This is a genomic window from Streptomyces sp. NPDC102259 (assembly GCF_044766465.1).
Taxonomy (GTDB): domain Bacteria; phylum Actinomycetota; class Actinomycetes; order Streptomycetales; family Streptomycetaceae; genus Streptomyces.
Map to the genome: position 1 here is coordinate 111,042 of NZ_JBIWMA010000015.1, position 97,221 is coordinate 208,262.

General features: G+C 70.0%; 88 protein-coding genes and 6 pseudogenes (1 of these 94 cut by a window edge). 56 read left to right on the forward strand and 38 right to left on the reverse strand.

Features of this window, described 5'->3' with window-relative positions; translation table 11 throughout:
* Positions 1-495, forward strand: partial view of a class I adenylate-forming enzyme family protein gene (locus ACIRPU_RS29760; protein ID WP_403872627.1) — the end only. It extends 1,035 nt beyond the left edge of the window; 495 of the gene's 1,530 nt are visible here — the last part of the coding sequence; its start codon lies off the left edge, out of view; the stop codon is at positions 493-495.
* Between the two features lie 4 nt (positions 496-499).
* Positions 500-1,534, forward strand: coding sequence for a phosphotransferase family protein (locus ACIRPU_RS29765; protein WP_355707187.1), 1,035 nt, complete (start codon positions 500-502; stop codon positions 1,532-1,534).
* A gap of 197 nt (positions 1,535-1,731) precedes the next feature.
* Here ACIRPU_RS29765 and ACIRPU_RS29770 read toward each other — a convergent pair whose 3' ends face one another.
* Together ACIRPU_RS29770 and ACIRPU_RS29775 are read right to left on the reverse strand one after the other, a co-directional pair.
* Positions 1,732-2,523, reverse strand: a complete 792-nt coding sequence (locus ACIRPU_RS29770) for an SDR family NAD(P)-dependent oxidoreductase (protein WP_403872630.1) — start codon at positions 2,521-2,523, stop codon at positions 1,732-1,734.
* Positions 2,520-3,839 (reverse strand): acyl-CoA dehydrogenase family protein, encoded by a 1,320-nt coding sequence (locus ACIRPU_RS29775; RefSeq protein WP_403872632.1) that lies wholly within the window; start codon positions 3,837-3,839, stop codon positions 2,520-2,522. The genes ACIRPU_RS29770 and ACIRPU_RS29775 overlap by 4 nt, the downstream gene beginning before the upstream one ends.
* 103 nt (positions 3,840-3,942) lie before the next feature.
* Between ACIRPU_RS29775 and ACIRPU_RS29780 the strand changes: the two genes are divergently transcribed.
* From ACIRPU_RS29780 to ACIRPU_RS29825, 10 genes are all read left to right on the forward strand, one after another.
* On the forward strand, positions 3,943-5,175 hold the full coding sequence (locus tag ACIRPU_RS29780) for a CaiB/BaiF CoA transferase family protein (protein ID WP_403872634.1): 1,233 nt from the start codon (positions 3,943-3,945) through the stop codon (positions 5,173-5,175).
* A gap of 41 nt (positions 5,176-5,216) precedes the next feature.
* Positions 5,217-6,416 carry a cytochrome P450 gene (locus tag ACIRPU_RS29785; protein WP_403872636.1) on the forward strand — a complete coding sequence of 400 codons (1,200 nt, stop codon included), beginning with the start codon at positions 5,217-5,219 and terminating at the stop codon, positions 6,414-6,416.
* 8 nt (positions 6,417-6,424) lie between these two features.
* A complete protein-coding gene (locus ACIRPU_RS29790) occupies positions 6,425-6,892 on the forward strand; it encodes a VOC family protein (protein ID WP_355707192.1) in 468 nt (155 codons plus the stop codon).
* An 80-nt stretch (positions 6,893-6,972) separates the two neighbouring features.
* Complete coding sequence (locus ACIRPU_RS29795) at positions 6,973-8,154, forward strand: acyl-CoA dehydrogenase family protein (RefSeq protein ID WP_403872639.1); 1,182 nt, start codon at positions 6,973-6,975, stop codon at positions 8,152-8,154.
* Between the two features lie 4 nt (positions 8,155-8,158).
* Positions 8,159-9,700, forward strand: coding sequence for a class I adenylate-forming enzyme family protein (locus tag ACIRPU_RS29800; RefSeq protein ID WP_403872641.1), 1,542 nt, complete (start codon positions 8,159-8,161; stop codon positions 9,698-9,700).
* Positions 9,697-10,974, forward strand: a complete 1,278-nt coding sequence (locus ACIRPU_RS29805) for a MaoC family dehydratase N-terminal domain-containing protein (protein ID WP_403872643.1) — start codon at positions 9,697-9,699, stop codon at positions 10,972-10,974. The genes ACIRPU_RS29800 and ACIRPU_RS29805 overlap by 4 nt, the downstream gene beginning before the upstream one ends.
* Before the next feature lie 2 nt (positions 10,975-10,976).
* The gene (locus ACIRPU_RS29810; protein ID WP_355707196.1) at positions 10,977-11,741 is read left to right on the forward strand and encodes a crotonase/enoyl-CoA hydratase family protein; all 765 of its coding nucleotides are present in this window, start codon (positions 10,977-10,979) and stop codon (positions 11,739-11,741) included.
* A gap of 67 nt (positions 11,742-11,808) precedes the next feature.
* Positions 11,809-12,930: a CaiB/BaiF CoA transferase family protein gene (locus ACIRPU_RS29815; RefSeq protein ID WP_403872645.1), complete on the forward strand. Its 1,122-nt coding sequence runs from the start codon at positions 11,809-11,811 to the stop codon at positions 12,928-12,930.
* A gap of 15 nt (positions 12,931-12,945) precedes the next feature.
* Positions 12,946-14,088 (forward strand): thiolase family protein, encoded by a 1,143-nt coding sequence (locus tag ACIRPU_RS29820; RefSeq protein ID WP_355707198.1) that lies wholly within the window; start codon positions 12,946-12,948, stop codon positions 14,086-14,088.
* Entirely contained in the window at positions 14,085-15,776 is a 1,692-nt protein-coding gene (locus ACIRPU_RS29825; protein WP_403872647.1) for a thiolase C-terminal domain-containing protein, read from the forward strand. The genes ACIRPU_RS29820 and ACIRPU_RS29825 overlap by 4 nt, the downstream gene beginning before the upstream one ends.
* A 25-nt stretch (positions 15,777-15,801) precedes the next feature.
* On the opposite strand, the pseudogene ACIRPU_RS29830 reads toward ACIRPU_RS29825, so the two are convergent.
* The 5 genes and pseudogenes from ACIRPU_RS29830 to ACIRPU_RS29850 all read right to left on the reverse strand — a co-directional run.
* Positions 15,802-16,029 (reverse strand): annotated as a pseudogene (locus ACIRPU_RS29830) (MFS transporter); the annotation flags it as partial.
* Between the two features lie 199 nt (positions 16,030-16,228).
* Entirely contained in the window at positions 16,229-16,513 is a 285-nt protein-coding gene (locus tag ACIRPU_RS29835; RefSeq protein ID WP_403872649.1) for a hypothetical protein, read from the reverse strand.
* Positions 16,514-16,876: 363 nt separating this feature from the next.
* Positions 16,877-17,914 (reverse strand): zinc-binding dehydrogenase, encoded by a 1,038-nt coding sequence (locus ACIRPU_RS29840; protein WP_403872651.1) that lies wholly within the window; start codon positions 17,912-17,914, stop codon positions 16,877-16,879.
* A gap of 30 nt (positions 17,915-17,944) precedes the next feature.
* Positions 17,945-19,186 carry a cytochrome P450 gene (locus ACIRPU_RS29845; RefSeq protein WP_403872653.1) on the reverse strand — a complete coding sequence of 414 codons (1,242 nt, stop codon included), beginning with the start codon at positions 19,184-19,186 and terminating at the stop codon, positions 17,945-17,947.
* Positions 19,187-19,333: 147 nt separating this feature from the next.
* On the reverse strand, positions 19,334-20,542 hold the full coding sequence (locus ACIRPU_RS29850) for an acyl-CoA dehydrogenase family protein (protein ID WP_403872783.1): 1,209 nt from the start codon (positions 20,540-20,542) through the stop codon (positions 19,334-19,336).
* A 196-nt stretch (positions 20,543-20,738) separates the two neighbouring features.
* Here ACIRPU_RS29850 and ACIRPU_RS29855 point away from each other — a divergent pair, with 196 nt between their 5' ends.
* The 5 genes from ACIRPU_RS29855 to ACIRPU_RS29875 all read left to right on the forward strand — a co-directional run bounded on the left by ACIRPU_RS29855 (position 20,739) and on the right by ACIRPU_RS29875 (position 26,461).
* Positions 20,739-22,211 (forward strand): FadR/GntR family transcriptional regulator, encoded by a 1,473-nt coding sequence (locus tag ACIRPU_RS29855; RefSeq protein WP_403872655.1) that lies wholly within the window; start codon positions 20,739-20,741, stop codon positions 22,209-22,211.
* Positions 22,212-22,327: 116 nt separating this feature from the next.
* Positions 22,328-23,476: an acyl-CoA dehydrogenase family protein gene (locus tag ACIRPU_RS29860; RefSeq protein WP_403872657.1), complete on the forward strand. Its 1,149-nt coding sequence runs from the start codon at positions 22,328-22,330 to the stop codon at positions 23,474-23,476.
* Between the two features lie 23 nt (positions 23,477-23,499).
* Positions 23,500-24,267 (forward strand): SDR family NAD(P)-dependent oxidoreductase, encoded by a 768-nt coding sequence (locus ACIRPU_RS29865; protein WP_403872659.1) that lies wholly within the window; start codon positions 23,500-23,502, stop codon positions 24,265-24,267.
* Positions 24,264-25,442: an acyl-CoA dehydrogenase family protein gene (locus tag ACIRPU_RS29870; RefSeq protein WP_403872661.1), complete on the forward strand. Its 1,179-nt coding sequence runs from the start codon at positions 24,264-24,266 to the stop codon at positions 25,440-25,442. The genes ACIRPU_RS29865 and ACIRPU_RS29870 overlap by 4 nt, the downstream gene beginning before the upstream one ends.
* On the forward strand, positions 25,439-26,461 hold the full coding sequence (locus ACIRPU_RS29875; RefSeq protein WP_403872663.1) for an NADPH:quinone oxidoreductase family protein: 1,023 nt from the start codon (positions 25,439-25,441) through the stop codon (positions 26,459-26,461). The genes ACIRPU_RS29870 and ACIRPU_RS29875 overlap by 4 nt, the downstream gene beginning before the upstream one ends.
* On the opposite strand, the gene ACIRPU_RS29880 is transcribed toward ACIRPU_RS29875, so the two are convergent.
* Positions 26,430-27,293, reverse strand: a complete 864-nt coding sequence (locus ACIRPU_RS29880) for a mycofactocin-coupled SDR family oxidoreductase (protein WP_403872665.1) — start codon at positions 27,291-27,293, stop codon at positions 26,430-26,432. The two genes, ACIRPU_RS29875 and ACIRPU_RS29880, sit on opposite strands and share 32 nt — an antisense overlap.
* Before the next feature lie 177 nt (positions 27,294-27,470).
* On the opposite strand from ACIRPU_RS29880, the gene ACIRPU_RS29885 reads away from it, so the two are divergent.
* The 5 genes from ACIRPU_RS29885 to ACIRPU_RS29905 are packed head-to-tail and all read left to right on the forward strand — an operon-like array spanning position 27,471 to position 30,722.
* Positions 27,471-28,616, forward strand: coding sequence for an amidohydrolase family protein (locus ACIRPU_RS29885; protein ID WP_403872667.1), 1,146 nt, complete (start codon positions 27,471-27,473; stop codon positions 28,614-28,616).
* The gene (locus ACIRPU_RS29890) at positions 28,613-28,873 is read left to right on the forward strand and encodes a hypothetical protein (protein ID WP_403872669.1); all 261 of its coding nucleotides are present in this window, start codon (positions 28,613-28,615) and stop codon (positions 28,871-28,873) included. The genes ACIRPU_RS29885 and ACIRPU_RS29890 overlap by 4 nt, the downstream gene beginning before the upstream one ends.
* Positions 28,874-28,880: 7 nt before the next feature.
* Positions 28,881-29,693 (forward strand): mycofactocin-coupled SDR family oxidoreductase, encoded by an 813-nt coding sequence (locus tag ACIRPU_RS29895; RefSeq protein WP_403872671.1) that lies wholly within the window; start codon positions 28,881-28,883, stop codon positions 29,691-29,693.
* Entirely contained in the window at positions 29,690-30,550 is an 861-nt protein-coding gene (locus tag ACIRPU_RS29900; RefSeq protein ID WP_403872785.1) for an NAD(P)-dependent oxidoreductase, read from the forward strand. Before ACIRPU_RS29895 ends, ACIRPU_RS29900 begins: the two co-directional genes overlap by 4 nt.
* Positions 30,534-30,722 (forward strand): ferredoxin, encoded by a 189-nt coding sequence (locus ACIRPU_RS29905; RefSeq protein WP_403872673.1) that lies wholly within the window; start codon positions 30,534-30,536, stop codon positions 30,720-30,722. The genes ACIRPU_RS29900 and ACIRPU_RS29905 overlap by 17 nt, the downstream gene beginning before the upstream one ends.
* A 52-nt stretch (positions 30,723-30,774) precedes the next feature.
* On the opposite strand, the gene ACIRPU_RS29910 is transcribed toward ACIRPU_RS29905, so the two are convergent.
* The gene (locus ACIRPU_RS29910) at positions 30,775-31,647 is read right to left on the reverse strand and encodes a VOC family protein (protein ID WP_362532871.1); all 873 of its coding nucleotides are present in this window, start codon (positions 31,645-31,647) and stop codon (positions 30,775-30,777) included.
* Between the two features lie 162 nt (positions 31,648-31,809).
* Between ACIRPU_RS29910 and ACIRPU_RS29915 the strand changes: the two genes are divergently transcribed.
* Both ACIRPU_RS29915 and ACIRPU_RS29920 read left to right on the forward strand, forming a co-directional pair.
* The gene (locus ACIRPU_RS29915; protein WP_362532874.1) at positions 31,810-32,670 is read left to right on the forward strand and encodes an alpha/beta fold hydrolase; all 861 of its coding nucleotides are present in this window, start codon (positions 31,810-31,812) and stop codon (positions 32,668-32,670) included.
* Positions 32,671-32,711: 41 nt separating this feature from the next.
* The gene (locus ACIRPU_RS29920) at positions 32,712-33,314 is read left to right on the forward strand and encodes a TetR/AcrR family transcriptional regulator (RefSeq protein WP_403872676.1); all 603 of its coding nucleotides are present in this window, start codon (positions 32,712-32,714) and stop codon (positions 33,312-33,314) included.
* Positions 33,315-33,365: 51 nt separating this feature from the next.
* Here the strand turns inward: ACIRPU_RS29920 and ACIRPU_RS29925 are convergent, their stop codons facing one another.
* Entirely contained in the window at positions 33,366-34,967 is a 1,602-nt protein-coding gene (locus tag ACIRPU_RS29925; RefSeq protein WP_403872678.1) for an FAD-binding protein, read from the reverse strand.
* Positions 34,968-35,240: 273 nt separating this feature from the next.
* Between ACIRPU_RS29925 and ACIRPU_RS29930 the strand changes: the two genes are divergently transcribed.
* The 4 genes from ACIRPU_RS29930 to ACIRPU_RS29945 all read left to right on the forward strand — a co-directional run bounded on the left by ACIRPU_RS29930 (position 35,241) and on the right by ACIRPU_RS29945 (position 39,118).
* Positions 35,241-36,134, forward strand: a complete 894-nt coding sequence (locus ACIRPU_RS29930; RefSeq protein ID WP_403872680.1) for a 2-keto-4-pentenoate hydratase — start codon at positions 35,241-35,243, stop codon at positions 36,132-36,134.
* Positions 36,131-37,093 carry an acetaldehyde dehydrogenase (acetylating) gene (locus tag ACIRPU_RS29935; protein ID WP_403872682.1) on the forward strand — a complete coding sequence of 321 codons (963 nt, stop codon included), beginning with the start codon at positions 36,131-36,133 and terminating at the stop codon, positions 37,091-37,093. Before ACIRPU_RS29930 ends, ACIRPU_RS29935 begins: the two co-directional genes overlap by 4 nt.
* Positions 37,090-38,103 carry a 4-hydroxy-2-oxovalerate aldolase gene (dmpG, locus tag ACIRPU_RS29940; RefSeq protein WP_403872684.1) on the forward strand — a complete coding sequence of 338 codons (1,014 nt, stop codon included), beginning with the start codon at positions 37,090-37,092 and terminating at the stop codon, positions 38,101-38,103. The genes ACIRPU_RS29935 and dmpG overlap by 4 nt, the downstream gene beginning before the upstream one ends.
* Before the next feature lie 259 nt (positions 38,104-38,362).
* Complete coding sequence (locus tag ACIRPU_RS29945) at positions 38,363-39,118, forward strand: IclR family transcriptional regulator (RefSeq protein ID WP_403872787.1); 756 nt, start codon at positions 38,363-38,365, stop codon at positions 39,116-39,118.
* An 82-nt stretch (positions 39,119-39,200) separates the two neighbouring features.
* On the opposite strand, the gene ACIRPU_RS29950 is transcribed toward ACIRPU_RS29945, so the two are convergent.
* Together ACIRPU_RS29950 and ACIRPU_RS29955 are read right to left on the reverse strand one after the other, a co-directional pair.
* Positions 39,201-39,971: an SDR family NAD(P)-dependent oxidoreductase gene (locus tag ACIRPU_RS29950; protein ID WP_403872686.1), complete on the reverse strand. Its 771-nt coding sequence runs from the start codon at positions 39,969-39,971 to the stop codon at positions 39,201-39,203.
* Between the two features lie 3 nt (positions 39,972-39,974).
* Positions 39,975-41,504 carry a long-chain fatty acid--CoA ligase gene (locus ACIRPU_RS29955; RefSeq protein ID WP_403872688.1) on the reverse strand — a complete coding sequence of 510 codons (1,530 nt, stop codon included), beginning with the start codon at positions 41,502-41,504 and terminating at the stop codon, positions 39,975-39,977.
* 280 nt (positions 41,505-41,784) lie between these two features.
* Between ACIRPU_RS29955 and ACIRPU_RS29960 the strand changes: the two genes are divergently transcribed.
* The 3 genes from ACIRPU_RS29960 to ACIRPU_RS29970 are packed head-to-tail and all read left to right on the forward strand — an operon-like array spanning position 41,785 to position 44,768.
* Complete coding sequence (locus ACIRPU_RS29960) at positions 41,785-42,510, forward strand: enoyl-CoA hydratase/isomerase family protein (protein ID WP_403872789.1); 726 nt, start codon at positions 41,785-41,787, stop codon at positions 42,508-42,510.
* A gap of 43 nt (positions 42,511-42,553) precedes the next feature.
* Complete coding sequence (locus ACIRPU_RS29965) at positions 42,554-43,612, forward strand: alcohol dehydrogenase catalytic domain-containing protein (RefSeq protein WP_403872690.1); 1,059 nt, start codon at positions 42,554-42,556, stop codon at positions 43,610-43,612.
* A 1-nt stretch (position 43,613) separates the two neighbouring features.
* Complete coding sequence (locus tag ACIRPU_RS29970) at positions 43,614-44,768, forward strand: acyl-CoA dehydrogenase family protein (protein WP_403872692.1); 1,155 nt, start codon at positions 43,614-43,616, stop codon at positions 44,766-44,768.
* A 40-nt stretch (positions 44,769-44,808) separates the two neighbouring features.
* Here the strand turns inward: ACIRPU_RS29970 and ACIRPU_RS29975 are convergent, their stop codons facing one another.
* Positions 44,809-45,516 carry a TetR/AcrR family transcriptional regulator gene (locus ACIRPU_RS29975; protein WP_384124629.1) on the reverse strand — a complete coding sequence of 236 codons (708 nt, stop codon included), beginning with the start codon at positions 45,514-45,516 and terminating at the stop codon, positions 44,809-44,811.
* A gap of 209 nt (positions 45,517-45,725) precedes the next feature.
* Between ACIRPU_RS29975 and ACIRPU_RS29980 the strand changes: the two genes are divergently transcribed.
* Positions 45,726-47,720: a pyruvate dehydrogenase complex E1 component subunit beta gene (locus ACIRPU_RS29980; RefSeq protein WP_403872694.1), complete on the forward strand. Its 1,995-nt coding sequence runs from the start codon at positions 45,726-45,728 to the stop codon at positions 47,718-47,720.
* A gap of 199 nt (positions 47,721-47,919) precedes the next feature.
* Here ACIRPU_RS29980 and ACIRPU_RS29985 read toward each other — a convergent pair whose 3' ends face one another.
* Positions 47,920-48,966 carry a cyclase family protein gene (locus ACIRPU_RS29985; RefSeq protein WP_355707226.1) on the reverse strand — a complete coding sequence of 349 codons (1,047 nt, stop codon included), beginning with the start codon at positions 48,964-48,966 and terminating at the stop codon, positions 47,920-47,922.
* A 164-nt stretch (positions 48,967-49,130) separates the two neighbouring features.
* Here ACIRPU_RS29985 and ACIRPU_RS29990 point away from each other — a divergent pair, with 164 nt between their 5' ends.
* A complete protein-coding gene (locus tag ACIRPU_RS29990) occupies positions 49,131-49,529 on the forward strand; it encodes a nuclear transport factor 2 family protein (protein ID WP_403872696.1) in 399 nt (132 codons plus the stop codon).
* Positions 49,530-49,575: 46 nt separating this feature from the next.
* Positions 49,576-49,983, forward strand: coding sequence for a nuclear transport factor 2 family protein (locus ACIRPU_RS29995; RefSeq protein WP_142270230.1), 408 nt, complete (start codon positions 49,576-49,578; stop codon positions 49,981-49,983).
* 60 nt (positions 49,984-50,043) lie between these two features.
* Here the strand turns inward: ACIRPU_RS29995 and ACIRPU_RS30000 are convergent, their stop codons facing one another.
* A complete protein-coding gene (locus ACIRPU_RS30000) occupies positions 50,044-51,696 on the reverse strand; it encodes a flavin-containing monooxygenase (protein ID WP_403872699.1) in 1,653 nt (550 codons plus the stop codon).
* Positions 51,697-51,873: 177 nt separating this feature from the next.
* Between ACIRPU_RS30000 and ACIRPU_RS30005 the strand changes: the two genes are divergently transcribed.
* The 6 genes from ACIRPU_RS30005 to ACIRPU_RS30030 all read left to right on the forward strand — a co-directional run bounded on the left by ACIRPU_RS30005 (position 51,874) and on the right by ACIRPU_RS30030 (position 56,889).
* Positions 51,874-52,266, forward strand: a complete 393-nt coding sequence (locus ACIRPU_RS30005; protein WP_142270232.1) for a carboxymuconolactone decarboxylase family protein — start codon at positions 51,874-51,876, stop codon at positions 52,264-52,266.
* Positions 52,267-52,325: 59 nt separating this feature from the next.
* Positions 52,326-53,066 (forward strand): SDR family NAD(P)-dependent oxidoreductase, encoded by a 741-nt coding sequence (locus tag ACIRPU_RS30010; RefSeq protein ID WP_403872701.1) that lies wholly within the window; start codon positions 52,326-52,328, stop codon positions 53,064-53,066.
* Between the two features lie 55 nt (positions 53,067-53,121).
* Positions 53,122-54,327 (forward strand): NAD(P)/FAD-dependent oxidoreductase, encoded by a 1,206-nt coding sequence (locus ACIRPU_RS30015; RefSeq protein ID WP_403872703.1) that lies wholly within the window; start codon positions 53,122-53,124, stop codon positions 54,325-54,327.
* A gap of 19 nt (positions 54,328-54,346) precedes the next feature.
* Complete coding sequence (locus tag ACIRPU_RS30020; RefSeq protein ID WP_403872705.1) at positions 54,347-54,541, forward strand: ferredoxin; 195 nt, start codon at positions 54,347-54,349, stop codon at positions 54,539-54,541.
* Between the two features lie 60 nt (positions 54,542-54,601).
* Positions 54,602-55,840, forward strand: a complete 1,239-nt coding sequence (locus ACIRPU_RS30025) for a cytochrome P450 (protein WP_403872707.1) — start codon at positions 54,602-54,604, stop codon at positions 55,838-55,840.
* A gap of 107 nt (positions 55,841-55,947) precedes the next feature.
* On the forward strand, positions 55,948-56,889 hold the full coding sequence (locus ACIRPU_RS30030; protein ID WP_403872709.1) for an SDR family NAD(P)-dependent oxidoreductase: 942 nt from the start codon (positions 55,948-55,950) through the stop codon (positions 56,887-56,889).
* Positions 56,890-57,357: 468 nt separating this feature from the next.
* Here ACIRPU_RS30030 and ACIRPU_RS30035 read toward each other — a convergent pair whose 3' ends face one another.
* Positions 57,358-58,815, reverse strand: coding sequence for an MFS transporter (locus ACIRPU_RS30035; RefSeq protein ID WP_403872711.1), 1,458 nt, complete (start codon positions 58,813-58,815; stop codon positions 57,358-57,360).
* A 672-nt stretch (positions 58,816-59,487) separates the two neighbouring features.
* Complete coding sequence (locus ACIRPU_RS30040; RefSeq protein ID WP_403872713.1) at positions 59,488-60,114, reverse strand: hypothetical protein; 627 nt, start codon at positions 60,112-60,114, stop codon at positions 59,488-59,490.
* A 413-nt stretch (positions 60,115-60,527) separates the two neighbouring features.
* Between ACIRPU_RS30040 and ACIRPU_RS30045 the strand changes: the two genes are divergently transcribed.
* Complete coding sequence (locus ACIRPU_RS30045) at positions 60,528-60,881, forward strand: antibiotic biosynthesis monooxygenase family protein (protein WP_403872715.1); 354 nt, start codon at positions 60,528-60,530, stop codon at positions 60,879-60,881.
* Positions 60,882-61,096: 215 nt separating this feature from the next.
* Here ACIRPU_RS30045 and ACIRPU_RS30050 read toward each other — a convergent pair whose 3' ends face one another.
* A complete protein-coding gene (locus tag ACIRPU_RS30050) occupies positions 61,097-61,558 on the reverse strand; it encodes a GNAT family N-acetyltransferase (protein WP_403872717.1) in 462 nt (153 codons plus the stop codon).
* Between the two features lie 453 nt (positions 61,559-62,011).
* On the opposite strand from ACIRPU_RS30050, the gene ACIRPU_RS30055 reads away from it, so the two are divergent.
* Both ACIRPU_RS30055 and ACIRPU_RS30060 read left to right on the forward strand, forming a co-directional pair.
* Positions 62,012-62,863 carry a class I SAM-dependent methyltransferase gene (locus tag ACIRPU_RS30055; RefSeq protein ID WP_403872719.1) on the forward strand — a complete coding sequence of 284 codons (852 nt, stop codon included), beginning with the start codon at positions 62,012-62,014 and terminating at the stop codon, positions 62,861-62,863.
* Positions 62,862-63,350 (forward strand): annotated as a pseudogene (locus tag ACIRPU_RS30060) (IS701 family transposase); the annotation flags it as partial. The gene ACIRPU_RS30055 and the pseudogene ACIRPU_RS30060, both read left to right, overlap by 2 nt.
* 80 nt (positions 63,351-63,430) lie before the next feature.
* On the opposite strand, the gene ACIRPU_RS30065 reads toward ACIRPU_RS30060, so the two are convergent.
* On the reverse strand, positions 63,431-64,159 hold the full coding sequence (locus ACIRPU_RS30065; RefSeq protein ID WP_403872721.1) for an SDR family oxidoreductase: 729 nt from the start codon (positions 64,157-64,159) through the stop codon (positions 63,431-63,433).
* Positions 64,160-64,234: 75 nt separating this feature from the next.
* Here ACIRPU_RS30065 and ACIRPU_RS30070 point away from each other — a divergent pair, with 75 nt between their 5' ends.
* Positions 64,235-64,612: a MerR family transcriptional regulator gene (locus ACIRPU_RS30070; RefSeq protein WP_403872723.1), complete on the forward strand. Its 378-nt coding sequence runs from the start codon at positions 64,235-64,237 to the stop codon at positions 64,610-64,612.
* A 156-nt stretch (positions 64,613-64,768) separates the two neighbouring features.
* Here the strand turns inward: ACIRPU_RS30070 and ACIRPU_RS30075 are convergent, their stop codons facing one another.
* Positions 64,769-65,335 (reverse strand): hypothetical protein, encoded by a 567-nt coding sequence (locus tag ACIRPU_RS30075; protein WP_403872725.1) that lies wholly within the window; start codon positions 65,333-65,335, stop codon positions 64,769-64,771.
* Positions 65,336-65,475: 140 nt separating this feature from the next.
* On the opposite strand from ACIRPU_RS30075, the pseudogene ACIRPU_RS30080 reads away from it, so the two are divergent.
* Positions 65,476-65,765 (forward strand): annotated as a pseudogene (locus ACIRPU_RS30080) (nucleotidyltransferase family protein); the annotation flags it as partial.
* Positions 65,766-66,383: 618 nt separating this feature from the next.
* On the opposite strand, the gene ACIRPU_RS30085 reads toward ACIRPU_RS30080, so the two are convergent.
* Positions 66,384-66,629, reverse strand: a complete 246-nt coding sequence (locus tag ACIRPU_RS30085; protein ID WP_403872727.1) for a hypothetical protein — start codon at positions 66,627-66,629, stop codon at positions 66,384-66,386.
* Between the two features lie 258 nt (positions 66,630-66,887).
* Here ACIRPU_RS30085 and ACIRPU_RS30090 point away from each other — a divergent pair, with 258 nt between their 5' ends.
* The 3 genes from ACIRPU_RS30090 (at position 66,888) to ACIRPU_RS30100 (ending at position 68,272) form a co-directional block, all read left to right on the forward strand.
* Positions 66,888-67,100 carry a hypothetical protein gene (locus ACIRPU_RS30090; RefSeq protein ID WP_403872729.1) on the forward strand — a complete coding sequence of 71 codons (213 nt, stop codon included), beginning with the start codon at positions 66,888-66,890 and terminating at the stop codon, positions 67,098-67,100.
* 52 nt (positions 67,101-67,152) lie between these two features.
* The gene (locus ACIRPU_RS30095; protein ID WP_403872731.1) at positions 67,153-67,326 is read left to right on the forward strand and encodes a hypothetical protein; all 174 of its coding nucleotides are present in this window, start codon (positions 67,153-67,155) and stop codon (positions 67,324-67,326) included.
* A gap of 418 nt (positions 67,327-67,744) precedes the next feature.
* Complete coding sequence (locus ACIRPU_RS30100; RefSeq protein WP_403872733.1) at positions 67,745-68,272, forward strand: DUF6584 family protein; 528 nt, start codon at positions 67,745-67,747, stop codon at positions 68,270-68,272.
* A 342-nt stretch (positions 68,273-68,614) separates the two neighbouring features.
* On the opposite strand, the gene ACIRPU_RS30105 is transcribed toward ACIRPU_RS30100, so the two are convergent.
* The 3 genes and pseudogenes from ACIRPU_RS30105 to ACIRPU_RS30115 form a co-directional block, all read right to left on the reverse strand.
* Positions 68,615-70,396 carry an MFS transporter gene (locus tag ACIRPU_RS30105; protein ID WP_403872791.1) on the reverse strand — a complete coding sequence of 594 codons (1,782 nt, stop codon included), beginning with the start codon at positions 70,394-70,396 and terminating at the stop codon, positions 68,615-68,617.
* A gap of 39 nt (positions 70,397-70,435) precedes the next feature.
* Positions 70,436-70,716, reverse strand: a pseudogene (locus ACIRPU_RS30110) (transposase); the annotation flags it as partial.
* Positions 70,717-70,785: 69 nt separating this feature from the next.
* Positions 70,786-71,106, reverse strand: coding sequence for a winged helix-turn-helix transcriptional regulator (locus tag ACIRPU_RS30115; protein WP_403872793.1), 321 nt, complete (start codon positions 71,104-71,106; stop codon positions 70,786-70,788).
* 97 nt (positions 71,107-71,203) lie between these two features.
* Between ACIRPU_RS30115 and ACIRPU_RS30120 the strand changes: the two genes are divergently transcribed.
* Entirely contained in the window at positions 71,204-72,232 is a 1,029-nt protein-coding gene (locus ACIRPU_RS30120; RefSeq protein ID WP_403872735.1) for an LLM class flavin-dependent oxidoreductase, read from the forward strand.
* Positions 72,233-72,392: 160 nt separating this feature from the next.
* Entirely contained in the window at positions 72,393-73,127 is a 735-nt protein-coding gene (locus ACIRPU_RS30125) for an alpha/beta fold hydrolase (RefSeq protein WP_403872737.1), read from the forward strand.
* A 310-nt stretch (positions 73,128-73,437) separates the two neighbouring features.
* On the opposite strand, the pseudogene ACIRPU_RS30130 reads toward ACIRPU_RS30125, so the two are convergent.
* The 3 genes and pseudogenes from ACIRPU_RS30130 to ACIRPU_RS30140 all read right to left on the reverse strand — a co-directional run.
* Positions 73,438-73,614, reverse strand: a pseudogene (locus ACIRPU_RS30130) (IS5/IS1182 family transposase); the annotation flags it as partial.
* Positions 73,615-73,655: 41 nt separating this feature from the next.
* The gene (locus ACIRPU_RS30135; protein WP_403872739.1) at positions 73,656-74,099 is read right to left on the reverse strand and encodes a VOC family protein; all 444 of its coding nucleotides are present in this window, start codon (positions 74,097-74,099) and stop codon (positions 73,656-73,658) included.
* A gap of 382 nt (positions 74,100-74,481) precedes the next feature.
* Positions 74,482-75,003 (reverse strand): GNAT family N-acetyltransferase, encoded by a 522-nt coding sequence (locus ACIRPU_RS30140; RefSeq protein ID WP_403872741.1) that lies wholly within the window; start codon positions 75,001-75,003, stop codon positions 74,482-74,484.
* Between ACIRPU_RS30140 and ACIRPU_RS30145 the strand changes: the two genes are divergently transcribed.
* Together ACIRPU_RS30145 and ACIRPU_RS30150 are read left to right on the forward strand one after the other, a co-directional pair.
* A complete protein-coding gene (locus ACIRPU_RS30145; RefSeq protein ID WP_403872743.1) occupies positions 75,002-75,592 on the forward strand; it encodes a helix-turn-helix domain-containing protein in 591 nt (196 codons plus the stop codon). The two genes, ACIRPU_RS30140 and ACIRPU_RS30145, sit on opposite strands and share 2 nt — an antisense overlap.
* Positions 75,589-76,941, forward strand: coding sequence for an MFS transporter (locus tag ACIRPU_RS30150; protein WP_403872745.1), 1,353 nt, complete (start codon positions 75,589-75,591; stop codon positions 76,939-76,941). The genes ACIRPU_RS30145 and ACIRPU_RS30150 overlap by 4 nt, the downstream gene beginning before the upstream one ends.
* A 40-nt stretch (positions 76,942-76,981) precedes the next feature.
* On the opposite strand, the gene ACIRPU_RS30155 is transcribed toward ACIRPU_RS30150, so the two are convergent.
* From ACIRPU_RS30155 to ACIRPU_RS30175, 5 genes are all read right to left on the reverse strand, one after another.
* Entirely contained in the window at positions 76,982-78,130 is a 1,149-nt protein-coding gene (locus tag ACIRPU_RS30155) for a S8 family peptidase (RefSeq protein WP_403872747.1), read from the reverse strand.
* A 453-nt stretch (positions 78,131-78,583) separates the two neighbouring features.
* Positions 78,584-81,337 (reverse strand): alkaline phosphatase family protein, encoded by a 2,754-nt coding sequence (locus ACIRPU_RS30160; protein WP_403872749.1) that lies wholly within the window; start codon positions 81,335-81,337, stop codon positions 78,584-78,586.
* A 4-nt stretch (positions 81,338-81,341) separates the two neighbouring features.
* The gene (locus ACIRPU_RS30165) at positions 81,342-82,703 is read right to left on the reverse strand and encodes an ABC transporter permease (RefSeq protein ID WP_403872751.1); all 1,362 of its coding nucleotides are present in this window, start codon (positions 82,701-82,703) and stop codon (positions 81,342-81,344) included.
* Positions 82,700-83,659, reverse strand: coding sequence for an ABC transporter ATP-binding protein (locus tag ACIRPU_RS30170; RefSeq protein ID WP_403872753.1), 960 nt, complete (start codon positions 83,657-83,659; stop codon positions 82,700-82,702). Before ACIRPU_RS30170 ends, ACIRPU_RS30165 begins: the two co-directional genes overlap by 4 nt.
* A gap of 368 nt (positions 83,660-84,027) precedes the next feature.
* Complete coding sequence (locus ACIRPU_RS30175) at positions 84,028-84,879, reverse strand: LysR family transcriptional regulator (RefSeq protein ID WP_403872755.1); 852 nt, start codon at positions 84,877-84,879, stop codon at positions 84,028-84,030.
* Positions 84,880-85,184: 305 nt separating this feature from the next.
* Between ACIRPU_RS30175 and ACIRPU_RS30180 the strand changes: the two genes are divergently transcribed.
* Complete coding sequence (locus ACIRPU_RS30180) at positions 85,185-85,547, forward strand: DoxX family protein (protein WP_403872757.1); 363 nt, start codon at positions 85,185-85,187, stop codon at positions 85,545-85,547.
* A 336-nt stretch (positions 85,548-85,883) separates the two neighbouring features.
* On the opposite strand, the gene ACIRPU_RS30185 is transcribed toward ACIRPU_RS30180, so the two are convergent.
* Both ACIRPU_RS30185 and ACIRPU_RS30190 read right to left on the reverse strand, forming a co-directional pair.
* Positions 85,884-86,069 carry a hypothetical protein gene (locus tag ACIRPU_RS30185; RefSeq protein WP_403872759.1) on the reverse strand — a complete coding sequence of 62 codons (186 nt, stop codon included), beginning with the start codon at positions 86,067-86,069 and terminating at the stop codon, positions 85,884-85,886.
* A gap of 101 nt (positions 86,070-86,170) precedes the next feature.
* Complete coding sequence (locus tag ACIRPU_RS30190) at positions 86,171-89,452, reverse strand: RHS repeat-associated core domain-containing protein (protein WP_403872795.1); 3,282 nt, start codon at positions 89,450-89,452, stop codon at positions 86,171-86,173.
* A 721-nt stretch (positions 89,453-90,173) separates the two neighbouring features.
* Between ACIRPU_RS30190 and ACIRPU_RS30195 the strand changes: the two genes are divergently transcribed.
* On the forward strand, positions 90,174-91,382 hold the full coding sequence (locus tag ACIRPU_RS30195; protein WP_403872761.1) for a serine hydrolase domain-containing protein: 1,209 nt from the start codon (positions 90,174-90,176) through the stop codon (positions 91,380-91,382).
* 147 nt (positions 91,383-91,529) lie between these two features.
* On the opposite strand, the gene ACIRPU_RS30200 is transcribed toward ACIRPU_RS30195, so the two are convergent.
* The 3 genes and pseudogenes from ACIRPU_RS30200 to ACIRPU_RS30210 form a co-directional block, all read right to left on the reverse strand.
* Entirely contained in the window at positions 91,530-91,910 is a 381-nt protein-coding gene (locus tag ACIRPU_RS30200; RefSeq protein ID WP_403872763.1) for a hypothetical protein, read from the reverse strand.
* Positions 91,911-92,131: 221 nt separating this feature from the next.
* A pseudogene (locus ACIRPU_RS30205) lies at positions 92,132-92,547 on the reverse strand (winged helix-turn-helix domain-containing protein); the annotation flags it as partial.
* A gap of 19 nt (positions 92,548-92,566) precedes the next feature.
* Positions 92,567-93,256 (reverse strand): TetR/AcrR family transcriptional regulator, encoded by a 690-nt coding sequence (locus tag ACIRPU_RS30210; RefSeq protein ID WP_403872765.1) that lies wholly within the window; start codon positions 93,254-93,256, stop codon positions 92,567-92,569.
* 53 nt (positions 93,257-93,309) lie between these two features.
* On the opposite strand from ACIRPU_RS30210, the gene ACIRPU_RS30215 reads away from it, so the two are divergent.
* Both ACIRPU_RS30215 and ACIRPU_RS30220 read left to right on the forward strand, forming a co-directional pair.
* On the forward strand, positions 93,310-94,428 hold the full coding sequence (locus ACIRPU_RS30215) for an FAD-dependent oxidoreductase (RefSeq protein ID WP_403872767.1): 1,119 nt from the start codon (positions 93,310-93,312) through the stop codon (positions 94,426-94,428).
* A gap of 191 nt (positions 94,429-94,619) precedes the next feature.
* Entirely contained in the window at positions 94,620-95,297 is a 678-nt protein-coding gene (locus ACIRPU_RS30220; protein ID WP_403872769.1) for an alpha/beta fold hydrolase, read from the forward strand.
* 54 nt (positions 95,298-95,351) lie between these two features.
* Here ACIRPU_RS30220 and ACIRPU_RS30225 read toward each other — a convergent pair whose 3' ends face one another.
* Positions 95,352-96,875 (reverse strand): FAD-binding oxidoreductase, encoded by a 1,524-nt coding sequence (locus ACIRPU_RS30225; RefSeq protein ID WP_403872771.1) that lies wholly within the window; start codon positions 96,873-96,875, stop codon positions 95,352-95,354.
* Between the last annotated feature and the right edge of the window lie 346 nt (positions 96,876-97,221).

The following is a 97,221-nucleotide window of genomic DNA, read 5'->3' on the forward strand; positions in this document are numbered from 1 at the left end:
CCGCCCGGCGCGACCGGGCAGATCTGGGTGCGCGGCGAGCAGGTGTCGGGGGAGTACGCCGGGCAGGGCTCCGCGGTCGACGACCGGGGCTACTTCCACACCCGCGACCAGGGCCACCTCGACGACGACGGCTATCTCCACATCGAGGGCAGGGCCGACGACACGATCATCCGCGGTGCCGAGAACATCGCGCCCGCCGAGATCGAGGATGTCCTGCTGGGCCACCCGGACGTGCTCGACGCGGTCGTCGTGGGCGTCCCGGACGAGGAGTGGGGCCAACGGATCGAGGCGGTGGTCGTCCTGCGCGACGGCGTGACGATCGACGCGGATGCCCTGCGGGCGCAGGTGCGCGGCACGCTGCGCGGCTCGAAGACCCCGGACCGCATCACCCGCTGGCCCGAACTGCCCCGCACTGCGACCGGCAAGCTCGTGCGCCGCGACATCGTCGAGGCGCTGACCGCCGAAGGCCCTCAGGCCGTCGGCCGACAGGGATGAGGACATGAGCGTCGTCGCAGGCGGTGCCGACCTGACAACGCAATTGACGGAGCGCGCCGCCGTCGCGCTCCGCGGCTGGGCTCCCGGGGCCGCCGTGGAGTCGGTCGAGCCCCTCACCGGCGGTACGTCCAGCCTCACCTATGTGGCCGTGCTGTCGGGCGCCCCCGCCGGATACGAGCGCGTCGTCCTCAAGGTGGCCCCGCCCGGCCTGGAGCCGGTCCGCAACCGGGACGTGCTGCGCCAGGCGCGGCTCATGCAGCTGCTGTCGGGAGTGCCCGGGGTGCGGGTGCCGAAGGTGCTCTTCAGCGACAAGGGCGCGCCCACGGCTCGCCAGCCCTTCGTGGCCATGGAGTTGGTGCCCGGGGAGTGCGTGGAACCGGTGCTCGTGCCCAGGGGCGCCCTCCCCGCGGGCCAGGTGAGGGCCCGTGCCCTCGACGCGGCCCGGATGCTCGCCCACCTGCACCGCGTGGACCCCAAGCGAACCGCGCTGGCCGTGGAGCCCGTCGTCACGCCCGGTGCCGAGATCGACCGCTGGACCCGGGCGTTCACGACCGTGCCCGAGGATCTGCGCACCGGCTACGAGGCGGTCGAGGCCCGGCTGCGCGCCACCCTGCCCGCCGCGATGATGCCGGTGTTCACCCACGGCGACTACCGGCTCGGCAACACGCTGTGCGACGCCGACTCGGTCAACGCGGTCATCGACTGGGAGATCTGGTCGCTCGGCGATCCCCGGGTCGACATCACCTGGCTGACCTTCTTCACCGACGAGGCCCGCCACCCGGCGTCCCCGTCGCAGGAGCCGACCGGGATGCCGGGGAAGGCGGAGCTGATCGACGCGTACCAGGAGGCGCGGGGCGAGCGGCTGCCGGAACTGGTGTGGTTCGAGGCACTGACGAAGTACAAGGAGTCCGCCGCGACCGCCCTGCTGATCAAGCGCGGCCGCAAGGCGGACCACCTGACCGCCATGCACCGGCGCATGCTGCCCGCACTGCCGGTGCTGCTGGAGGAGGCGATGGAACTGCTCGGCCGGCGTGCCTGAGCGCCGTGCCGGGAGGCCGGGACGTTGTCCGCGGTCCGTCCGCCACGGCCGGTCGCGTCCGCACGGTGGATCCGCACATCGGTACAGGACGTCGGTTCAGGACATCGGTACAGGACATCGGTAGAGGACGTGGGTACAGGACGTCGGTACAGGCCCGCGCCCCTCGGGGCGCGGGCGCCCGCGCCGGACCCGCTCGCTCAGTACAGTCCGCCGTCCACCCGGATCAGTGACCCCGTGGTGTAGCCGGAGGCGTCGCTCGCGAGGTACAGGGCGGTGCTGATGATCTCCTCCGGCCGCCCCGGCCGCCCGGCCGCGCTGCGTGTGGTCCGGCGTTTCTCCTCCGACCAGGCCTTGGAGATGTCGGTGAGGAACGGACCGGCCGAGATGGTGTTGACGCGCACCTTCGGGCCGTACTCCAGGGCGAAGACGGTGGTCAGGGCGTTGAGCGCGGCCTTGGCGCCCGCGTAGGGGCCGAACCGCGGTTGCGGGAACAGCGCTCCCGAGGAGGAGACGTTGATGACCGAGCCGCCGTCGCCCTCGGCCATCCGCTGTCCGATCAGCGAGGCGAGCCGGAACGGCCCCTTGAAGTTGACCCCGATCACCTTGTCGAACAGCTCTTCGCTGGTCTCTGCCGAGGAGGGCGCCAGCGGTGACATGCCGGCGTTGTTGACGAGGATGTCGACCCTGCCGAACTCCTCGTACGCGGTGTCGGCGAGCCGGCCGAGGTCGTCCCAGTGGCCCACGTGCGCGGCGACCGGGAGGGCGCGCCGGCCCAGGCCGCGGACCTCCGCGGCGACCGTCTCGCATGCGTCGAGCTTGCGGCTGGCGATCACCACGTCGGCGCCCGCGGTGGCGAAGGCGCGGACCATCTCCCGGCCCAGGCCCCGGCTGCCGCCGGTGACGAGGGCGACCTTGCCGGTCAGGTCGAACAGGTCCGCCGGAGCGATGGACTTGGCGTCACGGCCCTGTGTCTCGCGCCCGCCGCTCATCCGTCCACCCGGCCGCTGAGGCTGTCGTCCTCGATGATGTGCGCGTACCGCTTGCGGGCGGCCTCCCGCTTCGGCGGGATGTGCTCGCTGGGGAACAGCCCCTCCGTCGGCCGGTGGTTCTTCAGCACCTGCTTGGCGATCGTGGTGCGGTGCACCTCGGTCGGGCCGTCGGCGAGGGCCAGGTTGGGGGCGGCCATCCACCACTTGGCGAGCGGGAGTTCGTTGGTGGTGCCGAGCGAGCCGTGCAGGTGCAGGGCCCGCTGGATGACGTCGTGCAGCACCTTGGCCGTCTGGACCTTGCACATGGCGATCTGGGTGCGGGCGGCGCCGTGCGGCTGCGTGTCGATGATCCAGGCGGTGTGCAGCACGAGCAGCCGGAACTGCTGCAGTTCCACCCAGGAGTCCGCGATGAACTGCTGCGCGGCCTGCTTCTCGGCGAGAAGGGTGCCCTGCGTACGACGGGACAGCGCCCGCTCGCACATCATGTCGAAGGCGCGCGTGCACTTGCCTACCGTACGCATCGCGTGATGCACGCGGCCGCCGCCGAGGCGGGCCTGGGCGACCTTGAAGCCCTCACCGGGGCCACCGAGCATGGCGTCGAGCGGGACGCGGACCTGGTGGTAGCGGATGTAGGCGTGGATGCCCTCGTCGAGGCTGTCGCGTTCGTCCATCGTGCCGACGTTGCGCTTGATCTCGATGCCGGGCGTCTCGGACGGGACGATGAACATCGACATGCGCGTGTGCGGCGGCGCGTCCGGATCGGTGACGGCCATGACGATGAGGAAGGCCGCGTACCGGGCGTTGGAGGAGAACCACTTCTCCCCGTCGATCACCCACTCGTCCCCCTCTCTCCGTGCGTGGCAGACGAACTCCTTGGGGTCGGCGCCCGCCTGCGGCTCGGTCATCGAGAACGTCGAGACGATGTCCCCGTCGAGCAGGGGCCGGAGGTAGCGGGCCTTCTGCTCGTCCGTGCCGAACATGGCCAGGATCTCGGCGTTCCCGGTGTCCGGGGCGGCGGTGCCGAACACCGTCGGGGCCCAGTAGGAGCGGCCGAGGATCTCGTTGAGGAGGGCGAGCTTCACCTGGCCGTAGCCGGGTCCGCCCAGTTCGGGACCCAGGTGGCAGGCCCACAGGCCCTGCTCGCGGACCTGCTCCTGCAGCGGCCTCAGGATCGCGCGGGCCTTCTCGTTGCGCGTGTCGTACGGGTCGCCGCCGTGTGGGAACAGGAGGTCGAGCGGCTCGACCTCCTCGCGGACGAAGTCCGCCGCCCAGTCCAGCTTGGCCTGGAACCCAGATTCGATCGTGAAATCCAGCATGACGAAAACAGTATACTTTTTAGCCCCTGCCGGTCCATACTCGAAGCCCGTATTGCGCATTGGGTATGCGCAATAGCGTTGAGCCGCTGGAGGAGTTGGTCCGATGCAGAGGCCGATGGAGGGCGTGCGGGTCCTCGAAGTCGCGCAGTTCACCTTCGTCCCGGCGGCGGGCGCCGTGCTCGCGGACTGGGGCGCCGACGTGATCAAGATCGAGCACGCCGAACGCGGTGACGCCCAGCGCGGGCTGGTCCGGGTGCTCGGGTACGAGGCCGCCAGCAAGGGGTCGTCGTTCTTCCCGATCATGGAGGGGCCCAACCGTGGGAAACGCAGCGTCGGCCTCGCCCTGGAGAAGCCCTCGGCGCGCCCCGTGCTGGAGGAGCTGATCCGCGCCAGCGACGTGTTCCTCACGAACTTCCTGCCCGCGGCGCGGGCGAAGCTGCGGATCGACGTCGAGGACGTCCGGGCGATCAACCCGGACATCATCTACGTCCGGGGCAGCGGCTTCGGCGCGCGCGGGGACGAGGCGGGCAAGGGCGGTTACGACAGCACGGCCTTCTGGGCGCGCGGCGGAAGTGCCGCCGGTGTCACACCGCCCGGTGCGGACCGGATGGCGCGGATGCCCGCCGGGGCCTACGGCGACGCGATGGGCGGTATGACCGTCGCCGGAGGCATAGCCGCCGCCCTCTACTCCCGTGCCACCACCGGTGAACCATCCGTCGTGGACGTGTCGTTGGTCGGCGTCGGCGCCTGGGCCACCCAGTTCACGGTCAACCTCGCGCTGATGAACGGCGGCCCGCTCCCGGTGAACACCCCGCCCCGGCACGGCGCGGCCACCAACCCGCTCATCGGCGCCTACCGCACCTCGGACGGCCGCTGGATCGAACTGGCGATGCTGCAACCCGGCCGGTACTGGGCGGAGTTCTGCAAGCTGGCCGGCCGCGAGGAGCTGAGCGGCGACGAACGCTTCGACAGCACCGAGAAGCTGATGGCCAACGCCGCCGAGGCCGCCGAGATCGTGGCCGAGCTGATCGCGTCCCGTCCCTACGCCGAGTGGACCGGGATCCTCTCCCGCGGTGCGGGACAGTGGGCGGCCGTGCAGAACGCCTGGGAGGTCGGGCAGGATTCCGCCCTGCGTGCCAACGGTCTCATCGCCCCCGTCGTGGACGCCGACGGCGTGGACCGCGAACTCGTCGCCAGCCCCGTCCAGTTCGACGAATCCCCGGTCCGTCTCACGCGCGCGCCCCAGTTCGCGGAGCACACCGACGAGGTCCTGCGCTCGCTCGGTCTCGGCGACGACGAACTCCTCGCGCTCAAGATCGACGGCGCCGCGACCTGACGCACGTGCGACGAGACGAACGTACGACGAGAGGAGCCGTGATGAGCACGACGCTCGAACCCGACGGAACCCACGACGGCCTGCCCGCCTATCACTTCGACAACCGGCTCGGCGGCCCGGTCCTCAGCCACCAGGAGCGATGGGACGAGATCGCCGGCGCCCACTCCGGGTTCCGCAGCACCATCGCGCGCGGCTACTGGGTCGTCACGGACGGCCCGGAGGTGCAGAAGGCACTCCAGGACTGGCGGACCTTCTCCAACAAGTCGGTGACCGCGCTCGAACCGAACCCGAAGTTCCTGTGGATCCCCGAGATGCTGGACCCGCCCACGCACTCCGTGTGGCGGCGCCTCCTCGGCCGCTACTTCTCCCCGAGCGCCGTCGCCGCCCGGGAGCCGGAGGTCCGCCAGGTCGCGGCGGAGATGATCGACGCGCTGAAGGGCCGGGACGGCGCCGACGTGCTCGACGAGTTCACACGCCGCTTCCCGACCCTGATCTTCATGCGTCTGATGGGCCTGCCGGAGGAGGACCTGCTCACCTTCCTCGCGTGGACCCACGAGCTGCTCCACCTGTCCCACGACGAGGACCCGGACGGCGCCCGGCAGATGACCGCCATGCGGGAGGTGTCGGCCTACTTCGAGGAACAGATCGCCCTGCGCCGCAGGACGCCACGTGACGACCTGCTCTCCCACGCCATGGCCTGGACGATCGACGGCGAGCCGATCGACGACCGGGACATGCACGCCTTCTGCATCCTGATGTTCCAGGCCGGCTTCGACACGGTCCCCATCTCCATCGGCTGGGCGCTGTACCACTTCGCCGCCCATCCGGGACAGCGGGCGGAGATCCTCGCCGATCCCTCGCTCATCCCCACCGGGGTGGAGGAGATCCTCCGCGTCTACTCGTTCGTCGTCCCGGCGCGCAAGGCCACGCAGGACGTGGAGATCGGCGGCTGCCCGGTCAAGGCCGGCGAGATGGTGATGCTCCCGCTCGCGGTCCCCAACCGCGACCCCGGCCGGTACGACAACCCCCTCGAGGTGGACCTGCGACGCAAGGCCACCAACCACATCGCGTTCGGCTCGGGCCCGCACCGCTGCCTCGGCTCGCATCTCGCCCGCCTCGAACTCAACGTGGCCGTCGAGGAGTGGCACCGGCGCATCCCCGACTACCGGATCGCGCCCGGACAGGAACTCTGGCAGCACGGCAACATGTACGGCATCAAGTCGCTCCGGCTGGAGTGGTGAGGGACGTCATGAGCCATCCCCTCAGAGCGGCGGATCTCTACCACACCGGGATCGTGGTCCCGGACGTCGACGCCTGGAAGGCCCGCATGGGCGAGGTCGCCGGCTACCGGTGGACCGAGACCATGTCCGCGGACCTGCCGATCCGGCTGGCCGACGGCGACCGCGTGCTGAACCTCCGCTACACGTACTCGCTCGACGCCCCGCACATCGAACTCGTCCAGGAGATCCCCGGGACACCGTGGACGGCGGCCGAACGCGTCGCGACCCACCACCTCGGCTATTTCTGCGACGACGTGCCCACCACGTCGAAGCGGCTGGAGGAGGCGGGTTTCGCCCTGGAGGCGTGCGCGCTCGTCGACGGCGCCCCGTCGATCTTCGCCTACCACCTGGCCCCTTCCGGTGTGCGGATCGAGATCGTGGACCGCGCCCGGATGCCCGACTTCGCCGCCTACCTGCGGTCGAAGGCACCCCAGTGACAGGCCCAGTGACAGGCCCAGTAGCAGGCCCAGTGACAGCCCCGCTGACGACTCCGCTGACAGTCGAGGACGAAAACCACGTGGCACCCACCTCCGCCTTCACCTTCACCGAGGAGCACGAAGCACTCCGGTCGACGCTGCGCCGCTTCCTGCGCGACAAGGCGCCGAGCGAGGCGGTACGCCGCTCGATGGAGTCCGAAGCGGGCCACGACCCGCGGATCTGGCGGCAGATGGCGGACCAACTCGGCCTGCACGGACTGGCGTTGCCGCAGGAGTACGGCGGCTTCGGCGGCGGGCCCGTCGAGTTGGGAATCGTCCTGGAGGAACTGGGGCGGGTCCTGCTGCCGTCGCCGTACTTCGCCACCGTGGCCCTCGCCGGACAGGCCCTCGCCGCGTCCGGCGACGACACGGCGAAAGCGCGCTGGCTGCCCGCGATCGCGGAGGGCTCACTGACCGGCACGCTGGCGGTGGCCGAGGAGAGCGGGACATGGCGCGTCGAGGACATGGCGGCCGAAGCCGTGCCCGGCGACGGAGGAACCTGGCGGGTGTCGGGCACGAAGATGTTCGTCATCGACGGCCACAGCGCCGACCTGCTCCTCGTCGCGGCCCGCACCGACACCGGACCCGGACTGTTCGCCGTGGACGGTTCCGCGACCGGAGTGACCCGCACCCGCCTGGAGACGCTCGACCCGACGCGCCGCCTGGCGCGCGTCGACCTGGCAGGCGCGGCGGCGCTGCGGATTGGCCCGGAGGGGGACGCCACCGGGTATCTGCGCACGGTGCTCGACCTCGCGGCCGTGGCGCTGGCCGCCGAACAGGTCGGCGGTGCGCAGGCGTGTCTGGACGCGGCGGTGGAGTACGCGAAGGTCCGGGTGCAGTTCGGCCGGCCCATCGGATCGTTCCAGGCGATCAAGCACAAGTGCGCCGACATGCTGCTGAAGGTCGAGGCCGCCCGGTCGGCCGCGTACCACGCGATGTCCGTGGCGGCCGGGGGACCGGGCGAACCGCCGGGGGCCGGGAGAGCGGACGGGCTGGCGGTGTCCGCCGCGCTCGCGGCGGCGTACTGCGCGGACGCCTTCACTCACGCGGCCAAGGAGAACATCCAGATCCACGGCGGCATCGGGTGCACATGGGAGCACGACGCGCACCTCCACCTGAAGCGCGCGAAGTCGTCCGAGCAGCTCTTCGGCAGCCCGGCGACGCACCGGGGGCGGCTGGCCGACCTGCTCGGAATCTCCGTGCCCATGGCGACGAAAGGCTGATCACGTGGGAATTCGCGACCGCCTGTCCCGGCTGCTGGCCGAAGCCGCCGCCGACGCCGAGGCGATCGAGCACCACGGGGAGTGGTGGACCTGGGGTCAGGTCCAACGGGCCGCGCGGGGAGCCGTCGAGGCGCTCGACGCGGCGGGTCGGGAAACCGGCGCCCGCGTCGGTGTCGTCCTGGAGAACCGGCCCGAGCACGTCGCCGTGGTCGCCGCGGTGATCGCTTCCGGGCGGTGCCTGGTGATGCTGAGCCCCTTGCAGCCCGCCGCGCGACTCGCCGCCGACATCGCCCGCTGCGAGCTGCCCGTCGTCGTCTCCGGCGCCGAGGCCCTCGCCGGCGAGGGCGTCCTGGCCGCGGTGACCGCTCACGGAGCGGCCCTGGAGCTGCGCGCGGACGGCACCCTGCGGCCCGCGGGCGGCACGGCGCCCGCCGAGGCGCCGGCCAACCCCGGGGTCGCCGTGGAGATGCTCACCTCCGGCACCACCGGGCCCCCAAAACGCGTCCATCTGCGCAGCGGCCAGCTCGACCAGGCGCTCGTCTCCGGCGGGCAGACCCCGAAGCCCGAAAGGCTGCTGTCGCGGTCGGCGTCGCTCGTGGCCACCCCGCTCGTGCACATCGGCGGCCTGTGGCGGGCGCTCGCCTGTCTCGCGACCGGGCGCCGCATGGTGTTGATGTCCAAGTTCGCCGTCGAGCCCTGGGTGAGCGCGGTGGAACGGCACCACCTGCGGGCGGCGAGTCTGGTGCCGGCGGCCATCCGCGCCGTGCTCGACGCCCGGGTTCCGCAGGAGCGGCTCGCGAGCCTGCAGGTCGTCACCTCCGGCACGGCGCCCTGCCCGGCCGAGCTCGCCGACGCCTTCTTCCGCACGTACGGCATCCCCGTCCTCATGACCTACGGTGCCACCGAGTTCGCGGGAGCGGTGGCCGGCTGGACGCTGCCGTTGCACGAGCGGTGGTGGCAGCGGAAGGCGGGCAGCGCCGGGCGGGCCCTCGACGGGGTCGAACTGCGGGTGACCGGTGACGACGGAGCCGAGATCCCCGTCGGCGGAACAGGCCGGCTGGAGGTCCGGACCGAACAGAGCACCCGGGGCGGCCGAGCGTGGGTGCGCACCAGCGATCTCGCCCGGATCGACGCCGACCGGTTCGTCTGGATCGAGGGACGCGCGGACGACGCCATCATCCGCGGCGGCTTCAAGGTGCAGCCGGAGACGGTCAAACGCGCACTGGAGACGCACCCGGCCGTACGGGAGGCGGCCGTGGCGGGGCTGCCGGACGCGAGGCTGGGCGAGGTGCCGGTCGCGGCGGTCGAGGTCGAGCGGGAACAGGCCGCCCCGGACCCCGCCGAACTCCTCGCCCTCTGCCGTGTCCGGCTCACCCCGTACGAGGTGCCGACGCACATCGTGGTCCTGGACGCACTGCCCCGGACCCCGTCGAGCAAGGTGAGCCGCACGGAGTTGCTGCACCTCGTCCGCGCCCGGATCGCACAACAGGACCGTGCCGAGAAGGACCGCGTGGAGAAGGAACGTGTCGAGGAGGACCGGCGATGACGGACACGCAGGAGAAGAGGCCGGAGAGGTTCGGCGTCCTGACCGACGAGGCGGTCGAACGCTCCCGCCGCCGCCTCGGCGTCCCCCAGCCCCAACGCAACCCGCCGCACAACTACGAGGTGACCTGGGACGGCGCACGCCACTTCGCCCACGGCTACGGCGACGACAACCCCCTGTACTGCGACCCGGACTACGCGGCCGGGACCCGGTGGGGCTCGCTCGTCGCACCGCCCGCCTTCCTGTACACGATGGGCGAGGACGCCGCCCCGACGCCGGATCCGCCCACCAGGGCGCTCCTGAAGGGAGACCCGTTCGCGGGCCTCGGCTCCTACCAGGCGGTGATGGAGTTCGAGTGGTGGCGCCCCCTACAACTCGGCGACCGTTGCCGGGTGTTGCAGACACAGGTGGGCGTCCACCTCAAGCCCAGCAGCTTCGGCGGGCGCACGGCACATGTCGTGCGCGACTACCTCTACGCCAACGGGCGGGGCGAGATGCACGCCCTGAGGCGAGGCACCTGGATCAACGCCGAGCGGCACACGTCGCGGAAGCGGGCCAAGGAGCACCGGGAACAGGAGCCCTACACGGCCGAGCAGCTCGCCGGGATCGACGCCGCCTACGCGGCCGAGACCCGGCGTGGAGCCGAACCGCGTTACTGGGAGGACGTGGAGATCGGTGAAGAGCTCCAGCCGCGGGTCAAGGGACCGCTGACCACCACCGACGTGGTCGTCTGGCACCTGGGCTGGGGCATGCAGCTCACCCCGCCGGGGGCGTTCGGGATCGCCGCGAAGGTCCGCCGCAAGGCTCCCGGCCTCTACCCGCCGAACCCGCTGAACATCCCGGACACCGTGCAGCGCCTGCACTGGGAACCCGAGCGGGCGAGGGAACTCGGGCTGCCGAACCCCTACGACTACGGCGGGATGCGGGAGACATGGCTGTGCCATCTGCTCACCGACTGGATCGGCGACGACGGCTGGCTGTGGAAACTGCGCTGCGAGCACCGCAGGTTCAACTATCTCGGCGACACCACCTGGGTACGCGGCACGGTCGTCGACAAACGACAGGCGGACGGGCGCTTCGAGGTGCACGTCGAGGTGCGGTGCGAGAACCAGCGGGGTGAGGTCACCACGCCCGGTACGGCCGTGGTCCTGCTGCCGACCCGGGACCGGGCCGTGGAACTCCCGGCGCCGCCCGCCGACGACCTGGACGGCATGGTCGCCCATGAACTGGCCCGATTCGCCGTGACCGGCGATCAAGTGCACGATTCGAGGAGGTAGGCGTGTCCGACGACGTACTGGTGGAGCGCCGCGGCGCGGTCCAGGTCATCACGATCAACCGTCCTGCGGTCAAGAACGCGCTGGACGCCGGGGTGGCCGCCGGGGTGGCGGCCGCGGTGGACGAGCTCGACGAGTCGGACGAGCTGCGGGTCGGCGTGCTCACGGGGTCGGGCGGGACGTTCTCGGCGGGGATGGACCTCAAGGCGTGGCTGCGCGGTGAGAGCCCCGCGATCGAGGGCCGCGGACTGTGCGGGATCAGCATGACACCGCCGCGCAAGCCACTGATCGCCGCCGTCGAGGGCTGGGCCCTGGCCGGCGGTTTCGAACTGCTGCTGGCCTGCGATCTGGTCGTCGCCGCCCGCACGGCGCGGCTCGGCGTGCCGGAGGTGACCCGGTCGCTGGTGGCCCGCGCGGGAGCCGCGCTCCATCTGCCCCGCCGGATCCCGTACGCGATCGCCCTGGAACTCCTGCTGACCGGCCAACCGATCGATGCCGAACGGGCGGCCGCGTACGGCCTGGTCAACCGGCTCACCGACGAGGGCGGCGCGCTCGACGGCGCGCTGGGACTCGCCGAGACCATCGCGGCGAACGGCCCCCTGGCGGTCGCGGCGACCAAGGAGATAGCGCGCTCCACCGCCGACTGGACCCTGGCGGAGGCATGGGCCAAGCAGGTCGACATCGCCGAGCCGGTGTTCCGGTCGCAGGACGCCCGGGAAGGGGCGGCGGCCTTCGCCGAGAAGCGGGCGCCGGTCTGGAAGGGCCGCTGACAGTGCCGTACGCCCGATCAAGTGTCGCCGTACGTCCGATCAAGCGTCCTCGACCGAAGGAGGGGTGATGACGACAGGACCGCTCGCCGGCTGCCGGGTCGTCGAACTCGGCGGCATCGGGCCGGGGCCGTTCGCCGGGATGCTCCTGGCCGACCTCGGGGCGGAGGTCGTCCGCGTGGACCGGCCCGAGCGCGCGGACGAGACGGACGCGGGCGGACCGGCGGACGTGCTCAACCGGGGCAAGCGCTCGGTCGTGCTCGATCTGAAGGACCCGGCCGCGACCGCCGCACTCCTCCGACTCGTCGAGCGCGCGGACGTGTTGATCGAGGGGTTCCGTCCCGGCGTCACCGAACGGCTGGGCATCGGACCGCACGACTGCCTGGCCCGCAACCCCCGTCTGGTCTACGGCCGGATGACCGGCTGGGGCCAGGACGGACCGCTCGCCGCCGCGGCCGGCCACGACCTCACCTACATCGCGCTGACGGGCGCGCTCGGCGCCATCGGGGACGCGGGCGGCCCGCCGCAGATACCGCTGAACCTCGTCGGCGACTTCGGGGGCGGCGGCTGCTACCTCGTGATCGGCGTACTGGCCGCCCTGCACGCCGCCGCCCGCACCGGCCGCGGCCAGGTCGTCGACGCGGCCATCGTCGACGGCACCGCCCACCTCCTCGCCAGCACCTTCGCCAAGCTCGCCCGCGACGAGTGGCACGACGAGCGGGGCGTCAACCGCTTCGACGGCGGCTGGCCCTTCTACGCCGTGTACGCGACCAAGGACGGCCGGCATGTGGCGGTCGGCGCGCTGGAGCGCAAGTTCTACCGGTGCCTCGTCCAACTGCTCGGCCTGGAGGTCGACCCGGACCGGCAGCACGACCGGTCGACCTGGCCGGAGCTACGGCGGCTGCTGACCCGGCTCTTCGCGGAGCGCACCCGGGACGAGTGGGCGGCGTTGTTCGAGGGCACCGACGCCTGCGTGGCACCCGTCCTCAGCCTCACCGAAGCGGCGGCACATCCCCATCTGGCCGGGCGCGCAAGCCTGTTCACTCGCGACGGAGTGATCCAGCCGGCCGCCGCGCCGCGCTTCTCGGCGACCCCGTCGAGCCCAGGCCGCACGGCGCCGGCCGTCGGCGCCGACACCCGGGCCGTGTTCCGGGACTGGGGAGTCGACGCCGCCGTGCAGATCCCCGACTGACCTCAAGGAGCTTCCATGCGAGACGCCGTCATCGTCGACGCCGTGCGCACCCCGATCGGCAAGCGCAACGGCTCGCTGGCCCCGGTGCACGCGGCGGATCTCTCGGCGAAGGTGCTGAACGCCCTCGTCGAGCGCACCGGCGTGGACCCCGGCACCGTCGACGACGTGGTCTGGGGCTGTGTGACCCAGATCGGCGACCAGTCGAGCAACGTCGGCCGGTTCGCGGTGCTCGCCGCCGGCTGGCCCGAACACGTCCCGGCCGTCACGGTCAACCGGGCCTGCGGCTCCAGCCAGCAGGCGGTCGACCAAGCCGCGCACGCCGTCATGGCGGGCCAGTACGACCTCGTGGTCGCGGGCGGGGTGGAGACGATGAGCAGGGTGCCGCTCGGCTCGCACCGCACCACGGGACAGCCCTACGGACCCGGAGCGCTGGCCCGTTACGACGGCGTCGAGTTCAGCCAGGGCACCGGCGCCGAACTGATCGCCGAACGCTGGGGTCTCACCCGCACCCGGCTCGACGAGTTCGCCGCACGGTCCCACGCCAAGGCGGCCGCGGCGATCGACGCGGGTGTCTTCGACGACCACATCGTGCCGATCGAGGTCGACGGCACCAAGTTCGCCGTGGACGAGGGGCTGCGCCGGGGGACGTCGGTCGAGACGCTCGCCCGCCTCAAGCCGTCGTTCAGGGAGGACGGAGTGATCCACGCCGGGAACTCCTCCCAGATCTCCGACGGCGCCGCCGCTCTGCTCGTCACCACCCCCGAGCGGGCCCGCGAACTCGGCCTCACCCCGATCGCCCGCTACCACTGCGGAGCCGTCAGCGGCGCGGACCCGATCACCATGCTGCTCGGCCCGATCCCCGCGACCGAGAAGGTGCTCCGCCGGTCCGGGCTCAGCCTCGACGACATCGGAGTGTACGAGGTCAACGAGGCGTTCGCCCCGGTCCCGTTGGCCTGGCTGGCCGAGACCGGAGCCGACCCCGAGCGGCTCAACCCGCTGGGCGGGGCGATCGGGGTCGGCCACCCGCTCGGCGGCTCCGGCGCCATCCTGATGACACGGCTCCTGGCCCGGATGCGGAGCGAGAACCTCCGTTACGGACTCCAGACCATGTGCGAGGGCGGCGGCACCGCGAACGCCACGATCATCGAGCTGCTGTGACGACCCGCGTCGAACGTCCGCTGCCCCAACCCACCCTCGCCAGCGCCGAGTTCTGGAGTTCCGGGGCCGACGGGGTGCTGAGGATCCCGCACTGCGGGGACTGCGGACGTCATTTCCATCCGCCGCTGCCGGTGTGTCCCTCCTGCCGTAGCCGCGCGGTGGCCCTCGCCCCCGTCTCGGGCAGGGCCGTGGTGGTCGGCTTCAGCGTCAACCACCAGACCTGGCTGCCGAAGTTCCCACCGCCGTACGTCGTCGCCGTGGTCGCCCTCGCGGAGGACGACCGGGCGCGGCTGACGACGAACATCGTCGGCTGCGACTCGGACGAGGTGCGCGTCGGCCTGCGGGTCCGGGTGTGCTTCGAGCAACTCGAAGAAGACGTGTACGTCCCCCTGTTCGAGCCGGAGCCGCAGACCGACGCGGAGACCGATGCGGAGACCGAGGCCGCCGAGGGCCCCGGCCCGCTGCCCGAGCCCCGCGACGTCCGCACCGCCCTGCGGCCCATGGCCTCACCCCGCAAGTACGAGGACAGGGTCGCGCTGACCGGCGTGGGACAGTCCCGCGTGGGCCGACGCCTCATGGCCGACCCCCTCTCCCTGACCGTCGACGCCTGTCTGGCAGCGGTCGCGGACGCCGGCCTCGACCTCGACGAGATCGACGGGCTCTCCACCTACCCCGGACCGAGCCCCGACGGTATGAGCGAAGGCGGCGTCACCGCTCTCACCGAGGCTCTGCAACTGCGCCCCACCTGGGCCAACGGCGCCCGTGAGGTGCCGGGCCAGATCGGCTCGATCACCGCCGGCATGCTCGCGGTCGCCGCCGGACTGTGCCGGCACGTGCTGTGCTTCCGCACGGTGTGGGAGTCCTCGCACAGTGCCCTGGTCCGGTCCGGCCGGTGGAAGGCGTCGTCCGGCGGCCGCGCCACCGGCATGTTCGAGTTCCGGGCACCCTTCGGAGCCATGTCGGCCGCGCAGTGGATCGGCTGCAACGCCTCGCACTACATGCACCGTTACGGTGTCGGCCGCGAGGCCCTCGGCGCCATCGCCGTCACCGCGCGGGCGAACGCGGCCCGCAATCCCGAGGCCCTGCACCGCGACCCCATGACCCTCGACGACTACTTCGACGCCCGCGTGATCACCACACCGTTCGGGCTCTACGACTGCGACGTGCCGTGCGACGGGGCGGTGGCCGTCGTCGTCTCCGCGATCGAGACGGCGTACGACCGGCCCCGGCCGCCCGTCCTGGTAGAGGCCGTCGGCACGGCCGTGCTCGAACGCCTCAGCTGGGACCAGGACACCCTGACCCACCTGCCGCAGTCGCACAGCCCCTCGGCCCATCTGTGGACGCGGACCGACCTCACACCCGCCGACGTCGATGTCGCCCTGCTCTACGACGGGTTCACCTTCAACGCCCTGTCCTGGATCGAGGGCCTCGGCTTCTGCGGACCGGGCGAGGCGACCGACTTCGTCGCCGGCGGCAAGACCATCGCCCTGGACGGCGACCTCCCGCTGAACCCGCACGGCGGCCAGCTCTCGGCGGGCCGCCTGCACGGCTTCGGCTTCGTCCGCGAGGCCATGCTCCAGTTGCGCGGCGACGCGCCGGACCGCCAGGTCGACGACGCCCGGGTCGCGGTGGTGACGGCGGGCGGGGGAGTGCCGTCGGGGGCGATGCTGCTGAGGAGGGCTGAGTAGCCGGTCTCCTTCGGACCGGCCCGCCTCAGGCGGGGAGGCTCACGCGTTGCCGCTCCGACTGGGTGAGGCGTGCCGAACGCGTGCGGGTTCCGAAGGCGGCCAGGGCGATCGCGCCGAGCAGCCAGGTGCCGGCGATGAAGTAGAGGACGCTCTGGTAGCCGTGGCCGTTGTAGAGCGAGGCGACGATCAGCGGACCGGCGGCGTTCGACAGTCGGCCGAGGCCGTAGGAGACACTCGTTCCCACGGAGCGGCTGGTAGATCAGCCGGCGTTCGGATGCCGCTGACGGGACGATCGTGGTCCGTGCACGCGGCTTGGTGATCCATGCCGAGCCGTGTTCCCGGTCCTCGCCGCGGCCGACGCAACCGGCGGGATCAAGACGGTGCGGGGCGACCAAGTGGGCAGCGGGCCGGTACGGCCCCGGAGCCGTCTCGTGCGGGCGGGCCGAGCACTGTCACGCGGAGGCCACCACCTCGCCGGCCATGACCTGGGGAGGGTGGGGGAGCAGCGACGCGAGGTTGTCCCGCACGAAGTCCGCGGCCCGCGAGATCGATTCGTCGGCGCCGGCCCGGTCCTGGAAGACGCTGGTCGAGACCATCACTGCGTCCCCGGTGTCGATCCAGTAGTAGGCCACGAAGCCGGAGACCTGGCGCATGAGCGGCACGAACCCCTCGTTCACGAGACGTGCGGCCTCGGCCGCATCGGTCACCCCTTCGTACCGCCGGACTGCTGCGTACATCACCAAGGCTCCTCACGGCGTTCTTCGTTCGTTCCCTGCTGAGGCGTCATACCCCTGCGTCGGCCGCCTGGCTCATCAGGCGTCCGGCAATCACCTGAAGGGCCGCCTGGGGTGATCCGAACGGCGGTCGCCGGCCCGGACGCCCGTCGGCCGCGGCCGGAGCGGATCGGCGGGAAGCCCTTGACCAGAAGGATCGGAGCCTGGCTGTCGCGGCGGGCTCGCTCCCGAAACTCCGTCGGACAGGGGCAGACCGGTCCGCTCGGTGAGCGAGTGGATCCCGGAGCCACTGCGAGCAACACGGACACAGCCCCGGAAGACCGCCCCGCACGCAGAACGAACACCGTGGCAGCACTGAGGATCAAGTCAGTCGTCGAAGGTGACGATGACCTTCTCCGCGGCTCCGGGGGTCAGCGCCAGCTCGAAGGCCCGTGTCACCTCGGCGAACGGCACCTGGTGACTGATCAGCCGGGCGAAGCGGTCCTGGTGCTCCGCGAGTTCCGCGGTCACCTCGAAGATCTCGGTCGGATACCCCTGGGAAGCGATGAGGGTGAGCTCGCTACGGAGCATGGCGCCCAGGTCGATCGCCTCGGACGGTTTCTGCACACCGACCATGACCAGTTTGGCGCCCCACTTGGCGGCGTCGACCGTGGCCTTGAAGACGGCGGCGACACCGGCGGCGTCGATGTAGACGTCGGTACCGGCACGCGGCTGGCCCAGCGCGTTGGCCGCCTCGCCGTGCAGCTCGGTCAGCCGGGCGGTGACGTCCTCCTCGGCGGAGTTGATCACGGCGTCCGCGCCGACGGCCAGTGCGGTCTCCAGCCGCTCGGGGATGACATCGGCGACGACCACGTGCTCCACCCCGCGCAGCTTCAGCCAGATGGTCGTGGCCAGCCCGATCGTCCCGGCACCGAAGACGACGACCTTGTCGCCGGGCTTCGCCTCCGAGCGGTTGACGCAGTGCCGAGCCACCGCCAGGGGCTCGTTCAGCGCGGCCACGCCGAAGGGCAGCTCGTCCGGGAACACCGCCACACTCGTGCCCACGACGGCGTTCTCGACGAGCAGGTACTCGTTCATCCCGCCCAGCTCGCCGCCGCAGCCGATGATGCCGGACGGCGCGGCCTGCGGGTTGACGACCACCCGGTCGCCGATCGCGAGGTCCGTGATCGCGGAGCCCACCTCGACGACCTCACCGGCCGGTTCGTGTCCGAGCGGCAGCGGGACCACCGAGCCGGTGATGTCGTACGGGGTGCCGCCGCTCCGGACGAAGAAAGCGTCGGTACCGCAGATGCCGCAGGCGCGGATCCGCACGAGGACGTCCTGCGGGCCGGGCGCGGGGCGCTCGACCTCCACGACCTCGATGTCGTTCTTCGCGCCGGTCCGGACGGACTTCATCGTGGCCATGGAGCCGACTCCTTCTGCGGGAACACCGGGTTACCAGGTGACGGGGAGGTCGTAGATCCCGTAGGCCTGCGAGTCCTCCTTGAACTTGAGCTCCGAGACGTCGACCGCGAGTCGCAGCGTCGGCACCCGGCGGAACAGGGTGCTGAACACGACGTGCAGTTCGATGCGGGCCAACTGCTGCCCGACGCACTGGTGCGGTCCCCAGCCGAACGCATGGTGATGCGCGGCGGTGCGGGTGAGGTCGACCTTCTCGGGGTCCGGAAACGCCAGCGGGTCCCAGTTGGCCGCCGGTAGCGACGCGATGACGCCCTCGCCCGCGCGGAGGATCTCGCCGTCGATCTCGATGTCCTCCACCACCGCCCGCCGCGCCAGCAGATGCGGGATGGTGAGATAACGCAGCAGCTCCTCGACGGCCTTCGTCACATACTTCGGATCATCGGAGTGTTCACGCAGGCCCGCGAGCTGGTCGGGATTCTGCAACAGCAGGGCGGTGCCCAGCGTGATCATGTTGGCACTGGTGTCGTGACCGGCGACGAGCAGGATGTGCCCCAACGGGGCCGCTTCCGCCATGGAGAGCACGCCCTCCTTGACCCGGGCGCCGAGGTCGGAGAGGACGTCCTCACCGGGGTCGTCCATCTTGGCCTCGATGAGCCCGGAGATGTAACGGCGCAGATCCGCCGTCGACCGGGCAGCCTCCTTGGCGGTCTTGAACCGGGCGTTGGTGACTCCGGCGTGCTTCTGGAAGAACTCGTGGTCCTCGTACGGCACTCCGAGGAGCGCGCAGATCATCAGGGACGGCAGAGGCAGGGACAGGGCTTCGTTGAGGTCGGTCGGGCGGGGCCCGGCCAGCATCCTGTCGATGAGGTCGTCGGTGATCTGCTGGATCTCCGGGCGGAGTCTCTCCATGCGGTGACGGGTGAACGAGTTCGTCAGCATCCGGCGCCACCGGGTGTGCTCGGCGCCGTCGGTGTTGTTGATCGACGGCTGGATCTCGGCCGCGTGCGCCTTCATGGCCTCGGTCGTGTGAGGGTATCCGGGCGCGCCGATGTTCGCGCTGAGCCGCGGGTCGGTCAGCAGCTGACGCTGGGTGGCGTGCGACGTGACGACCCACGGGGTGGTGCCGTCCCATGTCCTGGCACGTACGACGGGCTTCCCGGCGTCGTGCAGTTCGAGCAGACCCGGCGGCGGCGCGAACGGGCACTGGCTCGATCGGGGCGACGGATACTCCGGCAGCTCTTCCGTGGCGTCGGTACCGACCACGCGCTCGGTCATGGTTCCCTCGTTCTCTCGTCGTCACAACTGAGGGAACCTTACGTAGACCGTTCGGTACAATCAATAGTCCGGGGCGTCGTCGGCTCGTTCTGTCCGCGCCTATTGACCGAGCGGTCTATTTTGCGGGCGCGGGGCGGGCGGAAGCGATCAGCGACGTTCCCGCGGCAACCCCAGCCCCCGCTCGGCCGCCTGGGTCCGCAGAACCTCGTTCGCCCCGCCGGCGATCGTGTACGCGCGTGAGTACAGATGGGCGTCCTGCCACCAGCCGTCGGCCACCGCCTCCGGGTCGTACTCGGTGAGCAGGCCGTCCGTGCCCTGAAGACGCAGACCGAAGTCGGCCAGGTCGTGGTTGAGGTCGCTGAAGAAGATCTTGCCGAGGAGGGCGTCGGCGGGCTGTTCCGTGCCGTGCAGCATCCGCGACTGCGCGAGAGAGATCATCGCGCCGTTCACGTGCACCCGGGCGGCGAGTTCACCGATCGCCTGCCGGGTGGCGGAGTCGTCGAGCGCGGGGCGGCCGCGCACCGGCGTCGCCTCCGCGAGCCCCGCCAGGTCGTCCAGCACGGCGAACAGCTCGGCGCCGCGGGCGGCCACGCCGGAACGTTCACGGCCGAGGCTGCTCATCGCCACCCGCCAGCCGTCGTTCACCCGGCCGATCACGTTCGCGGCCGGGATCCGGACGCCGTCGAGGAAGACCTCGTTGAAGTCGGTGGTCCCGGTGATCTCGCGCAGCGGCCGTACGTCGACCCCCTCGCTGCGCATGTCCAGCGCGAACGCCGTGATGCCCTTGTGCTTCGGGGCGGCGGCGTCGGTGCGCGCGAGAAGGTAACCCATGTCGGCGTGCTGGCCGTTGGTCGTCCACACCTTCTGGCCGTCGACGACGAACACCGCGTCAGGATCCTCGGGGCCGCCGCCCTCCCGGCGTGCCCGGGTGCGCAGTGCCGCCAGGTCGCTGCCCGCCTCCGGCTCGCTGAACAGCTGGCACCACACGTCTTCGCAGGTGCGGATGCGAGGCAGGAAACGCCCCCGCTGTTCGTCGGTGCCGAAGTCGAGCAGGGCGCCCGAAGCCAACGAGGCCGCGCCGACGGGCGGCCAGGTACGGGCGCGGGCGATCTCCTCGGCGACGACGAACGGTTCGAGAGGATGGGCGTCGGGCCGGCCGCCGTACTCGACGGGCCAGTCGATGCCGAGGAGGCCGGCCTCGTACAGCTTCGCGGTCCACTCCCGGATCGCCGGCATCAGGGCCGGCTCGGGTGCGCGCACCCCGGAGTGGGTCTTGACGCCGGGCGCGTGCTCCGCCACGAAGGCGCGCACTTTCTCCCGGAACGCCTCGAGTTCGGGTGTGGGGTCCAGTCGCATCACGCTGCCGACTCCTCGGTCCTCGTGCGAGCGATCTCGAAATGAGGGTACTCTAACCAGGTCGTCGAGTCGGCGGCCAGGGGTGTACGGCGGAATCAGTAGCCCGATCTCGCTGTAGGGCGTCCGACCCGCGCGTCGCCTGCTCGTGTGCCGAATAGACTGGGGATCCGCGATATCCCCGCAGAGGAGTTGGCCCATGGCGACTGCCGTCGACCGCGAGCCCGCCGACGGCGAGACCGGCGCCCCGGTCGGCAAGCTGGCCGCGCAGACCGCGCAGCGCATCGAGGCGACCGTGATCCGCCAGGGCTGGCCCGTCGGCGATTCGCTGGGCTCCGAGGTGGACCTGCGGGAGCAGCTCGGGGTGAGCCGTGCGGTGCTGCGCGAGGCGGTGCGTCTGGTCGAGCACCATCAGGTCGCGAGGATGCGACGGGGCCCGGGCGGCGGACTGATCGTCTGCGCCCCCGACGCGGGACCGGCGACCCGGGCCATGGTGATCTACCTCGAGTACGTCGGCACCAGCGTCACGGACCTGCTGAAAGCCCGCCAGCTCCTCGAACCGATCGCCGCGGGTCTCGCCGCCGAACGGATCACCGAAGAGGGCATCGCCACGCTCCGTGCGACGCTCGACTCCGAGCTCTCCCACTGGGACGACCCGTCGGTCCATTCGCAGGACCCGTTGCACCCGGTGCTCGGCCAGTTGTCGGGCAATCCGGTTCTGCACCTTTTCATCGACGTGCTCACCCGCCTCACCGCCCGGTACGCGAACACCTCCCGGCGTGTCTCCAAGGCGGAGATGCACGCGGCGAAGGAGACCTCGCACCGGGAGCACAAGGCCGTCATCGACGCGGTGATCGCCGACGACGGCGCCCGCGCGCAGACGGAGCTCACCGCGCATCTGGAGTCGGTGGCCGGGTGGATCGAGAAGCACCGGGTGCGCCGCGGACAGCGGATCTCGGGGAACGTGGTCGATCCCGAACTGGTCGAAGGGCCACGGGCCAAGCTCGCCGAAGTGGTGGCCGCCCGGATCCATGACGACATCGCCGCGCGGGGTTGGCAGATCGGCATGGTGCTCGGTTCGGAGACGGATCTGCTGGCCCGCTACGAGATCAGCCGGGCTGTCCTGCGGGAGGCCGTTCGTCTGCTGGAGTACCACCAGGTCGCCCGGATGCGCCGCGGGCCCGGCGGCGGACTGGTCGTCACCTCGCCCGAGCCGCAGGCCAGCATCGACACGATGGCGCTCTTCCTCGAGTATCAGGGCGTCACGGCCGACGACCTGCGGATCGTCCGCAACGCCATCGAACTCGGCGTGGTCGCCAGGGTGACGGCCCGGCACGCCGAGGGCGACACGGAGGTCGCCGAGCGCCTCACGAAGGCGGTCCGCTGGACCACCGAGGGTCCGGCCGACGATCTGCGCAAGGCCGACCTGTTCCACTCCGAACTGGCGGCCCTGGCCGACAACCCGGTGCTGTCGCTCTTCCTCGCGATCATCACCGAGCTGTTCCGCCGGCACGCGTCCGGCCGTGACCGGCCGCTGCCCGGAGACACGGCGGCCGACGAGGTGCAGCACGTCCATCAGCGCATCCTGGACGCGATCGCGCAGGGCGACGCGGGCGTGGCCCGGCACCGGATGCGCCGCCATCTGGACGCGCTCATCCCCTGGTGGCACTGATTTACTGACACTCATTCCCCACGCCCCATGCGCTTCCATGCGCCATGGGGCGTTCCTCTGTGCCATGACTGGGTAATTGCGTATACTGAATAGGGTCGAGAGTCGAAGGAGATCCGATGCGCCGGACCCTGTTCGAGCAGGACCATGAGGACTTCCGTCTCCTCGTCCGTGACTTCCTCGTCCGTGAGGTGCTCCCGGTGTACGAGGACTGGTGGCGCGCCGGCCTCGTCCCCCGCGAGTTGTTCACCTCGTTGGGCAAGCTCGGGATCCTCGGTACGGCCGTCCCCGAGGAGTACGGCGGAGGCGGCCGGGACGACTACCGCTTCAACGTCGTCATCCAGGAGGAGTGCGCCCGCGCGGGCGTCACGCTGGGCGGCCTGCGCACCCATCTCGACGTGGTCCTCCCGTACTTCACGGGCCTCGCCGACGAAGGGCAGCGGGCCCGCTGGTTCCCGGGACTGGCCTCCGGCGAGCTGTACACGGCGATCGCGATGAGCGAACCGGGTACGGGCTCCGACCTCGCCGGCGTCACGACACGAGCGGTCCGGGACGGCGACCACTACACGCTGAACGGCGCCAAGACCTTCATCACCGGCGGCCACCACGCCGACCTGGTGATCGTCGTGGCCCGCACCGCCACCGACCCGGACGACCGGCGCGCCGGCCTGTCCCTGCTCGTGGTGGAGAAGGGCATGCCCGGCTTCGCGGTCGGGCGCAAGCTGGAGAAGATCGGGCTCGCCGTCCAGGACACGGTGGAGCTGTCCTTCGACGACGTCCGTGTTCCCGCCGCCGACCTCCTGGGCGAGGAAGGCGCCGCCTTCACCCACCTAGGCCGCAACCTGGCCCAGGAACGGCTGGCCATCGCGGTCGGCGCCGTCGCCCAGGCCCGCGCCGCGATCGACCTGACCCTCGGCTACGTCCGCGACCGGACGGTGTTCGGCAAGCCGGTCGCCCACTTCCAGAACACGAAGTTCGAACTCGCCGCCATGGCGACCGAGCTGGAAGCCTCCCAGGCCCTGCTGGACGCGGCGATCGCCGCGCTGGTCGCCGGCGAACTGAGCCCGGCCGACGCGGCGAAGACCAAGCTGTTCTGCACCGAGACCCAGGGCCGCGTGGTCGACCGCTGTCTGCAACTGCACGGCGGCTACGGCTACATCCTCGAGTCCCCGATCGCCCGGCTGTACGCCGACGCGCGGGTCACCCGCATCTACGGCGGCACCAGCGAGGTCCTGAAGACCATCATCAGCAAATCCCTGGGACTGTGAACCCCTCCCGTGAGGAGTCGAACATGAACATCGACGGTTCTGCGGCACTGGTCACCGGCGGCGCCTCCGGCCTGGGACTGGCCACCGCGCGCCGCATCATCGACCGAGGCGGCCAGGTCGTCCTGGCCGACCTCTCCGAGGAGCAGGGCGTCAAAGCGGCCGCCGACCTCGGTGACGCCGCGCGTTTCGTCCGCGCCGATGTCACCGACGAGCACGCGGTCACCGCGGCGCTCGACGCCGCGCGGGAACTCGGTCCGCTGCGCTTCGTCGTGCACTGCGCCGGGCGGGGCGGCGACCGCACCCGGATCATCGACCGCGACCGCAAGCCCGGCGAGCTCGAGACGTTCGCCGAGGTCGTACGCGTCAACCTGATCGGCACGTACAACGTGCTGCGTCTGGCCGCCGCGCGGCTGTCCGCCAACGACGTCGTGGACGGAGACCGCGGAGCCGTCGTGCTGACCGCCTCCGTCGCGGCCTTCGACGGCCAGATCGGCCAGACCTCCTACACCGCCGCCAAGGCGGGCGTGCACGGCATGACCCTCGTCGCCGCCCGCGATCTGGCCAGTTGGCAGATCCGCGTCAACACCATCGCCCCGGGCATCATGGACACCCCCATGCTGGGCCGGCTGCGCGCCGACATCCGTGACGGACTCGCCGCGACCGTTCCGCACCCCAAGCGCCTCGGCGACCCGGACGACTTCGCCCGTCTCGCCGTGGAGACGCTGGAGAACCCCTATCTCAACGGTCAGACCATCCGCCTCGACGGCGCCATCCGCATGGCTCCGCGATGACAGCGGCCGAGACCGACGAGCAGTTCCGCGCCCGCCTGCGGGCCTTCCTGACGGAGCACCACCCCGGCCGCCGCCCCGAAGACCCCGCCGAGCGCCTCGCGTGGCAGAAGAGATGGCTGGCCAGGCTGTACGACGCCGGATACGCCGGCCCGAGCTGGCCGCTCGAGTACGGCGGCATGGACCTGTCCTTCGCCCGCCAGGTCATCTATCAGGAGGAGTACGCGCGAGCCCGGGTCCCCGGACCCCTGGGCACCGGCCTCGGCATCGCCGCCCCCACCCTCGTCACCTACGGCACGACCGAGCAGAAGGAGCGTTTCCTGCGCCCCATGCTGCGCGGCGACTCGGTGTGGGCGCAGGGCTATTCGGAACCGGAGGCCGGTTCGGACCTGCCGGCGCTGCGCACGACGGCACATCGCGAAGGCGCGCAGTACGTCGTCAACGGGCAGAAGGTGTGGAACAGTTCGGCCGACATCGCCGACGTCCTCTTCACCCTCGTCCGCACCGGATCCCCCGACTCCCGCCAGGACGGCATCAGTTACCTCCTGATCGACGCCCACGCCCCGGGCGTGCATGTGCGCCCCTTGCGGGACCTGACCGGGGAGGCGCGCTTCTGCGAGATCTTCTTCGACGACGTCCGCGTGCCGGTCGCCGACCGGATCGGCCCCGAGAACGGCGGCTGGCCGCTGGTGCGGACGAGCCTCGGCCACGAACGCGCCGCCGGCGCGATGAACCAGGCGGCCCTGTACCGGCGGGTGCTGGACGAACTGATAGAGCTGGCGCACGCACGCGGGGCGACCGCCGACCCCCTGGTGCGCGACCGGCTCGCGGACTTCGAGATCCGGGTGACGATCATGCGGCTCACCGGGATGCGCACCATCGCCGACATCATGGCGAAGGGTGAGCCCGGCCCGGCCTCCTCCACGTCGCGGCTGTTCATCGTGACCTTCGAGCAGGAACTGCACGAGTTCGCCCTGGAGATGCTGGGACCGTACGGGATCCTCGGCAGGCGCGATCCGCACGCCGTGCAGCGAGGGCGCTGGGTCTGGGGTTTCCTGCGCACCCGGGCCTCGACGATCGGGGCGGGCACCGCCGAGATCCAGCGCAACACCATCGCCGAACAGGTGCTCGGCCTGCCCCGGGAACCGGCGACGCCGACCGCGGGGAGGGCACGATGAGAGCCGCACACTGCACGCAGTACGGGCCTCCGGGCGGTCTGGAGGTCGTCGAACGGGACGACCTCGAACCCGGCCCGGGGGAGGTGCTGGTCCGGGTGCACGCCGCCGCGGTCAACTTCCCGGACGTGCTGCTCGTGGCGAACCGTTACCAGGTCCGTGCGCCGCTGCCGTTCACACCCGGCAGTGAGTTCGCCGGTGTCGTGGCCGCGCTGGGGCCCGGGGTGGCCGGCCCGCCGGTCGGCTCACCCGTGGCCGGGGCGGTACTGACGGGCGCGTTCGCGGAGCAGGTCGTGGTACCGGTCACGGGCCTGCGTCCCGTTCCCGACGGGCTCGACATGGTGCATGCCGCCGCGTTCCACGTGACGTACGCGACCGCCTACCACTCCCTGGTCACCGTCGGGCAGGGCACGGCGGGGGAGTGGGCGGCGGTGCTCGGGGCCGCCGGCGGGGTCGGCTCCGCGGCCGTCGACATCGCCACCCGGCTCGGGATGCGCGTGGTCGCGGCGGCGTCGAGTCAGGAACGGCTCGCGGTCGCCCGGGAGCTCGGCGCGGAGGCCGGTGTCGACTACGTCCGCGAGGACCTGAAGACGGGTATCCGTGAACTGACCGGCGGCGAGGGCGCCCACCTCGTGGTCGACCCCGTGGGCGGCGATCACGCGGAGGCCGCCCTGCGGGCGCTGCGGCGGGGCGGCCGGTTCGTCACGGTGGGCTACGCCGACGGGAAGATCCCGCGGATCCCGCTGAACCTGGTGCTGCTGAAGGACGCGGTGGTACGGGGCTTCGAGATCCGCATGCTGCGCCAGTACGCCCCGGACGCGGTGGCCGCCGGCGACCGGGCGCTCGCCCGGATGGTCCGGGACGGGATGCGCCCGCTCGTCTCCCGCGTCCACCCCCTCGCCGAGGTGGCGTCCGCCCTGACCGACGTGGCGCGGCGGCGCACCACCGGCAAGGTGGTCATCGACATGACCGACGGGGTGGAGCCGGCGGTCAGAACGTGGGCAGTTGGGGACGCTTCCTGACGTAACCGCCGGCGTCGACCCGCATCTGCATGCCGGTGACGTAGCGGGACTCGTCGGAGACGAGGAAGAGCACGGTGTCGGCGATGTCCTCGGGCTCGACATAGGGGTTGCCCATACCGGTCGTCGCGGGGAACGAGAGCAGGGCGTCCTCGCGGGTCGGACGGTCGAGGTCGGGCCGGAACGACCGGTACATGAGGTCGTTGTTGAGCATGTCCGTGTTGACGTTGGTGGGGTGCAGCGCGTTGACCCGGATCCGCCGGGACAGCAGCACCGTCGCCAAGTCGTGCACGAACGCGGCGACTTGGCGCTTGGCGAAGGAGTAGCCCAGCCCGCCGGGGCCGTTGGCGGGGTTGTCGACGCTCGCCGGGGTCAGCGCCGCGATGGAACCCGTCGCCACGATCGAGCCGCCGTCGGGCAGATGCGGCAGGGCGGCCTCGACGGCGTGCACGACGCCGTTGAAGTCGACCGTGACGGCGTCGATGAACGCCTGGACGCTCTGCCCGCTTCCCAGCGGCGCGATGCCGGCCTGGGCGACGACGGCGTCGAGCCGCCCCAGCTCGGCCACCCCCTCGGCCACGGCCGCCTTGAGCGCGGCCGGATCACGCACGTCGGCCTTCCGGGCCACGATGCGCCGGCCGAGCTTCTCGACCTTCCGCACCGTCTCGTCCAGGTCCTCCTCGGTGGCCAGCGGGTAGCCGTTGGTGGCGATGTCCTCGCACAGGTCCACGGCGATGATGTCGGCTCCCTCCGCGGCGAGCCGGATCGCGTGGGCACGGCCCTGACCGCGCGCGGCCCCGGTGATGAAGACGACCTTGTCCTGCACTCGACCCATGGGGTCTCCTTCCCTCGATTAAAAGAGTAGCCTGAATGTGGGTGCGTGATCCCGGCTCATCCTCGATGATCTCTTGATCGAGCAGGATCGCAGTGATCACTTCCGCTGAGTGAGACCTGTTCAGTGCACACAATGCATCCAGTGTTAGAGAGTCTGCGAGACCGAAGGAGCGCAAGGATGCCGTTGCAGCCATGGATGAAACTGCTCTCGACCGACGACCATCTGATCGAGCCGCCGCGACTGTGGTCCGACCGACTGCCGGCGAGGCTCCGGGAGGCCGGGCCGCGCATCGTGGAGCAGCCACGGGGTGAGGGGCAGGCGCCCGCCGAGGTGTGGGTCTACGAGGGCCGCGTCCACCCCTACATCGGCCTGAACGCCGTCGCGGGCAAGAAGCCGGAGGAGTTCGGCCTCGAACCGACGCGCTACGACGAGATGATCCCGGGCTGCTACGACCCGAAGGCCCGGCTGCGTGACATGGACCTGGACGGAGTGTGGGGCGCCCTGTCCTTCCCGTCGTTCCCGGGGTTCGCGGGCACGGTGTTCCTGGACGGACAGGATCGTGAGCTGGCCCGACTGTGCGTCCAGGCCTGGAACGACTTCGTGCTGGACGAGTGGTGCCCTACCGCGCCCGGCCGGCTCATCCCCCTGGTCATCCTGCCGCTGTGGGACGTCGAGGCCTGTGTCGCCGAGATCCATCGAACCGCGGCGAAGGGCGCCAAGGCGATCTCCTTCCCGGAGAACCCCGCCCCGCGCGGACTGCCCTCCTTCCACACCGACCACTGGGACCCCGTGTTCTCGGCGGCCGAGGAGACCGGGCTGCCGCTGTGCCTGCACTTCGGCACCTCGGGCAGGCCGCCGAAGACGGCCGAGGACGCCCCGTTCGCCGTGACGATCGCCCTCTTCGGCTGCAACGCCATGTTCGCCACCGCCGACCTGCTGTTCTCGCCGGTGCTCCACAAGCACCCCAAGCTGAAGATCGGTCTGTCCGAGGGGGGGATCGGCTGGATCCCGTACCTGCTGGAGCGCAGCGACGGCACCTGGGAGCGGCATCGCTTCTACCAGAACGTCAACCAGAGCGTGCGGCCCTCGGAACTGTTCCACAAGCACTTCCACGGCTGCTTCATCGACGACCGCTTCGGCGTCGAGGTACGCCACCACGTCGGCATCGACAAGATCACCTGGGAGTGCGACTACCCGCACTCCGACTCCTACTGGCCCAAGAGCCGCGCCTACGCGGCGGAGGTCCTCGCCGACGTACCGGACGACGAGGTGCACCAGATCGTGGAGTTGAACACCCGCCGCCTCTACAACCTCCCCGCATGAGCCGGCGCCCGCAGTCCGAGCGGTCCGACTGGACCGACCTGGATCTGCTGACCCGCGAGGAGGCCCACGGCAGGCTCCTCACGGAGATCGCGGAGACGGACGTACGCATCGCTGAACTCGGCGACGGCGCCGGCGACATCGGCACCGACCGCGACCGCACCGACCGCGACCGCGACGAGCGCGAACTCCTCCGGTCCCGGCTGCGCGCCCTGCGCGAGGCCGCCGACGACCTGACCGACCACGCGAAGAGAGGCTGAGGCAGTCATGGGGCGTGTGGACGGCAAGGTTGCGCTCATCACGGGAGCGGCTCGCGGACAGGGCCGCTCCCATGCAGTGCGACTGGCCGAGGAGGGAGCGGACGTCGTCGTCACCGACGTCTGCCACGACATCAGCGAGGAGCTGCCGTACCCCCTCGCGTCGAAGGAACAACTCGAGGAGACGGCGGAGTTGGTCAGGGCGACGGGGCGGCGGTGCGTCGCCGTGCAGGCGGACGTCCGCTCGATCGCCGAGGTGCGGGCCGCCGTGGACGCGGCGACAACGGAGTTCGGCCGGCTCGACATCGTCGCGGCCAACGCCGGCGTCATGAGCATCGGAGCCGCCTGGGAGCTGTCCGAGGAGGCTTGGGACGTCGTCGTGGACGTCAACCTCAAGGGCGCCTGGAACACCGCGCGGGCCGCGATCCCCCGGATGATCGAGGCCGGGGAGGGCGGCTCGATCGTCCTCACCAGCTCGGCCGCCGGCATCCGCGGGCATGTGCCGTACGCCCACTACGTGGCGAGCAAACACGGCGTCGTCGGACTGATGAAGGCCCTCTCCAACGAACTCGCCCCGCATCACATCCGGGTGAACACCGTCCACCCCACCGGGGTCAGCGACACGGGCATCACGGTCGGCGTGCCGGTGGAGGAACTCGCCGCGCGGGAGCCGTTGTTCGCCCTGGCCGCGATGAACCCCCTCGCTCCCTACGTCGAGCCGCGGGACGTGTCGAACGCGGTCCTGTTCCTCGCCTCGGACGAGGCGCGGTACGTCACGGGACTTCAGTTCACCGTGGACGCGGGCTCGACGAACAAGCCATAGGCAGGGGAGGGCGCATGTCGATGCCGACGGTCGGGTTCCTCGGTGCCGGACAGATCGGCGAACCGATGGTCGAGCGGCTGCTCGCGGCCGGCCACCGGGTCCGCCTGTACGCACGACGGGCGGAGACGCGCGAGCGGCTCTCGGCCGCGAAGCTCGTGGCGGAGCCGGTGGAGGTGGCGGCCTCCGACGTCGTCGTCAGCTGCCTCTACGACGACGCGCAGATGCTCGAGGTACTGCCTGAGGTCGTCGCCGCCATGGAGTCCCGCACGGTCCTCGTCTCGCACACGACCGGACGACCGGACACCCTCGACCGCCTCGCGGCGTACGGACCCGGGGGCCGCGCCGCGATCGTGGACGCCGCGTTCAGCGGAACGGCCGACGCGGTGCGCGCCGGCCGGCTGGTGGTCTACCTGGGAGGTGAGCCCGAGCACCTCGCCACGGCCCGCCAGGTCGTCGGCGCCTACGCCGGTACCGTCCTCACCACGGGCGCGCGCGGCTCCGCCCTGCGGACGAAGCTCCTCAACAACCTGCTGTTCGCCGCGGTCTCCCAACTCACGCTGGGCGCGGTGGAGGCGGGGAAGGCTCTCGGCATCGAGGAGAGCGCCCTGCTGGACGCTCTCGCGGTCGGCAGCGGCGGTTCGACAGCCGGTCGGTACATCACCGCGCGGGGCGGGGCCGAGCCCTTCGTCGCGACGGTCACGCCCTATCTGCGCAAGGACCTGGAGGCCTGCGGCGACGTCGCCGCCCAGGCCGGTGTCGACCTGTCGACGCTGCTGACCGCGGCCCGCAGCGGTCCGATACGGCTCGGCGACCCATCACCTTCGGAAACGGAGCACTTGCATGAAGATCACGATTGACGAGGCGGGGTGCTCCGGGCACGCCCGGTGCGCGGCGGTGGCGCCCGGACTGTTCCGCCTCGACGACGACGGCTACGCGCTGCCGTTCGACGGAGAGGTCCCAGAAGGCCTCGAACAGGCCGCCCGCGACGGGGAGACGGCCTGCCCGGAACGGGCGATCACCGTCGAGTGACATGGGTGAGCCCCACGGCCCGAGGCCGTGGGGCTCACCCATGTCCGATCGATCAGCCGGCCGGCTGCGGCGGCGGCGTGAAGTGGTGGCCCCAGAACGCGCCGTCCGTGATCTCGTACACGGGGACGGGCTCCGGTACCTGCAGGCCGTTCCAGCCGAACTCGACGGCGTAGTTCTCCGGCGACCACACGTAGAACGACACCATGTGGTCGTTGGTGTGCTTGCCGAGCGAGTGCATCATCGGCACCTCGTACTCGGCGGCCCGGTCGAGGGCACGCCCGACGTCGTCCAGTGTCGCCCCCTCGACCATGAAGTGCAGCAGCCGCCCGGGACCCGGCATGGGGGTGACACCGAGCGTGTGGTGCCGTGAGTTGCACCCCATGAACCAGGTCGTGCCGGCCGGCGAGCGCATCGTGTTGCGCTCGATGAAGCCCAGGACGCCGACATAGAAGTCGAACGTGGCCCGGGCGTCCTCGGCGGAGACGATCGCGTGTCCGAAGCCCATGTCACCGGTGACGAACTTCGACACCAGCGGGGTGCGCACCGGCACATGGTCGAGGACGGTGCCGTAGAACAGCTCGACCGGGTTGCCGCCGGGGTCGTTGAACTTGACGAAGCCCGTGACCTTCCGCTCCGCCGCCTCGGCCTCGGTGCCGGCCGTCACCTTGATCCCGGCCTTCTCGACGTCCGCGACCAGCCGCGCCAGCTCCCGCTCGTCGAGGACCTCGAAGCCGAGCGCCGCCATCCCGCTCTGGGCCCCGGGCGAGACCACGATCCGGGCCGGGTAGTCGTCCATCCTGAAGGACAGCGACTCGGAGTCACCGCCCTCCACGGGCATCAGGCCGAGGAAGTCGGCGCCGAAGGTCTTCCACCGGTCGAGGTCGTTGGACTCAAGACGCAGGTACCCGAGGGAGCGAACACCCATCAGGCCCTCCCCTCACATGTGGTCAGTTCCGGGGCGGCCTGTCGGGCCCCGGTATCGGTATGTCCGCGACGGTAGACATCCTGGCGCTCCTGCCGCCGGGAGCGTCCCACTGATCGGGAGACGCACGACGACGGGCTTCTCCCGGGTGCGACGGTGACCGTCATGACACTCAGCCACGAGGACACCCTGCGCGAACTGCACACCGACGACGGCACCCTGCGCTACCACGAGGCGGGCGACGGACCCCCGTTGCTCCTGCTGCACGGATCAGGGCCCGGCGTGACCGGCTGGCGCAACTACCGGCACAACCTCCCCGTGCTCGCCCGTCACTTCCGTTGCCTGGCGCTGGAGTTCCCGGGCTTCGGGGTGAGCGACCCGACCGCCGAGAACCCGATGGCGGCCGGGCCCAGGGCGGTCCTGCGCTTCCTCGACGGCCTCGGCCTGGACCGCGTCGACGTCATCGGCAACTCCATGGGCGGGTACGTCGCCGTGGGGCTCGCGGTCGCCCACAAGGACCTGTTCCGCCGGGTCGTGACCATCGGCGGGGTGGGCCGCAACATCCTCTCCCCGGCGCCCAGCGAGGGGCTGAACCTGCTCGTGGAGTTCGCCGAGAACCCCACCCGGGACAACCTCGTCCAATGGCTGAGGGCGATGGTCCACGACCCCGCCCGGCTCACCGACGAGCTGATCGAGGAACGCTGGGCGAGTGCGACCGAGCCGGCGACGCTGGAGGCGTCCCGCCGGATCTACGGCCGTCAGGCGATGGCCGCGATCATGGCCGCCCAGTCCCACGACGACCGGCCGATCTGGGCCGCCCTGCACAAGGTCACCGCGCCCACGCTGCTGACCTGGGGCCGGGACGACCGGGTCACTCCGCTGGAGAACGCCCTGCTGCCGCTGCGCACCATCCCCAAGGCCGAGCTGCACGTGCTCCCGGACTGCGGGCACTGGGCGATGATCGAGCAGAAGGAAGCCTGGGAGAGCGCGGTGCTGGCCTTCCTGACCCGTCCGGAGGCCGACTGAGCGCTGACGGCGGGCACGGTCGACGACTCGGAGGTGACGACGTGGCGAGACCCGCGGAGACACGGCAGCCCGCTGCTCCGACGTCGAGCCGCCAGAGCGCCCGTCGGGTCCGCATCCTGCGCTCCGCCTCCGAACTCGGCGCGCGTGAGGGGCTGGCGAGCGTGCAGATGCACGACGTCGCCAGGGAGGCCGGCGTCGCGATCGCCACGCTGTACCGCTACTTCCCGTCCAAGCCCTACCTGTTCCTCGCGGTCCTCGAGTGGCACATCGAGCAGTTCCTCGGGGGCCGCGACGGTCGTCCGGCAGGCGCCGACGGGACGGCGGATCCCGCGAACGAGGTGGCCGAGACGCTCATCGCGCTGACCTGGAAGCTGCTGGGCAGCCGACTGCTGGCCTCCGCGGTGGCGCTGTCGTCGTTCCACGAGTACGCGAGCGCCGTCCCGGCCCGGATCGACATCGTCGACACCGCCCTGGGCCGGACGATCCTGCGCCTGCTCGGGCACCGCGCCGACGCCCGCAGCCGGGTGCGGCTGCTCGTCTACGGTTGGTGGGGCCTGTTCGTGGCCATGCTGACCGAGGAGATCTCCGCCGAGCGGGGAGAGGCCGACCTGCGTCTGGCCGCGCGGCTGATCGTCGCATCCTGAGAACGTGACCGTGCCCGGGACACCCGCGGTGTCCCGGGCAGCGCCGTGAGGTCAGTCCGTCGCCCCGGCGATGTCCAGGACGGCGAGGTAGGCGAAGGCGATACTGGAACCGATCGGGGTCCCCGCACCCGGGTAGACGCGTCCCGACATCGCGGCCGCGGTGTTGCCGCTCGCGTAGAGCCCGGGGATCGGCTGCCCGTCCGGCCGCAGCACGCGCGCGTGCTCGTCCGTCTTCAGCCCGCCCTTGGTGCCGATGTCGGCCGGGAGGATGGTCGCCACGTAGTACGGCGCGGTGTCGATCGGCAGCAGCAACGGGTTCGGCCACTCGGTCTCCGGCTTCGCCGGGAAGTTCTGCCGGGGGTCGGCCGCGAAGGGGACGATGTGGTGGAACATCTGGTCCCACACGCTCTCGCCGCGGTGGAACCGCTCGTCGACGCCGCTTCGCGCGTACCCGTTGAACTCCTCCACGGTCCGGCTCAGGGCGTCGAAGGGGACACCGATCAGCCGCGCCAGCTCCTCGAGGGTGTCGGCCTTCTTCAGCGCGCCCGACTCCAGCCACTCGGGGCGTACCGGTTCGTCGGGCGGGCCGCCGAAGCTGTCCCGGTCCATCAGACGCTGGTCGAAGATCCAGTGGGCCGGGATGTGACTGACGCCCGTGGAGTTGTGCCGGCGGAGGATCTCGTGCCCGACCTGGTCGTACGGCCGTGACTCGTTGACGAAGCGTTCGCCCGCGCCGTTGACCCAGATCCCGCCCCGGGTGCCCGTGTGGAAGACGGGCCGGCCGTCCGGCTGGACGAGCCCCGCCACGAACCAGGCCTCGTCGAGCAGGTCGGTGGCCGCGCCCACGGCGACGCCCGCCCGCAGGGCGTCACCCGTGTTGGCCTCGACCCCGTTCGACCACTCCCCGGTGAGGGGCGACTGGTGCTTCTCACGGAGCTCGCGATCGTGCTCGAAACCCCCGGCCGCGAGGATCACCCCCCGCGTGGCTCCGATCCGGACCCGTTCACCCTCGCTGACGGCCTCGATCCCGACGACCCGGCCGTCCTCGACGATCAGGTTCTCCAGTGCGGTGTTCAGCCGCAGCGTGCCGTTGCCCGTCTCCAGGAACGCCGCCAGCGCCCGGCCGGCCAGCGCCCGGCCGCCGGAGACGACCGGTCCTTCGTCGAAGCCCCACCGTTCGGTGGGAAGCGAGCGGCGGACGAGTCCGGCGTTCTCCTTGAGCTCCGCCAGTTCGAGGGGCAGCGGGAAGATCGTGTGCCCGGTGGGCGAGGCTCCCGGTGCCGACGTGAAGTAGTCCGGAACCAGCCCGTGGACGAACGACTGGAACCAGGGGTTCTTCTCCAGCTCGTCGATCAGCCCGACTCCGGCCGCCAGATACGCGTCCTGGAGAGCCTCCCGGGAGGGGTCGGCGACGATGTCCCGCAGGTACGCCCGGGCGTCGTCGACGTCGTCGCCGAGGCCGGCCCGCCGCAGCGGGGCGCAGCCGGGAAACCACACCCCCGCGCCGGAGTAGGCCATCGTGCCGCCCACCCGGTCGGTCTTCTCGATGACGAGCGTGCGCAGGCCACGCGCCGCCGCCACATACGCCCCGACCAGACCTCCGCCCGATCCTACGACGATCACATCGTAGGCATCCTCGTTGATGCTCACCATGACCTCCTCATGAATGCCACGTTCCTGGTGGGGAGTTGGGGACTGCGACCAGAGGCGGGGCGTCCCACGGTCCCGCCTGCCGCGGCGTCAAGGCCATCAGCCGTCCAGCGGTTCGCCCGCCGACGGTAACGAGCCATCGTCCCTGTGCCGTCCGGCCATCTCGCTCAGCGAGACCGCCCGTGGCCGGCTCCCCAGTCCCGCTGAGCGGAACGGTCCTCACTGCCGTACGCGACAGCCGATCAGGCTGGGGACAGGCACGAGTTGAGGATGCGAATGAGAGACGTTTGGGAACCGAAGGTCGTCGCGGACCGTGCGACCGCCGTGGCCGAGGCGGCCGCGCGACTCGCGGCCGCGGCCCGCGACCGGAAGCCGTGCGCGCCCGTGCGTGATCTGCTCGGTGCGCGGGACGTCAGCCTCGCGTACGCCGTTCAGCAGCGGGTCATCGGCGACCGGGTCGCCGCCGGGGCACGGGTCGTCGGTCGCAAGATCGGGCTGACGTCCGCATCGGTGCAGCGACAGGTCGGGGTCGACCGGCCCGACTTCGGCGTCCTGCTGGACGACATGGACGTCACCGCGCTGCCGGCCGTCCCCAGCGGGCGGCTGCTTCAGCCCCGGGTCGAGGCGGAGATCGCGTTCGTGCTCGCCGCCGATCTGGACGACGACGACCTCGACGTCGAACGGGTCCGGTCGGCGGTCGGACACGCCGTGGCCGCGCTGGAGATCGTGGACAGCCGGGTGGCCGACTGGGACATCGCGATCACGGACACGGTCGCCGACAACGCGTCCAGCGGCCTGTTCGTCCTTGGCCGACAGGCCGTCGGACTGGGGGAGTTCACGCCCCGGGACGTGACCATGCGGCTGTACGCCGACGGCGAGCTCGCGTCCGAGGGCGACGGCGCGGCCTGCCTCGGCGATCCGCTCGCCGCGCTGCTGTGGCTGGCGCGCACCGCCCGGGAGTTCGGCGACCCGCTGCGCGCCGGACAGGTCGTGCTCTCCGGAGCCCTGGGTCCGCTCGTCCCGACACCACCGGGCATCACCGTGCGGGCGGAGATGTCGGGCCTCGGCTCGGTGACGGCGACCTTCTCGCCCAGGAACCCGACGGACCCCGACTCCGCCCCCGCCCCCGCCCCCGCCCCCGCCCCCGAGGAATTCAAGGAACACGGATGACGAAGACCAAGGTGGCCGTTATCGGCTCCGGCAACATCGGCACCGACCTGATGATCAAGGTGTTGCGCCTGTCCGACACCCTGGAGATGGCCGCGATGGTGGGCATCGACCCGGACTCGGACGGGCTGGCGCGCGCCGCCCGCCTGAAGGTCCCCACCACCCACGAGGGGGTGGACGGCCTGATCCGCATGGACGGCTTCGACGACATCGGGATCGTCTTCGACGCCACGTCGGCGAAGGCTCACGTCGAGAACGCGAAACGGCTCGCCCTGTACGGCAAGCGCCTGGTCGACCTCACCCCGGCGGCCCTCGGACCCTATGTCGTGCCACCGGTCAACCTGGACGAGCGGCTGGACGCGGCCGGCGACGCCGTCGACAACCTCAACATGGTGACCTGCGGCGGGCAGGCGACCATCCCGATCGTCCACGCGGTCAGCCGTGTCACACCGGTGCCCTACGCCGAGATCGTCGCCTCGATCTCCTCGAAGTCGGCCGGGCCGGGGACCCGGGCCAACATCGACGAGTTCACCGAGACCACGGCCGGCGCCATCGAGAAGGTGGGCGGCGCCCGCCGGGGCAAAGCGATCATCGTCCTGAACCCGGCCGAACCGCCGCTGATCATGCGGGACACGGTGTACTGCCTGATCGGCGAAGCGGATCACGACGCGATCCGGGCCTCCGTCGAGGAGATGGTGGCCGCGGTGGCCGAGTACGTGCCCGGCTACCGGCTCAAGCAGAAGGTCCAGTTCACCCCGGTCCCCAACGGCGATCCGATGCACACCCTGCTGGCCGACGGCGACACCTCCACGCCGACCACCAAGGTCTCCGTCTTCCTGGAGGTGGAGGGCGCCGCCCACTACCTGCCGGCCTACGCCGGCAACCTCGACATCATGACCTCGGCGGCCTTGCGCGTCGCCGAACGCATCGCCCGGCGACTGACCACCGAGGTGACCAAGTGACCGCCACCCGAAGGCTCTACGTGCAGGACGTCACGCTCCGGGACGGCATGCACGCCATCCGGCACCGGATCACGCCCGAGTTCGTGGGCAAGATCTCCGCGGCACTCGACCAGGCGGGCGTGGACGCGATCGAGGTCGCGCACGGCGACGGCCTGGCCGGCGGCAGCCTCAACTACGGGCCGGGCAGCAACACCGACTGGGAGTGGATCGAAGCGGCCGCCGACGCCATCGACCGCGCGGTCCTCACCACCCTGCTCCTGCCCGGCATCGGCACCATCGTCGAACTCAAGCGGGCCTACGCCCTCGGCGTCCGGTCGGTGCGCATCGCCACCCACTGCACGGAGGCGGACGTCGCGGCCCAGCACATCTCCACCGCCCGGGAACTGGGCATGGACGTCTCGGGCTTCCTGATGATGAGCCACATGACGTCCCCGGAGACCCTGGCCGGCCAGGCCAGGCTGATGGAGTCCTACGGCGCGCATTGCGTCTACGTCACCGACTCGGGGGGCCGGCTGACCATGGACGGGGTGCGCGAGCGCATCCGCGCCTACCGGGACGTACTCGACCCGGACACCCAGATCGGCATCCACGCACACGAGAACCTCTCCCTCTCGGTGGCGAACTCCGTGGTGGCGGTGGAAGAGGGGGTGACCCGGGTCGACGCCTCGCTCGCGGGACAGGGCGCGGGCGCGGGGAACTGTCCGATCGAGCCGTTCATCGCCGTCGCCAACCTCTACGGCTGGAAGCACGACTGCGACCTGTACGCCCTGCAGGACGCCGCCGAGGACCTGGTCCGCCCGCTCCAGGACCGGCCGGTGCGCGTCGACCGGGAAACTCTCACCCTGGGCTATGCCGGGGCCTACTCCAGCTTCCTGCGCCACGCCGAGGCCGCGGCGGAGCAGTACGGCCTCGACGCCCGCACCATCCTGGAGGAGGTCGGCAGGCGCGGCCTCGTCGGCGGGCAGGAGGACATGATCGTGGACATCGCCCTCGACCTCACCCACGGCTGACGCCGACAGGATGTACCGCTCTCCGGAAGGATTCTTCCGGGGGAGCGGTACATTTTTGCGTTGTCCAAAGAATGGACCGTACGCTCCAATGAATCGGTGCACGACTCTTTCTTTGCGGGCCGCGGCATTGATACCTTGACGCCGGCGCCGAACTAGAATTGATTTCAGTTTGATCAGAGAGGCACCGACGATGACGTCTGCCCTTCGCCTGAGCTCGCCATCCTCCGTGGTCGACGGGCCTGCGTTGCCTCCGTCGATGATGGAGCGCGTGACGCTGATCATGGACCTTTTCACCCGTCCGCAGACCCATCTGACGCTCGAAACGGTGTCCCGCCGGACACACCTGCCGCGCTCGACCACGCATCGCATACTCGACCAGTTGGTCCGGCTGGACTGGCTGCGCCATACGGTGGCCGGATACACGCTGGGAACGCGGGCGCTCGGCCTGGGGGGCCGGGAGATCGGGCACAGCGCGCTGCGGGCCGCTGCCGCACCCCACCTGCTGGACCTGGCCGTGCGTACCAGGATGGTCGTGCATCTGGCCGTGCTCGACGGGCCGGACATCTACTACCTGGACAAGGTGGGGGGCCGGGCGGCGGTGGACATACCGTCGAAGGTCGGGGGCCGTGCCATCGCGCACTGCACCGGGCTCGGCAAGGCCATGCTCGCCTGGCTGAGCCCGGAGGAGATCGACGCGCGGTACGCGCAGGTGATCGAGCGTCGTACCCACCACAGCATCGGGCGCCTCGACCAACTGCACCGCGAGCTGGGCCTGGTGCGCCGCCGCAACGGACTGGCGATCGACCGGGGCGAGTGTTTCCCCGACCTCGGCTGCGTCGGCCTCGCGCTGTGCGGGCCGGAAGGACCGGTCGGGGCGATATCGGTGGTCGGAGACGGCCGCTCCTCACTGGAACTCGTGGCCCCGCTGGTGGTCAACGCGGTGCGGGCCGTCTCCGAGGACCTCTTCGGCGCGGCGGAGTCGCACCGCCGGGACGTGCCGGACGTCGTCGGATAGTCGGACCGAGGAGAGCCGCCCTGGTGGGACCCGGGGCGGCTCTCCTCGGTCCGGGTGCGTCACCCGGCTACCCGCGAGGCTCTCACCAGGCGGTCCAGCCGCCGTCCACGGTGAGCGTCGTACCCGTGACGAACCGGGAGGCGTCAGAGGCGAGGAACACCGCCGCCCCGCCCAGTTCCTCGACGCTGCCCACCCGGCCCAGGGGAGTGCCCCGCACGATGCGCTCGCCCCACTTGCTGTCCAGCAGGCCCGAGCTGAGATCCGTGCGGAAGTAGCCGGGAGCGAGGGCGTTGACGCGCACGCCCCGGTCCGCCCACTCGACGGCGAGCGCCTTGGTGAGCGCCTCGACGCCCCCCTTGCTGGCGGCGTACGCGGCGATCCGCTCGAAGCCGGTGCTGGCGTGCACCGACGACACGTTGACGATCGAGCCGGACCCCTGCTCCAGCATGACCTTGCCGGCCTCCCGGCAGCAGTAGAAGGTGCCCTGGAGGTTGATGTCGAGCACCCGCCGCCAGTCCTCGTCGGTGACGTACTCGCTGCGGGTGAAGTGCGGGCTGACGCCGGCGCAGTTGACGACGGCGTCCAGTCGTCCCGTCGCACCGGTGATCCGTCCGACCGTCGTGCGGACCGCGTCCGGGTCGGCGATGGAACCCGGCAGCACCAGCACCTTGCCGCCGTACCCGGCGAGTTCGGCCTCCAGACTCTCCAGGTCGGCGGTCGTACGGGCGGTCACCGCCACGTCCGCCCCGGCCTGGGACAGGGCGACCGCGATCGCCCGGCCGAGGCCCTTGCCCGCGCCGGTCACCCAGGCGGTTCTGCCGTCGAGGCGCAGATCGGTGTTGACGTCGGCCATGGTTCAGCCCTCCGCGGGGATGTCGCGCAGGGTCCGCTTGAGGACCTTGCCCGAAGGGGTACGGGGAAGTTCGTCGACGATGTCGAAGCGGGCCGGCACCTTGAACTTGGCCAGGCGTTCCCGGCAGAACTCCCGCAGCTCGTCCGCCCCGGCGTCCCCTCCGGGCCGGAAGACCACGAAGGCGCGGGGGACCTCGCCCCAGCGGGGGTGGGCCAGGCCGACCACGGCGGCCTCCAGGACGGCCGGGTGCTCGTACAGCACACGCTCCACCTCGGGCGTGGCGATGTTCTCCCCGCCCGAGACGATCATGTCCTTCTTGCGGTCGTCGATGTAGAGGAAGCCGTCCTCGTCGACGTGCCCGATGTCCCCGGTGTGGAACCAGCCGTCCCGCAGCGCCGCGGCGGTGGCCTTCTCGTCGCGCCAGTAGCCCGCGAAGACCTTCGGGCCGCGCAGCGTGATCTCGCCCAGTTCGCCCGCCGTGACCTCCCCGCCGGTGTCGTCGACGATCCGCACGCGCGTGTGCGGCACGGGTCGGCCGACCGAGCCCAGCTTGGACAGCGCGTGCTCGCGGTCGAGGAAGGTGTCGCCGGACACGGTCTCGGTGAGGCCGTAGGCGTCGGCGTACCAGGCGTTGGGGAAGGCGGTCATGATGCGCCGCAGCACCGGCTCGGGCGTCTTCTCGCCGCCACCGAGGATGAAGCGCATCGAGGTGGTGTCGTAGGACTCGCGGTCCGGGACCTCAAGGACGGCGTTGACCATGGCGGGGGCCAGCCAGGCGTTGGTGACGCGGTGCTCCTGGATCGCGCGCAGGACGCCCTCCGGGTCGAACTTCCGCTGCAGGACCACGCCGCCGCCCGCATGGAGGACTCCGAGGGCGGGCATGTCCAGGCCGCCGACGTGGTAGAGCGGGCCCGCCACGAGCGTGGTGTCCTGCGCGGTCAGACCGAAGTGGACGATGTGCGCGAGGTTCTTGGCCTCCAGGTTTCCGTAGGTGATGCGCACGCCTTTGGGCCGCGAGGTGGTGCCGGAGGTGTACATCAGTCGTTGCAGGTCGTGCGGCTCGACGTCCACGGGGGCGATGCGCGCTCCCTGGTGCCGGCCGAGCAGCGTCTCGTAGCCGGTCCACTCGGGCGAGGGTTGGCCGTCCACCAGGATCCGGTGCTCCAGGTCGGCCAGCTCACCGGCGATGCGGTCGGCGGGGCGGACGAACTCCGGCTCGGTGACGATCGCCTTCGCCTGCGCGTGGCCCAGGATGTACGCCCATTCCTCTTCGGACAGACGGTAGTTCAGCGGCAGGAAGACCGCCCCGATGCGGTTGGCGGCGTAGACCAGTTCCAGGAACTCCGGCCTGTTGTAGAGCAGCAGAGCCACGACGTCCCCGCGCCCGACGCCCAGTTCCGTCAAGCCGGCGGCCAGTTGGTTGACCCGCTCATGGAGGCGGCGCACCGTCAGCCGGGAGTCCTCCTGGGTCACGGCCACGGCGTCCGGCCGCTGGGCCAAGTGGTAATCGAGGATGCTCGAGAAATTGTGCACGGCTCTCTCTCGCTCTGTTTCCGGGTGGCGAATGCGGCCCCGCCACGACTCATGGGGAACGGCGGATTCCGACCGGTCGGTTGCCCGCTCACAAGATTTAGTGTACCTCTTGGTCTATAAAACCTGTGTGCCGAACTGTACGACGGCGCGTACGCATCGACAACCGTCCCCGCAGCCGCGATACGTGCGGCTTCCGCCGACGAGGAGGCCCCCTGTGCCACCACGTGTCCGCCTCGACACCGAGGGATCCGTCGCCACGGTCCGTCTCGACCATCCGCCGATGAACGCCTTCGACACCGCACAGCGGGAGGAACTGGCCGCCCTGGTGCGTCGGCTCGCCGACTCCCGTGAGGTGCGCGCCGTGGTGCTGTACGGCGGTGAGCGGCTGTTCGCCGCCGGAGCGGATGTGAAGGCGCTGGCCCTGATGGATCCCGAGGAGGTCAGGGGCTGGAACCGGGCGCTCCAGCGGACCTTCGACGAGGTCGCCCGGCTGCTCGTGCCGGTCGTCGCGGCGATCACCGGGTACGCGCTCGGCGGCGGCCTCGAACTGGCGCTCGCCGCCGACTACCGAGTGGCGGCCGACGACGCCCTCCTCGGCCAGCCGGAGGTGCGGCTCGGCATCATTCCGGGCTCGGGCGGCACCCAGCGGCTGACCCGGCTGATCGGCCCGTCGCGGGCCAAGAACCTGCTGATGACCGGCCGCCGGGTGAGCGCCGACGAGGCGCTGCGACTCGGGCTGGTGGACGAGGTCGTCCCGGCGGGCGAAGTGCACGGCACCGCCCTGCGCTACGCCCAGCGGCTCGCCGCGGGGCCGGACGCGGCCCTGGAGGCGATCAAGGAGGCCGTGGACCACGGCGCCGATGCCGGCCTGTCCGCCGGGCTCGCCCTGGAACGAGCCCTGTTCACGGGGGTCTTCGGCACGGCGGACGCCGCCACCGGCATCCAGTCCTTCCTGGAACACGGCCCCGACCAGGCCCGCTTCGAAGGGCCCGCGCGCGACAGCTAGGCCCGCCGCAGGGGGGTGTGTACGACACGAAAGGGTGGAGAACATGAAGGCACTGCGCTGGCACGGCGCACGCGATCTGCGGCTGGAGGAAGTACCGGACCCGCCTGAACCGCGGCCGGACGAGGCCGTGGTGGAGGTGTCCTGGTGTGGAGTGTGCGGCACGGACCTGCACGAGTTCCTCGAAGGGCCGCACATGATCCGCAACGGTCCGCACCCGCTCACCGGTGCCAGCCCGCCCCTCGCCCTCGGTCACGAACTGAGCGGCACCGTCGTCGCGTTGGGCACTGCCGTGCCGGGCGTTGGGGTGGGCGACCGGGTGACCGCCGACCCCGTCTGGCGGTGCGGAGTCTGCTATTGGTGTGTGCGGGGCGAGTACCACATCTGCCCCAAGAGCGGCTCGGTGGGCCTCGCCTCACCGGGTGGCTTCGCCGACCGCGTCACCGTCCCGCTCGCGGGGCTCACCCGGCTTCCCGACAACGTGAGCGACGAGATGGCGGCCGTCGCCGAACCGCTCGCGGTCGGCCTGCACGCCGTCACCCGGGCCGGCGTCCGGCCGGGCGACAACGTCCTGGTCGTCGGCGGCGGTCCCATCGGCTTCGCCGTCGTCCTCGCGGCCCGGCTCGCGGGCGCCGCCGGGCTCTATGTGAGCGAACCCCTGAAGGAACGCCGGGAGAAGCTCCTCGCCCTCGGTGTCACGGAGGCCTTCGACCCGCGCGAGACCGACGTACGCCGTGCGGTGTTCCTGAAGACCGGCCGCATCGGCCCCGACGTCGTCATCGACGCCACCGGAGTGCCCGCGCTCGCCGCACAGGCCGTCTCCACCGCCCGGCGCGGCGGACGAGTCGTGCTGGCCGGGGTCGGGCACGGCAGCGTCGAGTTCGACATGGGGCAACTCGTCTTCTACGAGCGGTCCGTGCTCGGCACCCTCGGCTACAACTTCGACATCGCCCGGGTGATCGACCTGATGAGCACCGGGCGTCTGGACGCCTCGCCGCTGATCACCGGGCGTTTCTCGCTCTCGGAAGGTGCTGGTGTCTTCGCGGACCTGGCCGCCGACCGCGCCAAGCACCTGAAGGTGCTGCTGACCCCGAAGGGACTGTGACATGGATTTCGACCTGCCGGAGGAGACGCGGGACCTTCAGGACATGGTCCGGGAGTTCGCGGCCAAGGAGATCACCCCCAACGCGGCCGAGTGGTCGGAGAACGAGCAGTTCCCGACGCACGTCTTCACCAAGCTCGGCGAACTCGGCCTGATGGGCATGCTCGTGCCCGAGGAGTACGGCGGCGCCGGTTCCGACACCGTCTCCTACGTCGCCGTCATGGAGGAACTCGGCGCCGCGGACCAGTCGGTGGCCTCCTCGTGGAACGCGCACTCCACCATCGCCACGCTTCCGCTGCTGGCCTACGGCACCGAGGAGCAGAAGCATCGCTGGCTGGCCCCGCTGGCCCGGGGCGAGGCGATCGGCGCGTTCGGGCTGACCGAGCCCGGAGCCGGTTCCGACGCCGCCGGCATCACCACCACCGCCCGTCGCGCGGACGGGGGGTGGGTGATCAACGGCACCAAGATGTTCATCACCAACGCCGGCACCGACATCAGCCAGGGCGTCACGCTGCTGGCGACGACCGGCAAGGGCGAGGACGGGCGGAAGAGGTTCGCCACGTTCTACGTGCCGACCGGCACGCCCGGTTACACGTGCGGGGCCAAGCTGAAGAAGCTCGGCTGGCATGCCATGGACACGAGGGAACTGGTCTTCGAGGACTGCTGGATCTCCGACGACCATCTCATCGGCGAGGAGGGCAACGGGCTGCGCCAGTTCCTCTCCGTCCTCGACAAGGGGCGGATCAGCGTCGCCGCCCTGGGGCTGTCGCTGGCCAAGGCGGCGCTCGCCCTGGCCGTCAAACACGCCACGGAGCGGCACCAGTTCGGCCGTCCGCTGTCGGCGTTCCAGGCGGTGGCACACAAGATCGCCGACATCGGCACGGAGTTCGAGGCCGCCCGGTGGATGGTCTACCGGGCCGCCTGGCTCGCCGACCAGGGGCGGCCGCACAGCACGGAGGCCGCCATGGCGAAGCTGTACGCCTCCGAGGTCGCCAACCGTGCCGCCTCCCAGGCTTTGCAGATCCACGGCGGCTACGGGTACATCCGGGAGTCGGAGATCTCGCGGTTCTACGCCGACGCCAAGATCCTGGAGATCGGCGAGGGTACGAACGAGATCCAGCGCGACGTCATCGCCAGGGCGCTGGTGAAGCGGGCGTGAGAGCCGAAGGGCCCGCGGCGTGTGCCGCGGGCCCCGGGGCTCAACTCGCCAGGGCGGCGGATCGCCACGCGGCTTCGGGGTCGAGCGGCAGATCGGGACGGTCGCGCTTGAACGCCTCCGCCCCCTCCTCCACGGCGGGCAGGGCGGCCTCGGGCGCGCCGAACCCGCGCAGCAGGGTGTCGCAGAACTCGCGCGACAGATACGCGGCGTCCCAGCGGCCGCCCGGCTTCACCCACTGGTAGGTGTGATTGTGCAGGTTCAGGAACTGCAGGGTGGCCACGTGCGGGTCGACCGCGCGGAATCCGCCCCGCTTCATGGCCTCCGTGAGCAGTCCCCTGACCAACTGCTCGAACTCGGCGCGCTGGCCGAGCAGGGTCCGGAGGTGGTCGCCGGTGAGGCTGCGGTAGTCGTGCTCGTAGACCCAGATGTGGTCGAGCCTGCGGAAGATGATGGTCAGCAGCGATTCGGACAACAGGCGCAGCCGCAGCAGGGGATCCGCGTCGAGGTCGGCGATCTGCCGGGCCCGGGACAGCAGTGGGGCCATCACCCGGGACTGGATCTCGATCAGCAGGTTCTCCTTGGAGTCGATGTAGTAGTACAGCGCTCCTTTGGCGAGCCCGACCGCCCGGCCCAGGTCGTTGACGGAGGTCCCCGCGTAGCCCTGCCGGGCGAACAGCTCGGCGGCCGTGTCGATGATCTTCTGGCGTCTGGCCTCGAAGCCCGGCCCGTGGCCCGGTGGTCTGGGCATTGCTGCTCTCCCCGCCTGATATGTCGACGTTTCGGTACGACATGTCCCGTGCCCCGCATCCGGACGGCGTCGGGCGCATCCGGGGGGAAGCGGGCCCGGGACATCGTTTCTCTTGCGCATGAAGCAGTTTGCTAGACCAGACGGTACATTAAAAGTAGGACTCAGACGGTGCGGCCTTGTGCCGCCCGGCGAGCATTGCGAGGACGCGCATGACGACTGAGGCACCGCGGCACACCATGACCGGATCCGCGCATGCGGATCAGCTCCTGGAGATGTACCGCCGGATGCGCCGTATCCGGCGATTCGAGGAGCGGGCATCCGAGCTGTACAAGGCGACGGAGATTCCCGGCTTCCTGCATCTGTCGATCGGTCAGGAGGCCAGCGCCGTGGGCACCTGCTGGCCGCTCGGCGCGCGGGACGGCATCACCTCCACCCACCGTGGCCATGGGCACGTCCTGGCCAAGGGGCTGGACTCGGCGTCCATGATGGCCGAGTTGATGGGCAAGGAGGCCGGGACGTGCCACGGCCGCGGAGGTTCGATGCACATCGCCGACCCCGGTCTCGGCATATACGGCGCCAACGGGATCGTCGGGGCCGGCCTCCCGATCGCCACGGGCGTCGCCACCGCGGCCAAGCTGCGGGCCGCGGGAGACGTGGTGGTGGCGTTCTTCGGGGACGGCGCCGTCGCGCAGGGCATGTTCCACGAGGCCGTCAACCTGGCGGCCGTATGGGACCTGCCGGTCGTCTTCCTGTGCGAGAACAACCACTACTCCGAGTTCTCGCCCGCCGCCGAACAACACCGGGCCCCGCTGTCCGCCCGCGCGGCGGGCTACGGCATCGGTTACGCGCATGTCGACGGCAACGACGTCCTCGCGGTGGCCGGGTTGATGACCGACGTGGTCGGGCGGTTGCGGGCGGGTGGCGGTCCGGTCCTGGTGGAGGCGGAGACGTACCGCTGGCACGGCCACTACGAGGGTGACCCGGAGCGCTACCGCAGTCCCGAGGAGGTGGCCGCCGCCAAGGAGCGCGACCCCCTCCTGGTGGCCCGCCGGCACCTGGCGTCGGCGGGAGTCGAGGCCGCGCAGGCCGACGCGGTCGACGAGGAGATCGACAAGGAGATCGAGGCGGCGGTGCAGTGGGCCAGGAGCCTGCCCGAGCCGGCCCCGGAGAGCCTGTACGACTTCGTCTCGGCGCCGCGTCCCGCCGTACCCGAGCCCGCACCGGCCGACGGTGAGATCTTCCGCTCCATGGACGCCGTACGGCTCGCGCTGGAGCACGAACTCACCGCCGACCCCACCGTGTTCGTCGCCGGCATCGACGTCGGCGCGGGCGGCAACGTCTTCGGGCTCACCCGGGGGCTGGCGCAGGCCTTCCCGGGGCGGGTGCGGGACACCCCGATCAGCGAGAGCGCGATCCTGGGGACGGCGGTCGGGGCGGCGATGGCGGGGATGAAGCCGGTCGTCGAGATCATGTACATGGACTTCATCGGCGTCTGCCTGGACATGCTGCTCAACCAGGCCGCCAAACTGCGCTTCATGACCGGCGGCCGGGCCTCCATGCCCCTGGTGGTGCGCACCCAGTTCGGCGCGGGCCGCTCTTCCGGCAGCCAGCACTCGCAGAGCCTGGAGGCGCTGCTCGCCCACATCCCCGGGCTGACCGTGGTGATGCCGTCCAACCCGGCCGACACCTATGGCCTGCTGCGCGCCGCCATCCAGGACCCCAACCCGGTCGTCTTCGTGGAGAACCGGCTCCAGTACGGCTTCAAGGGCCCGAAGCCGCCGGTGGGCCACATGATCCCGCTGGGCAAGGCGAAAGTGGTCCGCGAAGGCACCGACATCACGCTCGTCTCCTGGTCGCGGATGGTCCAGGACGCCCTGGCCGCAGCGGAGCTGCTCGCCGCGGAGGGCGTGAGCGTGGAGGTGATCGACCTGCGCACGATCGCCCCGCTGGACCGGGAGACGGTTCTCGCCTCCCTCGCCAAGACCAATCGCCTGGTCATCGCGCACGAGGCGGTACGGGATTTCGGCGTGGGCGCCGAGCTGGCCGCCCTCGCCGTCGACGAGGGGTTCTGGCATCTGGACGCGCCCGTCACCCGGGTGGCGCCGCCGGCGATGCCCGCTCCGTACGCCCCTTCGCTGGAACGGCTGTGGCTGCCCTCGAGCGACACCATCGCCGAGACGCTGCGGCGGATCGCGGCGGTGTGAACGAACCGCCGGCCGGATGACGGGCCGGACGAAGGGAAGGCGTGGGCGCGTCCGGGAGGGCGCGCCCACTGCGTGGCCACAGGGCAAGGGGATGCCCCAGGACCGAAGTCCTGGGGCATCCCCTTGCGGTCCGCCGTCGGCCCGGCCAGGCCGGCAGGACAAGGCGTGGGCCGTCGGCGGAACCGGTCCCGCCCGTGCCTCAGACGGTCGCGACCGGCGTGAGCGGGCTGCCCTGTGTGCCCGGGAGGTTGAGCGGCGGCGCGGTGAGCAGGAAGCGGCTCCGGTCGTGCTCGCGCAGCCAGGCCGCGAGGTCGTGCAGATACCAGAGCTCGCCCAGCGGGACGCCGAGCTTGAACAGGCACAGGTGGTGGATGGGGAGCAGGGTGTGCGGACCCTGTGCCTGAGTGACGCCGACGCCCTCGACCGCGTAGTTGTCGGCCACCAGCCCCGCTATCCGCGACTCGGCGATCCAGTCGAGCAGCGCCGGGTCGTCCGCGTCGAGGTAGGAGGCGGTCTGGTGGATGGCCACGGGGTCGGGGTTCTTCCCCCAGGCCAGGAGCTGGGTGGCGAAGCCCGTGTGCAGCAGGAGGATGTCACCGGGCTCCACGACGACGTTGTCCGCCGCCATGATCTCCTTGAGCTTCGCCAGGTTGACCGGCTGGTGGCCGGTGCCCAGGTGATGGGCGAGGTCGATCAGGACGCCCCGGCCCTGGACGCCGTGCTCCGCCATGTGCTCCAGGCCCAGGTGGCGCGCGAAGCCGATGCTTCCGCTGCCGTCGCCCTTGGCGTCCTCCGCGGGCCCGACGATGTCGGTGCCGGGCCGGAAGCCGTTGTAGTACACCGGCTCGGCGATCCCGTCGCCGTCGGCGTCGAACTCGGCGCCCTGGTGCGCGAGGGCGTCCCACTGGGTCGAGTACTGCAGCCAGAGGGTCACCACGTCGTCGGACCACACGTCGATCAGGTCCGGCGAGAAGTGCTGGCTCGCCCGGATGTTGTAGAAGACGTCCTGCTGGTGCTGGAGGTCCTCGGTGGGCCGCAGGATCGGCGGGTACCGGCGCTGGTTCAGGGAGGAACCGCCCGGATAGTCGAGCGGCAGGCTCAGACTGAACGCGATCCCGTGCTCGACCTCCCGCACGCCCTGAAGGACCTTCTCGGGCGTCATCAGGTTGATCCGGCCCAGCTCGTCGTCCTCACCGAACTCGCCCCACGTCGAACCCGGCGGCCGCTGCTTCCAACGCTTCGTCACGATAACGCCCTCCTCAAGTGACAGTCCCCGTCGACGGTCACCCGCATGCTATTTGCAATGTACCGATCGGTCAACAAGCGTGATTGCTTGTATCCGGGGGGTTCTTATCACCCGCTCGCCAGTAATAGACTGACTGGTCGAAACGTCTATCCCTTGGAGAGGCAATGAGCGAATCCACACAGGCGTGGGTCGTGGCGGGCGTGCGCGCCGTGATCGGGGCGCACACGCAGGCCCAGGACGCCGGCCGCACCGACGACGTCGTCGCGCTGTACACACCCGACGGGGTCCTGGAGCTACCGGGCACGGACCCCCTCCAGGGACACGACGCGCTGCGTGCCGCCTTCAAGGAGTGGGCCCCGGCCAAGCCGCAGCTGCACCTGGTGACCAACACGGTCGTCACGCCGTCCGGCGAGGACGAGGCGACGGCGACGAGCGACGTGGCCTTCCTCCAGCGCGCCGAGACGGGCTGGGCGGTGCAGGTCGTCGGGCACTACGACGACAGTCTGCGCCGGGTGGACGGCACCTGGTTGCTGACGCGCAGGAAGACGACGTACCAGGTCTGAGGACCGCGGGCACGGACCGCACCACCCCCTTCAACCTTGGAGTGAGATGAGTACGACTTCTGCCGACGCCGGGGCGTCGGTCGCGGCCGGCGTGGAGGCCGCGGTGGCCGCCTACGCGCAGGCGCTGGACGCGGGCCGCAACGACGACATCGCCGAGCTGTTCGTCCCCGACGGGGTCGCCGAGATCGCCGGCGTCGCCACCTTCGAGGGCCGGGACGCCATCCGCGAGGGCTATGCCGCCTTCGCGCCGACGCAGCCGCAGCTGCACCTGACGGCGAACACGGTCGTCACCTCGTTCACCGGGGACGAGGCCACGGCGGTCAGCAACCTGGCGTTCCTCCAGCGCGGTGAGTCGGGCTGGGCGGTGCAGCTCGTCGGCCGCTACGACGACACGCTGCGCCGGGTCGACGGCACATGGAGGTTCAGCCGCAGGGTCACGACGTTCCTGCCGTAACCGGCCCTCGGGACCCCGGAACGCCCGTACCGCACCAGGCGGTACGGGCGTTCCGCGCGCTCAGGCCGTGGCCTCCTCCTCCGCCGCGTCCTGGGCCTTGGAGAAGGCGAAGGCGGGGAAGTCGTTCTGGACGGACTCGCGGATCAGCTCCTGGAGCTTCCAGCGTCCGGTCGGGTTCAGCAGCTGCTTGACCGGCTTGCCGGGGATGTTGGCGCCGTAGAAGTAGCTGCTCTTGAGGAAGGACGACTGCCCCGCGCTGTCGTTGACGAGGTCCGTCCACTCCTCCTCGGCGGCGGCCGTCACCTCGACGACGTCATGGCCGTAGTCGCGCGCGTGGACGAGCAGGTCCATGACGTACTCCACCTGGTCGCCGGAGTAGCGCGGGTTGTTGCCCAGCGCCCCGTGCGGTCCGCCGGGGAAGTAGAAGTTGGGGAAGCCGGCGGTCGTGACCCCGAGATACGTGGACGGGCCGTCCGCCCAGTACTCCTCCAGCGGGAGGCCTCCACGGCCGCGCACGCCGAGGCGGTTGAGGGCGCCGGTGCCGAAGTCGTAGCCGGTCGCCCAGATGATGAGGTCGAACTCCTGGTGGCCCTCGGCGGTCTCGATCCCGGTCTCGGTGATGCGGACGATCGGCGTCTCGTTGATGTCGACGAGTTCGACGTTCGGCTTGTTGTACGCCTCGTAGTAGCCGGTGCCGAAGGGAGGCCGGCGGCCGCCGTAGCCGTGTCCCTTGGGGATCAGCTTCTCGGCCGTCGCGGGATCCTTGACGATGGAGCGGATCTTGGTGCGGATGAACTCGCACCACTCCTCGTTGACCGTGGGGTTCGTGGTCATGTCGTAGTAGTGCTCGGACAGCTTGGTGAAGCCCGGGCCGTTCCACCTCGTCTCGTAGAACTCCTGGCGCTGCTCCGGGGTGTCATCGAGGCCCGAGCGCATGGTGATCTGGTGGAGGAAGCCGCTGGGCGAGGCGTTGAGGGTGTCCCTGACGGTCTCGTAGTCGCTCTTGAGGCCGGCCTGCTCCTCGGGCGTGATCGGCCGGTTGTTCAGCGGGGTGAGCCAGTCGGCCACCTTCTGGTACACCGTCAGCTTGGCGACCTCGTCGGCGATCGCGGGCACGATCTGGACGCCACTGGATCCGGTGCCGATCTGGGCCACGCGCTTGCCGGTGAAGTCCACGGGCGTCTTGGGCCAGCGGCCGGTGTGGTGCTGCTCACCGCGGAAGTCCTCGCGGCCCGGGATGCCGGGCACGAACGGCACGGAGAGGATTCCGGTCGCGGCGACCACATGGCGTGCCCGGTGCAGGGACCCGTCCTCGGTGCGCACCGTCCAGGTGCCGGCCGTCTCGTCCCAGACGGCCGAGGTCACCTTCGCGCCGAACGAGATGTGGCGTCGCAGGTCGAACCGGTCGACCACGTAGTTGAAGTAGCGCTCGATCTCCGGCTGGCCGGCGAAGTGCTCCGACCACTCCCACTCCTCCCACAGCTCCTTCGAGAACAGGTAGCCGTAGGTGTAGCTCTCGGAGTCGAAGCGCGCTTGCGGGTAGCGGTTCCAGTACCAGGTGCCGCCCACCCCGCTGCCCGCCTCGAGCAGCTTCACCGAGAATCCGGACTCCCGGGCTCGGTGCAGTTGGTAGATGCCGGTGACTCCGGCGCCGATGACCAGTACGTCGACGAGGCCCTGGTCCGCCGGGCCCGTCTTCGTCGTTTCGCTCATGTGCTCTCCCGCGTGAGCCTGATTCATATGTCGACCGGTCGATCGAATATTGAGGGCGAGACTAGAGGAGGGGTTGGATTCGTTCAATGGATGCGAATCTCGCCACGGAGATTGATTGTACCGACCGTCTGGTCTAACTTTCGCTCAGGACGCGAAGCCGCGCAACGGGAGTCAGTCATGAGTGACAAGAGCGTCGAAGAAGCCACCGATCTGAGGGCCGCGGGCTGGAAGGCCATGCGGGCCGCTCTGCCGGGCGTGTTCCCCGAGGACGACGTGGACCTGCGGGACGGCCGCCTCGGAGAAGACCTCGTCGACATCGGTCTCACCAGCGTCTGGGGAGCGCTCTGGGGCCGCGAGGGCCTCGCCCCACGTGACCGCAGCCTGGTCACGCTCGGCATTCTCATCGCCCTCGGGGCGGAGACCGAGCTCAAGACCCACGTCCGCATCGCGCGGACGAACGGACTGACCCCGGAGGAGATCGCCGAGGTCATCTACCACTCCAGCGGTTACACCGGTTTCCCGCGGGCGGTCGCCGCCCGCACCGCCGCCCGCGAGGCACTGGAGGGCTGACGGCCCCCGGCCGGGACGTCAGTCGTCCAGGTCCCGCACCAAGCACACGAGGAGCACACATGTCACTGCAGGGAAAGGTCGCGGTCGTCACCGGCGGCGCGCGGGGGATCGGACGCGGCATCGCGACCGTGCTCGCGGCCAAGGGGGCCGCCGTGGCGGTCTGGGACCTGAACGCCGAGGGCGCCGAGAAGACCGCCGCGGAGATCCAGGAGGCGGGCGGCACGGCAGTCGCGGTGGGCGGTGACGCCGCCGACGCCTCGGCCGTGGCCCGCTCCGCGGCACGCACCCGCGACGAGCTCGGCCCGGTCACGATCCTCGTCAACAACGCGGGCATCACCGCCTACGAGCCGTTCACGAGCATCAGCGAGTCGTCCTGGGACCGCATGATCGGCATCAACCTCAAGGGGCCGTTCCTGGTCACCCAGCAGCTGGTGCCCGACATGCTCGAGGCGGGCTGGGGCCGCATCGTCAACATCTCCTCGTCCTCCGCCCAGACCGGGGCGCCCGCCATGGCCCACTACGCGGCCTCCAAGGGCGGTGTCATCGGCCTCACCAGGGCGCTGGCGGTCGAGTACATCGAGAAGGGGATCACCGTCAACCACGTCCCGCCGGGGTTCATCGACACGCCCCTGGTGCGTCAGGGTCCCATCGACGTGGAGGCGGCCGCGGCCACGATGCCGATGAAGCGCGCCGGGACGCCCGAGGACGTGGCGTACGCGGTGGCCTACCTCGCGTCGGAGGAGGCGGGCTATGTGACCGGCCAGACGTTCAGCGTCAACGGCGGCCGCTACCTCGTCTGATCAGTCCGTCCGTCTCGCATCGAACACCGCACCAACGCCTGTAATGGAGCCGCGAATGAGCATCGAGGACGACGTCAGGGCACCGGCCCGCGTCCTGGTAGTGGGCGCCTCCGCGTCCGGACTGACCACCGTGGAGGCACTGCGCCGCAAGGGCTACGCGGGCCCGATCACGGTGCTCGGCGACGAGCCGCACGCACCGTACGACCGCCCGCCGCTGTCCAAGCAGGTGCTTTCCGGCGCATGGGAGCCGGAGCGGGCCACGCTGCGCCCGCAGGACGCGCTGTCGGCGCTCGACGCCGAGTTCGTCCTGGGCGATCCGGCGGTCGGACTGGATCCGGCGTCGCGGACCGTGCGTACCGCATCCGGGCGGGCGCTGCGGTCGGACGCGGTCGTCATCGCCACCGGGGTACGAGCCCGGCGCCTGCCGGGTCAGGAGAACCTGGCCGGCGTCCACGTACTGCGCAGTCTCGACGACGCGCTGGCGCTGCGCGCCGATCTGCTGGCAGGCACCCGGCTCGTGGTCGTGGGCGAGGGCGTCCTCGGCTCCGAGATCGCGGCCACCGCACGGACCCTGGGCCTGGACGTCACGCTCACCGGGCCGCTGACGGCGCCGATGGCGATGCAGGTGGGCCCGCTGGTCTCCGGTGTGCTGGCCGACCTGCACACCGAGCGCGGAGTCACGCTCCGGCTCGGCACCGGCGTCGTCGGACTCACCGCCGACGAAGGTCGCGTCACCGGCGTCCGGCTCGCCACCGACGAGGTGCTGCCGGCCGACGTGGTGGTCGTGGCGATCGGCGCCTCCCCGGCGACGGAATGGCTCACCGACAGCGGGCTGGAGCTCGACAACGGTGTGGTGTGCGACTCCCGCTGCCGCGCGGAGGAGGGGATCTACGCCGTCGGTGACGTGGCCCGCTGGCACCACGAGGGCCTCGGCCGGCTGATCCGCCTCGAGAACCGGACCAACGCCACCGAACAGGCCATGGCCGTCGCCGGCGCGATTCTCGGCGAGGACCGGCCGTACACGCCGGTCCCGTATTTCTGGACCGACCAGTACGACGCCAAGCTCCAGGTGCACGGCTTCCTGCCCGCCGACGCGGAAGTGGACCTCGTCGAGGGCGACCTGACGGCGCGTCGCTTCGTCGCCCGGTACCGCAGCGGAGGCCGCGTCACCGGGGTCCTCGGCTGGAACATGCCCAAGCAGGCCCGCATGCGCCGTCAGGAGATCGTCGACGATCTCGCCGCCCCCGCCCCGACCCACTGAACGATCAGGAGAGATTCCCATGAAGGTTGTCGTCGACGAGGAGAAGTGCGTCGCCGCCGGACAGTGCGTGGCCGCCTCCATGGACGTGTTCGACCAGCGCGAGGACGACGGCATCGTCGTCCTGCTGGACGAGAACCCGCCGGCCGAACTGGCCGACGACGTCCGTAACGCCGCCGCAATGTGCCCGGCCCTGGCCATTCGCATCGAGGAATAGCCCCCGAGCCCGACCCCTTCCCCCCACCCCTTCCCCCCATCCCACCACGGAGGAACACCCATGGCCGAGGCAGACGTCCGGCACGCCCCCGACGAGCCGACCTACTTCTACCAGGACGACCGGGACGCCAAGTGCCCCTTCGCCCCGCCCCCCGGACTGCGCGCACTGAACGAACAGGCCCCCGTCTCCCGGGCCCGGATCTGGGACGGCAGCACCCCCTGGCTCGTCACGGGCCACGCCGCGCAGCGCGCCATCCTGTCCGACCCCCGGGTCAGCTCGGACGACAAGCGGCCGGGGTTCCCGTACCCCAACCAGGCCATGGCGGAGACCGCCCATGAGCACCCGCTCACGATCTTCAACGCCGACGGCGCCGACCACACGCGGATCCGCCGCATGATGACCCGCCCGTTCACGCGCCCGAGGATGGAGGCTCTGCGGCCGGACATCCAGAGGTTCACCGATGAGCTCATCGACAAGATGCTGGCAGGCCCGAAGCCGGTGAACCTGGTGACGGCGCTGTCGCTGCCGCTGCCCTCGCTGATGATCTGCGCCCTGCTCGGCGTGCCGTACGAGGACCACGACTTCTTCCAGGAGCACGCCTCCTTCGCCACCAGGAGCGACAAGTCGGCGGACGACGACCGGCGCGCGGGCGAGGCGCTGGGCGGTTACCTGGCCGCACTGCTCCAGAAGAAGATGGAGGAGCCCGCCGACGACGTACTCTCGGACTTCGCCGCGCGCGTCAAGGACGGTGACCTCACCCTTCCCGAGGCCACCCTGCTCTCCATGATCCTGCTGATCGCCGGCCACGAGACCAGTGCGACCATGATCACCCTGGGCACCGCCCTGCTACTGGAGAACCCCGACCAGCTGGCACGGCTGCGCGAGATCGAGGACACCCGGGACGCCGCGAACGCGGTCGACGAGATCCTGCGCCATCTGACCGTCGCGACGTTCGGGCAGCGGCGCATCGCCGCCGAGGACTTCGAGTTCGAGGGCGTGCAGATCAAGGCCGGCGACGGCATCGTCGTCCCGCTGCCCGCCGGCAACTGGGACCCCGAGGCGTTCCCCGAGCCGGAGAAACTCGACCTCACCCGTAAGGCGAACCACCACCACGCCTTCGGCTGGGGCATCCACCAGTGCCTGGGCCAGCAACTCGCCCGTATCGAGCTCCAGGTCGTCTACGGCACGCTCTACCGGCGCGTCCCCACCCTGCGTCTCGCGGTCGACCGCGACGAACTCGAGTTCCGTCCGGCCGACGCGCTCGCCTACGGCATCAAAGAGCTGCCGGTGACCTGGTAGCTCGACATCGGCGGCCGCCCCGGTCGCCGGCACGACCAAGCCGGTCCCACCCCGAACGGGCGGGACCGGTCATCGCATCCGCAACCGCAGTACAACAGGAGTAGGGCATGAGCGAGTTCAGCTTCCAAGGACGCGTCGCGGTCGTCACCGGCGCGGGCCGGGGCATCGGCCGGGCCCACGCCCGCCTTCTGGCGGAGCGTGGGGCGAAGGTGGTCGTCAACGACCTGGGCGGATCGATGGAGGGCGACGGCTCGAACGCCGGTCCCGCGCAGAAGGTCGTCGATGAGATCGTCGCGGCGGGCGGCGAGGCCGTCGCCGACACCAACGACGTCTCCACGCCGGCCGGCGGACAGGCCATCATCGACTCCGCGATCGAGCACTTCGGCCGCATCGACGTCCTCGTCAACAACGCGGGGATCATCCGGTGGGCCGGTCTGCCCGAGGTCGACGCGGAGAACCTGGACCGCCACCTCGCCGTGCATCTCGTCGGCTCGTTCAACACGCTGCGCGCCGCCTGGCCGCACTTCGTCGAGCAGCAGTACGGCCGGGTCGTGCTGACCACCTCCAGCGGCCTGTTCGGCCTCGACAACAACCTGTCGTACGCGGCGGCCAAGGCGGGCACGGTCGGGCTGGCCCGGAGCGCGAAACTGGCCGGCGAACCCCACGGGATCAAGGTCAACCTGATCGCGCCGGCGGCCATGACCCGGATGGGCGGCGGTCCCGAGGAGGAGCCCACGCAGGCGCTCCCCGGCCAGCCGTACATGCCCTCCGACGCGGTGGCGCCGATGGTGGCGTATCTCGCCCACGAGAGCTGCCCGGTCAACGGGGAGATCTACACGGCCGGCGCCGGCCGCTTCGCGCGTCTCTTCATCGCCTCGACCGAGGGGTACGTCCACCAGGGCGACCCGGTCACCGTCGAGGACGTGGCGGGGAACTGGGACGCCATCAACGACGAGAAGGGCTACTACGTGCCGTCGGACCTGATGGCCTGGTCGGGCGCGTTCCTGAAGCACCAGTTCACACCGGTCGCCGACTCCGCGAACGCGTAGACGGGCAAGTGACGCGGCACGGCGAACGGCGTATCGCCGAGGCAGCCGTGGCGTGGACGGTAGTGGCCGAGGGCCGGGCGGAATGCCCGGCCCTCGCGGCGTTTCACCGTGCGTTCGTGCGTGCGGAAGCCGCGGGACCCTACGACCAGTCGGTGGTCCGTACGTCCACGGTCTGCGGGTCGCCGGCAGCGGATCAGGGTCTGCGGGCTGACGGCAGCCGCCCACGGTCTGCGGGTCGACGGCAGCCACCGTTCGGGACCGGCCTCGGCCTTGTGCGGGCGGCCCGTACGCCGACGGCGCGTGGGCCGGGGGGCGGGGGACGAGCAGTGGGCGAGCCGTGAGACGGCGCTGGGAAACGCGGGACCGGCTCCGCCGCTCCGTCCTCCTCGTCCGCACGGACGAGAAGGACGGAGCGATCGGAACCGGTCCCGCGTCGTGACGCCCGCCGCGACCACCGCGGCCGCGCCGTCAGGCCGCCTGACCGACCTCGGCCTCGTCGAGGCGCTTGGCTCTGGGGATGAGGAGGACGAGCAGCGTGCCCAGGGCGCAGCAGCCGACGACCAGCCAGAGTCCGTTCGTGAAGCCGGCGTCCAGGTAGAACTGGGTGCCCTTCAGGACCGCCCCGTTCTGGGCCATGACGACGAAGGCGAGTTGGGAGACGACGATCTGTGCGACGCCCTGCCCGAGGGTCTGCGCACCGTTGGCCAGGGCCTGCTCCTCGGGGGTGACCACCTCGATGATCATGATGGGGACGATGGCCATGACGATGCCCGTTCCCAGCCCGGCGATCAGACCCATCTCGATGATGTCGGCGGCGCTGTGGTGCAGTTGTGTGCCGATCCCGTATCCGAGGACGGTGAGCGCGGAGCCGGTGCCCAGCAGGATCCGCGCGTCCACACGGCGGGCCAGGTAGCCGGTACCGACCGCGGCCAGGATGATCGTCGCGCTGATCGGGCTGGTCACCACGGCGTTGTGCTTGCCGGACCAGCCCAAGCCCTCCGAGATGGTGGGGATCTGCGGCATCAGCACCAGCAGCTGTACCACCACGCCGACGGCGCTGAGCGAGCCGGCCGCGATGGACGTGGCCAGCAGCACGCTCCACACCGACCGGCGCCGCGTCATGGACACGGGGAACAGCGGCTCGGCGACCCGGCGTTCGACGAGCACGAAGGCGATCAGTATGACCAGGGCCCCGGCGACGTAGGAGAAGAACGTGCCGCTGCTCCAGCCCCAGTGCGACCCCCGCCCGACGGCGTAGACGAGCATGGTGACTCCGCCGCCGAGGAGGATTCCGCCGAGCCAGTCCATCCGGCCGCCCCGCTCGCGGACCGGACTCTCGGGGACGAGGACGGCGACCAGCACGAAACCGACGGCGGTGCTGATGGCCATGAACCACAGCACGCCGCGGAAGCCGTAGTCGTCCAGGAGCCAGCCGGACAGGAACGGCGCGCCGAAGGCGACGAGGCCCACGCCGCCCGCCATGATGCCGGTGGCGAGCCCCACCCAGCGGCGCGGGAACACGTCACGGGTGATCGCGTAGGCGAGCGGCATGGTGGCCGCGTAGATGCCCGCGATGCCGCGTCCGATCAGCAGGGTGCGGTAGTCGGTGGCGAGGGCGGCGACCAGGTCGCCGACGAGGCCGAGTCCGGTGGCTACGAGCAGGACGCGCTTCTTGCCGAACAGGGCCGCTGCCTTGACCGCGAAAGGCAGGAAGAAGGTCCCGGTCAGCAGGGTCATCAGGGTGAACCAAGCGATCTCGGTGGTGCGGAAGTGGATCGCGACGTCGGCCTGCGCGATGCCGGACAACGCGGCGACGAGCGTCACCAGTTGGACCGCCCACAGCAGTGCGAAGACGATGAGTGCGTTGCGCGTCGTGGAGCGGGATCTCTCGGCGTCCTGCGCAGGAGCGGTTCGGGTCTCGGACATAGAGGCCTTCCGGGGATGAGCGGAGAGCCGGAGAGCGGCTCTGGTCGGGGCAGGCAGGGGGACGTGCGGCAAGGCGGCGACATCACTCCGTCCCACCTCACCGGATGGCTGATGGGCCGGAGTTACGGGACGAGGGCGCGGTGCCCGGGGTCACGAGCACGGGCAGGTGTGATGCCCGTCTGGAGCTTCGGTGCGGCTGCCGGAAAGATAGACCCAACGGTCGGTACAATCAATGAGCTGAGCAGAAAAACGGACCCGGACGCCGACAGGCCCCGCACCCCCCGGTCTGTCGACGCTCTGACCAGCACCTTCGCCGTCAGAGGCGGCCGGGAGTTTCGCCTACCGCAGCCGACACCTGTCCCGCTCAGCGGAATCGCCAACGCGACCACCGTGCCCCGCGAGCACATCAGGCTTTCCGCTGGGCGGTGGTGAGGTCGGCCAGGCCGCCGTCGCGGTGCTCGAGACGCACTGAGCTCCGGCGAGGCCGAGGAGGACGCCGACATCCAGAAGGCCGACGACGAGCGGAACCGCGCAGGCGGCCAGGGGGTGGACGGCTTCGGCGCGCTGAAGGACTCATACTCCGCCGTGTACGGGGCGCCTTCCCCCTCCTGGGCAGCCCGGCCGGCCTCGCCGCCGAACCGACCGTGTGCGCCTACTGTTACGAAGGAGACTTCAGCTGGCCTGGTCGCCGCTGCACGATGCCGTGGCCTTCAGCTCGGGTGTACCCCGAATGTAGCCCCATCCGTAATGGTCCGCCTGACCTTCCGTACTAGGTCCGGCTACCTCAGCCTGTTCAAGTGCTGTACTGGTTCGTTGCCACCACACGCCGTCGCGGTCGGAGAACGTCAGGCCACCCACCCACACCGCGTCGGGAGTTGGCAACGGTTTCAGGAGTTTTTCCCAGCCCGGGAGAAGGTGAGTCTCGCGGTACACCTTGTCGAACTGCCCCTCGTCCATGTAGAGCCAGTGACGCGAGTCGAGGATCGTGTCCGAACAGGGCGGCAGGTAGGGGATGCGTTGCTCGTAGCTCACGTACAGGTCGCTGTAGACAGCGGTCATCAAGCCGACAGGTGCGCCAAAGTGGACGTCGGCGTCACTCACCGGGTCCGGTGAGCTGTTGACGAGGTGAAGGCGAAGGTGACCGTCGGCTGGTTCCTCCACCCAATAGAACACTCTCATGGCCTGACTGCGCTTCGCGTATTGGTCGCCTTCGCGTGACTGGTCGAGCTGATCGTTCGTCACCGCGGCCTGGTAATAGGTCGCCGCGCCCGTAAAAATCAAACCGACGAGAGCTATCAATGCTCCCAGGACCGCCCCGACGTGAGTCCACTGGATACGGCGCCACCAAGGCGGCGACGGGGCAGGTTCCTGCAACTCGGAATGTGGGGTTCGTTCCCTGGCGCGGACGCGATTCGGTCCTGTGCGCTGCCTGGCCAGCCGCAGTCTTACCTGCCGTGCCGTCCCGCTGTCCCGCATGACTGCCTCCCGTCCCGTTCCTGAACAAAAAGGACGTGAGGCGGGCACGGATGGATCCCGCGGATACGGAGAAGCCGTGGCGCACCGCGCGCAGTCCGGCGGCACGCTGGGCGTTGCTCGACTGCCTGACATCGTCCCCGCCGACGTGGGGAGCACCCGCGCTTGCCTGATTCCTCCCGTATCCCGTTCAGGGAAGTCGCTGGATCGTTGGGCGCATCCCGACTTACGGTGGCGCCATGAGCGATCACTCGGAAACGTCCGTTAAGCCCGTCGAGGCGTATGAACCCCCTTACTACGTCGCTGTCTTCACTGCGGTGCGAACACAGGAGCAGAGTGGCTACAGCGAGACCAACGCACGCATGGAAGACCTGGTGAAGGACGTCCCGGGGTTCCTGGGAATGGACCACGCGCAGACTCCTGGCGGGCTGGGCATCACCGTCGGGTACTTTCGCGACGCCGACGCCCTCACGGAGTGGCGTCGCAACGCCGAGCACCGTGCGGCGCAGAAGCGTGGGCAAGCCGAGTGGTACCAGAGCTACACGCTGCACGTGGCGAAAGTGGAGCGGAGCCACGGCTTCGAGCGAGCGTAGGTCCCGCAGCGTCCGACAGCAGGCTGACCAACCGAAGCCACCTCAGCGGCCGTTCCACCACGAGCTCGGATCGAACAGGTCGGCGTGCCCTCGCTGAGGTCGTCCCAACGACCCAGAGGGGCACCGGCGTCGAGGCTCGCGGTCCGCTACGCGGCGACCTCCTCGTCGCCGTCCTCCTTGTCGCCGTCCTCTGCGAGTGGCTGTGACCAGCCACCTCACGATGCCGCTGCGTAACAGTGGATGGAGACCAGCTGAGACGGGCTCCATCGTTGCTCGACCGTGGCCATCCGTTCCCAGCCCAGCCGCTCGTACAAGGCTGCCGCGGTGGTATCGGATGCCACGACGTCGAGCACCGGATGCAGGCCACGCCCTCGTGCTTCCTCCATGGCTCGGCCGATCAGTCGTGCACCGATCCCATGCCCCCTGGCCTGCGGGGCGACGAACAGCCGACTGACCACCGCGGTCAGGTCCTTGCTCGTCCCGTTGCGCTCGCTCCACAAGCCGGGGGCCAGATCTCCTTCGCCGCCGCGGGACAAGCTGACATGGCCAACGACACAGCTGCCGAGCTCAGCGACCCAGGCCCCCCAAACGGAAGCGTGCGACAGCCACTCATCAGGCCGGTCAGGCCAGTTCACCGGGTAACCATCACACTGATGGACTTCCGCCAGAACCCGCACGCACCTCTCGACATCGTCATCAACCCTCGGTCGGACCCTGTGGCCTGGCCTCTCCGCATCAGTCCCGGAATTCTCGATGCTCACTCCGGCATGGAAGCACAGGCCACAGAGCCACAACCAGCCGCTTTCGACACACGCCCCGGGTGTGGGGACCCGCAGTACCACTGCCCACATCGCCGACGGCACCGTCCGCCAGGCCCGCGCGACGGCCGACGCCTTGGAGACACCGACGGCAGCGTGGGTCGCCTCCAGGGTTGGCCGGGTGGTCCGACCCCAGGTCCTGTGCGCGCTCTCCGGTCACCGCCCGGACCGGCGCCAGGGCTTCCGGCTCCCGGTACAGGTCGGTGAGGACCGTGGCCCAGCCGAGCCTTGGCGCTTGAACGCCCGCTCGGCGCAAGGGAAGCACCACCTCAACCCGGTGAAACCAGTTGGTCAGAGCACTAGGCTGGCGCGGTGACTGATGAGCAGGAGCGGGTGCAGCCGTCGGGAGTGTGGGCCACGGCGGTGGGGGTGGCCAGGGTGCGAGCGCTGGAGACCGAGCGGGAGAACGCGCTGTTCCGCGACCCATTGGCACAGGCCTTCGCCACCGCCGGCGGCCTGTGGCCCGCCTCGCCGCCGCTGCCCGATGACGAGGCCGCGCGACGCCGCCGACTGGCCGTGTCGTTCTCCATCGTCATCAGGACGAAGTTCCTCGACGACCTGTTGCAGCAGGCCTCCGCGTCCGGGGTCCGGCAGGTAGTGCTGCTCGGCGCCGGCATGGACGGCCGGGCCTTCCGGATGAACTGGCCCGAGGGCACCCGGCTGTTCGAGGTCGACACCGTCGCGCCACTGGACTTCAAGGCTTCGGTGCTGCGCCAGGAGCGGGCCGTCGCACGCTGCGAGCGGATCACCGTCCCGGTGGATCTGCGTGAGGACTGGCCAGGCGCGCTGGCCGCCGCAGGGCACGACCCGGCGGCGCCGACCGTGTGGATCGCCGAAGGACTGCTGATCTATCTGCCCGAGGACGCGGTGGAGTTGCTGCTGACCCGGATCAGCGCGCGGTCGGCGGCAGGCAGTCGGATGGGGCTGACGTTGGGCGCGCGCGGCGTGATCGAGCGCTTCGGCGAGGACGCCGTGCCGGGATCGGCGGCGTCCCTGTGGGTCTCGGAGATGCCCGACGACCCGGTGGGCTGGCTGGCCGGGCACGGCTGGGAGGCCGACAGCCACACCCTGCGGGAACGCGCTGCCGCCTACGGCTGCCCGATCAGCACCCCGCCGCAGCGCGAGGAGCGGCCCGGCGGACTGATCTCGGCGGTCCGTCGGTAACTGGGCCGTCGTCGACCTGATCCCCACCCACTCGCCGGGCACCTGCCGGTTGCTGATCCGCCGCAACCGCAGCACCTGCCACATGGCCTACTACCCCCGCTTCAGCCCGCGGCCAGTAGCACTGCCCGCCCTGGTCCGCGTCGCCGGAACGCGCTGGAAGATCGAGGAGACCTTCCAGGCCGGCAAAGGCCTCGCCGGCCTGGATGAGCACCAGGTCCGCCGCCACACCCCTGGCTGCACTGGGTGACCCTCGCGATGCTCGCCCACGCCTTCCTGGCCGTCATTCGCGCCGACGAGCACTACGAACACCCTGCCCCCACCGGACTCATCGCCCTCACCTGCAACGAAATACAGCGACTGTCAGCCCTGCCCGCCGCATCCCCGAACGGCCAACTCGACCATCGCCTGCGCTGGTCGAGTTGGCGTCGTCGACACCGGGCCTCGCGCCCGCGACTGCCACTACCGCCGACGCGAGGCCACAACATGAAGATCCACAACTGCGGATGGAGTATTGGTCGACCGACCTCAGATGCAACCGACCGAAGTCAGTGCGGCCCGAGGGGCCCCTCAGGCCGCCGTCAACGCCGCCAGGGCGCGCTCCATCGCGGCGTTGAACTCTTCCGGCGTCAGCGGCAGCCGGGACTTGACGTCCCGACTCCACTGGTCGGCGAGGACCTCGGCTGAGCCCGCCTCGACACCGTCGAGCGCCGCGTCGGCCAGGTCCGAGGGCGCGAGCTTGTCCACGGGCCAGCCCGCGGCCATGTCGGTGTCGGCCAGGCCGAGGTGCACCGCTGTCACGAGCGTGCCCTGCTCTGCGAGCTCGAGGCGGACGCCGTTGGTCATGGCCCAGGCGGCGGCTTTGGTCAGGTGATAGGCATTGGCGCCCTTGACCCCGAACCATGACATGGCGGAGATGACGTTCACGATCGCGCCCCCGCCGTTCCTGGCGAGCGCCGGCGCGAACTCCCGGATCATTCCCAGGTGGCCGAACACATTGGTCTCCAGCTCCTGCCGTACCGCGTCCAGCGAACCGGTCACCAGGTCGGTCCCCGTCTGGATCCCCGCGTTGTTGATGAGCAGCGAGACGTCCGGGGCGGCCTCGGCTGCGGCCCTCACGGATGCGGGATCGGCGATGTCGAGGGACAGCACCTCCACCCCGGGCAGGTCCACGCTCTCCGGTCGGCGGGCCGTCGCGTAGACCTTGCGGGCGCCCCGTTCGAGCAGGCGCTGGGCGAAGGCGCGGCCCAGGCCGCGGTTGGCTCCGGTGACAAGGGCAACTGAGTTGTTGATGTCCATGCCCGGTACGCTAAAACCTGACGCCAACGTCAGAGGCAAGCGCTGGTCATCAGGGCCGGGGTGAGAGGAATCACCATGACCGTCACAGAGGTCGCGGCAGATCGGCTGATCCGCATCGGCGAGGTGGCACGCGGTGCCGGCGTCTCGGTACGCGCCGTGCGCTACTACGAGCAGCAGCAGCTGCTCATCCCGGAGCGCAGCCCGTCCGGCCAGCGCCTCTACCGGCAGGACGCCATCCCCCGGGTCCGCTTCTTCCAGGAGATGTTCGCCGCCGGCCTGACCAGCCGAAGGATCACGGAACTCCTCCCGTGCTGGGACGCCGGGCACACCGACGCCGCGCAACGAGCCATGCTGCGCGCCGAGCGCGACCGCATCCAGGCCAAGGCCGACGACCTGCGGGCTGCCCTGGACCGCCTCGACGAGGTCATCGCGATCACGGACACGCACCCGTAGGCGCGGTCGGTCGGACGTCGCACTGGCGATCTACGGCTGGAGTACCGGACGATCGATTCCAAGGGAGCCTGATGAGTGGAGCCAGGTTCATGCACGGCCGGTCGGTCATGCGCGCCCTGACCGTCGACGACCACCGAACGCCGTGGAATCGATCGGCTAGGGAATCGTTGGACGAAGCCCGTACTCGGCCAGCCACTGGAGCAGGTCTTGGCGAGAGGTCTCGACGAGGCGGCCTCCGGTGAAGCGGGCGTCGTCGGTCACCTCTGCCACGCACTCTGGAGGGGGCATGAAGGACTGCGCCTCTTCGTCGGTGGTGAACTCGGCCTCCGCCAGGACCAGGCCCTGCATATGGCCGTCGAAGACGTCGACGCCCAAGGGAGGCACGCTGGAACGCGTCTTGGTCAGCACTGCGGCCGGCAGTGAGGCGAGCAGGGCGTACTCGGTCGGCGACAAGTACGTATTCGTGATCAGTCCCTGAATCGCGCCTGGCCGAGCGACCGGCACCTTCTGGGTGAGCTTGAGTTCGCAGCCGCCGTCTGACCGTTCGGCGCGTCGCAGACGCAGGCGCGTTCCCACCAGATAGCGGTCGGTGATCATCCAGGTGACCGTCACTGCTGACGGTGCCGGCGCTTCAGCCAGCAAGAACCGCCGTTCCCGCTCGATGCGCGCGTCCTTTCCCGGGTGAACCGTCTGACCTTGAACCCCGCCGGACTTGTCCATCATGAAGACAGCTTCTCAGCTGGTTCTGCTCGCGTTGCCTGAGTGTTTGGTGGGATCGGCCTCCCGAAGTCATCGAAAGAGCCAGGAGGGGCTTCGCGAACTGGATCGGCCGTAATCCTGGCGAGTTGTGGTACGCAGGGATGCTGATCAGCCGACTTCCTCTCGACGAGCAACACGAGTCCCTGCGTGCGGTGTTGTCGCGTAACGACGTGCTGACGGAGGTGCTGGCGCGGACTGCGACGCTGGGTCTGCCCGGGTGGTATGTGACCGCGGGATGCCTGTTCCAGACCGGGTGGAACGTGGCGACGGACAGACCACCGACCAGCGGCATCAAGGACTACGACGTCTTCTACTTCGACGCCGACGATCTGCCTGGGAAGCGGAAGATGCCGTGAGCAAGACCGGCAAGGAGGTCTTCGCCGACCTTCCGGCCGGCACGTCACACCACCGCGCCGGTGAGGCAGAGAACCGCCCCGATGCCGAGCAGTACGAGGCCGCCGCCCCGGCGAACAGGACGACGAGCCGTTCCGCGTCGAAGTCGAGATACAGCTGACGGTGGCAGGGCTCATGGAGAAGTCGATGGCAGGCCGACCGCCGGTGCGGGACGATCACGACCCTGCACGGCCGTGCTCTTGCCGGACGCGCCCGAACGCGTTGAGCGGTGTGCTGCCGTGCGGATATCGGATCGATGCTCGGCCTGGCGCTCTCCGCGCAGGGCAGTACGGTGCCCGGGGATGGGCGGGCCATACCTACGACAGGCGGGGCCGCAGGCGTTGTCCTGCCGTGTCCCGGCGTTTCCTGCCAACAGTCACCGCGCTCGTTCTCCGGCTCGTCCACTACGTGCTGACGTGCTGGGCCAAGCCGCTCGCCCCGTGCCGACGGTGTACGGGCGGACGGGCCGGGATCGAGCGGTCGGGATGCCGCGGGCGTGCCCGCGCTGCTGTGGCCGCGGGGTCCGGGTGCGTGTCGGCCGACGGGCACGCGACGTGTGGTGCCGTAGGCCGTAGGCACAACGCGGTATCCGCTGGTTCTTCCCACCTGCCGGTCCGGCTCACAGGTCCTCGGTGTTCCGCACGTCGATCTCGCACTCCAGATCGGGGATCACGTCGAGCTGGTTCTTTACTGCCTCACGGACATCGCCGGCCAGCGATACCGATACCCCCGCCGGGTCGCCGGGGGCGTCCGGGCGGGTGACTGATGACACGATCGCGTCGGGATCCATCTCTTCCAAGGCGTGGAGGACCTCGTCGACTCGGTCGTTCCGGATGGTCGTGGATACGTAGGTACGGACAGTCATGGTCGTCTCCCTTACCGTAACCGGACTCCTCGGCCCGCCGTCCGCCGTCCTCGCCGGGCGTACGAGTCCACGGGCACCACGGAGCCCATGCCGCCAGCCTCACCCGTCTGGAGCCGGTCCGCATTCGGACTCCTCCACGTGGGCGTCAGATGCTGGTCAAACCGCACTTTCAGGCGGAGCGGAATTCGGAGAGGGAGGGGATCGGTGCAGGTCCGAGCGGCTAGCATCTCGCTCACATCTACGGAGGGGAAGATCGATATGGCCATGGGGCTCGCGGGGCTGCCCGGCAGAGAGTGGATGATCAAGGACGCGAAGGGCCGGAAGTTCAGCTTCGACTCGGCGGAGGAAGCGTTCGAGGAACTGCACGAGTACGGAGAAGGGGCCACCGTGTGGTCGCGTGAGGTGCATCGGGCCCTGTTCGTCACCAAGTCGATCGACGGCTGGAAGCAGGTCCCTGACCCTCGTAGATAGGTGCGGACAAGCGCCACAGTCGAAAGGAAGCCTGAGCCGGACGGGTGCGCGCGTGCCGCAGGAACTGCCGTTTCTTGCCCACGAGGCAGCGGCATCGCCCGTCGTCGAGTTCGCACTCTTCCGGTACGAGATGGGCCCGGCCTTGATCGGATTGGAGACGGATGCGCCGTTGTCATCGTCTCGCGGGGTCAATGACATCGGGCACTCCACCCAGGCGCGGGAGTGACCGTACCGCCCGTGAACCGCTCCGGCGTGGTGGTCGGTGCGGGGGTGCGGGGCAGGCTGAGCACCTGGGACAGGACGGACTCGGGGCGGGGCGGCGAGGGCGCCGGCTGACGCGGCCGTTGCGCTGCCTCCCACGGCGAGGGCGCCGAGTGCGCTGCCGCCGGTGAGGCGCATGAACTGGCGGCGGCCGACGTCGGCGCGTCGTTGAACGTCTCCACCCGCACCTGTTGAGCTCTCAACACCCCAGCCGTACAAGGGAACTGACTAGTTCGCGGCCTTGTGCAGCACCGTTTAAGGGCCGTTCCGTAACTGGCAATGTCCCGTGTCAGTGGGATCCAGTTGATGCCGTCAAGAGCGAGCGAGTGCTGAGGGACGAAACCAGGTCGACGCAGGTCAGTGTGGTACCCGATCATGTGTTCATGCCCCTGAGAGAGACTCTTGCCCGAGCCGATGCAGACCTGGCCGCCGGCCGGGTTCCCGTCGCGCGCCAGCGCCTGCGGGGTCTCATCTCGTCCTTCCCGCACGACCTGGTGCTCCGCCGTCGCCTGGCCGAGGTGTACCGGCTCTACGGCGACGCCGCCGAGGCTGGGCGCTGGATGTACCTCGAAGAGGACCGGAGCGCCAGCGAGACCGCCGCCTTCGAGGCGCGGTACGGGTCTCCCGGGTGGCGGATGAAGGCCCTCGCCTGGCACGGCCCCGAGGTGAAGGCCGCCACCGCCTTCGCACAGGGGCAGCTGGTCGCGGTGCGGACCGCCTGCGCAGAGGAGTTGGGGCACCCCGTCGACTGGGACGACCCCGCCTCCTACCGGGACAACCTGAAAGGGGAGCACGAGGCGCCCTCCGAGCCGTGGACGGTCGGCGGTGTGCTGGCGGGCGTCGGCTGCCTGGTGGCGGCCCTTATGTTCCTCGCGATCTGGGTGAATGGAGTCGTTGCCCTCTTCGGCTGACTCAGGTCACCGGGGCCTGTGAGGAGCCTGTTCAAGGTTCGGTGAGACCGTCCAGAACTGTTGTGAGGGGGACATCCGGTGACGAGTGAAATGACCTCGCGGTGTCTGGTGCGATCACGGCTTCGGAGCCGCCCTGGATGCCCCCGTTCACCGGGCCGAGCCCTCGCCTGTTCGGCAAGCTGGTGACGTATGCGGCGCGAGGATGCGGATGCGGATGCAGATGCGGTCCGCGAGGGCCGGCCGTGGTGTCTCCCGCTGGAGGACCTGGCTCTGTTGGTCACGGAAGCCGGTACTTGATGCTGCCCTGCAGCGGGCCGGAGCATGGGTTCTGCTATCTCACTCTCAGACGGAGCTGCGGGCCTCTTCGTGGTTCGGTTCCGGTATCGGCCCCTGCTTATTTCCGGCGGCAGGCAAGGCAATCAGCAGCACAGCTGCTCCGAGGAGTGCGATGACCGCGATCCAGCCCGCGCCGACGTGCATAGCGTGGATGAACGCATTGTCAGCAGCCTGAGCAAGAGCGGGCCGGTGGATCGCGGTGGCGACGTGGCGGGCCTGTTCGGCGGAAACTCGCGCCTGATCCTGCACCGGACCGGGTGCAGTCTCCAGCGAAGGTTCGATCGCACGTCGGTACGTGATCGACATGATCGTGCCGCCTACTGCGATTCCGATCACGCTGCCGGTTTGTCGCACGGTGTTGGTGACGGCCGATCCTGCACCGGCGTGTTCCAACGGCAGGTTGCTGATCAATGCGGCCGTAACGGGGCCGATCACCATGCCGACCGCGAGACCCTGTATCAACAACAGGATCTCGATCCAGACGAGTGGAGTGTGGAGTCCGAGGAACCCGTACCCGCCGATGGTCAGCGCAGCGACGATCATCGCCGGCACGGCGACAAGGCGTAGCGACAGGCGGCGAACCAGGCGCGGGGCGATGAGCGCCCCCGCGAGCGCGCCGAGTGCGGTCGGGATATTGGCCAAACCCGCCTTCATCGGCGAAAATCCGAGCGCGCCTTGCAGATAGAACGCGTTATAGAAAGTGATGGCGGCCACGGCGAAGAGCAGCAATCCGAGCGCCACATTGCCGCCACCGAATGTGCGTTGCGCGAGCAGTCGCGGATCAAAGCTGGGCACCTTGACACGCAGCTCGACGAGTACGAAAACGGCCAGCAGAACCAGACCGAAAACGATCGGCGCCCACACGTCGGTACGACTCCACACCGCCACCTGCCCTGCCCGGATCAGCCCGTAGGCCATCGCCACGAGCCCACCGATCGAAAGCAACATTCCAGCGGGGTCCAGCGGCCGCGGAGTGGGGCTGCGGAAACTCGGAACCAGTACGGCGAGCCCGGCCAACGCCAATGCCGCGACCGGAACATTGATCAGAAAGACCGAGCCCCACCAGAAATGACTGAGCAAGAACCCCGCCAGCACGGGGCCGGCCGCCATTCCGACACCGGCCGACGTCGAGAAGATACTGATCGCGGCAGCCCGCGCGGGGCCAGTGAAGGTCCACATGAGGATGGCCAAGTTGGCGGGCGTGATCAGCGCGCTGCCCACCCCCATCGCAGCTCGAGCTGCAATCAGCTGGCCCGCATCGCTTGCGTACGCCGCCCACAGCGAGGACCCGGCGAAGATCACCAACCCACTGGAAAACACAGTCCGGTGACCGAACCGATCGCCCAATGCGCCTGCAGTGAACATCAATGTGGCGAAGGCCAGAGTGTACGAACCCGTCGCCCATTGCAGTTGACCGGGATTGGCCCCCAGGCCACGGGCCGGGTCTGCAAGGGTCTCCAGCGTAGTGCTCAGGACGGTATTGTCCAGCCAAATCAACAGCGAACACAACATGAGAACGGCAAGAATCAACTGCTGCCTGAACCTCGGCAACGTTGGAGGCGCGGTCATGGACACCCTCGTAAATCGATCGGCGGGAACCTGAACGACTGGACCATAGGCAAACTCCACGACGCCGTCAAGCTTGGATTCTCTTGTCAATACCGTTGCGGCAGAACGGACTTTATGCCCTCTGTCGAATTTGTGGACAGGGCAATTTTGTGCCCACTGATGGATTTGCGAGTTGAAGGATTTCATGACTTCCGGAGGTTGCGACTGAGCGGATTTCATGCCCTCCGGTGAGCTGTCGCACCGCGTCCTGCGACGCCAGCTCGGTGCCCACGCCGAGTCGATGTCGTCGCCGGTGTCCGCTGCTGCCGGGACGACGCCGACGATCATCTTCCAGGTGCCGTCGGCCGCCCACCTGCGGAGCCATTTGTGGGTCGCCTGGAACGGACCGGGCTCGTCGGGCAGGTTGGCGCCGGCCGGTCTGGCCAGGGCGGGTTGGTGCGGTACTTCGAGGGGATGGCCTCGAGGGTGCGGCGGTGGGCGGCCCACCGTCACCCGCGGATCGGAACGGCGGGCGTCCGAGGCTCGATCCGGTCCCACATCGCAAGTGGTCACTCATCGGACAGACACGCACATCCGGTCAACCGGCCGACCCGCCGGCGAGATACGCGCTATACGTCCTTCTCCTCAGTCGCCTCGTGAAAGGCGACGACTGCCTCACCGTTGGTTCTTGCCCACTCGGTGAGCCTTCGGATGGGCTCCTCCAGAGTGCGTCCGAGCTCGGTCAGGCTGTATTCCACGCGTGGTGGCGCTTCCGCGTACGCGCGCCGCTCGACGAGCCCGTTGTCCTGGAGGCGGCGCAGCGTCTGCGTCAGTACTTTGCGCGAGACGCCTCCGATGAGTTCGACCAACTCGCCGTGCCGCAGGGGGCCGTCACTCAGAGCGAAGAGCGTGACCACGGCCCATTTGCTGGAGATGATCTCAATGGCCATGCGGGCGGGGCAGTCGGCGAGGAACACGGTTCCGGGACGGAGGCTCACAACCCGAAGGGTACCTTTAGGTACCTAACGGCTGCCTAACGTCGAAGGCATGCAGCGCACCACTTCGAAGGGCGCCGAAGTCGAGCTCGGCGTCTTCTCCCTCGCCGACATCGTCCCAGGCGCCACCGGCTCGCAACGAGTCCGCGACATCGTGGACGCAGGCGTCTTCGCCGACCAGGCAGGGCTCGACGTCTTCGGCGTCGGTGAACATCACACCAGCCGGTTCGCGGTCTCCTCGCCGGCAGTCGTCCTCGCAGCCATCGCCGCCAGAACCGCCTCCCTCACTTTGACCAGCGCCGTCTCGGTGCTGAGCGTGCTCGATCCCGTCCGTCTCTACCAGGACTTCGCGCAGCTCGACCTGGTCTCAGGCGGACGTGCCGAGATCACGGCAGGCCGCAGCGCCTACGCCGAGCCGTTTGAGATCTTCGGCGTCGACACGGGGCGCTACGACGAAGTCTTCGCCGAGAAGCTCGATCTGCTGCGCCTGATCGTGACCGAAGGCGACCTCACCTGGACGGGAGGGTCCCGCCCTCCGCTGAAGGGCGCCGCCATCATTCCCCGCCTGGACAGGGTGCTGCCGATACGCCTGGCTGTTGGAGGGGCACCGGACAGCGCCCGGCGTGCCGGCCGCCTGGGGCTGCGCATGACTATGGCGCATCTCGGAGGCAGTCCCGCCCGGGCCCGACCGGCCGTCGATCTGTACTGGCAGGCCGGTGAGATGGCCGGGCACCCACGCGCCACGCTGGGAATCGGTGTGGCGGCCCATCTCTTCGTCGGCGCGACCTCGCAGGGGGCCCGCGAGACCTTCTACCCCTACTACCGCGCCTATTTCGCACAGGGCCGCGGCGTTCACCTCGATCGTCCGACCTTCGAGGCGATGGCCGGTCCCGACGGCGCCCTCTTGGTCGGCAGTGCACAGGAGATCATCGAGAAGCTCATGATCCAGAAGGAACTGTTCGGCGCCAACCGGTTCATCGGACAGGTCGATCTCGGCGGTCTGCCGCGGTCGAGCGTACTGACGTCCATAGAGAAGTTCGCTTCCGACGTCGCACCCACCGTGCGCCGCGAATCCGGCTGAACCATCACCTCAGCCGTCACCGAGCTCGGGGCCTCTCGGCCGCCCCGCACCCGCACGCCCGACCGCACCCGCACGTACGCATGCCCAACCGTGCCCGCATGCAGCGCAAGTTCATCCGCCAGTAGATCCACAGCGATCCACACTCACGCAAGGAACAGCCATGACCGAACCGACCACCTTCGTCCTCGTGCACGGTGCTTGGCACGACGGACGGTCCTGGAACCGCGTCGCACCGCTGCTCACCGCCCAGGGCCATCGCGTCTTCACACCGTCCCTCACCGGCCACGGCGACAAGGCGCATCTGCTCAGCCCCGAGGTCGGCCTTACCACCCACGTCGGCGACATCGTCGGCCTCATCCACGAGCATGACCTGCACGACATCGTCCTCGTGGGACACAGTTACGCGGGCATGGTCATCTCCAGCGTGGCGAACCGGGTTCCCGAGCGCATCTCACGCCTGCTGTACATCGATGCGATGGTGCCGACGCACGGCGAGAACGCCATCGATGTCATGCCGCTCACACAGGTCCTGATCGACGGGGCCGTCGGCCATGACCAGCCCTGGCGGATTCCGCCGCTGCCGCAATTCCCCGCGCCGATGGGTCTTTTCGGAGTCACCGACCCGGACGACATCGCCTGGCTCAAGACCACGCTGGCAGATGAATCGGTCCTCTGTTTCCAGCAGCCGGCCGAGATGGACAACCCTGCCCAGGCGTCCATCCCCCGGGCCCACATTCTCTGCATCGGCAACGAGCCCGAGGGCATCACCCGTCGGCCCATCCCGAAGCTCCAGCCCAGCGGCGAGCCATCCCGCGTCTACACACTGAACACCGGCCACGACGCCATGATCACCAAACCCGCGGAACTCAGCACCCTGCTGCTCCAAAACACCTGACATGCGCAGCGAAGCACGGCCAGGTCAGCGAATGCCCAGCTACTCCACCCCGTCCACCAGCCGAGGTCTCAGCATGTCCATCACCTACGCCATCGTCGCTGCACTCATGTCAGCGGTGCTCCTGGCTTCCGCCGGCGCCAAATTCACCCGGCCGAAGCGGCTTGTCGACCAGATGTCCACCCTCGGCCTGCCCTACGGCGCGCTGCCGTTCTGGGCGTCGCCCAGACGTGGACAACCCCACGCCAGCCGTCGACTGACCGTCACCGAGCAGCGCGACACCGTCGAAGGCTGCCTCACCAAGTCAAAGCACGCGCAGGAGGGGCCGCCCGGCGCGGTCTGCGGTGCGGGACGATGAGGCCGGTGCCAGATAGGCGCCGTCGGCGATCACCGTCGTACCCGCAGCCTTCGCGGGCGGATCGGACTCGCGCCACACATGGGCGTCAGCCTTGTTACCCGGCGCCGGCCGGGCTGATGCGACCACCCCGCGCACAACACACCACCCCACCACGTGCGTTGCGCGGTGGTTTGTCAGGCCGGGGTGTCGGTGTCCTGCGTGGAGGCCGCGAACGCTTCGGGGCCCTGCTGCGCCGCCGCCGGGTCCATCCACATGACCTGCCAGCCGTGGCCGTCGAGGTCGAAGAAGCTGCGTGAGTACATGAAGCCGTAGTCCTCGGCGTCATCTGCCTTGGAGCCTCCCGCTGCGAGCGCAGCAGCGCTGACCGCGTCGACCTCGTCGCGGGATGACACGCTGAAGCAGTACAGCGCCAGCGTGTGCGTGGTGGGATCGGCCATCGGCAGTTTCGCGAACTGCGCGAACTTCTCGCGGCTGAGCAGCATGACGAAGGCGTGCTCGCCGACCAGCATGCAGGCGGCGGTCTCGTCGCTGAACTTCGGGTTGAAACTGAACCCGAGATCAGCGAAGAACGCCTTGCTGCGTTCGACGTCCGCTACGGGCATGTTCACGAACAGCATGCGGCCGGGGTGTGCGGGAGTGGTCATGGTGGGTCTCCAGTCCGTGTCTCGATGTCGTACGTCCTGGTAGACCGGCCCGATCGGCGGAACGCATCGGTGGATTTTCATTGACTAGCCGAACAACAGACGCCTTTGCTCGGACACCACCTTCGCCATCGCGTCGAGGGCATGAGGCAGGGCATGTGCGACATCGCGACATCTTGTGGCTGTCGGCCCGGGCAGACTCGTAGGTGGCTGAGACCTTCCGGTAAGCAGTGCGGTACAGGCGTCGGGCAGATCGCCGAGCTCCGGGGACATGCCGACGATGGGGGAGAACGTACGGTCGGGAAGGGCCGAAGCGCGGTGTCCCACCAGGGGCAGGCGCCGTTCGTGTGTCGGTGGCTCAGGTCAGGGGGAGCTGCATGATCGTCAGGTCGAGCCATCGGCCGAACTTCGTGCCGACCTCCGGCACGGTGCCTGCGTGGCGGAACCCGTAGCGTTCGTGCAGCCGGATCGACGAGGCGTTCTCCGCCTCGATACCGGCGATGACGACGTGGTGGCCGGCATCACGCGCCGCGGTGATGAGCGCGGCGAGCAGTGCGGAGCCGACGCCGAGCCCGTGCCGGCCTTCGCGGACGTAGACCGAGTCCTCCACCGTGTGGCGAAATCCGTCCAGTTGCCGCCACGGGCCGTAGACCGCGAAACCGGCGACCTCGCCGCCGACCTCGGCCACGAACGCCGAGCCGCGTTCCAGATGGGCGGCCAGCCAGGCCGTCCCTTCGGCGGGGGACTGCGGGGTCTGCGTCCACAGAGCCGTCGAGTGCTCGATCACGTGGTTGCGGATCGCGCGGATGGCCTCGGCGTCGCCGTGGTGTGCGGGACGGACTGTCACAGCAGCCCGGCTCGTCTCGTATATTGGATTCATGTCCAACATAGTAGATCCCTTGGTGGGGCAGATCGCAGCCCGTGTCCGCACCGAACGGGAACGTCGGCGGTGGACCCTGGCCCAGCTCGCGGATGCCTCCGGTGTCTCTCAGGCCATGATCAGCCGGATCGAGCGCGGTGAGAGCAGCCCGACCGCCGTCGTCCTCGGCAAGCTGTCGGCCGCCTTCCAGCTCAGCGTCGCCTCTCTGTTCGCCCTCGCCGAGGGAGCGCAGGACGCCCCGGACGCAATCGCCGCAGTGCACCGCCGGGACGACACGGCCGAGTGGCGTGATCCCGCCACCGGCTACCAGCGCCGCCAGATCACCGGCCCGCACTTCCCCGCGGAGATCGCCGAGATCTGCCTGCCGGCCGGCGCCCGGGTGCCGTATCCGGCCGCCGCGTTTGCCTTCGTACGCCAGGTCGTCTGGGTTCTCGACGGCCATCTGACCTTCCACGACGGCGACACCGTCCACGGACTCGACGCGGGTGACACCATCGAACTCGGCGAGCCCACCGAGCGCGTCTTCGCCAACACCACGGACACCGCCTGCCGCTACGCCGTCATCCTCACCCGCGCGACGCAGCCGTGACCCGCCCCCGTCCCCGAGGCGGCACGCTTCTCCTCGCCGCCATATCGGGAACGGCGATCGCGAACAACTACGCCATCCAGCCCGCGCTCACCACGGTCGCCGCGGACCTGGACGTCCCCCTGTCCGCGATCGGCCTCGTCCCCACCGCCGCGCTCGTCGGCTGCATGACCGGCTTCGCCCTCCTGCTTCCCCTCACCGACCACCTGGCCCCGCATCGCCTGGTCACCGCGCAGCTCACCGCCCTGGCCGCCGCTCTCGCCCTCGCCGCAGCCGCACCCGGCGCGGTCCTGCTCCTGGCCGCCTACCTGCTCATCGGCGCTGCCGCCAGCGTCGCGGCACAGGCCGGCAACATCGCGGGCCGCCACGCCCCGCCCGGCCGCCGCGGAACGGACGTCGCCACGGTGGCCGCCGGCATGTCGGCCGGCATCCTTCTCAGCCGCCTGGTGGGAGGGACGCTCACCGAGATCCTCGGGTGGCAGCGGATGCTCCTCGTCTTCGCAGCCGTCGCCCTGCTCGGTTCGATCACCGCCCACCTGCTCCTGCCCCGGCAACGGCCCCGCTCCGAGCACAGCTACCGCTCCACTCTCGCTTCACTGCCCCCGCTCCTGCACCGCCACCCGCAACTGCGTCTGGCCGTGGCCACCGGCGGCCTGTGGTACTTCGCCTTCAACCTCGTCTGGGTCGCCCTGACCCTCGCTCTGGCCCAGCCGCCCTACTCCCTGGGGCCGACTGCCATCGGCCTGTACAGCCTGGCCGGCCTCCTCGGCTTCGCCGCACTCCCTCTCACCGGACGCCTCACCGACCGATACACCCCCCGAACCGTGATCTCCGTCGCCATGGTGACCGCCGCCGCCGGAACGACCCTGCTGGCCACCGGCCTAAGCACCCCGCCGACCACAGCACTCGGGCTCGCCCTCTTCGACGCGGGCTGCTTCGCCGCTCAGGCCGCCAACCAGAGCCGCATCATCGCCCTCGACCCCCAACGCTCCGGCAGCCTCAGCAGCGTCTATCTCGTGCTGTACTTCACCGTCGGCGCCATCGGCACCGCCCTCGCCGCGCCTCTGCTCGACACCCTCGGCTGGCAGGGCACCGCCCTCACCGCCTTCGCCGCGCTACTCCTCGCTGCCGCCCTCGGACTCGCCGGCCCCCGCGGACCCGCCACGATCCGCCTCCGGGCCATGCCGCCGACTGGCGTTCGGGAGCCTCTCCGCGAGCCCACGGCCAGGGGGGCGGACGGCGACGCGTTGATCGAAAAGCTGCGGGCCCGCTGGACCGCTGTTTCCCCCATCGCGCCAGCCGCGGTCGACGAGGCAGAGCGCAGGATCGGGAGACCGTCACCGCCGACCTAGAGGTCGACCTAGAGGTCGGCCGACTCGGCGCCGGGGCGGGTCAGAGGCCGCCGGTGTTGAGCAGTCGGTTGGGGGTGTCGGTGCGGACGCCGCGCACGACACCAGGGGTGGCCGTGTGGTCGAGCCAGACGTGGACCTCCTTGGCCGTGGCGCGGGGGTGTGCCGACAGGTAGAGCGCGATCACGCCAGTCGCATGCGGCGCGGCCCAGGATGTGGCGCCGACGTCCTCCGTGACCGTACCGCCGCCGGCGAGGGCGGCTGTCACCTTCTGGCCGGGGGCGTACAGGTCCACGCATCGTCCGTACCCCGAGCCGTAGGAGCCGCCGTCGCTCCACACGCGGTCGTTCGAGGTGGAGGCCGCCACGACGATCGTGCCGGGGACGCCGGCGGGGGAGTGCTTGCAGGCGTCGTCATGAAAATTGCCTGCCGACACCACCGTCGGGATCCCCGCGTCGATCATCTTCTTCACGGCGGACTCCAGGGCCGAGGACCGGTGGTCGAGGTTGAGTGACATATTCACCACCGCGGGCTTCTGCGCGTGCGCGGTGACCCACTTGACCGAGTTCACCAAGGCCGCCTCGGCAGCCGCTGAGGAACCGCCGCCCCCGCTCTCGCACAGGATGCCCTGGACCCGTACGAGCTCCGCCTTGGGCGCCACGCCATACTTCGCCCCGCCGATGATGCCCGCGACGAATGTGCCGTGGCCGGTTCCCTCCTCGCTGAAGCAGTCACCGGAGTCCTTCGGGCCGACGAAATCGGCGCCGAGCTGGGCGCGTCCGCCGAACTCCTTGTGAGCGATGTCCATCCCGGTGTCGATCACATAGACGTGAACACCCTTGCCCGCGGCGGTGGTGGTGAACTTCCCGTTCAGGGGCCGCGACCGCTGGTCCAGGATGTCTAGGTTCCACGGCACGTGCCGGGTGACGGGCGCCGCCGCGGCCTGCGTGGCCGCGGACAACCCCTCCACGGCGCCGGGAGATGTCGTCGCCGAGCCGGACGACACCCCGTTCTCGGCCGGCACCCCGTTCTCGGCCGGCGCTTCGTTCCCGGACGGCGCCCCGGACTCCCGGTCCCCGTGCGCGGAGCGCGTCCCGCCACTCTGCCCTGCCGCAGCGCCTGCTTCCCCGCCGCAGGCCGAGGCCCCCAGCACCGTCACCATGGCCACCACCATGAGGCCGGCCTTCGTCACGTTCCGAGTCACAACGTCCCCCCCACATCCCGCTTTCGCACACAGTCAGCGCACAAGACGACCATGGCGGGCGGGCGGTTCCGGCGGGGTGTGCGGGGGATCGGTTCACGACCTCGACACCATCGGCCCTGGGTCCACGGCGCGCCCTTCCAGCCCCTCCCGGTGCGGCAGGGGACGGCCGCGCCAGACCTCGTCAAGTTCGCGCACCGCACATCGGATGGGGGGTGCCCAGCCCGCGTCGGCCGCGCTGAACGGATGAGCCGAGGCCGCCCGGACGAGCTCTTTGACACCAGCCCTGACTCGTCGTGCTCGCGCCGGGCCCGGCGCCGTCGACGGACCGCTCGCTCACCCGCGGTGCGGCAGCCACCTCGTTCTGCTGCCCGCCCCGAAGGGCCCCCGGGTCTGCGGTGATGCCGTCCCAGTCCCAGGGGCCCTTCGGGGGAGCGGGCCGCGTCAGCCGTCGGACTCCGGTGACGGGAGGTAGGCGCCCGGAACGTCGTCCGGCGCGTAGATCTTGCTGTCGCCGGGGTACGGCTTGATCCAGTTGTGGGTCTCGTACCACGTGAGCCGGTTCATCTGGACGGGGTTCGCGTAGTCGGGCACGGCATGGGGGCCGGTCAGCCGCTGGTGCGACTCCCAGGTCTTCCACTGCGCCGCGACCTTCTGCCGGTCCGCCGGCACCTTCGCCGTCCTCGGCGCGGGCGCCGCATCGGGGTTCTGCGGCGCCGGGATGTCCGCGCCGCACGAGGGCTGGGTGCTGAGGCCGTCGGTCAGGGAGGTGCGGTTGGCCACCGCCTTGAACGGCGTGTTGTCGGCCTTCGGGGTGAAGGCGCCGAACATCGGGGTGGCGGCGCTGTCCTTCTGGTTCATCGGGTGGATCCCGAGGATCTGCTCGATGGTACGGATCATCGTGATCTGCGAGTAGTAGTGGTTGTCGACGGTGCCGTGCTGGGCGTAGGGGCTGATGACCTGGACCGGTGCACGGTGGCCGTCGACGTGGTCGAGGCCGGCCTGCGAGTCGTCCTCGACGACGAAGATCGCCGAGTCCTTCCAGTACTTGCTGTGCGAGATCTCGTCCACCATCTTGCCGACCGCGAGGTCGTTGTCCGCGACCTCGGCGGCAGGGCTCGCCGGACCACCGGTGTGGTCGTTGGAGAACCAGAACATGTTCAGGTTCGCCGGACCGTTCTTCTCGAAGTCCTGCTGCCAGACCTGGTACTTGTAGATGTCCGGGACGCTCAGGTCGAACAGCGGGAAGCCGGGCACCGACACCTTGTTGAGCGACGGAATCGCCGAGCCCGTCCGGATGGGGTAGGCGGTCTGCTGCCCGGTCGCGGCCATGTTCTTGGCGTCGCAGTACAGGTTCTGCCACGTGGCGCCGGACGGCTTGCTCTCCAGTGACTGGAACTCGCCGTAGTCCCTGACGGACTTCCCGGCCGCCTGCGCGCCCGTCCAGATGAAGCCGGACTTCTGGTGGCCGAGCACGTCGTCCTCGGTGTCGTAACTGCGCGTGTACTCACCGGCGGAGGACTCGGTGTACTCCGGGTTGTCGGACTGCATCAGCCAGTTGTGGCCCTCGGCGGAGTTGGTGCCGATGTCGTAGAAGTTGTCGTACAGCCCGAACTGCTGAGCCAGCGCGTGCTGGTTCGGCGTCACGTTCTCACCGAACTGTGTCAGCGACGAGTCGCCGTTGCCCTGCGGCATGTCGCCGAAGACCTGGTCGTAGGTGCGGTTCTCCTTGACGAGCAGGAAGACGTGCTTGATCGTCGAGGGGTCGCCGAGCCGCGCCGGGACCGGCACCGGCTTGGTGTGGCTCGTGGTCTTGGCCGTCGTGACCGAGCCGGGCGTCCAGCCGTTCTGCTTGAAGACCTTGGCCGTCTGGGCCCTGATCACGCTGTCGTCCGGCAGCGTGAACTGCGTCAGACTCGACGTCGTGTCGTGGGTGCCGTGGCCCGCGCTGTCGGGACGGCGGGCGTCGATACCACGGGTGTGGGAGACGACCACCTTGTTGCCGACGGTGGCGATCTCCGCGGGGAAGTAGTCCGTCGGGAGCAGGCCGACGTAACTGGCGGGATCCTGGGCGGACTTGTAGCGGTAGACGGCGACCGCGTCGGCGCGGCCGAGCGTCACCAGCAGATGACCGTCGGCTGTCAGCGTCACCGCGTCGGGCTCGTAGCCGACCTTCGCCTCGGGCCACGGCTGGGTGGCGATGGTCTGTACGACCTTGTCCTTGCGGGAATCGATGACCGACACGCTGTTGTCGGCGGTGTTGGTGACGAACACCGCGCCCTTCTTGGCGTACACCGCGGTCGGGTGCAGACCGACGCCGATGCTTCCGACGGCGGCGGACGGGCTTGCCAGATCGATGACGCTGACCGTGCCGGTGGTGGTGGCGCCGGTTTTCGGGTTCGCCGGCACCTGAGTGCCGTAGGAGTTGATCGTGGAGTCGCCGGACCTGGCCGGACGGCCACCCTCGTTGCTGACGTAGAGCTTGCTCCCGACCATGGCGATGCCACGGGGGGCGTTGCCCACGGGCCAGCTCTGCTTGACGGTTCCGGTCGCCACGTCGATGGCGGCCACCCGGTTCTGGCCGTTGACCGCTGAGTACACGGTGGAGCCGTCGGCCGAGAACACCGCCGCGCCCACCAGTGCGTGCCGGGCGCCGTCGGCCGGTATGGAGACGGCCGTCGGGCTGGAGAGGGTGCCGTCGGCGTTCACGGTGAACTTGGTGTAGCCGTCGCTCTGGCCGAGCCACAGCTGCTTGCCGTCGGGCGAGTACGTCGGGCCCTCCTGGCCGACCGCGCCACTGCTGATCTTCAGATCGTCCGCCGAGGAGGTGCCGACGCGCTGCTTCACCTGTCCGGTCTCGAGGTCCATGATCACCAGCGACGCGTCGCCGTCGGTGATCGAGGCCGCGAGATGGGCGCCGTCCGGGCTGACCGAGGACGACATGATCTTGCCGTCGTCGATGACGGTGCGACTGCCGTACGGGGCGATGTGCTGGTCGGCGGAGACGACCTGGCCGTCGGCGGTGACCTGGCCGACCTGCTGGGTGCCGAACTGATGCGTCTGGGCGACGGCGGTGCCCGTGACGGCGAGGGCGACGGCGGTGCTCGCCGCCAGCAGCAAGGTCCGGCGGCCGACGCGTCTGCCGAAAAGGGTGAACTCGTCCTTCTCGTTGATCCGACGCTGCCGTGTTACCTGCATGGAGCTATCCCTTCGGGGGAGGGGTGGTGATCAGTTCGACGTTGCCGTCGAACTGCCAGAGCGGGTTCGGTGCGTCGCCGATCGGGGTCCGCACCAGGAAGTAGCCGTTCACTTCCTTCGGTCCGTCGCCGTCGGCGACGTATCGCCCGTCGGCGGCGACGTCGAGCTGGTAGATGGCCGACCCGGTGACGGTGGCGCCGGGCAGGTGCCAGGAGACGACGCAGCGCCAGTCGTTGCCCGGCCCCTCGGCGGCGATCTGGCCGGCGCCCTTGTCGCACGCCGCCGAGGCCTTCAACTGCGCCTCGGTGACGGCGGGGCGGCCCAACTGCTCCGTCTGTAGGCGGTAGAGGTGGGCGAAGGACGTGGCGACCGACCGCTGCACCTTTTCCTGCTGGATTCCGGAACCCACGGACGGGGTCGCCACGGCGATGACCGTGACCGTGAGGGCGACCAGTGCGGTCAGCGGAAGGAGCGCGGTGGTGAGGGCGCGGCGCCCGGAGCCGTCGTAGCTCAGGTCGGTGAAGTCCCGCCGCAGGAAGAGCCGATAGGCCAGCGCGGTCGCGAGCACGGCCCACACCAGGCTGACAACGATGCCGATGAGGAGCGGGCCGAGCTGCGCAGGGCTGGTGAACAGGCCGTTCCAGGCGAGGAAGGCGTAACCGGGCAGGGCGAGGCGTACCGAGACGGGAAGCGGCAGCATCTGGGCGAGCTGCATCGCAGGCGCGACGAGCGCGGGCAGGAGCAGTCCCATCGGGGACCGTCCGAACGCGACCGACCCCAGCAGTCCGATTCCCGCGAGGGCCAGGGTCGGAGCGAGCACACAGGCCCAGGCGAGGAAGACCTTCCCGGCGGCGTCCGACGGCGCCAGCAGATGACCGTCGAGGCCGACCAGCGGCTGGTCGCCGACGGCCAGGACCCCGCCGACCGTGCTCGAACCGGCCAGCCCGGCCACCAGCAGCAGGATGACGGTCAGACTGGCCAGTGACTTCGCCACGAAGATCCGTCGAGGCGAGCGGACCGCCACGAGCAGATGGCGCCAGGTACCGAGCCGGTCCTCGGAGGCGAACACGTCGCCGGCGACCACCGAAGTCAGCAGCGGGAGCGCCCAGGTGCCCGCGAAACCGAGCGTCACCAGCGGTCCGGCCCACCCCGTGGCGTGCATCCAGCGGCCGAAGAGGGTGTCGGTGGGGAGTGTGCTCTGTTGGCTCACCGCCGCGACGAAGAGCGCCGGCGCGACCCAACAGGCGAGGACCAGAAAGCGGATCCGCCATTGCGACACCAGCTTGACCAACTCGAAGCGGTAGCCGCGCGACACCGAGACGCGGCCGACGACGGAAGTACGGTCCTCGACCGTGGTCGCGGTCATCTGCCGGCCTCCTGCTGGTGCTGGTGCTGGTGCTGGTCGGTGAGGGCGAGGAAGGCGGCTTCGAGCGGCGACACCACGGGGGAGAGTTCGCGCACCGCGATGCCCGCGCGGACGAGCCCCGCCACCAGGTCGTCGAGGGCGGGCACCAGTGCACGCACGACGAGCGCCTGGGCGCCCTTCCGTGCCCCGGTGTCGCCGACGACGGCGATCCCGGCCGTCCCGACAGCCAGCGCCCGGGCGGCTTGAGGGTCGGAGGTGACCAACCGGTAGTCGAGTGCACGGTTGTCGGCGGCCAGTTTGTCCAACGGGCCGCAGAACACGGTCCGTCCGGTGGCGAGGATGGTGACCTCGGAGCACAGTGCCTCGAGGTCGTCCATGCGATGGCTCGAGAGCACGACGGCGGTGCCGTCCGCGGCGAGGCGGTCGAGGACACCGTGCACGTGCCTCTTGCCGGCCGGGTCGAGGCCGTTGGCGGGTTCGTCGAGCACCAGTAGCCGGGGCTTGGTGAGCAGGGCGGCGGCCAGCCCGAGCCGCTGGCGCATGCCGAGCGAGAATCCGCGGGTCCGCTCGTCGGCGACCTCGGTGAGCCCGACCTCGTGGAGGACGTCGTCGATGCCCGCTGTCCGCGCGTCGCTGCCGCGAAGCGCGGCCAACGCGGCCAGGTTCTGCCTGGCGGTGAGCGAGGGGTAGAGTCCGGGCCCGTCCACGAAGCCTGCGACACCGTCAGGAGCGGCGAGCGCCCGCCCGACCGGCGTACCCAGGATCTCGAGGCGGCCGCTGTCGGCGACCGCCAGGCCCAGCAGGAGGCCGAGCAGAGTCGTCTTGCCGGCGCCGTTCGGTCCCACCAAACCGTGGATCTGCCCCTGCGTCACATCCAGATCGATGCCGTCCAGGGCGACGACGTCGTCGAAGCACTTGGTGATCCCGCGAGCCCGGACGGCGAGGAGTGTGTCCATGAGTCCCTTCTTCCGCAACGGTGAAGGAACTTAGGGGTGGCATACGACGCAGGCGGGGACAGCGGGTTGAACGTGCCTGGAACGGATCGTCAAGGCATCGGCAAGTCCGTCTGTACGAGGCAAACCCGGCTTCGAGCCGGATTTGCCTCTGTGACATCGCGAACCCTCATTTCCGAGCAGGTGCACCGACCGCCCTCGTGGCGATCGCGTCGCGGCCGACCGGCTGCGACGCGATCAAGGACTGCTCTGATGACCCGGGCACGGAACCCGGTGCGGTGTCAGCGGCTGAACACGAGTTCGGCCTGGTCGCGCTTGGTGGTGTGCAGGTGCAGGTTGTGCCGGCCGCGCCGACGGGCCGGGTGAGGCGCTCAGTTGCGGTAGGCGGCGATCGCGGTCTGGAGGAACGAGCGGATCAACGGATTGCTGTCGCCCTCGTTCCATGCCACCACCACCCGGCTCGGCGGCATGTCGATCAGCGGTACCACGGCGAGCCCCTCTCCCGGCTCGTGGTCCAGGAGAGTCATGCCGACCGTGCCGTTCCAGAGCACGGCCTGCCGACATTCCTGGACGGCACGCACCACCGGACCCTCGCGGGGCTCCCCGCCGTTCCAGTACGACTGCCAGAGGGGGTCGGCGCCCTCCGGGAAGAGGAACCAGCGGCGGTCCGCCAGGTCGGCCGGCTTCAGGCTGCCGCGCCGGGCCAGCGGGTCGTCGGCGCGCAGCAGCGCGCCCACCGGGTCGGCACGCAGCTCGTGCACGGTCAGGCCGGTCTCGTCGAACGGCCCGCGGGTCAGGGCGACGTCGACCAGTCCGGCGTGCAGCCCGCAGGTGGGATCGGTCAGGTCGGTCTCGCGGACGCGGACCTCAACACGCGGGTGCCGTCGGTGGTAGGCGCGGGCCAGCCGGGTCGCGCCCGGGTCGGTGCTGTCACCCAGGAGGCCGACGGTGATGGTTGCGGCGCCGGCCGCCGCGGCCACGCGTGCGCGTACCCGGTCGGCCTGGTCGAGCAGGGAGCGCGCCTCGTCGAGCAGCACCGCCCCCACCGGAGTGAGGCTGACGCCGGAGGAGGACCGGTCGAACAGCGCGGCGCCGACCTCGGACTCCAGCTGCTTGATCGCCCGGCTCAACGGGGGCTGACTCATGTGCAGTCGGGCGGCGGCCCGGCCGAAGTGGAGCTCCTCGGCGACCGCCACGAAATAGCGCAGTGTGCGTAGCTCCATGCTGCGACGATACCCGCACGGTATCGAGGTCACAGAATGGGTCTTGGACAGTCGCGGCGCCCCGGCCGTGAAATCGACACATGACCGACGAGACGATGAGCCGCTACGCCACTGAGCCCGCCACCGACTTCGCCTGACGGCGGGGAGGGCAACGCTGTCTGACTGCCCGCACCGGCTCCGTGACGGCCGGGGACCTCGTGCTCCTACCGGCCGAAATTGCATGGGCACGACGACGTACGTGCCTGTGCCCTTATTGGTGCTCCCGGTGACGAGGGGCACTTGCATCCGACCCATGGAAGGGAATCGTGAACGTCGCTTATTGGATCGTTGCCGGTCCGCTCGCTCTGTTCTACCTCTACGGGGGCGGGGTGAAAATGGTCCGGAGCCGTGAGCAGCTCCAACCGATGATGGCCTGGGTGGACAGCACGCCGATGCCGGTCGTCAGGGCCATCGGGCTGATCGAAGTGCTCGGCGCGATCGGGCTGATCCTCCCGCCACTGACCGGGATCGCGCCCTGGTCGGCCCTGGCCGCGGCCATCGGGTTCGTGATCCTTCAGATCGGAGCGACCAGGGTTCACCTGAGCCGCGGAGACCGACAGATCGCCCTCAACCTCACGCTCCTTCTCACGGCGGCCGTAACCGCCTGGCTGGCGACGACATGGACGTGACCTCAGGCGGGACCAGCGACTCGTGAGGTCGTACGACGATCACGAGGCGACGCTCTTGAGGCGGCGCCAACGATCGGACCGCGGGCCAACGAGGGTAGGACGTCGGAGAGTTCGGGTCGTCGTTCCCCTCACACGGCGAGCCGCTTCGAGCCCGGACACGCCTGCTCTACGTATGCCGCTCGGATCCAGGAAACGCGAGAAGGGCCCGGCTGACGCCGGGTGGGCAGAGGGCCGTACCCGACCGTCGGTCACGGACGGCCGGGTACGGGTGATCTCACAGGTGGTCGCGAGCCGGTCCGCGACACGCTCCGACGCGATCCGCGAAAGGCTGCGGGGTCACCTTCGTGTCATCCGACGGCGCGTCATCGCCACGGCGAAGCTGAGCGCCCCGGCGGTGGCGACGACACCGGCCGCGAGCATCACGTAGTTGCCCGCGCCGGCACCCCAGATGATGGCGGTCACTCCGAAGACCGCCGCCACGATGATGAAGATCTTCAACGTCGTCTCAGGCTTCGCCGGCATGGATGCCTCCTCGTCAGGACCTGTCAGGTCGTGGCCTCCGGGCGGGTACCGAAGAAGTGCCCGCCCGGAGGGATGATTGCTGTTTGTCAGTGTTCAGCGCTTCATCCGTAACTCAGGATGTCCGCGTTCATCTCTGCCGCCGCTACACCGACGGCGCAGGAAGTGATGACCGACCCGACGGTTCCCGCCGGCCCGAAGAACACGGTCGCGGCCTGGGTGATGCCGGTTTCGGACGCCGCACCCACCCCGGCAAGGCAACCGGCCGCATCCCCGACGATGCGACTGCCGACGTCGATGACGTCCGAGAAACTGAACAGTCCCTCCGGGTCGATGCGGTTGACGGGGTCGCCCTCGGCGTAGAGGTAAGGGTTCTTCTCCCGGCCGGAGGGGTCGGGCTGGGTGAAGCGGCCGATGTTGGCGTCGTAGTAGCGGGCCTGAAGGTGGTAGAGGCCCGTGGGGTCCTGGTAGTTGCCGGCGAAACGGTAGGGCTGGGCGACCGGTTCGGAGGACTGGGCCAGGATGCGTACGCCGCGGGGGCTGTAGGTGTAGGTGTCGACCTTGTTGCCGTCCTCGTCCGCGAGGCCGACCACGGAACCGATGGCGTCGGTGAGGTAGTAGTAGGTCTTGCCCCCGGTCGTCATGGAGTTCAACGTGCCCCCGGGCTCGCGGTTGAAGCCCATGTCCACGCCGGCTGTCGATTTGGCGGCCAGCCCCAGAGGGCCGTTGTGGAAGTACGTGTCGCCCAGATTGACGCGCTCGCTCTGGTCGGTGGAGCCGTACTGGCTGGCGTAGGTCTTGCTGTTGACCGTGATCGATGTCATCTGCGAGTGGTCGGACCAGGTCTCGCCGGTGCGGACGTAGTCGTCGGTGGAGGCTGCGGCGGTCTCGTTTCCGATCTTGTCGTAGGACCAGGTGCCCGTGGTGCTGGACTTGCTCGTCAGCTGCTGGGCGTCGTTGTAGGTGTAGGTGGTGCCGCGCGGGCAGCCCTCGTCGGTGCCCTGGGAGGTGAGGTTGCCGGCCAGGTCGTAGCAGTACTGCCAGGAGTCGGTGACCGTGCCGGACTTCTCCTCCTTGGCGTAGGAGAAGCGGCCCGCTCCGTCATAGCTGTACGTGCGCTTCAGCGCGGTCACGTTGTCCGTCGAGGTGCGGATCTTGCTGCCGTCGGTGCCGCTGTTCGTGCCGTAACCGTAGGTGTAGGCGAGGTCGACCAGGGTGCCCTGGTCGGAGGTCACCTTGATGGTCTGCGGGCGGCTGGACTTGTCCACGCCGACCGTCTGGACCGTGCCGCCGGGGTAGGTGGTCGTCTTGCGGACGTCGTTGTTGTCGTAGGTGTACGTCGTCACCCGGCCCTGGGGATCCTTGAGCTCCTTGAGCTTGTTGACCTCGTTCCAGGTGTAGTCGACCGTGCCGGCCGGGTCCTGGTAGTAGTCCACGTTGCCCGCCGCGGTGTAGGCGAGCAGGGTCTGGGAGCCGTCCTGGAGGTGGCGGACCGTCTCACGCTGGAGCGGGTCGAAGTCGTACGTGATCGTGCCGGTGCCGTCCGAGCGCTGCCTGAGGTTGCCGTCACCGTCGTAGAAGTACTCGACCTTGGCCGCGTTCGGCGCGGTGACGGTGCGGATCCGGTCGAGGTTGTCGTAGGTGTAGGTGACCGTGACACCGCGGGCGTCGGTGACGGTCGCGGTGCGGCCCAGCGCGTCGTAGGTGTAGGTCGTCCTGCCCAGTGGCGCGGGCGCCTGGGCCCACTCCAGGTTGCCCTTGGAGTCGTAGTGGAAGTCGGTCTCCACCGTCTTGGCGGAGGTCATTTTGGTCTTCTGCGCACAGCGCTGGCCCTCGAAGCCGCCGCAGGTGACCGTGGCGGGGTTGTAGTCGTAGGAGACGCTGCCGCCGCCGGTTCCGGTCTGGGCCACCGACTTGGTGTTGCCGGCCGTGTCGTAGGTGAAGGCGGTCTTCTCGCCGTCGGGGTTGGTGGAGTCCTTGGGCACGTCCCCGCCGGCGATGGTCTGCCAGCTGTTGGCGGTCTTTCCGCCCGTCGGCGCGACGGCGGTCTCCAGATTGTTGCGGGAGTTGAAGCCGTAGTCCGTGACGTTGCCCGGGGTGGTGCCCGAGCCCATGGCGTCGGTGGCGGTGTCGATGTTGTGGTTGGTGTCGAACTTCGTGGAGCGCTTGTGCTGAAGCGCGTCCAGCACCTCGGTGACCTGTCCGTCGCCGTCATGGGTGTACTTGGTGGCGTGCAGCTCCGGGTCGGTGGCGGTGGTGATGCCCGCCGCCGTCGGCGAGGTGACGCTGTAGGCGTAGGTCCACGTGGGGCCGGTGTGGCCGTCGCTGTTGAAGCCCGTGCCGCGCAGCATGGAGGTGACGCGGTTGGCGTCGTCATAAGTGAAGACCGTGACCCGGCCCTCGGCGGTGCTGATCTTGTCTACGCGGCCCGAGGTGTCGTAGCGGAAGGTGATCGTCTTGCCCTCGGTGTCCGTGGTGGTGGCCAGGTTGCCCGCACCGTCGAGGTTGAACACCGCGGTGCGGCCGGTGTTGTCCTTGGCCTGCCACTGGGATGCGTCCGTCTTGAGCAGGTCGACCCAGCGGCCCGAGCGGGTCTCGGTCAGCTTGAAGCCCTTGTGCTCGCCGCTTTCGTCGTGCTGGGTGACGGTGATCGTGCCCTTGTTGCGGTCGGTGACCTTCGTCAGCGTGCCGTTGGTGTCGTAGGTCTCCGTCCCGCCCGACTTCCACTTCGTCAGCGTGTACGTGCCGTCGGCGTTCTTCTTCAGGTCTTCGGAATAGCCCTTAGGGGTGGTGAAAGAGCCGTCGCTGTTCTTGGTGAAGCGGACGGTGGCGCCGGAGGCGTCGTAGAAGACCGTCTCGGTGGACGAGATCGACAGGTAGCGCTCGTACTGCTGCCACCAGCGCTGCGAGATCTTGCCCCACGGCGCGTCCAACGAGTTGTAGGTCCGCGCCAGCGTCAGGCGCTGTCCTACCCCCGCGATGTCGAAGTCCGTCGCCGTCAGCATCAGGTTGCCGGTCGAGTAATCGATCTTCGCCGTCAGCGCGTCCGTGATGGCGAAGCTCGTGTAGCGGTGCCAGGGCACGTTCCCCTGCCCCTCGGGAATGATGTTGAGCACCGAGGCGGCTTCCGTGGCGCTGGACGACTTGGCCTTGTTCGCCGGTGCACCGTCGGCGTGCGCGCGCTGCTCCTTCGCCCAGGGCAGCAGCACATCGTCCGTCGGGTTCTTCGCGGCCTGCGAGGCCACAGGCTTGTTCGGGCCGGCCTTCACCGCCGGCATGGCGAAGTCGGGACTGTCCGAACCCCACACCGAGGCAGGCCTGGTGTCGTCGGCGGCCGCGTCGGCGGCCGGCAGCGCCGACAGGGCCAGCGCCGCCGAGGCCACCATCGCCGAGGCGGCGAGAGCGGCTGATTTTCTACGGGCACACCGAAACGGCATGCCGAAGGCACGCTTGTGCATGACTTCCCCCCATTGGAAAGGCAACCCCAGCGACCCCAGTGGTCACCAGGCGCCCACAAAGTGCCACAGGAATCGCACAAAAATCCGTGCGGTTCCCCCTGACTTCCGCACCATGCGGGCAGGAATCAGCCCCTCCCCTTCGGGTTCGTGAAAGGTACAGAAGATTGCATAGGCCACCCGTTGCGGAAGGCTGGACAGCAGGAACACACATCGCGCAGACCGAACACGGCCGAAAGCCTTCGCTGCGAACCCCCGCACCGCGACGCTCACGATGGCGTCCGCCACCGCCTCGGGCAGATCGGCGACAAGGGGTCAGGAACGTCCGGGTCCGCTGGGGCGACTCCGACCGGTCCGGCCTCACCCCTCACGACACTCAGGTGGACGCATCCGAATCCGACCGCTCGGACGACGCCCATCAAGATTCTCGAGCCCCAACCCGCCAGGCATGGACGGCGGTTAGGGTGTCAATGATCCATCAAGCCGATGATGTTCGACGGGCTGCACACGGAGCACCGGATCAGCCCGGCCTCCGCACCCCAGCGCCACCGCACCGCCAGCGCCACCGCCCCGCCACCAGAACGAAGAGCGGCACCGAAACTCCTCCAGCGTCGGTTCGGCACTCGCCGGCCTTACCCAGAGAAGGTTTTGTATGCGCATTCGAGCAATTGGCGTCGTCCTCGCAGGTGTCACGCTCGCTACCCTCGCGACACCCTCACACGCCGCCGCATTAGCGGCGCCGAACATCGAGGCCGTTCGCGCCGTACAGCGACAGGCCATGGCGCAGGGCGCGCCGGGCGCACTGACGCTCATCGACGACCAGGCCACCTACTACGGCGTCGCGAGCGGCAAGGCGAACACGGCCACCGGGGCCAGAATGGACACCGGCCGACGGTTCCGCATCGGAAGCGTCACCAAGACCTTCAGCACAGTCGTCCTGATGCAACTGGTCTCCGAGGGCCTCGTCGACCTGGACGCACCGGCCAACACGTACCTGCCCACTCCCTTGCCGAGCGCCTCCATCACCGTGCGGCATCTGCTCAGTCATCGCAGCGGGCTCTACGACTACACCAACGATATGTTCTACTCCACCGTTCCAGGCTTCGAAGCGGTGCGGAACAAGACGTTCAGCTTCCAGGAACTGATCAACAAGTCGACGGCGTATCCACTGACCATGACGCCCGGATCCGGTTACAGCTACTCCAACACCAACTTCGTGGTGATCGGCCAGATCATCGAGCGCCTCACGGGGAAGTCGGTCGCCGAGCAGTACCGACAGCGCATCTTCGAGCCGCTCAACCTCACCAACACCTCCTATGTCCACCCCCTGACCGACATCGCCGGATCCGCCTCTCGCGGCTACCTGCGGCCGGACGACACCACGCTTCCCCTGGTGGATTCCACGGAGCAGACGGTCTCCTGGGCGCAGTCCGCCGGGGCGATCATCTCCAATGCAGAAGATCTCAACACGTTCTTCAGCGCCCTGCTCTCCGGCGCCCTGCTCCCGCAGAGTGCGCTGCGGCAGATGACGACCATGGTCCCCGTCAACGCGGACGGTAGCCAGTCCTACGGTTTGGGCCTGCGCGCCAGGAAGCTGTCCTGTGGTGTGACGGTCTACGGGCACACCGGCACGGTGCAGGGCTACTACACCTGGGCGTTCGGCACTTCTGACGGCAGCCGCACCATGACCTCCATGGCCAACACCTCCAACAACGGCACGGTGAACGCCACATTGGGCGGAACGTTGGAGGCGACCTTCTGCGGCACCGCCCCGACAGCGGCGTCCCTGAGGACCGCGGCAGCGGCGGACGGCGGGTTCCGCGAGGACATAGCGCCGGACGTGGTTCGCGGTCGCCCGTGACCGCGTCCGAGCCGCCGGGACAGGGCTGACGACGCAGCACCTCTGCCGCGGATTCCCCGGCGGCAACCGGCAGTTGTGCCTGCCGCCCGCGACGGCTGGACCCGCACCGCGAGACGCGGCTGCGGGCCGGCCCGCGCCGCAACAGGATCACCCCTCCCGCTCGCCCCATTCCCGCACGGCGAGCGCACGCTTCATACGGGCCGCGATGTCCGACTTGGCTGTCGCGTCCAGTGTCTCCGGCAGCTCCTGGAAAGTGGCCGGCAAGACATCGAGCAGGCTCAACACCTCCTCGCCGGTCCGGACCGTGAGCAACAGCTCGCACCGCCACTGCGGTGGCACGTCCGGACGATGGGTGAGCCGATGCTCCATCGCCGGGAACAGATAGTGCACCGCCTCGGCCCCCGCGTGCTCCCGCAGCCAGTCGGCCGGAAGCCGCTGGCTGAAGCCCAAACGCGCCGCTTCCTCCTCCAGCAGCAGAAGCCGCTCGGTGTCGACGGCCCGAATCGTCCGCGGCAGCACTGCAGTCATGTCGCGATCATGCCACCAGGCACCGATGGGGCCACCTCACACCGACAACCAGAGCCACTTCAAACCGTCACACGGCCCCGAACGACCTCCGGGTGGGGCCACTTCAGACCGTCAGAATGGGGCCGACTCGAACCGTAGGGCCACGTGCTCCGCAGCGGCCATGACGGTGGGGTCGAAGCGGTAGCGCAGACAGTGCAGACCGCTGGACTGGACCGTCCCTTCCTCCTGCGCGCCCCGCGGGCTGTGCCGATCGTTCGGTCGCTGCCCGCCTCGCGCAGTTTGCGGCGCAGTCGGGTCAGGTACTGGTCGAGGGTGTTCTCGTGGACTTGGGCGCCCTCGGGCCAGGCCGCCCGGACCAGCTCGCGGCGGCGCACGATGCCGCCGGAAGCGGTGATGGGCGGTCAGGAAGATCACGGGGGAGAGGAATCCGTTCGCGCGCATCGCCTGGCACACGTCCTCGCCCGTCGGCGTCGGGCGGCCCGATGTCCGGCCTGGTAGGCGAGGTTGTAGCCGTCTTCGAGAACTGGCCGTTGACCGAAGCGGACGCTCCCGGCTCCCCGATGGCAGCACCAACGTCATGAAGTGGTGGCGGCGCAAGCCCGCACGGCCCGTGGACACCGACCCCGACCTCGCTCACATTCGGCAGGAGCTGAGCGTCACGCCGGCGGGGCGAGTTTGGCGGCCACGGCGTCGAGGACCCAGTCCAGGCCGGTCGCGAAGGATGTCTCGGCGTCCACGTGCGTGCCGTCGTACACGGCCTTGGCCAGCGCCGGGAAGCGGCCCGTGGCCAGCATTCTCGTCACATGCGGGCCGGAGGCGCGCTGCCAGTCGCGCTTGGACAGGCCCGTGGTGTGCTCGGCCCGCCGGTTCGCGATCTCGCGCCTGATCGCGCCGGTGACGTAGGCGCTGACGGTCTCCACGGCGCGCATGACGGTGTCGATGTCGGCGAGGCCGTCGAGGGCGGCCAGCTTGGCCTCGGTCACGGCGAGGCCGTTCGGGCCCAGGGTCGGGCGGCCGCCGAGCAGGTCGGCCAGCCATTCGTGGCGGAGAGCGGCCTGCCTGGTGCGGTGGGCGAGGATGCGCAGCGCCTCCCGCCAGTCTCCGGGCCGCTCCTCGGGGAGGATCTCGGCATGGACCTCGTCCACCATGAGGTCGAACAGCTCCTGCTTGGTGGAGATGTATCCGTACAGCCGCATCGGGCCGGCGTTCAGCCGGGCGGCGACCTTGCGCAACGACACCGCCTCCAGCCCGCCCTCGTCGGCCAGCGCGATGGCGGCGGCGACGATCCGCTCCCGGTCGAGCGGCACGGGGCGAGTCGGCGGCTCCGGCCGGTCCCACACAGTCATGGCCACATCGTACTGTTGCGATGCATTGTAATGAGGAAATACAGTGTATCGACATGAGACATCGCATCGCCGTGGTCGGCAGTGGCCCCGCCGGCTTAACCTTCGCCCGCGTTTTGCACCGCCACGACTACCCTGTCACCGTCCTCGAACGCGATCCCACGCCCGACGCCCGCCCTCCGGGCGGCACGCTGGACCTGCACGAAGGGCTGGGCCAGCTCGCGCTGGACAAGGCAGGGCTGCTGGCGGAATTCCAGGCGGTGTCTCGTCCTGAGGGACAGGCCATGCGCATCCTTGACACGGACGGGACCGTCCTGCGCGACTGGCGACCCCGTCCAGAGGACCGGGCCAATCCCGAGATCGACCGCAGGCAACTCCGTGACCTGCTGCTCGGCCCTCTCGACGTCCAGTGGGGCCGGGGCGTGACGCAGGTGGTGCCGGGGACCCGGGATGGTGCACTGGTCCATTTCGCGGACGGGCGACAGGAGACGTTCGACCTCGTGGTCGGCGCGGACGGCGCATGGTCCCGGGTCCGCCCGGCAGTCTCGTCGGTGACGCCGCACTACACCGGCGTCACCTCGATCGAGACCTCCCTCGACGACGTCGACACCCGCCACCCCGACCTCGCCCGACTGATCGGCGACGGTTCCATGGCCGTGTACGGCGTGAACCGAAGCCTCGTCGCCCAGCGCAACAGCGGCGGCCACGTGAAGGTGTACACCAAATTCCGCGCGCCGCTGGACTGGCACGCGAACCTGGACCTGGCCGACGTCGAGGCCGTGCGATCGAGTCTGCGGGTTCTGTTCGACGGCTGGGCCGCTCCCGTCCTCGACCTCCTCCGCAAGGGCACCGCCTTCGTCCACCGCCCCTTCTACGTCCTGCCCGTCTCCCATACCTGGACCCACGTCTCCGGGGTGACGCTGCTGGGCGACGCCGCCCATCTGATGCCCCCCTTGGGGGCGGGCGCGAACCTCGCGATGCTGGAAGGCGCCGAACTCGCCGAGGCCATCGCCACCGGCCCCGGAGATCTGGACGAGACCGTCCGCGCCTTTGAGGAACAGATGTGGGCACGGGCCGGCAGGTGGGCGAAGATCACGACGGCCGGTCTGGAACGCCTCGTGAGCCCGGACCCCGCCGAAGCCGTCGCCCTCTTCGACCAAGTCCAGCCATCCTGACCGCCAGGCGCGAGAGCACCAGCACCAACAGCTCGCCACGTAAGGGGTCCTGAGGGCCAGCTCCTGGGGCAGGTACTGGATGCCGGCGTGCAGCACGACCAGGATCCGGCGGCCCGCCGCCGGCCCGAGCGTCGCCCAGGCGTCTGACCACCAGCAGTACACGTCGGGTTCTACTGACCTACGATGACGCGGTGAAGTTCGTGATGGTGCCGGGTGGTTGGCAAGGCGGCTGGGCGTTCGACTCGGTGGCTGCTGAGCTGCACCGAGACGGTCACCACGTCGAGGCGGTGACCCTGGCGGGGTTGGAGCCGGACGGCCCAGCCGATGTGGACCGTCCGCCGAACCTCGACACCCATATCGCCCAGGTGGCCGAGATCATCGACCGTGGCGACGGAACACCTGTCGCGCTGTGCGGGCACAGCTACGGCGGGATGGTGATCGCCGGTGTCGCGGATCGGCTCGGCGGCCGCCTCGATCAGCTCGTCTTCATCGACGCCTACGTCCCGGACGACGGGGATTCGTGTTGGTCTTTGACCAGCGACGGCTTCCGGGGGTTGTTCATGGCCGGTGCCCGCGCCGACGGTCGATGGGTCGCAGTCCCCGAAGGACTCGACCCTCGCGCGCGACCGCACCCACTGGCGAGCTTCGTCCAGTCGATCAGGCTGGGAGGCAACCCCAGCCGTGCGCCCGGCCGAACGTTCATCAGCGGTGGCGCGTGGGCGGGCAGCCCGTTCGTGACCCTGACCGAGCGGTTGCGCGACGACTCGGGCTGGCGGGTTCACGAGATCCCCGTCGGCCACAACATCGCCCGCCGCGACCCGCATGCCCTCGCGGCCGTTCTCGGCGCATTGCCGTCCGACTCCGCCTGACTCCGCCTGACGCACAGCCGCTCACTCCTCCGTGCCGGAGAAGGCGCTGCTCGGCTATCTCGTGATCGAGGTGCCGGCACTTCCCGAATCCGGCTGCTGGGTCGTGGTCACCAGGACGCTGTCCGAGGACGGACGACTCGTCACCTGTGCAGGTGCCGTTGAAGCCCGCGCATGCGGTGACAGCGCCGGCGGGATGTTGCGGTTGTGGGCACGGAAGACGTTCCCGAGGTCGTACTGCTGCTTGATCCGCCGCAGGCGGGCCAGGACAGGCGGGTCGAACACGTCGGCGGCGACCGCCTCCCGGGACGTGAAGTTCTGGTACAGGCGACTGGTGGACCAAGGGGTGAGGTCCTTCAGCAGCGAGTTCATCCGGTCGATACCCGCATCGACCACGTCCGGCGGTCCGACCACCGCTCCCCACACCATGAAGGCGGCGTCTCGCGCTCCGGTGGCGCTGGGCAGCCGCGGTTCCCTGCCCAGGGCACCCGCCAGATGCCGGATCTCCAGCACGGTGACCGCACTGGCGGAGGCGGGCCCGACCCGGTCGAGTACGGCGGCGACGCCGCCCGGTGTCAGCTCCGTCAGCAGCACGCTCCGGTCCTCGTACGGCGCCGGCTCGGTCGGGTCCTGGTGCACCTCGGCGAACGTGTCGTACCCGCGCCGGCCGATCGTGTCCGCCAGCGGGGTGCCGACCGCGCGCAGCGGAGCGATGAGTTCCTCGGCCTCGGTGTCCGCGCCGAGGTACGCCACCCGCACGTGAACGACGAACCGGCCGCGCAGCAACTCCGGGATCTGCGGCAGGGGTGGGAAGTTGAGCAGGGCGACGGACACCGTCAGCTCGTCGGGGGCCTGCGCCGCGACCTGCCGGTAGGCGTGCAGCACGGACTCCGCGCGCTCCGCCGGATGGAAGATGCCACCCCCGTAGAACGTGTTCACCGGGAACAGGGAGAACTCCAGCGCCGTCACGACCCCGAAGTTGCTGCCGCCTCCGCGCAGTACCCAGAACAGGGCGGGATCCGACTGCTCCGTCACGTGGCGCAACGCGCCGTCGGCCGTGACCACGGCGATCGCGCGGACGTGGTCGGCGGCCCAGCCGTACGCACGGCCCAGCACCGGGCTGAGCCCGCCCCCGAGCGTGTACCCGACCACGCCCACGCCGGCGCTGGAGCCGTTGAGCGGGGCCAGCCCGTAGCGCTGGGCCGGGCCCACGACGTCGCCCCAGAGTGCTCCGGCCTCGACCCGGGCGGTGGCCGTCGCCGGATCGATGTGGACGGCCCGCATGGCGCGCGTCGTGATCAGGAGGGATCCGTCGCTCGTGTTCGGCGGGTACGGGTGGTGGCCGGTCGACAGGACGCCGACCCCGAGCCCGTGTGCCGTGGCGAACCGGATCGCCGCCTGTACGTCGTCGGAGGTCGTGGCGGCCACGACGAGCGCCGACCGTGTCCGCGAGCGCAGGTTGAACGCGGAGACCTCCCGGGCGTAGTCGGCGTCGCCGGGCGTGCAGACCGTCCCGGCGATCTGCGCCGTCAGTGCCTCGAGTGCCCGCTGGGGCAGGGCGGGCGTGGATTCCTGGCTCATGTTCTGTGCCGTCCTTCGTCGGTGGGATGACTGGTGAGGGCTCGAGCCGGTCGCGCCGGTGTGTCCCTCACCCCGGCCATCGAAGGGCCGGCCGCTGTCCGGCCGCTTTCTGGCGCTGTCCCCGCACTGACGTGGGTTCTGGCAGGGGCCCGCGCTCCGTCGGAAGCAACGTGGGCGCCGCGTTCCGCGGAGTGTCCGGGATTTCGACGCTCCCGAAGGCGCGGCGGCGTCCGGTGGCCGGTGGTCTCCTTAGAAGCCGTATCTCAACCGATCTTGGAACGTGTGGATCGAACAGTGTTCCTGGTCGGGTGATCTTCCGGCGATACGCGCATGAAGGCAGGGCCTC

Coding starts and splice junctions, on each gene's coding strand:
- ACIRPU_RS29765 (WP_355707187.1), top strand. CDS start 500: ATGAGCGTCGTCGCAGGCGGTGCCGACCTGACAACGCAATTGACGGAG.
- ACIRPU_RS29770 (WP_403872630.1), bottom strand. CDS start 2,523: ATGAGCGGCGGGCGCGAGACACAGGGCCGTGACGCCAAGTCCATCGCT.
- ACIRPU_RS29775 (WP_403872632.1), bottom strand. CDS start 3,839: ATGCTGGATTTCACGATCGAATCTGGGTTCCAGGCCAAGCTGGACTGG.
- ACIRPU_RS29780 (WP_403872634.1), top strand. CDS start 3,943: ATGCAGAGGCCGATGGAGGGCGTGCGGGTCCTCGAAGTCGCGCAGTTC.
- ACIRPU_RS29785 (WP_403872636.1), top strand. CDS start 5,217: ATGAGCACGACGCTCGAACCCGACGGAACCCACGACGGCCTGCCCGCC.
- ACIRPU_RS29790 (WP_355707192.1), top strand. CDS start 6,425: ATGAGCCATCCCCTCAGAGCGGCGGATCTCTACCACACCGGGATCGTG.
- ACIRPU_RS29805 (WP_403872643.1), top strand. CDS start 9,697: ATGACGGACACGCAGGAGAAGAGGCCGGAGAGGTTCGGCGTCCTGACC.
- ACIRPU_RS29815 (WP_403872645.1), top strand. CDS start 11,809: ATGACGACAGGACCGCTCGCCGGCTGCCGGGTCGTCGAACTCGGCGGC.
- ACIRPU_RS29820 (WP_355707198.1), top strand. CDS start 12,946: ATGCGAGACGCCGTCATCGTCGACGCCGTGCGCACCCCGATCGGCAAG.
- ACIRPU_RS29835 (WP_403872649.1), bottom strand. CDS start 16,513: ATGTACGCAGCAGTCCGGCGGTACGAAGGGGTGACCGATGCGGCCGAG.
- ACIRPU_RS29840 (WP_403872651.1), bottom strand. CDS start 17,914: ATGGCCACGATGAAGTCCGTCCGGACCGGCGCGAAGAACGACATCGAG.
- ACIRPU_RS29845 (WP_403872653.1), bottom strand. CDS start 19,186: ATGACCGAGCGCGTGGTCGGTACCGACGCCACGGAAGAGCTGCCGGAG.
- ACIRPU_RS29850 (WP_403872783.1), bottom strand. CDS start 20,542: ATGCGACTGGACCCCACACCCGAACTCGAGGCGTTCCGGGAGAAAGTG.
- ACIRPU_RS29855 (WP_403872655.1), top strand. CDS start 20,739: ATGGCGACTGCCGTCGACCGCGAGCCCGCCGACGGCGAGACCGGCGCC.
- ACIRPU_RS29860 (WP_403872657.1), top strand. CDS start 22,328: ATGCGCCGGACCCTGTTCGAGCAGGACCATGAGGACTTCCGTCTCCTC.
- ACIRPU_RS29865 (WP_403872659.1), top strand. CDS start 23,500: ATGAACATCGACGGTTCTGCGGCACTGGTCACCGGCGGCGCCTCCGGC.
- ACIRPU_RS29870 (WP_403872661.1), top strand. CDS start 24,264: ATGACAGCGGCCGAGACCGACGAGCAGTTCCGCGCCCGCCTGCGGGCC.
- ACIRPU_RS29875 (WP_403872663.1), top strand. CDS start 25,439: ATGAGAGCCGCACACTGCACGCAGTACGGGCCTCCGGGCGGTCTGGAG.
- ACIRPU_RS29880 (WP_403872665.1), bottom strand. CDS start 27,293: ATGGGTCGAGTGCAGGACAAGGTCGTCTTCATCACCGGGGCCGCGCGC.
- ACIRPU_RS29885 (WP_403872667.1), top strand. CDS start 27,471: ATGCCGTTGCAGCCATGGATGAAACTGCTCTCGACCGACGACCATCTG.
- ACIRPU_RS29890 (WP_403872669.1), top strand. CDS start 28,613: ATGAGCCGGCGCCCGCAGTCCGAGCGGTCCGACTGGACCGACCTGGAT.
- ACIRPU_RS29895 (WP_403872671.1), top strand. CDS start 28,881: ATGGGGCGTGTGGACGGCAAGGTTGCGCTCATCACGGGAGCGGCTCGC.
- ACIRPU_RS29905 (WP_403872673.1), top strand. CDS start 30,534: ATGAAGATCACGATTGACGAGGCGGGGTGCTCCGGGCACGCCCGGTGC.
- ACIRPU_RS29910 (WP_362532871.1), bottom strand. CDS start 31,647: ATGGGTGTTCGCTCCCTCGGGTACCTGCGTCTTGAGTCCAACGACCTC.
- ACIRPU_RS29915 (WP_362532874.1), top strand. CDS start 31,810: ATGACACTCAGCCACGAGGACACCCTGCGCGAACTGCACACCGACGAC.
- ACIRPU_RS29925 (WP_403872678.1), bottom strand. CDS start 34,967: ATGGTGAGCATCAACGAGGATGCCTACGATGTGATCGTCGTAGGATCG.
- ACIRPU_RS29930 (WP_403872680.1), top strand. CDS start 35,241: ATGAGAGACGTTTGGGAACCGAAGGTCGTCGCGGACCGTGCGACCGCC.
- ACIRPU_RS29935 (WP_403872682.1), top strand. CDS start 36,131: ATGACGAAGACCAAGGTGGCCGTTATCGGCTCCGGCAACATCGGCACC.
- ACIRPU_RS29945 (WP_403872787.1), top strand. CDS start 38,363: ATGGAGCGCGTGACGCTGATCATGGACCTTTTCACCCGTCCGCAGACC.
- ACIRPU_RS29950 (WP_403872686.1), bottom strand. CDS start 39,971: ATGGCCGACGTCAACACCGATCTGCGCCTCGACGGCAGAACCGCCTGG.
- ACIRPU_RS29960 (WP_403872789.1), top strand. CDS start 41,785: ATGAACGCCTTCGACACCGCACAGCGGGAGGAACTGGCCGCCCTGGTG.
- ACIRPU_RS29965 (WP_403872690.1), top strand. CDS start 42,554: ATGAAGGCACTGCGCTGGCACGGCGCACGCGATCTGCGGCTGGAGGAA.
- ACIRPU_RS29970 (WP_403872692.1), top strand. CDS start 43,614: ATGGATTTCGACCTGCCGGAGGAGACGCGGGACCTTCAGGACATGGTC.
- ACIRPU_RS29975 (WP_384124629.1), bottom strand. CDS start 45,516: ATGCCCAGACCACCGGGCCACGGGCCGGGCTTCGAGGCCAGACGCCAG.
- ACIRPU_RS29980 (WP_403872694.1), top strand. CDS start 45,726: ATGACGACTGAGGCACCGCGGCACACCATGACCGGATCCGCGCATGCG.
- ACIRPU_RS29990 (WP_403872696.1), top strand. CDS start 49,131: ATGAGCGAATCCACACAGGCGTGGGTCGTGGCGGGCGTGCGCGCCGTG.
- ACIRPU_RS29995 (WP_142270230.1), top strand. CDS start 49,576: ATGAGTACGACTTCTGCCGACGCCGGGGCGTCGGTCGCGGCCGGCGTG.
- ACIRPU_RS30000 (WP_403872699.1), bottom strand. CDS start 51,696: ATGAGCGAAACGACGAAGACGGGCCCGGCGGACCAGGGCCTCGTCGAC.
- ACIRPU_RS30005 (WP_142270232.1), top strand. CDS start 51,874: ATGAGTGACAAGAGCGTCGAAGAAGCCACCGATCTGAGGGCCGCGGGC.
- ACIRPU_RS30010 (WP_403872701.1), top strand. CDS start 52,326: ATGTCACTGCAGGGAAAGGTCGCGGTCGTCACCGGCGGCGCGCGGGGG.
- ACIRPU_RS30015 (WP_403872703.1), top strand. CDS start 53,122: ATGAGCATCGAGGACGACGTCAGGGCACCGGCCCGCGTCCTGGTAGTG.
- ACIRPU_RS30020 (WP_403872705.1), top strand. CDS start 54,347: ATGAAGGTTGTCGTCGACGAGGAGAAGTGCGTCGCCGCCGGACAGTGC.
- ACIRPU_RS30025 (WP_403872707.1), top strand. CDS start 54,602: ATGGCCGAGGCAGACGTCCGGCACGCCCCCGACGAGCCGACCTACTTC.
- ACIRPU_RS30030 (WP_403872709.1), top strand. CDS start 55,948: ATGAGCGAGTTCAGCTTCCAAGGACGCGTCGCGGTCGTCACCGGCGCG.
- ACIRPU_RS30035 (WP_403872711.1), bottom strand. CDS start 58,815: ATGTCCGAGACCCGAACCGCTCCTGCGCAGGACGCCGAGAGATCCCGC.
- ACIRPU_RS30045 (WP_403872715.1), top strand. CDS start 60,528: ATGAGCGATCACTCGGAAACGTCCGTTAAGCCCGTCGAGGCGTATGAA.
- ACIRPU_RS30065 (WP_403872721.1), bottom strand. CDS start 64,159: ATGGACATCAACAACTCAGTTGCCCTTGTCACCGGAGCCAACCGCGGC.
- ACIRPU_RS30070 (WP_403872723.1), top strand. CDS start 64,235: ATGACCGTCACAGAGGTCGCGGCAGATCGGCTGATCCGCATCGGCGAG.
- ACIRPU_RS30075 (WP_403872725.1), bottom strand. CDS start 65,335: ATGATGGACAAGTCCGGCGGGGTTCAAGGTCAGACGGTTCACCCGGGA.
- ACIRPU_RS30085 (WP_403872727.1), bottom strand. CDS start 66,629: ATGACTGTCCGTACCTACGTATCCACGACCATCCGGAACGACCGAGTC.
- ACIRPU_RS30090 (WP_403872729.1), top strand. CDS start 66,888: ATGGCCATGGGGCTCGCGGGGCTGCCCGGCAGAGAGTGGATGATCAAG.
- ACIRPU_RS30100 (WP_403872733.1), top strand. CDS start 67,745: ATGCCCCTGAGAGAGACTCTTGCCCGAGCCGATGCAGACCTGGCCGCC.
- ACIRPU_RS30105 (WP_403872791.1), bottom strand. CDS start 70,396: ATGAAATCCGCTCAGTCGCAACCTCCGGAAGTCATGAAATCCTTCAAC.
- ACIRPU_RS30115 (WP_403872793.1), bottom strand. CDS start 71,106: ATGGCCATTGAGATCATCTCCAGCAAATGGGCCGTGGTCACGCTCTTC.
- ACIRPU_RS30120 (WP_403872735.1), top strand. CDS start 71,204: ATGCAGCGCACCACTTCGAAGGGCGCCGAAGTCGAGCTCGGCGTCTTC.
- ACIRPU_RS30125 (WP_403872737.1), top strand. CDS start 72,393: ATGACCGAACCGACCACCTTCGTCCTCGTGCACGGTGCTTGGCACGAC.
- ACIRPU_RS30135 (WP_403872739.1), bottom strand. CDS start 74,099: ATGCTGTTCGTGAACATGCCCGTAGCGGACGTCGAACGCAGCAAGGCG.
- ACIRPU_RS30145 (WP_403872743.1), top strand. CDS start 75,002: ATGTCCAACATAGTAGATCCCTTGGTGGGGCAGATCGCAGCCCGTGTC.
- ACIRPU_RS30140 (WP_403872741.1), bottom strand. CDS start 75,003: ATGAATCCAATATACGAGACGAGCCGGGCTGCTGTGACAGTCCGTCCC.
- ACIRPU_RS30160 (WP_403872749.1), bottom strand. CDS start 81,337: ATGCAGGTAACACGGCAGCGTCGGATCAACGAGAAGGACGAGTTCACC.
- ACIRPU_RS30165 (WP_403872751.1), bottom strand. CDS start 82,703: ATGACCGCGACCACGGTCGAGGACCGTACTTCCGTCGTCGGCCGCGTC.
- ACIRPU_RS30170 (WP_403872753.1), bottom strand. CDS start 83,659: ATGGACACACTCCTCGCCGTCCGGGCTCGCGGGATCACCAAGTGCTTC.
- ACIRPU_RS30175 (WP_403872755.1), bottom strand. CDS start 84,879: ATGGAGCTACGCACACTGCGCTATTTCGTGGCGGTCGCCGAGGAGCTC.
- ACIRPU_RS30185 (WP_403872759.1), bottom strand. CDS start 86,069: ATGCCGGCGAAGCCTGAGACGACGTTGAAGATCTTCATCATCGTGGCG.
- ACIRPU_RS30190 (WP_403872795.1), bottom strand. CDS start 89,452: ATGGTGGCCTCGGCGGCGCTGGCCCTGTCGGCGCTGCCGGCCGCCGAC.
- ACIRPU_RS30195 (WP_403872761.1), top strand. CDS start 90,174: ATGCGCATTCGAGCAATTGGCGTCGTCCTCGCAGGTGTCACGCTCGCT.
- ACIRPU_RS30200 (WP_403872763.1), bottom strand. CDS start 91,910: ATGACTGCAGTGCTGCCGCGGACGATTCGGGCCGTCGACACCGAGCGG.
- ACIRPU_RS30210 (WP_403872765.1), bottom strand. CDS start 93,256: ATGACTGTGTGGGACCGGCCGGAGCCGCCGACTCGCCCCGTGCCGCTC.
- ACIRPU_RS30215 (WP_403872767.1), top strand. CDS start 93,310: ATGAGACATCGCATCGCCGTGGTCGGCAGTGGCCCCGCCGGCTTAACC.
- ACIRPU_RS30225 (WP_403872771.1), bottom strand. CDS start 96,875: ATGAGCCAGGAATCCACGCCCGCCCTGCCCCAGCGGGCACTCGAGGCA.